At 70.3% G+C, this 115,343-nt stretch carries 93 protein-coding genes and 1 tRNA gene (1 of these 94 running past the window's edge); 45 read left to right on the top strand and 49 right to left on the bottom strand.

What is annotated here, in order from left to right; genetic code table 11:
- A protein-coding gene (locus tag ACYF6T_RS23125; RefSeq protein WP_461698712.1) for a hypothetical protein crosses the window boundary here: on the top strand, positions 1 to 1,131 show its 3' portion. The gene continues 24 nt to the left of window position 1, outside the view; 1,131 of the gene's 1,155 nt are visible here — the last part of the coding sequence; its start codon lies off the left edge, out of view; it ends in the stop codon at positions 1,129 to 1,131.
- On the opposite strand, the gene ACYF6T_RS23120 is transcribed toward ACYF6T_RS23125, so the two are convergent.
- The gene (locus tag ACYF6T_RS23120) at positions 1,104 to 1,895 is read right to left on the bottom strand and encodes an SURF1 family protein (protein WP_461698711.1); all 792 of its coding nucleotides are present in this window, start codon (positions 1,893 to 1,895) and stop codon (positions 1,104 to 1,106) included. The genes ACYF6T_RS23125 and ACYF6T_RS23120 overlap by 28 nt on opposite strands.
- 174 nt (positions 1,896 to 2,069) lie before the next feature.
- Here ACYF6T_RS23120 and ACYF6T_RS23115 point away from each other — a divergent pair, with 174 nt between their 5' ends.
- The gene (locus tag ACYF6T_RS23115) at positions 2,070 to 3,890 is read left to right on the top strand and encodes a S9 family peptidase (protein ID WP_461698710.1); all 1,821 of its coding nucleotides are present in this window, start codon (positions 2,070 to 2,072) and stop codon (positions 3,888 to 3,890) included.
- Positions 3,891 to 3,965: 75 nt separating this feature from the next.
- On the opposite strand, the gene ACYF6T_RS23110 is transcribed toward ACYF6T_RS23115, so the two are convergent.
- Positions 3,966 to 5,957, bottom strand: coding sequence for an NAD-binding protein (locus ACYF6T_RS23110; protein ID WP_461698783.1), 1,992 nt, complete (start codon positions 5,955 to 5,957; stop codon positions 3,966 to 3,968).
- A gap of 184 nt (positions 5,958 to 6,141) precedes the next feature.
- On the opposite strand from ACYF6T_RS23110, the gene ACYF6T_RS23105 reads away from it, so the two are divergent.
- The 5 genes from ACYF6T_RS23105 (at position 6,142) to ACYF6T_RS23085 (ending at position 11,350) form a co-directional block, all read left to right on the top strand.
- Entirely contained in the window at positions 6,142 to 7,263 is a 1,122-nt protein-coding gene (locus ACYF6T_RS23105) for a permease (RefSeq protein WP_461698709.1), read from the top strand.
- Positions 7,260 to 8,039: a TIGR03943 family putative permease subunit gene (locus tag ACYF6T_RS23100; RefSeq protein ID WP_461698708.1), complete on the top strand. Its 780-nt coding sequence runs from the start codon at positions 7,260 to 7,262 to the stop codon at positions 8,037 to 8,039. Before ACYF6T_RS23105 ends, ACYF6T_RS23100 begins: the two co-directional genes overlap by 4 nt.
- 42 nt (positions 8,040 to 8,081) lie before the next feature.
- Positions 8,082 to 9,170, top strand: coding sequence for an effector-associated domain 2-containing protein (locus ACYF6T_RS23095; RefSeq protein ID WP_461698707.1), 1,089 nt, complete (start codon positions 8,082 to 8,084; stop codon positions 9,168 to 9,170).
- 141 nt (positions 9,171 to 9,311) lie between these two features.
- Complete coding sequence (locus tag ACYF6T_RS23090; RefSeq protein WP_461698706.1) at positions 9,312 to 9,476, top strand: hypothetical protein; 165 nt, start codon at positions 9,312 to 9,314, stop codon at positions 9,474 to 9,476.
- A 38-nt stretch (positions 9,477 to 9,514) separates the two neighbouring features.
- Positions 9,515 to 11,350, top strand: coding sequence for an HEXXH motif domain-containing protein (locus ACYF6T_RS23085; protein ID WP_461698705.1), 1,836 nt, complete (start codon positions 9,515 to 9,517; stop codon positions 11,348 to 11,350).
- 69 nt (positions 11,351 to 11,419) lie between these two features.
- On the opposite strand, the gene fxsT is transcribed toward ACYF6T_RS23085, so the two are convergent.
- The 5 genes from fxsT to ACYF6T_RS23060 all read right to left on the bottom strand — a co-directional run bounded on the left by fxsT (position 11,420) and on the right by ACYF6T_RS23060 (position 19,177).
- Positions 11,420 to 15,325: an FxSxx-COOH system tetratricopeptide repeat protein gene (gene fxsT, locus ACYF6T_RS23080; RefSeq protein ID WP_461698704.1), complete on the bottom strand. Its 3,906-nt coding sequence runs from the start codon at positions 15,323 to 15,325 to the stop codon at positions 11,420 to 11,422.
- Positions 15,326 to 15,727: 402 nt separating this feature from the next.
- Positions 15,728 to 17,245, bottom strand: coding sequence for a VMAP-C domain-containing protein (locus ACYF6T_RS23075; protein ID WP_461698703.1), 1,518 nt, complete (start codon positions 17,243 to 17,245; stop codon positions 15,728 to 15,730).
- A gap of 77 nt (positions 17,246 to 17,322) precedes the next feature.
- A complete protein-coding gene (locus tag ACYF6T_RS23070) occupies positions 17,323 to 17,631 on the bottom strand; it encodes a trypco2 family protein (RefSeq protein ID WP_461698702.1) in 309 nt (102 codons plus the stop codon).
- A 118-nt stretch (positions 17,632 to 17,749) separates the two neighbouring features.
- The gene (locus ACYF6T_RS23065; protein WP_461698701.1) at positions 17,750 to 18,142 is read right to left on the bottom strand and encodes an SCO5389 family protein; all 393 of its coding nucleotides are present in this window, start codon (positions 18,140 to 18,142) and stop codon (positions 17,750 to 17,752) included.
- Between the two features lie 72 nt (positions 18,143 to 18,214).
- Positions 18,215 to 19,177: an ATP-binding protein gene (locus ACYF6T_RS23060; RefSeq protein WP_461698700.1), complete on the bottom strand. Its 963-nt coding sequence runs from the start codon at positions 19,175 to 19,177 to the stop codon at positions 18,215 to 18,217.
- A gap of 461 nt (positions 19,178 to 19,638) precedes the next feature.
- Between ACYF6T_RS23060 and ACYF6T_RS23055 the strand changes: the two genes are divergently transcribed.
- Positions 19,639 to 19,827: a hypothetical protein gene (locus ACYF6T_RS23055; protein ID WP_461698699.1), complete on the top strand. Its 189-nt coding sequence runs from the start codon at positions 19,639 to 19,641 to the stop codon at positions 19,825 to 19,827.
- A 274-nt stretch (positions 19,828 to 20,101) separates the two neighbouring features.
- On the opposite strand, the gene ACYF6T_RS23050 is transcribed toward ACYF6T_RS23055, so the two are convergent.
- Both ACYF6T_RS23050 and ACYF6T_RS23045 read right to left on the bottom strand, forming a co-directional pair.
- Entirely contained in the window at positions 20,102 to 20,653 is a 552-nt protein-coding gene (locus ACYF6T_RS23050; protein WP_185931255.1) for an ImmA/IrrE family metallo-endopeptidase, read from the bottom strand.
- Positions 20,650 to 21,183, bottom strand: a complete 534-nt coding sequence (locus ACYF6T_RS23045) for a helix-turn-helix domain-containing protein (RefSeq protein ID WP_361986632.1) — start codon at positions 21,181 to 21,183, stop codon at positions 20,650 to 20,652. The genes ACYF6T_RS23050 and ACYF6T_RS23045 overlap by 4 nt, the downstream gene beginning before the upstream one ends.
- A 149-nt stretch (positions 21,184 to 21,332) precedes the next feature.
- Here ACYF6T_RS23045 and ACYF6T_RS23040 point away from each other — a divergent pair, with 149 nt between their 5' ends.
- Genes ACYF6T_RS23040 through ACYF6T_RS23025 form a run of 4 tightly spaced genes read left to right on the top strand, consistent with a single transcriptional unit; the run spans position 21,333 to position 24,024 of the window.
- Positions 21,333 to 21,596 (top strand): hypothetical protein, encoded by a 264-nt coding sequence (locus ACYF6T_RS23040; RefSeq protein WP_461698698.1) that lies wholly within the window; start codon positions 21,333 to 21,335, stop codon positions 21,594 to 21,596.
- A gap of 16 nt (positions 21,597 to 21,612) precedes the next feature.
- Entirely contained in the window at positions 21,613 to 22,056 is a 444-nt protein-coding gene (locus ACYF6T_RS23035; RefSeq protein ID WP_461698697.1) for a hypothetical protein, read from the top strand.
- Complete coding sequence (locus ACYF6T_RS23030) at positions 22,053 to 22,553, top strand: hypothetical protein (protein WP_127432693.1); 501 nt, start codon at positions 22,053 to 22,055, stop codon at positions 22,551 to 22,553. Before ACYF6T_RS23035 ends, ACYF6T_RS23030 begins: the two co-directional genes overlap by 4 nt.
- Positions 22,543 to 24,024, top strand: a complete 1,482-nt coding sequence (locus ACYF6T_RS23025; protein ID WP_461698696.1) for a ThiF family adenylyltransferase — start codon at positions 22,543 to 22,545, stop codon at positions 24,022 to 24,024. Before ACYF6T_RS23030 ends, ACYF6T_RS23025 begins: the two co-directional genes overlap by 11 nt.
- 116 nt (positions 24,025 to 24,140) lie before the next feature.
- Here the strand turns inward: ACYF6T_RS23025 and ACYF6T_RS23020 are convergent, their stop codons facing one another.
- The 5 genes from ACYF6T_RS23020 to ACYF6T_RS23000 form a co-directional block, all read right to left on the bottom strand.
- Positions 24,141 to 24,707, bottom strand: coding sequence for a hypothetical protein (locus ACYF6T_RS23020; RefSeq protein WP_450336226.1), 567 nt, complete (start codon positions 24,705 to 24,707; stop codon positions 24,141 to 24,143).
- Between the two features lie 425 nt (positions 24,708 to 25,132).
- Entirely contained in the window at positions 25,133 to 26,404 is a 1,272-nt protein-coding gene (locus ACYF6T_RS23015; protein WP_461698695.1) for a TIGR02679 family protein, read from the bottom strand.
- Positions 26,401 to 30,639, bottom strand: a complete 4,239-nt coding sequence (locus ACYF6T_RS23010; protein ID WP_461698694.1) for a TIGR02680 family protein — start codon at positions 30,637 to 30,639, stop codon at positions 26,401 to 26,403. Before ACYF6T_RS23010 ends, ACYF6T_RS23015 begins: the two co-directional genes overlap by 4 nt.
- Positions 30,636 to 31,961 carry a TIGR02678 family protein gene (locus ACYF6T_RS23005; RefSeq protein WP_461698693.1) on the bottom strand — a complete coding sequence of 442 codons (1,326 nt, stop codon included), beginning with the start codon at positions 31,959 to 31,961 and terminating at the stop codon, positions 30,636 to 30,638. Before ACYF6T_RS23005 ends, ACYF6T_RS23010 begins: the two co-directional genes overlap by 4 nt.
- Complete coding sequence (locus tag ACYF6T_RS23000) at positions 31,958 to 33,583, bottom strand: TIGR02677 family protein (RefSeq protein WP_461698692.1); 1,626 nt, start codon at positions 33,581 to 33,583, stop codon at positions 31,958 to 31,960. The genes ACYF6T_RS23005 and ACYF6T_RS23000 overlap by 4 nt, the downstream gene beginning before the upstream one ends.
- Positions 33,584 to 34,066: 483 nt before the next feature.
- Between ACYF6T_RS23000 and ACYF6T_RS22995 the strand changes: the two genes are divergently transcribed.
- On the top strand, positions 34,067 to 34,579 hold the full coding sequence (locus ACYF6T_RS22995; RefSeq protein WP_461698691.1) for a DUF4365 domain-containing protein: 513 nt from the start codon (positions 34,067 to 34,069) through the stop codon (positions 34,577 to 34,579).
- The gene (locus ACYF6T_RS22990; RefSeq protein ID WP_461698690.1) at positions 34,576 to 35,805 is read left to right on the top strand and encodes a hypothetical protein; all 1,230 of its coding nucleotides are present in this window, start codon (positions 34,576 to 34,578) and stop codon (positions 35,803 to 35,805) included. The genes ACYF6T_RS22995 and ACYF6T_RS22990 overlap by 4 nt, the downstream gene beginning before the upstream one ends.
- 274 nt (positions 35,806 to 36,079) lie before the next feature.
- Here the strand turns inward: ACYF6T_RS22990 and ACYF6T_RS22985 are convergent, their stop codons facing one another.
- Entirely contained in the window at positions 36,080 to 38,344 is a 2,265-nt protein-coding gene (locus ACYF6T_RS22985; RefSeq protein WP_461698689.1) for an nSTAND3 domain-containing NTPase, read from the bottom strand.
- A gap of 949 nt (positions 38,345 to 39,293) precedes the next feature.
- Between ACYF6T_RS22985 and ACYF6T_RS22980 the strand changes: the two genes are divergently transcribed.
- From ACYF6T_RS22980 to gltX, 5 genes are all read left to right on the top strand, one after another.
- Entirely contained in the window at positions 39,294 to 42,266 is a 2,973-nt protein-coding gene (locus tag ACYF6T_RS22980; protein ID WP_461698688.1) for a helicase-related protein, read from the top strand.
- Positions 42,263 to 45,013 (top strand): DUF1156 domain-containing protein, encoded by a 2,751-nt coding sequence (locus ACYF6T_RS22975; protein ID WP_461698687.1) that lies wholly within the window; start codon positions 42,263 to 42,265, stop codon positions 45,011 to 45,013. Before ACYF6T_RS22980 ends, ACYF6T_RS22975 begins: the two co-directional genes overlap by 4 nt.
- Before the next feature lie 68 nt (positions 45,014 to 45,081).
- A complete protein-coding gene (locus ACYF6T_RS22970) occupies positions 45,082 to 48,081 on the top strand; it encodes a DUF499 domain-containing protein (protein WP_461698686.1) in 3,000 nt (999 codons plus the stop codon).
- 1,186 nt (positions 48,082 to 49,267) lie between these two features.
- Positions 49,268 to 49,597, top strand: a complete 330-nt coding sequence (locus ACYF6T_RS22965; protein WP_461698685.1) for an endonuclease domain-containing protein — start codon at positions 49,268 to 49,270, stop codon at positions 49,595 to 49,597.
- 120 nt (positions 49,598 to 49,717) lie between these two features.
- Positions 49,718 to 51,091 (top strand): glutamate--tRNA ligase, encoded by a 1,374-nt coding sequence (gene gltX, locus ACYF6T_RS22960; RefSeq protein ID WP_461698782.1) that lies wholly within the window; start codon positions 49,718 to 49,720, stop codon positions 51,089 to 51,091.
- A gap of 7 nt (positions 51,092 to 51,098) precedes the next feature.
- On the opposite strand, the gene ACYF6T_RS22955 is transcribed toward gltX, so the two are convergent.
- Genes ACYF6T_RS22955 through ACYF6T_RS22915 form a run of 9 tightly spaced genes read right to left on the bottom strand, consistent with a single transcriptional unit; the run spans position 51,099 to position 60,342 of the window.
- The gene (locus ACYF6T_RS22955; RefSeq protein WP_461698684.1) at positions 51,099 to 52,085 is read right to left on the bottom strand and encodes a glycosyltransferase; all 987 of its coding nucleotides are present in this window, start codon (positions 52,083 to 52,085) and stop codon (positions 51,099 to 51,101) included.
- Positions 52,082 to 52,696, bottom strand: coding sequence for an HD domain-containing protein (locus ACYF6T_RS22950; RefSeq protein ID WP_461698683.1), 615 nt, complete (start codon positions 52,694 to 52,696; stop codon positions 52,082 to 52,084). The genes ACYF6T_RS22955 and ACYF6T_RS22950 overlap by 4 nt, the downstream gene beginning before the upstream one ends.
- Positions 52,697 to 52,701: 5 nt before the next feature.
- A complete protein-coding gene (locus tag ACYF6T_RS22945; protein WP_461698682.1) occupies positions 52,702 to 54,417 on the bottom strand; it encodes a carbamoyltransferase C-terminal domain-containing protein in 1,716 nt (571 codons plus the stop codon).
- A 17-nt stretch (positions 54,418 to 54,434) separates the two neighbouring features.
- The gene (locus tag ACYF6T_RS22940; RefSeq protein WP_461698681.1) at positions 54,435 to 55,226 is read right to left on the bottom strand and encodes a radical SAM protein; all 792 of its coding nucleotides are present in this window, start codon (positions 55,224 to 55,226) and stop codon (positions 54,435 to 54,437) included.
- A gap of 16 nt (positions 55,227 to 55,242) precedes the next feature.
- Positions 55,243 to 56,361 (bottom strand): hypothetical protein, encoded by a 1,119-nt coding sequence (locus ACYF6T_RS22935; RefSeq protein ID WP_461698680.1) that lies wholly within the window; start codon positions 56,359 to 56,361, stop codon positions 55,243 to 55,245.
- Positions 56,361 to 57,470: a radical SAM protein gene (locus ACYF6T_RS22930; RefSeq protein ID WP_461698679.1), complete on the bottom strand. Its 1,110-nt coding sequence runs from the start codon at positions 57,468 to 57,470 to the stop codon at positions 56,361 to 56,363. Before ACYF6T_RS22930 ends, ACYF6T_RS22935 begins: the two co-directional genes overlap by 1 nt.
- Positions 57,471 to 57,473: 3 nt before the next feature.
- Entirely contained in the window at positions 57,474 to 58,472 is a 999-nt protein-coding gene (locus tag ACYF6T_RS22925; protein ID WP_461698678.1) for a D-2-hydroxyacid dehydrogenase, read from the bottom strand.
- Positions 58,469 to 59,779 carry a glycosyltransferase family 4 protein gene (locus tag ACYF6T_RS22920; RefSeq protein ID WP_461698781.1) on the bottom strand — a complete coding sequence of 437 codons (1,311 nt, stop codon included), beginning with the start codon at positions 59,777 to 59,779 and terminating at the stop codon, positions 58,469 to 58,471. The genes ACYF6T_RS22925 and ACYF6T_RS22920 overlap by 4 nt, the downstream gene beginning before the upstream one ends.
- Positions 59,780 to 59,823: 44 nt before the next feature.
- Positions 59,824 to 60,342 carry an ATP-binding protein gene (locus ACYF6T_RS22915; RefSeq protein WP_461698677.1) on the bottom strand — a complete coding sequence of 173 codons (519 nt, stop codon included), beginning with the start codon at positions 60,340 to 60,342 and terminating at the stop codon, positions 59,824 to 59,826.
- 204 nt (positions 60,343 to 60,546) lie between these two features.
- On the opposite strand from ACYF6T_RS22915, the gene ACYF6T_RS22910 reads away from it, so the two are divergent.
- Positions 60,547 to 61,992 (top strand): carph-isopro domain-containing protein, encoded by a 1,446-nt coding sequence (locus ACYF6T_RS22910; RefSeq protein WP_461698676.1) that lies wholly within the window; start codon positions 60,547 to 60,549, stop codon positions 61,990 to 61,992.
- A 10-nt stretch (positions 61,993 to 62,002) separates the two neighbouring features.
- Positions 62,003 to 62,956 (top strand): FAD-dependent oxidoreductase, encoded by a 954-nt coding sequence (locus tag ACYF6T_RS22905; RefSeq protein WP_461698675.1) that lies wholly within the window; start codon positions 62,003 to 62,005, stop codon positions 62,954 to 62,956.
- A 124-nt stretch (positions 62,957 to 63,080) separates the two neighbouring features.
- Here ACYF6T_RS22905 and ACYF6T_RS22900 read toward each other — a convergent pair whose 3' ends face one another.
- Positions 63,081 to 63,272: a hypothetical protein gene (locus ACYF6T_RS22900; RefSeq protein ID WP_208880722.1), complete on the bottom strand. Its 192-nt coding sequence runs from the start codon at positions 63,270 to 63,272 to the stop codon at positions 63,081 to 63,083.
- A 953-nt stretch (positions 63,273 to 64,225) separates the two neighbouring features.
- Here ACYF6T_RS22900 and ACYF6T_RS22895 point away from each other — a divergent pair.
- Together ACYF6T_RS22895 and ACYF6T_RS22890 are read left to right on the top strand one after the other, a co-directional pair.
- Positions 64,226 to 64,579, top strand: coding sequence for an SPDY domain-containing protein (locus ACYF6T_RS22895; protein WP_461698674.1), 354 nt, complete (start codon positions 64,226 to 64,228; stop codon positions 64,577 to 64,579).
- 167 nt (positions 64,580 to 64,746) lie between these two features.
- Positions 64,747 to 65,568: an SPDY domain-containing protein gene (locus tag ACYF6T_RS22890; protein WP_356124278.1), complete on the top strand. Its 822-nt coding sequence runs from the start codon at positions 64,747 to 64,749 to the stop codon at positions 65,566 to 65,568.
- Between the two features lie 292 nt (positions 65,569 to 65,860).
- Here ACYF6T_RS22890 and ACYF6T_RS22885 read toward each other — a convergent pair whose 3' ends face one another.
- The 6 genes from ACYF6T_RS22885 to ACYF6T_RS22860 all read right to left on the bottom strand — a co-directional run bounded on the left by ACYF6T_RS22885 (position 65,861) and on the right by ACYF6T_RS22860 (position 71,941).
- Complete coding sequence (locus ACYF6T_RS22885; RefSeq protein WP_356124281.1) at positions 65,861 to 66,241, bottom strand: hypothetical protein; 381 nt, start codon at positions 66,239 to 66,241, stop codon at positions 65,861 to 65,863.
- Positions 66,242 to 66,349: 108 nt separating this feature from the next.
- Positions 66,350 to 68,086, bottom strand: coding sequence for a relaxase/mobilization nuclease domain-containing protein (locus ACYF6T_RS22880; RefSeq protein ID WP_461698673.1), 1,737 nt, complete (start codon positions 68,084 to 68,086; stop codon positions 66,350 to 66,352).
- Entirely contained in the window at positions 68,083 to 68,436 is a 354-nt protein-coding gene (locus ACYF6T_RS22875; protein WP_241838045.1) for a plasmid mobilization protein, read from the bottom strand. The genes ACYF6T_RS22880 and ACYF6T_RS22875 overlap by 4 nt, the downstream gene beginning before the upstream one ends.
- Before the next feature lie 356 nt (positions 68,437 to 68,792).
- Complete coding sequence (locus tag ACYF6T_RS22870; protein WP_461698672.1) at positions 68,793 to 70,079, bottom strand: hypothetical protein; 1,287 nt, start codon at positions 70,077 to 70,079, stop codon at positions 68,793 to 68,795.
- 231 nt (positions 70,080 to 70,310) lie between these two features.
- Positions 70,311 to 71,012 (bottom strand): ATP-binding protein, encoded by a 702-nt coding sequence (locus ACYF6T_RS22865; protein WP_351195547.1) that lies wholly within the window; start codon positions 71,010 to 71,012, stop codon positions 70,311 to 70,313.
- The gene (locus ACYF6T_RS22860) at positions 71,009 to 71,941 is read right to left on the bottom strand and encodes a hypothetical protein (RefSeq protein ID WP_461698671.1); all 933 of its coding nucleotides are present in this window, start codon (positions 71,939 to 71,941) and stop codon (positions 71,009 to 71,011) included. The genes ACYF6T_RS22865 and ACYF6T_RS22860 overlap by 4 nt, the downstream gene beginning before the upstream one ends.
- A 509-nt stretch (positions 71,942 to 72,450) precedes the next feature.
- Here ACYF6T_RS22860 and ACYF6T_RS22855 point away from each other — a divergent pair.
- The 4 genes from ACYF6T_RS22855 to ACYF6T_RS22840 all read left to right on the top strand — a co-directional run bounded on the left by ACYF6T_RS22855 (position 72,451) and on the right by ACYF6T_RS22840 (position 75,716).
- Positions 72,451 to 72,708: a helix-turn-helix domain-containing protein gene (locus ACYF6T_RS22855; protein ID WP_461698670.1), complete on the top strand. Its 258-nt coding sequence runs from the start codon at positions 72,451 to 72,453 to the stop codon at positions 72,706 to 72,708.
- A 46-nt stretch (positions 72,709 to 72,754) separates the two neighbouring features.
- On the top strand, positions 72,755 to 73,135 hold the full coding sequence (locus tag ACYF6T_RS22850; protein WP_351195535.1) for a helix-turn-helix domain-containing protein: 381 nt from the start codon (positions 72,755 to 72,757) through the stop codon (positions 73,133 to 73,135).
- Positions 73,136 to 73,186: 51 nt separating this feature from the next.
- Positions 73,187 to 74,716, top strand: coding sequence for a LacI family DNA-binding transcriptional regulator (locus ACYF6T_RS22845; RefSeq protein WP_461698669.1), 1,530 nt, complete (start codon positions 73,187 to 73,189; stop codon positions 74,714 to 74,716).
- Between the two features lie 157 nt (positions 74,717 to 74,873).
- Positions 74,874 to 75,716 (top strand): PE-PGRS family protein, encoded by an 843-nt coding sequence (locus tag ACYF6T_RS22840; protein WP_461698668.1) that lies wholly within the window; start codon positions 74,874 to 74,876, stop codon positions 75,714 to 75,716.
- Here ACYF6T_RS22840 and ACYF6T_RS22835 read toward each other — a convergent pair.
- The 4 genes from ACYF6T_RS22835 to ACYF6T_RS22820 all read right to left on the bottom strand — a co-directional run bounded on the left by ACYF6T_RS22835 (position 75,646) and on the right by ACYF6T_RS22820 (position 79,467).
- Positions 75,646 to 77,364 (bottom strand): PE-PGRS family protein, encoded by a 1,719-nt coding sequence (locus ACYF6T_RS22835; protein ID WP_461698667.1) that lies wholly within the window; start codon positions 77,362 to 77,364, stop codon positions 75,646 to 75,648. The two genes, ACYF6T_RS22840 and ACYF6T_RS22835, sit on opposite strands and share 71 nt — an antisense overlap.
- Positions 77,365 to 77,517: 153 nt before the next feature.
- Positions 77,518 to 77,591 (bottom strand) — tRNA-Pro (locus tag ACYF6T_RS22830).
- Between the two features lie 42 nt (positions 77,592 to 77,633).
- On the bottom strand, positions 77,634 to 78,425 hold the full coding sequence (locus ACYF6T_RS22825) for a Pr6Pr family membrane protein (protein WP_461698666.1): 792 nt from the start codon (positions 78,423 to 78,425) through the stop codon (positions 77,634 to 77,636).
- Positions 78,426 to 78,537: 112 nt separating this feature from the next.
- Positions 78,538 to 79,467 carry a metallophosphoesterase gene (locus ACYF6T_RS22820; protein ID WP_461698665.1) on the bottom strand — a complete coding sequence of 310 codons (930 nt, stop codon included), beginning with the start codon at positions 79,465 to 79,467 and terminating at the stop codon, positions 78,538 to 78,540.
- Positions 79,468 to 79,568: 101 nt separating this feature from the next.
- On the opposite strand from ACYF6T_RS22820, the gene ACYF6T_RS22815 reads away from it, so the two are divergent.
- Positions 79,569 to 80,036: a GatB/YqeY domain-containing protein gene (locus tag ACYF6T_RS22815; RefSeq protein WP_461698664.1), complete on the top strand. Its 468-nt coding sequence runs from the start codon at positions 79,569 to 79,571 to the stop codon at positions 80,034 to 80,036.
- Between the two features lie 452 nt (positions 80,037 to 80,488).
- Here the strand turns inward: ACYF6T_RS22815 and ACYF6T_RS22810 are convergent, their stop codons facing one another.
- Positions 80,489 to 82,771, bottom strand: coding sequence for a transglycosylase domain-containing protein (locus tag ACYF6T_RS22810; protein WP_461698663.1), 2,283 nt, complete (start codon positions 82,769 to 82,771; stop codon positions 80,489 to 80,491).
- Between the two features lie 556 nt (positions 82,772 to 83,327).
- Between ACYF6T_RS22810 and wblA the strand changes: the two genes are divergently transcribed.
- Positions 83,328 to 83,666: a transcriptional regulator WblA gene (gene wblA / locus ACYF6T_RS22805; protein WP_137303403.1), complete on the top strand. Its 339-nt coding sequence runs from the start codon at positions 83,328 to 83,330 to the stop codon at positions 83,664 to 83,666.
- A gap of 59 nt (positions 83,667 to 83,725) precedes the next feature.
- Here wblA and ACYF6T_RS22800 read toward each other — a convergent pair whose 3' ends face one another.
- Together ACYF6T_RS22800 and ACYF6T_RS22795 are read right to left on the bottom strand one after the other, a co-directional pair.
- Positions 83,726 to 85,099, bottom strand: coding sequence for an ArsA family ATPase (locus tag ACYF6T_RS22800; RefSeq protein WP_461698662.1), 1,374 nt, complete (start codon positions 85,097 to 85,099; stop codon positions 83,726 to 83,728).
- Positions 85,096 to 86,073 carry an ArsA family ATPase gene (locus ACYF6T_RS22795; RefSeq protein WP_461698661.1) on the bottom strand — a complete coding sequence of 326 codons (978 nt, stop codon included), beginning with the start codon at positions 86,071 to 86,073 and terminating at the stop codon, positions 85,096 to 85,098. Before ACYF6T_RS22795 ends, ACYF6T_RS22800 begins: the two co-directional genes overlap by 4 nt.
- Before the next feature lie 95 nt (positions 86,074 to 86,168).
- Between ACYF6T_RS22795 and ACYF6T_RS22790 the strand changes: the two genes are divergently transcribed.
- From ACYF6T_RS22790 to ACYF6T_RS22775, 4 genes are all read left to right on the top strand, one after another.
- Positions 86,169 to 86,327, top strand: coding sequence for a DUF4177 domain-containing protein (locus tag ACYF6T_RS22790; protein WP_003991873.1), 159 nt, complete (start codon positions 86,169 to 86,171; stop codon positions 86,325 to 86,327).
- Positions 86,327 to 86,791 carry a RidA family protein gene (locus ACYF6T_RS22785; protein WP_461698660.1) on the top strand — a complete coding sequence of 155 codons (465 nt, stop codon included), beginning with the start codon at positions 86,327 to 86,329 and terminating at the stop codon, positions 86,789 to 86,791. The genes ACYF6T_RS22790 and ACYF6T_RS22785 overlap by 1 nt, the downstream gene beginning before the upstream one ends.
- 73 nt (positions 86,792 to 86,864) lie before the next feature.
- The gene (locus tag ACYF6T_RS22780) at positions 86,865 to 87,734 is read left to right on the top strand and encodes an NUDIX hydrolase (RefSeq protein WP_461698659.1); all 870 of its coding nucleotides are present in this window, start codon (positions 86,865 to 86,867) and stop codon (positions 87,732 to 87,734) included.
- A gap of 28 nt (positions 87,735 to 87,762) precedes the next feature.
- The gene (locus tag ACYF6T_RS22775) at positions 87,763 to 88,593 is read left to right on the top strand and encodes an MBL fold metallo-hydrolase (protein WP_461698658.1); all 831 of its coding nucleotides are present in this window, start codon (positions 87,763 to 87,765) and stop codon (positions 88,591 to 88,593) included.
- Between the two features lie 46 nt (positions 88,594 to 88,639).
- Here the strand turns inward: ACYF6T_RS22775 and ACYF6T_RS22770 are convergent, their stop codons facing one another.
- Both ACYF6T_RS22770 and ACYF6T_RS22765 read right to left on the bottom strand, forming a co-directional pair.
- The gene (locus ACYF6T_RS22770; RefSeq protein WP_461698657.1) at positions 88,640 to 89,449 is read right to left on the bottom strand and encodes a nucleotidyltransferase domain-containing protein; all 810 of its coding nucleotides are present in this window, start codon (positions 89,447 to 89,449) and stop codon (positions 88,640 to 88,642) included.
- Between the two features lie 11 nt (positions 89,450 to 89,460).
- Positions 89,461 to 90,135 (bottom strand): Crp/Fnr family transcriptional regulator, encoded by a 675-nt coding sequence (locus tag ACYF6T_RS22765; protein WP_058924095.1) that lies wholly within the window; start codon positions 90,133 to 90,135, stop codon positions 89,461 to 89,463.
- Between the two features lie 337 nt (positions 90,136 to 90,472).
- On the opposite strand from ACYF6T_RS22765, the gene nth reads away from it, so the two are divergent.
- From nth to ACYF6T_RS22750, 3 genes are all read left to right on the top strand, one after another.
- A complete protein-coding gene (gene nth / locus ACYF6T_RS22760; RefSeq protein WP_461698656.1) occupies positions 90,473 to 91,522 on the top strand; it encodes an endonuclease III in 1,050 nt (349 codons plus the stop codon).
- 445 nt (positions 91,523 to 91,967) lie between these two features.
- Positions 91,968 to 92,669, top strand: a complete 702-nt coding sequence (locus ACYF6T_RS22755) for an NUDIX hydrolase (protein WP_461698655.1) — start codon at positions 91,968 to 91,970, stop codon at positions 92,667 to 92,669.
- Positions 92,670 to 92,788: 119 nt separating this feature from the next.
- On the top strand, positions 92,789 to 93,988 hold the full coding sequence (locus ACYF6T_RS22750) for a MarP family serine protease (protein ID WP_461698654.1): 1,200 nt from the start codon (positions 92,789 to 92,791) through the stop codon (positions 93,986 to 93,988).
- A 24-nt stretch (positions 93,989 to 94,012) separates the two neighbouring features.
- Here the strand turns inward: ACYF6T_RS22750 and ACYF6T_RS22745 are convergent, their stop codons facing one another.
- From ACYF6T_RS22745 to ACYF6T_RS22720, 6 genes are all read right to left on the bottom strand, one after another.
- Positions 94,013 to 94,195 (bottom strand): hypothetical protein, encoded by a 183-nt coding sequence (locus ACYF6T_RS22745; protein ID WP_461698653.1) that lies wholly within the window; start codon positions 94,193 to 94,195, stop codon positions 94,013 to 94,015.
- A gap of 127 nt (positions 94,196 to 94,322) precedes the next feature.
- Positions 94,323 to 95,261, bottom strand: a complete 939-nt coding sequence (locus tag ACYF6T_RS22740) for an alpha/beta fold hydrolase (RefSeq protein ID WP_461698652.1) — start codon at positions 95,259 to 95,261, stop codon at positions 94,323 to 94,325.
- Positions 95,258 to 95,755 (bottom strand): phage holin family protein, encoded by a 498-nt coding sequence (locus ACYF6T_RS22735; RefSeq protein ID WP_461698651.1) that lies wholly within the window; start codon positions 95,753 to 95,755, stop codon positions 95,258 to 95,260. The genes ACYF6T_RS22740 and ACYF6T_RS22735 overlap by 4 nt, the downstream gene beginning before the upstream one ends.
- An 89-nt stretch (positions 95,756 to 95,844) precedes the next feature.
- Positions 95,845 to 97,281, bottom strand: a complete 1,437-nt coding sequence (gene nhaA, locus ACYF6T_RS22730; protein WP_461698650.1) for a Na+/H+ antiporter NhaA — start codon at positions 97,279 to 97,281, stop codon at positions 95,845 to 95,847.
- Positions 97,282 to 97,438: 157 nt separating this feature from the next.
- Positions 97,439 to 99,394, bottom strand: a complete 1,956-nt coding sequence (acs, locus tag ACYF6T_RS22725; protein WP_461698649.1) for an acetate--CoA ligase — start codon at positions 99,392 to 99,394, stop codon at positions 97,439 to 97,441.
- 240 nt (positions 99,395 to 99,634) lie between these two features.
- Complete coding sequence (locus ACYF6T_RS22720; protein WP_461698648.1) at positions 99,635 to 101,992, bottom strand: SulP family inorganic anion transporter; 2,358 nt, start codon at positions 101,990 to 101,992, stop codon at positions 99,635 to 99,637.
- A gap of 337 nt (positions 101,993 to 102,329) precedes the next feature.
- Here ACYF6T_RS22720 and ACYF6T_RS22715 point away from each other — a divergent pair, with 337 nt between their 5' ends.
- Positions 102,330 to 103,811: a polysaccharide deacetylase family protein gene (locus ACYF6T_RS22715; protein WP_461698785.1), complete on the top strand. Its 1,482-nt coding sequence runs from the start codon at positions 102,330 to 102,332 to the stop codon at positions 103,809 to 103,811.
- Positions 103,812 to 103,816: 5 nt separating this feature from the next.
- On the opposite strand, the gene ACYF6T_RS22710 is transcribed toward ACYF6T_RS22715, so the two are convergent.
- Positions 103,817 to 104,797 (bottom strand): ATP-binding protein, encoded by a 981-nt coding sequence (locus ACYF6T_RS22710; protein WP_461698647.1) that lies wholly within the window; start codon positions 104,795 to 104,797, stop codon positions 103,817 to 103,819.
- Between the two features lie 101 nt (positions 104,798 to 104,898).
- Here ACYF6T_RS22710 and ACYF6T_RS22705 point away from each other — a divergent pair, with 101 nt between their 5' ends.
- Positions 104,899 to 105,723 carry a Fic family protein gene (locus tag ACYF6T_RS22705; protein WP_461698646.1) on the top strand — a complete coding sequence of 275 codons (825 nt, stop codon included), beginning with the start codon at positions 104,899 to 104,901 and terminating at the stop codon, positions 105,721 to 105,723.
- Positions 105,724 to 106,079: 356 nt separating this feature from the next.
- Here ACYF6T_RS22705 and ACYF6T_RS22700 read toward each other — a convergent pair whose 3' ends face one another.
- A complete protein-coding gene (locus tag ACYF6T_RS22700; protein ID WP_461698645.1) occupies positions 106,080 to 106,913 on the bottom strand; it encodes an HAD family hydrolase in 834 nt (277 codons plus the stop codon).
- A gap of 585 nt (positions 106,914 to 107,498) precedes the next feature.
- Here ACYF6T_RS22700 and ssd point away from each other — a divergent pair.
- From ssd to ACYF6T_RS22665, 7 genes are all read left to right on the top strand, one after another.
- On the top strand, positions 107,499 to 108,611 hold the full coding sequence (gene ssd, locus ACYF6T_RS22695; protein WP_461698644.1) for a septum site-determining protein Ssd: 1,113 nt from the start codon (positions 107,499 to 107,501) through the stop codon (positions 108,609 to 108,611).
- Positions 108,608 to 109,801, top strand: coding sequence for a TadA family conjugal transfer-associated ATPase (locus ACYF6T_RS22690; protein WP_461698643.1), 1,194 nt, complete (start codon positions 108,608 to 108,610; stop codon positions 109,799 to 109,801). The genes ssd and ACYF6T_RS22690 overlap by 4 nt, the downstream gene beginning before the upstream one ends.
- Complete coding sequence (locus ACYF6T_RS22685) at positions 109,794 to 110,657, top strand: type II secretion system F family protein (protein WP_461698642.1); 864 nt, start codon at positions 109,794 to 109,796, stop codon at positions 110,655 to 110,657. Before ACYF6T_RS22690 ends, ACYF6T_RS22685 begins: the two co-directional genes overlap by 8 nt.
- On the top strand, positions 110,654 to 111,445 hold the full coding sequence (locus tag ACYF6T_RS22680) for a type II secretion system F family protein (protein ID WP_461698641.1): 792 nt from the start codon (positions 110,654 to 110,656) through the stop codon (positions 111,443 to 111,445). Before ACYF6T_RS22685 ends, ACYF6T_RS22680 begins: the two co-directional genes overlap by 4 nt.
- A 135-nt stretch (positions 111,446 to 111,580) precedes the next feature.
- Positions 111,581 to 111,790: a DUF4244 domain-containing protein gene (locus tag ACYF6T_RS22675; protein WP_461698640.1), complete on the top strand. Its 210-nt coding sequence runs from the start codon at positions 111,581 to 111,583 to the stop codon at positions 111,788 to 111,790.
- Positions 111,777 to 112,145 carry a TadE family type IV pilus minor pilin gene (locus tag ACYF6T_RS22670; protein WP_461698639.1) on the top strand — a complete coding sequence of 123 codons (369 nt, stop codon included), beginning with the start codon at positions 111,777 to 111,779 and terminating at the stop codon, positions 112,143 to 112,145. Before ACYF6T_RS22675 ends, ACYF6T_RS22670 begins: the two co-directional genes overlap by 14 nt.
- A complete protein-coding gene (locus tag ACYF6T_RS22665; protein WP_461698638.1) occupies positions 112,142 to 112,963 on the top strand; it encodes an Rv3654c family TadE-like protein in 822 nt (273 codons plus the stop codon). The genes ACYF6T_RS22670 and ACYF6T_RS22665 overlap by 4 nt, the downstream gene beginning before the upstream one ends.
- Here ACYF6T_RS22665 and ACYF6T_RS22660 read toward each other — a convergent pair.
- The coding region (locus ACYF6T_RS22660; protein ID WP_461698637.1) for a DEAD/DEAH box helicase at positions 112,878 to 115,343 on the bottom strand (2,466 nt) is incomplete at its 5' end. The two genes, ACYF6T_RS22665 and ACYF6T_RS22660, sit on opposite strands and share 86 nt — an antisense overlap.

Raw genomic sequence — 115,343 nt, 5'->3', positions numbered from 1 at the left:
GACTCCCACGAGCGGCACGAGCCCTTCGCCTGGCACGAGCCGACGGGCGGGCCCACCCATGACGACACGCACTCGCACGCTGGGAACGGAACTGTGAACGACGGCCCCGACGACCAGAGCCTCGACGGGCTCGACTCGGACGAGCTGGCACTGCGCAGGATGCTGCACCAGGCGGTGCAGACGGTGGAGCCCCGCGACGGTGCCCTGGAGCATCTGCAGCGGGCCGTGCCCGCCCGGCGGGCCCGCAAGCGGCAGGCCGTCGTCGGCATGGCGGCCGCGGCCCTCTTCCTCGGCACCGCCGTCCCGGCCCTGGTACACGTCTCCAACGCCACCGGCTCCGACGTCAACCCCTCGGTGGCCGGCCAGGCCTCGCAGGCCCAGGGCGGGGCGAACCAGGGAAAAAACGCGGACGGCAGTGAGAGCACGGCCGGCGGCAGCTCCGGCGCGGCCCAGGACAGGCCCGGCGGCACCGCCAAGGGCGACGGCAAGGGCAGGAGCGGCGATCCGGGCACGGGCAGCGGCACCGGCACCGGCCCGTCGGCCACCAGCGCGGCGAACGCGCCGGTGTGCACGGCCGCCCAGCTCGGCTCGGTCACCGAGTCCACCGACGCGCCCGACTCCGTGGGCACGGTCTACGGCACCTTCGGCATCAGCAACGTCTCCTCCGCCGCCTGCACCGTCGACGCGCCCGGCACGGTGAGCGCGACCGCGCAGGGCGCCGCGGACGCCACCAAGGTCAACGTGGCCCGGCATGTCGCCGGCGACGCGGCGGCCGGCCTGCCGGACCCGTCCACCGAGGTCGCCTCGCTGGTGCTTCAGCCGGGAACGTCGTACCAGATCAAGTTCGCCTGGGTGCCCTCGGCGACCTGTCCCGTCGGCGGCGACACGGGCGGCACGGACACCGGCGGCACCACCGCCTCGCCGAGCCCGTCCCAGGACACGACCACGTCCGGCTCCACCGGCACCGACAGCAGCGGGGTGACCACCCAGCTGATGACGGAGGACGGCACCCAGGACGGCAGCGTCGTGGTGACCAACACCACCGAGCAGGGCTCGCCGTCGGTCTCGGCGACCGTCTCCGACGCGTGCGCGGGGACGGTGTACTACACGGGAGTGCTGGCCGGTTCCTGATCGTCCTGCGGCACCAGCCCCATCGCGGCGTCCCGGGCGAACTCGGCCTCGCGCCGCACCAGCCGGAACCACATGAACACCACGAACCCGGCGAAGACGAACCACTCACCGGTGTAGCCGAGGTTCTGGAACGCCTTCAGGTCGAGCCCGCTGTCGGACGGCGCCGTCGCGGGCACGGCCTTCATCCCCGAGTCGCCCTTGTCCAGGGTGATCCACGCGTCGTACACGTCGTACGGCACGAGGTTGACCAGCGAGGCCGCGCTGATCGCCGCGGTCTGCCCGGCCGGCAGCCCGCCCTGCGCGCTCACCCCGTTGTCCCCGGGCGTCTCGGAGGCCTGCAGCGCGCCGGTGACGGTGACCTCGCCGGCCGGCGCGGCGGGCGCCTTCGCGGCGTCCGCGGTCCCGGGCAGCCAGCCGCGCACCACCGGGAGCGCCTTGCCGCCGTCGACGCGCAGCAGCGTCAGCACGTAGAACCCGCGCCGGCCGTCCAGCTCACGGCCCGGAACCAGCAGCTGCCTGCCGTACCGCCCGGTCGCGGTGACCTGCTTGCCGGAGGTCGCCTTGTCCACCGGCAGCAGCTCGGCCAGCGGGCGGGCCGCCTCGTGCCGGTCGGTGCTGATCTGCTCGGTCGCGTCGCGGTGTTCCTGCACCCGGTCCTCGAACCGGCTCAGCTGCCAGGACCCCATGAAGACGCAGAAGGGGATGGCGAGCAGCACGAAGACGTTGATCCCCCACCAACGGGGCGTCAGCAGAAACCGGTACACGCCTTCCACGGTACGGGGCGGGCGCGCGGGGCAGCGGCGCGGGGTTGGGAAACGGGGCCGACCGGGCGCGGTGGGGCCGGTTCGGGAGGGCGCTTGGTAAGCGGGTGGTAGAAGTTATCCACAGGCTGAGGACCTCGGCAGCGGATTGTCGCGGCGGGCGGGCAGTATGGGGCCATGACTGAGAGCAACGGGTCCGCCGCGCCGGATCACCAGCAGGAACAGATGCCGGACTGGGAGAAGCGCTTCAGGGCGCCCCGGGTGTCGCTGCCCGACTGGGCGGAGGACGCACCGGACCGTTCCCTGTTCGTCTCCAACGCCACGGGGACGTACGAGCTGTACGCCTGGGACCGGGCCACGGGCGCCCAGCGCCAGGTCACCGACCGGCCGAACGGCACGACGGACGGCGTGCTCTCCCCGGACGGCGCGTGGATCTGGTGGTTCGACGACACGGACGGCGACGAGTTCGGCGTCTGGCGCAGACAGCCCTTCGAGGGCGGACCGGACGAGCTCGCGGTCCCGGGCCTGAAGCCCTCCTACCCGGCGGGCCTGGCCCTCGGCAGAGACGGCCGCACGGCCGTCGTCGGCCGCTCCACGGACGAGGAGGGCACGACGATCCACCTCGCGCGCGTGGGGGAGGACGCGAGGGAGATCTACCGGCACCGGGAGTCGGCGGGCGTCGGCGACCTCTCCCACGACGGCTCGCTGATCGCCATCGAGCACACCGAGCACGGCGACGCGATGCACTCCGCCCTGCGCGTGCTGCGCCCCGACGGCACGACGGTCGCCGAGCTCGACGACACCAAGGGCGGCACCGAGGAGCTGGGCCTGGAGGTCCTCGGCTTCGCGCCGGTCGACGGCGACACCCGCCTGCTCATCGGCCATCAGCGCCGGGGCCGCTGGGAGCCGCTGGTGTGGGACGTGGCGACGGGCGAGGAGAGCGACCTCGCCCTCGACCTGCCCGGCGACGTCAGCGCGGAGTGGTACCCGGACGGCACGGGACTGCTCATCGTGCACAGCTTCGAGGCCCGCAGCGAACTCTTCCGGTACGACCTCACGGCCGGCGCCCTGGAGCGGATCCCGACCCCGCCGGGCACCGTCTCCGGTGCGACGGCCCGCCCCGACGGCACGGCGGAGTACCTGTGGTCCTCGGCCGCCGAGCCCCCGGCGGTCCGCTCCACCACCGGCGAGGTCGTCCTCGACCCGCCCGGCATGAAGTCGCCGGGCTCGGTGCCGGTGGAGGACGTCTGGGTGGAGGGCCCGGGCGGCCGCATCCACGCCCTGGTCCAGAAGCCGTCCGGGAAGACCGGCCCCTTCCCCACCGTCTTCGACATCCACGGCGGCCCGACCTGGCACGACAGCGACTCCTTCGCGGCGGGCCCGGCGGCGTGGGTGGACCACGGTTACGCGGTGGTCCGCGTCAACTACCGCGGCTCCACGGGGTACGGCCGCGCCTGGACCGACGCCCTGAAGCACCGGGTCGGCCTGATCGAGCTGGAGGACATCGCGGCGGTCCGTGAGTGGGCGGTGTCCTCGGGCCTCGCCGACCCCTCCCGGCTGATCCTCACGGGCGGTTCCTGGGGCGGCTACCTCACCCTGCTCGGCCTGGGCACCCAGCCGGACGCGTGGACGCTGGGCATCGCGGCGGTCCCGGTGGCGGACTACGTCACGGCGTACCACGACGAGATGGAGGCCCTGAAGGCGATGGACCGCACGCTGCTCGGCGGCACCCCCGACGAGGTCCCGGACCGCTTCGAGGCGTCCTCCCCGATCACCTACGTCGACAAGGTCACGGCCCCCGTCTACATCTCGGCCGGCGTCAACGACCCCCGCTGCCCCATCCGGCAGATCGAGAACTACGTCAAACGCCTGGAGTCCAGAGGAGCGACCCACGAGGTATACCGCTACGACGCGGGCCACGGCTCCCTGGTGGTGGACGAACGGATCAAACAGGTACGCCTGGAACTGGACTTCGCGGAGCGGCACTTGGGGAGCTGACGGAGGTCCGGGGGCGGAGCCGGCCCCCTGGGCGGGGGCGAGAGGACACGGGTGCACCTCCCACGGCCGTACCCCCTACGCCCCCGCCCGCTCCCGCCGACGCCGCCCCAGCAACTCCGCCAACCCCCGCCGCGTAGCGGCCAGCACCACCCGGTCCGACCCGTTCAGCACGTACGTGTCGGGCAGATCCCACACGAGCCCGGAACCGGGCAGGCCCTCGGACACCGATCCCGGCCCTGTCCCGCCACCGACACCGCCGCCGGCACCAGAACCAGCCCCGGTTCCCGCTCCAGCCCCCGCCCCCTCCTCGTACGCCTCCTCAACCGCAGGCTCCTCCCGCCCACTCCCGCCACCCCCCGAAACCGCCGTGTCCAAGGCCAACACCCGCCAGGCCCCCGCCCGGAACGCCTCGGCCACCGTCTTCCCCTCCAGCTGCGGATGCCCGTCCACATCCACCACCGCGAACAGCAGCACCCGCCGTTCCACCGGAATCGCCCCCAGGATCTGCCGCCCCATCATCGCCCCGGCAAACGCGGGAGCCGCCAGATGCGACACACTCCGACTGCGCGTGGAGGCCCCCGGATGAGCCGCCCGCAAGGTCCGGTACACGGCGGTGGCGAAGTCGTCGTCGTACAGCCGCAGCACCACCCGCAGATCGGGCCGTACGGCCCGCGCGTACAGCACGGCCTCCAGATTCGTCGTGTCCGCACTGGTCACCGCGAGCAGCGCGTGCGCCCGATGCACCTTCGCGGCCTCCAGGACCCCTTCCTGCGTCACGTCCCCGAGCACCACCGGCACCCGCAACCGCCGCGCCGTGGCCAGCCCCCGCGCCTCGGGGTCGGACTCCACGCACACCACGGGAATGTTCAGCTCCCGCAACCGCGTCAGCACCCGCGTGCCGATCTTCCCCAGCCCGAGCAGCACCACATGCCCCCCGAGCCCCCGCGGCGGCTTGCGCAACGCGGACGCGGTCCGGAAGGTGCCGAGCGCTTCGAGCACGGCCGCCAGCAGCACCGGCAGCAGCAGCAACCCGACCAGCCCGGACAGGAGTTGCAGGACCTGCCGCCCCACGGACGCCCCGATGGCGGGGTCGTCGATGGCGAACAGGTCGAGCAGCGTCAGATAGAAGGCCTTCAGCGGATGAACCCCGGTCACCAGCCACAACGCGACGGCGAGCGCGACCACGCAGGCCGCCATCCCGGCCAGCGACCACCTCAGCCGCCGCGAGAACAACGAGGCGAACGGCACCGCCACCCGCGCCGGCGGCAACGCGGGCCCCGCGTACGACACCTGCTCCAGCACGACGCTCCCCCGCTCGGCGGCGTCCCGCACGGTCTCGGCGTCGGGCAGCAGCAGGGGCCCTTGCTCCCCGTTCTCGCCCCCTTCGGAAGCCCCCGCCGGACCGCCGCCCCCCGCCGCCCCGCCTCCCGTGGGCGACAGCAACGCCAGCGTGACGAGCCCCGACTCACCACCGGACCCCGACGGCCGCTCCACCGCCCGTAGCAGCAACCCACCGGTCTGTACGACCTTGCTGGTGCCGGCGACAGCGGTCGCGGCCAGCGCGGGAGCCGCCGTGTCGGCGTCGGACAGCACGGTCGTGGACGCGTCGAAGCCGGCCCCGTCGGCCGAGGCCAACACGGCGGCCTGGTCGAGGAGTTCCTCGATGTGCTGCCCCAACCGCCGGTTGTAGAGCCGCAGGACGAGCCGCAGTCGCGGATTGAGGCGGCGTGCGGTGAGGGCGGCGCGGATGTTGGTCTCGTCGTCGTCGTACACGAGCGCCAGTGCCGCGGCCCGCTCCACGCCCGCCTCGCCGAGCACGGCCTCGGTCGCCTCGCCGGCCTCGATGACGCGTTCGCCGCCGGCGGGCTCGCCGTTGCCGCCGGCCCGGTTCACGGCCGCGCTCACCCGGTCGAGCAGCGCCGCGGTGGTCGCCCGGGCCCGCCCGACGACCGGCGGCCGGACACCGCGCTGGGAGGGCGGTACGACGAGCGTGACCTGTTCCCCGTACACGCTCCGCAACTCGGCGGCCAACCGGTGCGCGAGCCCGTCGTCGCCGCACACCACCATGTGCGCCGAGAGATCACCACCGGCGACACCCTGATTCGGAACGCTGCCCACGAGGGGAAAGACTGCCCTACCGGGACAGGTGGTTCCACAAGTCGGTGGTCCCATGCCTGAACGAACGCCCCCGTGCCGACGTACCCAAGGGGAGGGAGACCGCGCCCGCCGCAGCACCGGAGGTATCTCGCCCGTGGCCCTCACCAAAGCAGCACCGCCGTCGGAGCCGAGACCGCCGGAGACGGCGCAGCCGCCCGACGCACCACCGCCCCCGTCGACTCCGGCGCCCCGGCCGGACCCGGCACCCGGCGCGGCCGCTCATGCCACCTCCTCCTCATCCTCCTCATCCTCCTCATCCTCCTCATCCTCCTCATCCTCCTCCTCCCTCCTGCTCATCCTGGTCCTGCTCCTGCTGGTGCTGCTCCAGGACCCCATCCGAGGGGCCCTGTCCGCACCGGTCATGCAGAGCTGGATGACGGTGTTCGTGGCGGTGCTGGTCCAGGCGCTGCCCTTCCTCGTCCTCGGCGTCCTGCTCTCGGCGGCGATCGCCGTCTTCGTACCGCCGTCGTTCTTCGCCCGCGCCCTGCCGAGCAGGCCCGCACTGGCCGTCCCGGTCGCCGGAATGGCGGGTGCGGTGCTCCCGGGCTGCGAGTGCGCGTCCGTCCCGGTGGCCGGCGCCCTGGTGCGCCGGGGCGTGACCCCCGCCGCGGCCCTCGCCTTCCTGCTCTCCGCGCCCGCGATCAACCCGATCGTGCTCACCGCGACCGCCGTGGCCTTCCCCCGCGACCCGGAGATGGTCCTGGCCCGCTTCGTGGCGAGCCTGCTGGTCGCCTGCGTGATGGGCTGGCTGTGGCACCGCCTGGGCCGCACCGACTGGCTGCGCCCGCCTGAGCGGCCGCACCACGAGGGCCAGGGCAAGGGCGCCGCGTTCTGGGGTTCGGTGCGGCACGACGTGATGCACGCGGGCGGTTTCCTGGTCCTGGGCGCGATGGCCGCGGCGACGCTGAAGGCGGTGGCTCCGGCGAGCTGGCTGCGGACGGCGGCGGACAACCCCTTCGTGGCGATCCTGGCGCTGGCCGTGCTCGCCGTACTGCTGTCGATCTGTTCGGAGGCGGACGCGTTCGTGGCGGCGTCGCTGACGCAGTTCTCGCTGACGGCGAAGCTGGCGTTCCTGGTGGTGGGCCCGATGATCGACCTGAAGCTGTTCGCGATGCAGGCGGGCACCTTCGGCCGGGGCTTCGCGCTGCGCTTCGCCCCCGCCACCTTCGCCCTCGCGATCGCCGGGGCGGTCCTGACCGGGGCGGTACTGCTGTGAACCGGCAGGCACAGGCGGCGGTCCTGTTCCTGACGGGCGCGGCGCTGCTGCACGCGGGCTCCACGGACCTGTACCTGCGCTACGTGAAGGCGGGCCTGCAACCCCTGCTGCTCCTGTCGGGAGCGGTGCTGATCGCGGCATCGCTGGCGACGGTCTGGTACGAGTGGCGGGCGCGCAAGCACGAAGAGCCGCACGACCATGATGGCCACGAAACTCACGACGAGCACGAGGCGCACGAGGGGCACGAGGGGCACGAGGGGCACGTCCACCGCGAACCCCGCATCTCCTGGCTTCTCGTCCTGCCCCTCCTCGCCCTCATCCTGGTCGCCCCGCCGGCCCTCGGCTCGTACAGCGCGATGCGCACCGGAACGGCCCTGCAGCAGCCGTACGGCTACAACTCACTGCCCGCGAGCGGCCCGTTGAACCTCACGGTGGTCGACTACGCGAGCCGCGCCGTCTACGATCACGGCCGCCACCTCACCGGCCGCCCCATCCACGTCACCGGCTTCGTCGCGCTGGACCGCACGGGCGCCCCCTACCTGGTGCGCATGGCCCTCAACTGCTGTGCCGCCGACGCCCAGCCGGTGAAGATCGCGCTGACGGGGCACATCCCCCCGGTGCTGCAACCGGACAAGTGGCTCCAGGTGACGGGCACGTACACCGCCGAGCGCACCAAGGACCCGGTGAACAACGGCCCGATCCCGTACCTGCGGGTGACCTCCGCCAAACCGGTCCCGACCCCGGCGGACCCGTACGACGAGAGCTGGAACAACTGACCCCTCCGCGTACCGGCGCGGCGGCGCGGGTAAGGGGGGCGTGTGACGGAGCCGGTGCGGGGGTCGGGGACGGTGCGGGGCCTGGAGGCGGACCGGGTAGCCGAGATCATCGTGGAACGGCCGGGAGACCTGCCCGGCCGGCGCGGTTCCGGCTACCGGGTGGGCCCGGCCTGCGTCCTGACGGCCGCCCACGTCGTCACGGGCCCCACCACCGCGGTCCGCGTCCGCTTCGACGCCGACCGGCCGGGGGAGTGGAGCGCGACCGGCCGGGTGGCCCTGCTGAACGAACCGGCCGACGTCGCCTTGCTGGAGTTCACGGGGGTGCCGCCCGGTCTGCCTCCCGTCACCCCGCCGCGCTATGCCGCCGTGCCGGAGGCCGACGCGGACCTGCGGTTCAGCGCGGTCGGCTTCCCCCGGTTCAAACTCCGCAAGGACCCCGGGCCCACGCAGGCCGTGTACCGCGACTCCTGCCATGTCCGCGGCACGATCTCGGTGCTGTCCAACCGCCGCGAGGGCACCCTGGAGCTGGTCGTCGAACCGCCCGCCGACGACGCCGCACCGGGACGCTCCCCCTGGGAGGGCATGTCGGGGGCCGCGGTGTGGTGCGACGGCGCCCTGGTCGGCGTCGTCAGCGCCCACCACCGCTCCGACGGCCTGGGCAGGCTGGCGGCCCGCCGGGTGGAACGCTGGTACGACCTTTTGTCCCCGGCGGAACTGGAACTGCTCCGGCGCTGCCCCGGCCTGCCCCCACGCTCCGAACTCGCCCTCGCCGACGTCACCGGCGCCCCGCACCCGGTCGTCGTCCTGGCCGGCCTGCCCGCCGACCTGCCGCTGCGCGAACTCGCCGGTCTGGTCGACGCGTTGACGGCCCTCCCGCTGCTGCGCGGCCCGAACGGCATGTCCCTCCTCCTCGACAGCATCGACCCGCGCGTCGCCGCCAACAGCCCCCGCGACCCCAGACTGCGGATGGACGTCTTCGGCGTCGTGCGCACCTGCCTGCGCTACCCGGGCGCGCTGAACCAACTGCTGGAGGCGGTGCGTCTGTTGGAGGGGCCGTCGATGGAGGCGGAACGCGTCGAGCGGGTGGCGGGCGAGCTTGCGCGGCGGTACGCGCCGGGTGCCCCCGACTGACGTGGCGCTACGGCTGACTCGATCTCGCGCCGCGCCGGGGACACGGGGTTTCGCCGCGTGCCCCGCTGGGTCATGATGGTTGAGGCAAGACAGCGCTGACTGGCGGTTACGGGAGGGGACTTGGCAGCCGTGGAGCAACCGATGCCTGCCGTCGAGTCCGGTCTCGTCGATCTCTCGGGGGTCTCTCTTGAAGCGCTGCGCTCCATGGACGACGCCGAGTTCGCCCGGTCGCTGGAGTCGCTGCTGCACCACCTCGACGGGCCCCAGGCGATCACGCTGTCGTACAACCCTTCCCGCTTCGACTGACGCGACCGAGGAGACCGGCACGGTGCTGTGGGGGACCCGTGGCCGTTGACGCCACGACGGGAAAGCACCTTCCGTTACACCGGCTCCCGGCGGCCGACGTGCTGGCCCTGGCACGCGGCGAGGGCGACGAGCGGGTCGTGGACGAGCTGCTGCGCGCGGAGCGCAGCCGGCGGCTGTTGCTGCTGCGGGCCCTGGACAACGGCGTACGGCGGGCGGACGCCCCGGCGTCGTACGCGCAGGCATGGACCCTGCTGGAACGCGTCCAGCGGCAGGCGCCCGACGCCTTCGAGGACGTCCTGATGTCGCCCAACACCGGCATGTGGGTGTCCCTCGCCGTCCGCCGGCTCAGGGGCCGGGCCTACGAGGACGCCCCGTTCCGGGTGGTCGTGGGCCACCTCGCCGCGCTGGCGGCCGCCGCCGCGGCCCGGGCGGGACTGGACTTCTCGATCAGCGTGCCGGCGCGGGGCGGCCGGGTGCCGCTGCCGACGCTGGGCTGTGCGGTGCTGCCGGAGAAGGAGCCGTGGAGCACCGCCCTGGTCGAGGGACGCGCGGGCCGGCTGCGGATCACGGGTGCGCGCGGGACGGTGGAGGTGGGGCCGGGGTGGGACCGGCGCGGGCCGGGCTGGCTGCCGGTGCGGCGGCTGGTGCTGGGCACGGGCGAGTCCGCGAAGCCCCTGGTCCTGGAGGAGCTGGACCCCTATCGCACCTTCCCCCGCCCGAGTGAGCCCCGGCCGCTGTCGCCGGCCGAGGCGGAACGCTGGCAGACCCTGCTGGACGGTGCCTGGGACGTACTGCTGCGCGACGAGCCCGAGACCGCCCGCGCGATGCGCCGAGGACTGGTCTCGCTGGCGCCCACCCCGACCAGAGAAAGGTTTCGGCCGCACAGCAGCACGGCCGGTGACGCGTTCGGCGGGGTCACCGCGTCCAGCCCGGACGACGTGCCGCAGCTCGCCGCCACCCTGGTCCACGAGTTCCAGCACACCAAGCTGGGCGGCCTGATGCACCTGGGCCCGCTGATCGACCCGCCCCCGGACGGACCCGGGCACGAAGAGCTGTTCTACGCCCCCTGGCGCGACGACCCCCGCCCCCTGGGCGGCCTGATCCAGGGCATCTACGCCTTCTTCGGCGTCACCCGCTTCTGGCGCGCCCACCGGCACACCGCCGACCCGGCGTACGCCCCGCTGGCCCACTTCGAGTTCGCGCTGTGGCGCACCCAGGTGTGGACCGCGCTGGACGCCGTACGCGACCACGACCGGCTGACCCCGCTGGGACGGACCGTCGTGGAGGCGCTGGCCGAGCGCTGCGCACGGTGGCTGACCGACGACGTACCCGCCCTCCCCCTGCGGCTCGCCCGGGAGGCCGCGAACGACCACCAGGCCCGCTGGCGCGCCCACCACCTGCGCCCGCCGTCCGGGGCCGTCGCCGAAGCGGTACGCGCCTGGCAGAACGGCGCCCCCTGCCCGCCCGCCGCCCTGTCCGCCCGCCCCGCCCTGGCCCCCGACACCGAGGTCCGCCACCTCGACAGCGCCGCCGTCCTGGCCCGCCACTTCCTCACCGAGCCCGACGGCCCCTGGCAGGAGGCGGGGCGCGTCGAGGGTGCCGACGAGGCCGAGATCCTGCTCGCCCGCGGGGACCACGCCGCCGCCCGCGCCGCCTTCACCGCCCAGCTCACCGGCAAGGGTTCGCCGGTCTCGGCCTGGGTGGGCCTGGGCCGGGCCCTGTCCGAGGACAGCACCCGGGCACGGGCGTCCACGCTGCTCCTCACCTTCCCGGAACGGGCCCGGGCGCTCCAGGAGGCCCTGGCCGCCACGACGACCGGCACGGCGGATCCGGTCGACCTGGCAGCCTGGCTGGCGGAGCCGGCCACGCCATAAGGGGCGCGGGGAACCGCGCGACCCGCCCGGTTGCCGCCGCACTCGTGGCCGGCGGAACCCAGCCCTCACTCACAACGGCAGCGGATCGATGTCGCAGTTCGCCCGCTGCCGGTCCCGGAACTGCACCGTCGCCGGATGCGGACTGCCCTGCTCCGCCCGCAGCCGCGGCGCGTCCAGGACCCGCTCCATCCGCTCCAGCGTGTCCTCCCGCAACGCCGTGCCCTGCGCCTCCGCCCCCACGGAGACCAGGTCCTGCGACAGGTTGCCGGCGCACGCCAGCGTGGTCGGATGGTCCTCCCCGAAGGTGGTCCGGCACAGGGCCAGCGCGTCCTCGCCCCGGCGCCGCGCCTCCTCGTGGTGGCCGAGCGCGGCCAGGTCGCTGGCGAGGTTGATGGAGCAGATGAGGGCGAGCGGGTGCCCCGCGCCGAGCCGGTCGGTGAGCGAGCCGAGCGCCGCCTCGTCCAGGCGCCGCGCCTCCTCCGCCTTGCCGAGCAGGCGCAGGGTCACCGCGAGGTTGACGTCGGCGGACAGCACGTGCGGGTGGTGGGGGTCGTAGATCTGCCGGTACCCCTCGCTCGCCTTGACGCCCCGGGTGCGGGCCGCCTGCAGGTCGCCGTTCTGACGCAGCGCGATCGCGAGGGTGAGCGCCGCGGCCAGGGACTGGGGGTGGGTCTCGCCGTAGCGGCGTACGAACTTGGCGTGCGCCTCGGTGGCCAGCTCCAGCGACCGCGTATGGTCGCCTTCTTTGCGGCAGGCCTCGCTGAGCTGGCGCGTCGCCTCGATCGTGTTGGGGTTCTCCTCCCCGAAAACGGCCCGGAAGGACGTCAGCACCGATTCCTGCAGCGCGCGCGCACCCACGTAGTCGCCGGTCTCGCGCACATCGATGGCGACGTGCGTCTCGGTGTGCAGGGTGCGCCGGTCGTCCCGGCCGAACAGCCGCAGCTTCTCGGCCAGGGTGCGCCTGTCGAGGTCCAGGGCCTGCCGGAAGTCACCGATCAGGCGCAGGCTCACGCCCAGATTGTGGGAGATGTTCAGCGTCGTCGGGTCTTCCTCGCCGAATGCCCTGCGGGCCCGCTCGTACGCGATCCGGTCCAGTTCGGCGCCGGTGGCGAACCTGCCCTCGACCCGGCGTACGGCCGCTTCCAGCTGAAGGGCGTCGAGCGCGTCCTCGCGGGTGTCCTCGCCCTCGGCCGGTGCCGTGCGCTCGTAGACCTCCCGCAGATGGGTGACCAGCTGCGCCGCGTCGTCGAACCGGCCCACCGCCCAGTAGGTGAAGCACAGCCACTGCCCCATCAGCAGCGTCTGCTGGTCCTCCTCGCCGAAGATGGTGAGCCAGGACTCCCACGCCTGCTTGGAGAAGTCGAGCGACGCGTCGTGTTCACCCCAGCGGTACAGGTATTCGGCGATGTTGCGGACCAGTTGGCGCACCCAGGGCTGGTCGGACTTGATGGCGTCCGAGGCGATGACGTGGCTGTACAGCTCCGCGTACCGGGGCCAGCTCGCCGGGTCCTCCGGAGCCTTCGGGTCGGCGGCGGCCAGAAGGGTGTGGACGCCATGGCGCATGCGCGACTGCTCCTCGGGAGCCATCCGGTTGTTCAGGACGAGTTGGACCAGGCGGTGCATCTGGATGGAGTTCGTACGGTGATCGATACGGGCGAGCGAGTAGCGGTTCACCTCCCTTATCGCGCGCGCCAGTTTGATCGGGTCGTTCAGCGCCGCGTCCAGCTCCGGGAAGATGCTGCTGTTTCCGAGACCCGAGAAGATGGACCGCGAGATCGGCTCGGGGGCGAAGTAGGAGCACAGCTGCAGCAGCCGCAGGGCGGCCGGGCTGCGGGTCTCCAGGTGGTCCAGCGATACGTTCCAGGCGGCGGCGACGGGCAGTTGGTAGTCCGGCGGCGGGGCCACCTCGAGGAGTTCGATGCGCTTGTTCTCGAACAGCCGCAGGTACTCCGAGGCGGGCATCCCGGTCTCCGCCCGCCAGGCGGCCGCCTGCTCCAGGGCCAGCGGCAGGTCGCCCAGCGCCTCGGCCAGCGCGTCGGCCTCCTCGTCCCGCAGCGGCGGCCCGGAGCGGCGCAGCAGCTCCTTGCTCTCCTCGCGGGTGAACACGTCGACCTCCAGGGACCGGCCCACCTGGCCCCAGCGCCGGTTGCGGGAGGTGACCAGGATGGTGCCGTTGCCGCCCTGCGGGAAGTAGTGGCGGACCTGCTCCGGGTTGTCGGCGTTGTCGAAAATAAGCAACCAGCGGGAGTACGGCCGCCCCTCGCGCAGCGCCTCCCGGACCGCGGGGCCGGCGATGTTGGCCTCGGCGGTGGTCACCAGGCCGAGACGCTGGGCGAGTTCCACGAGCGCCTGCCCGATCTGGCCCGGCCGCTCGGCGGGGATCCACCACACGATGTCGTACTCCGACTGGTGGCGGTAGGCGTACTCGATGGCGAGCTGCGTCTTGCCGACACCGCCCATGCCGTGGATCGCCTCCGGCAGCACCGTCGTCGTGCCCTCCCGCAGGCGCTGGTCGAGCAGCTCCAGCAGTTCGGCGCGGCCGGTGAAGTTCGGATTGCGAGGCGGCAGGTTCCCCCAGACGCGGGGCTGCGTGGTGCGGTCCCCCTCCACGGTCCGCTGGGGCGTTGTCGACATCTGAGAGGCTCCTTCGGACGCGGACCGCTCCAGGCCCGTCGAGGTACGTGGTCGTTTCTCCAGGCTCACTGCGTAACGCCGGTCGTGCGAGCTGAGCACCTGCGCCAAAATATCGGCGCGTTGGCCGTAGATCCCCGACAGCGCCCGCAGGGCGGTCAGCTCCACCCGAAGGAACCCGATGTTGGCGCTGTCCGCCGAAGGCATCAGCAGACTGTCCAGGGGTTCCGTGGGGGGCGGCAGCAGGGACCGGGTGGCCCGGTCCTCGTGCAGCACACGGCGTACGTCGCGCATCACCCGAGCGGTCGCGCTGCGGCGGCCCAGCGCGAGGAGTTCCTCGCGGATGTCGGGCGCGAAGGTGAAGACCACGTCGGCCGGACCCTCGCCGTCCGTACGGGTGGGCCGGACGAGTCCGCTCATCAGCAGTTCGGAGACGTGCACCGGGGTCGCGCCGGGTGTGGACCGGGTGACCTCGCGGATGACGGGCACGCTGAGCGGGGCGGCGGCCAGCCGGGTGGCGAGGGTGAAGGCGGTGGGGCTGGCGGCGGCCCGGAAGTCGGAGACGCGCTCCACGGCCGGCACGGTGCTGTGCGGGTCCGGCACGTCCTCGGCCGTCCAGGGCAGGGCGCGGGCGGCGTCGGGCCGGCTCTTCCACTCGCGGGCCTGGATGGCGGACAGGTCCAGCCATTCGGGCTCGGGTCCGGCGACCAGCCGGGTCAGGGCCTGGGCCCAGCGGTGGGTGAGGGCGAGCACGGGCACGACGACGGCGCCGCGCTGCGCCTCGCCGCCGGATCCGTCGTCGTCGGCTAACCCGGTCAGGGCGGCGCGCTCCTCCCAGTCCCAGGTGCGGTTGGCGGCCCAGGCGTGCGGGGCGCGCAGGCGGATGCGGTGGACGTCGAGGCCGGTGCGGAACCACAGGTGCGGGGGGAGCAGGTGGACGACGGCGACGGGGCAGGCGCGCGCCCACTCCCGCAGCAGGGGCTGTACGGCGCCCAGTCGCCAGCCGGCCGCGAGGGCGTCGGTGAGCACGAGGACCACGCGGTGCGCGTGGGCCGGGTTAGGGCCGAGCGGGTCCTGCTGGGCGGCTTTGACGCGGGCGTGGTCGGTCTCGTCGGTACCGGGCAGCCGTAGCACCCGCACCCGGGTGAAGTTCCCGGCCTGCGTGAGTTCGTCGGTCAGTTCGGCGACGGCTTCGGCCCACACCTTCATGGTCGGGTGGGTGTCGACGACGAGAACCGCTTCCGCTGGCTGTTGCCCGTCCGGCCGGCCGAGCCGGCTCAGGACATGCGCGGCTTCACGACGTGCCCGCTCCTGTGCCGGTCGCTGCCCATCGTCATCGTGCATGTGTGCTCTCGAATCGTCGGCGTGACGGTGAGAGGGCCGGGGAGTCGCGCAGACCCCGGGAATGCGTGACATCCACGGTCAAAGCCTTGCAGTGGGTTCGCTGGCGGAGCAAGTGCGCGCGGGTGCGGGCGCCCGGCGGTCGCAAGAGCATGTTAGAGGCAGTCAGGGCACCCCGAAACCGCCCTGGACGACTGGATGCACAGGGCAGCGACGGGTGGCGTCGGGCCCGGGGGAGGCCGCCCGATCCGCACATGTGTGCCCCCCGTGCCCCCTTTACTCGCCCCTGTGCCCGCCTCCGCACTCGCTCACGCAACCGCTCCCGCACTCGCTCCCGCACTGGCCACTGCACGGGTCCCCGCACTTGCCTTCCGGCCTGCCCGTGGCGCGCGGCCCGGCGCCCGTTCACGGCGTCACCGGCGCGGGGTCGCGCTCCGGTGGGCCGGGCCTGCGCTCCGGGTCGTCGAGCAGGATGGCCAGATGCCGTCCGACATGGCCGTCCCAGCCCTCCGGCCCGGCCTTCAGGGCCTTCTTGCGCCACTTGCCGGTCCGCTCCAGCAGGCTGCCCAGCCCCCGCTCCTGCACGATGTCGGCCACCGCCTCCCGGAAGGCGGGGTCCGAACAGTCGCCGCGATGCCAGATCATGGCCGGAACCCCGGCTCTCAGCCCGGCCAGGTACTCGTGCCAGCTGGAGGGGGAGTCGGTGCCGGGCGGTTCGCTGAGCACCAGGCAGAAGGCGTGCTCGTCGTCCTTGAGCGTGTGCTCCAGGAGGAAGTGGGAGCTCTCCTCGTCGCCCCAGCGCGCGTGCGTCTCGGCCGGACGCTCCTTGTACAGGCGCCACTTGTTGTGCCACGGGCGGTGCCAGGCCGCCTTGCGCAGCCGTTCGAAACTGCGCACCAGCACCGTGTAGTCCATCACCAGGGGGGTCGGAGCACCGGAGTCCGACTCCTTGTGCCACCACTCCACCGGTTCGCCCAGCAGTTCCCACGGAAGAATGAACTCCAGGACCACGGACTGGCGCAGGTCGGACCAGCGTTCCTCGGTCTGCTCGATGAGCGTCTCGACCTGGGCCGGAAGCTCGTCGCGGTGCAGGTGCAGGATCTCGCCCGGGACGGGGTGCCAGCCCTCGGCGTCCGACTGGCGCCAGTGGGAGAGGTAGTAGCGGTCGGGATCCACGCCGTCGGGCTCGAACTGGATCATCAGGTACGCGGGCATCAGCGAGGGTTCCGGCTCGATGACGTCGCTGCGCTGCCAGTCGGCCATCGTGTTCTCGAGGCCCCAGTGGATGGCCTGCCGGCGGTTCCAGCGGCGCAGCTCCTCGGCGGTGCCCCGCTGCCCGTCCTGCACCAGCTGGTCGGCGGCCAGGGACAGGAACGCCATGCACACGGGCAGCTCCCGGGGGGCCCGGTTGCCACCGGCCAGCCACAGGAACACCGACCAGCCGGTGTCGCACCAGGAGGGCAGCTCCTGGATGCGCGAGCGGCTGGCCCGGCGGGCCATGGCGATGAGGGCGGCCGTGGACCGTAACTCCTGCAGGGCGGGGCGCAGTCCGTGCAGGTCCGCGCCCTCGAAGAAGTCCACGGCCTCCCACTCGGCCACGAGCCGCAGCAGCGCCGTGACGGTGACGGACTGCTGCTCGACGTACTGCAGACAACGCGCCAGGCACGCCAGACCGTCGGGCACCTGAAGGCACGCCTCGACGAGTTGGAGCAGCCAGGGGCGCAGCATCTCGCCCCGCGGGGGTTCCACGACCGAGCCCAGTTCCTGGCCCAGCATGCTCACCAGCAGGTCGGCGCTGGAGGCGTGCCGCAGCGTGGCCGACTCCTGGAGCACGTCGACGACGTCGGCCTTCAACTCGTTGCGGACCCGCGCAGGACTGCGCCCTTCCACCCCCGTGACCTCCCGCTCGCCACCAGTCGCCATCGAGCTCTCACCGACAGTCGCCGACCAGCGTACGGCCACCTCTCCACCCCCGTCAGGAGGTCGGTGACCCCCGGTGCTCAGCGCTCCCCGTCCGCTTCGTGGTCGCCGATGAGGACGCTGAGGTGCGTCCCCTCCGGCGTGACGAGTTTCGGCTGCATGGTGACGCTGATCCGATGCGTGCGGGCCGCCTCGACCTGCGCGTCCGCCCCCAACTCGACGACCCAGAAGCCCACTTTGCCGGTGGCTCCGGCCTTGCGCCCGACGGCGACCGTCGCCTCGACCTGCACCTCCCCCAGCTCGAACCGCACCGGTCCCGGCCCCGCACCGGCCATGGCGGAGTTCAGCTCCTGCCTCAACTCCCGGAGCACTTCTGCGAGTTCGATCACAGGGGGATTTTATCGGGGCACGGGACGAGGCGGCAGTCACGAGGCCGCCACGGATTGCGTCGGCAGTCATGACGTCCTGTACGCGGACGATCTCGCCGGCGTTGAGCCTCGCGGCGGCTCAGCAGTCCCGGAACTCCGGTGACTGGTTGAGGACCTGGGCGCGCAGGGACGTGAACCGGGCGTACGTCTCGCCGCCGCGCGCCTCCGGCCGGAAGGCGGCGACGCGGTGGCAGTTCTGGAAGGCGAGGGCGACACCGAAGTGCCGTTCCAGGCTGCCCCGGATGGCGTCACTGGACAGCGCGCGCAACAGCTGCCCGCGCTCCTTTTCGGAGGGCGGAGGGGTCTGGTTGTCGGCGAACACGGCGTGCCCGCCGTGCAGTTCGCGAGCGAGCCGGGAGACGAGGTCGTAGGCATACGGCAGCGACGTACGCACCGTGTCCACGAAGTCCTCTTCTCGTACGTCACCGTTTTCGGCGTCGGCGAGGAGCTGGGGGGAGACGTCGAGAGACATAGGGGAAACCCTTCGTTGCTGTTGCTGTTGCTGTTGCTATGGCTGTCGCTATGGCTTTGCTGCTGTCGCCGGTCAGGCGAGGGCGGCGAGGGCGGCGGGCCCGTGCCGGAAGTCGGGATCGACCTGGGAGGCGAGGTCCAGCCCGGTGGCCCTGTCACCCCAGGCGGCGGCGTTGCGCAGATGGAAGTGGACGGCGTGCCGCTGAAAGGCGTCCCAGTCCTTGGTCCGGGCATCGACGACGGCACGCAGCCGATCGAGGGCAAGGGCGTTGCACGACTCCAACTCCCCGCTCCCCGCACGCCCTTGCTCCTGGGCCCGGACGTAACCGGACAGCGTGCAGTGCCCGACGAGGGCGTCACCGACGTGCCGTCGCAGAAAGGCGAGGTCGTCCTCACCGGTGACCTTGTTGCCGACGACGGCGACCGGAACGTCGAACTCGGCGGCGTGGTCGCGGTACTGCCGATACACGCCGACACTCTTGAGGGTGGGCTCGGCGACGAGGAACGTCATGTCGAAGCGGGTGAAGAGGCCGGAGGCGAAGGCGTCGGCGCCGGCGGTCATGTCGACGACGACGTACTCGCCGGGTTCGTCGACCAGGTGGTTGAGGTAGAGCTCGACGGCGCCGAGCTTGGAGTGGTAGCAGGCCACGCCGAGATCGCTCTCGTCGAAGGCCCCGGTGACCATGAGCGGCACACCGCCCACCTCCCGGACGTGCCGCCGATGGATCTCGTCGTCACCGAGCAACCGCACGAGCCGCGAGCCGCGCCCCGGGGGAGTCGTCTTGACCATGGCGTCCCGGGAGGCCACGCGCGGATTGTCCCCCCGCAGGTACTCCTTGATCTCACCCCCGCCCACACTGAGCGGCACACCCTCGAACATCTCCCCTTCACCCAGCCCGAGCGCGTACGCCAGGTGCTGGTTGATGTCCCCGTCAACGGCCAACACCCGGGCCCCGGAGCCCGCCAGCCGCCGAGCGAAGAGAGCGGCCAGAGTCGTCTTCCCGCTTCCACCTTTACCTACGAAGGCAACGCGCACGGCCACCCCTATTGAAAATGGATGTCATGATCCTTAGGTTGGCGGCGGGCCGGCGGCGTGTCAAATCAGCGCGGCAGATAGCGAGCGCGGGCTCCAGCACCTCACCCTTCGAGTGGGCTGACCGACTCGTGTGGTGGATGAGCCGGGAGTCGGCTCTCGGGGGAAGAGACAGAGGGCAGTTGATGTCCGGCCTTTGGGCGGGCGGTACCAAAACCCGTGGGGGTGGCGGTGAGCGGGGCGTTGGTGACGTTTTCATCGGTGCTCGCGCCCACGGCGGTGCCACGGACGAAGAAGCCGCCACGACCGGAACGCCCTCGCCTGCGCCTGGAAGGTAGCCGCCTGGGCCGAGCACGCGGACGGCACGGGATGCGTCGATCTGCACGCCGCCAAGTCGCCGTCCGTGGTGCGTGACGCGACGGTGACGGCGAAGCTCCGGGGGCTATCACAGATATGCCGGAAAGGTGAAGCTCCAGTTCAGCAAGAAGGTGACGTCCCGATACGCGATGGTGAAGACGATCTCCACCAGCAGCACGGGAGGCCTGAAGACCACGGTGGAGGCGCCGACGGACGACTACTGGCGCTACGCCTTCGCCGGCACGGCCACCACTGCGGCTACCACATCCCCGGGCAACTTCGTCGACGTCCACTGACGCTGACCACGCCCCCGGCCGGGCCCGGCCCGATGACTCGGCCGTTGTCTCTGCTCTACACCGTGTGACTGAGTGACTGCACGACGTCCGACAGCAGGCGGAGGCGATGCGAGGCAGTCATCCGACTGAGAGCCACGCGCGCGGAAACAGGTGAGGCGCCTACCGACTTCGGTAGGCCCCTCACCTGTTGTTTCCGCCAGCCGAAGTACTTGCTTGCTCCCGCTCCACGTCCCGGCGGTAAGCGGCATACCGACAGCGCGTACCTCCGGCACCGTCAGCGGTTTCGGACCTGTTTGGCCACGCCAGTGGTGTTGTACCGGTACCGGGCCATTTCCTCGGTCACTCCGTAGTGCTCGGCGATCTGCGCCGGCCCCCACTGGCGGCGGACTGCGCTGAGCAGGAGGGGGCGGGGAAGCATAAGTGTTCCGCCAAAGGCGGTGGCTTGTTCTTCCTCGTCGGGGCGGCAGGTCCTGAAGGGCATGCCATTGACCTCGCGAATCTCGGTGAGGTCATGCTTCAGGACGAGGTGGGAGAGCTCGTGAGCCACGTCGCTGGCCCTGCGGCCCGGGGTACGGAGCGGGTTGGTGACGACGATGTTCCTGCCGGAGACCTGGAAGGTCGCAGCGGAGAAGGCGTACGCCTGGACCCGTTCGAGTTCTTCGAGGCGGGTGCGGCTTACGAGCTTCTCGGCGCTAACGATCTTGACCTTGAGGTGGTGGGCTAGGTCATCGACGTTCAGAGCATCGGTGTCGCCCAGGTTGAGTTCGCGGCGCAGTCGGAGGGCTTCACGTTCGGCGTTGGCTTTGAAGCCTCGGGGGAGAGTCACAGTTCGCCTGCTTCGACGAGTCGTTCGAGTTCGGTGTTCATGTCGGTGAGCAGGTCGGCGAGCCGCTGGGGGACGCCGGGACGCAGCACCGAGGCAGCCCGGAGGTGGCAGGCAAGGGCGGGTACGGCGGGGACCGCCTCCTTCGCGAGCGCGTCGTAGAGGTCGCGCAGAACAGAGCTGATCTTGTTCGCCGCGTCGTCGGTGAGACGAGGGTCTGCGTGGAGGTGGGTGATGGCCTGGTCGAGGGGCGAGAGCTGCCGGGTGATGGTCGGGGTGAAGAAGCGGCTCGGGGAGACGCCGAGCCAGGCACAGAGGCGGGTGAAGGTGGCGAGGTCGGGTTGGGCGCCGGCTTCGACCCGGGTGAGGGTGCTGAAGCTGACGCCCGCTTCGGCGGCGGCCTGGCGGAGGGAGAGGGGACCGCGGCGTTCCTTCAGGAGGCGTCCGAGTTCGGCGATATCGAACTGCTCGACAGCGTCTGGTCCTGTCGTTTCGGGGTCTGGGAAGGGGAGCTGGCTCCGGTCGGCGCTCATACGGGCAGCGTAGCGCGCAGCAATGCGGCGATGAAGCTTGACTGCATCAACCGGGGGTGATCACACTGGAGTCACTGCAGACGCAGTGACGCTTTGCTGAATCAGTAGGGTGCTCAGTCGGCAACCCTTGAACGACCCAGGAGGTCGGCATGCCCCAGCCCCACGACATCAAGATCACGGTGACCTCCGCGCTCGCCGAGCACCCGTACCAGCACGACTACGCCCCGCAGGTGACCGCCACGAGCGTCCTGTCCGACACCCTCACCGCCTTCGGCTTCGCCGGCGACGGCACGACCCGCTACTACCTGTTCCACGACGGGCACGAGGTCCCGCCCGAGACCACGGTGGGTGAGCTGGCTGGGCACGCCAAGGCCCTGCACCTCAAGCTGCGCACCGAGACCACCAACGGCTAGAGCCCGGGAGGCAGTCGTGGATCTCGAGAGCCGTCTGCGGCTGGCGGGCGACGTCCCGGCGGTCGAGGAGTTCCTCTCCTCGGCCGCCGGCCGCCTCCACCACCGCGACCAGGACCCCGATGGTCTGTTCTGGGCCGAGGTGCAACCGAACAACGGTGAGCGCGCTGCGTTCATCGCCCGGATCAAGTGGACGGTCTACCCGGACCGGCCGCCCTCCCTCGTCTTCGTCGAGTCGATCGGTGCCTCCGAAGTCGGAGCGGCGAGCGCCTGGCCGGAAGCGAATGGCTACCGCTACGCCTCCAGCGACGTGTGCAAGCCGTTCACCGCCGAAGGCCAAACGCTCCACCCCGAGTGGAGCAGCGGACCGCACTCCTGGCGGAGCACCGGCAATCCCTTTCTCTACGTGGTGGAGAACGTGCAGGACGACATCGATCGCGTCGACGGAAGGCGTGCCGGATGACCACCGACACGAGGAATCTCGTGCTGCCGGCCGGCGCGGTCGACCCGGTGCTCAAGGAGATTCAGCGCCACGGGCTGGCCGACCAGGAAACCGGCGCGCTGCTGCTGACCGGGCAGTCGGACATGCGCGTGCTGGTCGTGGCAGTGGCCGGGACGGCGGGGATCGTGCGGGCTCCGGGTCTGTTCACGGTGAGCGCGGTCGCGTATGACCGGCTGTTCACCTTCGCCGAGGAACGGTCCTACCGGGTGCGGGCGATGATCCACTCGCACCCCGAGGAGGCTTTCCTGTCGCGGACTGACCGCGCGTACTCCTTGCGGGTGCCGGGGTTCGTTAGCGCTGTCGTCCCAACCTACACAGCGCCGCCCGCCGACCCGGCGCTGTGGGGGTGGTGGCGTTTCGAGCAGGACTGGCTGCCCTGCACGGCTCCGGTTGTCGACCCGGCGCTGCTCCCGATGTACACGGTGGTATTCGACGAGGAGGGTGTCCGTGAGTACTGACTACAGCCGCAGCCTGCGCCTGGGCGGCCTGGCCGCCGGCGTAGAAGAGGCGACCCTCCGGGAGCGGATGGAGGCCACCTCGATCCACCTGACCGCGGACGGGCACCTGCCCGCGGCCCCCGAGACTCTCCAAGTGCTGGCGGCGGACTTGCGCCGGTGGCCGGTCCGGCTGAGTCTGGATCCCGGCCGCGGACTGGGACGGCTCGACGACGAACTCATTCGCAAGCTGGTGTACACGGCGACCGAGATCGATCCCGACCGGCCGCTCCGCATCGGCGAGGCGCAGGGCAAGGCGTCGCTGCACCTGCACGTGGGAACCGCACCACCGCTGGGTACTGCGGTGGCCGGTGCGCCGGACGGGCACGGGGTCCGTCTGCGGCACACCGGCCATGCTTTCCCCCGCCTCAACACACCCGGCACCGGGCTGGGCGCGGTCCTCACTGCGGCGATGCTGGCCGGCGAGGCGTTCAAGGTCGTTGCCGGCCTGCCGGAGGGCAAGTTCCAGGTGACCCCAGTGGTGGATTTCTGCCCCGTCTTCCCTGGTGAGCAACCCGGGATCGTCATCCCCTCGTTGCCCGCTCTGGAGCAGGTGCTGCTGGGCGGGGGCGGTGCGATCGGCACCGGCATCGCCCTGGTCCTTGACCTGCTGCAAGTCTCCGGCGAGTTGACTGTCGTGGACAAGGAGGTATTCGAGAAACCGAACGTCACCTCGTACAGCGTCGGTACCCTGGCCGACGCGGTTGCGGGACTGCCGAAGGTGAGGTTGATCGACGCACGCCTACGGCGGGTCGAGGTGACCCCGTTCCACGGGACGATCCAGGCTTCCATCGAGGCCGTCGATGCGGGCACCCTGCCGTGGCCCCGGATTGTTCTCGGCGGACTGGACAGCGTCGAGGCCCGGCACGACCTGCAGCGGTTTCACGCCGATCTCACCCTGGACGGCAGCACCGGCGGCCCGGTCGGTACCACTGTCGCTCTGCACGAGGCACTGCCCACCGGCCCCTGCCTGCGTTGCTACTTCAAGGTCGACCACACCGGGAAGAGCGCGGAGCAGCGACTGCATGAACTGACTGGGCTCCCGCTATCCCGAATCGCCCGCGGGCAGGAGCCGCTGACCGAACGGGACCTGGATTGCCTGGGCGCTCAACAGCGGAAGCTCGTCAGGCAGTTCCTCGGACGGCCGGTGTGTGGGCTGATCAACTCTGCTGAGCTGACCGGTAGAACGGACGATGGTTTCCGCCCTTCGGCCGCGTTCGTGGCCCAGCAGGCAGCCTGCCTGGTCGTCGGCGCCTGGATCGCACGCAGCACGGGCCTGGTCAGCGGGCCTCCACGACGCATCGAGTACGACACCCGCTTCGGCCCTCGGCCCGACCAGATGATCGACCGCCGGCTTCCCACTCCCGGGTGCGTGTGCCAGAAGGACGCCGGTCTCATCAACCGCATCCGAGAAGCCCGATGCGCCCGCCGTTGACGCCCGATTGGAGGCAGCAAGGAGCCAAGTGGGCACGGAACGGTTAGAACGACCACTGTCGGAGCGTCGACCCGTACGCGCTCCGTAAGAGTGACCTAGCAGATGGGCAGTTCGCATCAGGACTCTCTACTCAGCTCTTCCTGAATTTCGGTGATGCGACGCTGGGTCGCCGCCGCATTTTTCTGCTGACGGGCCAGCTTCGCCTTGGCAGCCGCCAGTTCTTGAGCGAGCCGCTCCGTATCAGCTTCCGCACGGTCACGGACGGTCCCGTCATCTTGGTATGCCGGCCCTACCCGCTCACTGCTCACCACTCCGCGGCGCTCCCCACATTCTGGGCAGTCGACGACGCGGGCGGAAACGTAGCTGTTTTCGCGATGCTGGATGTGCGGGACCACGTGGTCGCAGCGGAGGGTGAGGTTCCACGTGTCGAGGTCTTTCTTACGCTCTTCCTGCGATGGCCAGGAAGCGAACAGTCTGGCGAGGTCCTTCATCTGCTTCGGCCCCACAGGGGGTGGTGGGCAGCAGAAACAGCAATGCGTTACCCGAGAACCACTGATGCTCCACCGTGCATCCCTGCAGTCGGAGTGCCGATCGCGGAACCTCCGGTCGGCTTCTTCATACTCGCGCTTCTCTTCATCGGAGAACTTCATGAGCGGTGGCCAGCTTCCCAGCCCGTCCTGCATGGGCTCTCCGCAACCCCGACATGGCTCACCGGCCACGTACTCCGCCCAACTGAGGTGCGTACCCTCTCGCTGCCATCGCTCATCCCGCTCGCGACGTCGCTGCTCATCCGCTTCGGCATCGAGCGCCGATCGCAGAGCACGTTTGGCGGCTCGCCGTCGACGCTGTTCCTCTGTCAGCATGGCCATAAGCTCCGCCTCCCGCTGCGCCCAGTTCTCGTGCAATCCCCGGGTCCATGTTGGCGTGGCCGTCCTTGGTATCGCTCGTACCTGCCCTGGATGACGACATGTGACCAATCTGGGTACGCAGATGATGCTTACCTATCTGCTGTCGCTTGCCACTTGGTTGGTTTCGGTTCTGAGGCTCAGGGTTAATGCGGCCGGGTTCACGAGCGTGCTCTGGTGGAGTTCGCGCGGCGGCGACGTCCCTATGCCTGGAGTGACAGGTCGGCCACCAAGAGATCGAGGGTGACCTCTTCGTGGAGCGCGACCCCAAGAGCGGTCATCGCAGGGGCGAGGCCCGGGTCCCAGACCGCGCTGACGGGCTGGCCGTCGAGCGGCAACTGAGGGATCCCCTCCGCCTGGCTTCGAGCGGCCAGGTGCTCGTAGTCCTCGGCGCCCATGCGCCATGGCTGGGCTCCGTAACGGCGGATGATCCGGTTCGCCAGAGCGATGCCCGGCCAGTCGAAATCGCCGTGGTATGCGAAGCGGCAGCCGGTGGTGGCGAGAGCGTCGAGGAGTGTGAGGACCACGGTGGCGGCGCTGCCGGACGTACACACCAAGGGCCGGACGCAGGCAGCGTCCGCCGCAGCTTCCACCACGCGCGGATTCTCACAGATATGGACCACTTCTCCGGCAGGTAGTCGCAGCTGGAGGTCGTGAAGATCGCGCGGCGTGAGGTGGGCTTCGGCATGGTGGTCGGTCCGCTCCCGCAGGGCCTGTTCCCGCCAGCCCCCGCCGACGGGCCGCAGCCCGTAGGTCAGCACTGTGCTGGAGACTTCGTCCGGTGTGACGGACACCAGCCGCCAAAGTGCGCGCCGGCCGGCCGCGTCGCCGGGAAACTCGGTGCCGTGGGCCAGGGCGATGCCGCGTTGGACGAGGCGTGTGAGCCAGGTGCCGTCGTCCAGGCCGTGTGCAGACCCGGTCGCCAGGGCGGCGAGTTCTCCTCGGCCTTGGGTGCCACCCCGTTCCGGGCCGAGCAGTACGGTGAGGACCTGCACTGCCTGCTGAAGCGTGCGTACCGCCGTTTCGGGTGTCACTCCCCTCGGTACGCCGGTGCGGCGCAGCACGTCGTACCACTGCCCGGTCCAGTCCTGTCCGGCGAGCGGAGAGGCGTCCAGCGCCGAGGCGAGCGACGACCAGACGTGCTCGCGCCGTGCCGCGATACCCGCGCGGACGGCACGGCGGTCGGTGAGCGGAGGGCCCAGTTCCTCCAGCACCTCTCTGAGACGGAGTCCGGCCGCCGAGGCGCGTAGCCGTGTGTCTAGGGCGTCGAGGCGCACAGTTACGGCAGCACCCGTGACGGGTTTGCCCAGCAGGAGCGACAGGTCGTTGCGTTCCTGGGCGCTCACCGAGGTCAGCCGGAGGGAGCCGGCGGCCTGCACGCCGTTGCTTTCCAGGCGTTTGCGTACGGCTTCCCAGAGCCTGGTCAGCCCGGGACCGGCCAGCCAGTCCCGTGTCGCCGCGGGCAGCTTGCTCATACGGACACCAGACGCCGGTGCCGGCCGTTCCAGGTGTAGTGCAGGGTGGCCACCCCGCGCACATGGGGATCGCGGAGGCACTCGTAGATGTGGAGGGACGGCACCTCCGGCCAGTTGCCCATGAGCCGTTCGCTGGTGAGGACGAAGTCGAGATCGAGATCGACGAGGATGCGTCCCAGCCTCCCGTGGGTGGGTTCGTCGACCTTGGCGAAGGCGTCGTCCAGGAGGATCAGCCGCGGGGCGTGGGGTGCCGACTCGGCGAGGCTGGTGAAGTGGGCGGCGGCTGCGGCGAAGAGCACGAGGTAGGAGAGCACGCGCTGCTCGCCCTGGCTGAGCCCGGTGCGGCCGGTCAGTTTCCGCCGCCGTCCCGGAGCGGCGTCCTCGACCACGAAGGTGTGGAAGAGGAACCAGCTGCGGTAGTCGAGAGCGGTCCGCAGGTGGGTGGCGTAACCGGCTGAGGGATCGGCGCGCCGGGCGTCCTCGATCCGGCGTTGCAGCACCTCGCGGAGCTGCTCGGTCTGCTCACGCGTGCGCAGGCTCGACGGACTGCGCAGCAGGTCCACGGCCGCCCGCACGTCCGCGTCGACGTCCTCGTCCAGCTTCCACAGCAGTTCCACGCCGAGACCGTGTGAGGTGCGTACGGTGCGCAGGGTGTCGTTGAGTGCCGCGACCAGGTTGGCCGCGGTGATGACCTGGGCCGAGAGATGGTCGCCGAGCTCGCCGGTCAGGAACCGCTGGAACACCTCGCGTTCGCGTTCGGTGAGCCGTCCCCGGGCCTCCGCTGCCTGGACGGCGATCCGCTCGCCCACGGCCGCGACGTCGTGGGAGCCGTGGTCGTCGATAAGGCGGCATACCTTGATGCCGTCGCGTTCGTCCAGTTGCGCGTCGTAACCGCCGGCCAGCTGGTCGCGCAGGTCGGTGTGCCGGTTGAGCAGGGTGTTGTCCGACACCTCGGCCTTCGGGCGGCCGAGGGCCTGCTGTACCGCGTCGGCCAGCGCCTGTAGCGCACGCAGACGGCTGCGGACGTCCGAGCCGGGGTCGTCCGCCACGTCCTCGGGCAGTGCGGACCGGTCCAGCCCGGCGCCGTGCACCACCTCCGGCCGGCCGAGTGCGCCGCGAAGGGCGCCGCCGGTCGCGATGACCGCCGTCTCCTGCGCGGTCAGGGCCTCGCGCAGGCGCTTCTCCTCCTCTTCTGCGCGCACGCGCCGGTCGTGCAGATCGTTCCGGATACGTTGTGCCGCCGGGACGGCCTGGGCGGCGTGCGCGATGCGCTGTCTCGTTTCCTGCTCGCGGGCGAGGATCTCTTCTTCGGTCGCCCCGATGGCCTCCTCGCGGGTGCGCAGGTCCTGTTGTGCGGTACGCAGCCCGGTGAGGCGGAGCCGGTAGCTCTCCTCCGCGGCCAGGCGTTCTTCACGGGCGTGTTCGTATCGCTCGGCATCGGTGTGATGGGTGCCGAGCCGCTCGCCCGTGCTGCCGATCGCTCGGCGAAGATGCCCGATGCCGGTGAGAAGGGCGGCCAGCGCGGTGCGTACGCGTTCCAGCTCGGCGGGGTCGCTGCGCAGGTCATAAGCGGTGGCGGTGGCGTCCGCCTCGGTGCGTGCGGCTACGGCGAGGGCGCGGGCCTCCTCGGCCAGCCGCGCCGCGCTGGTGGCCTTGGCGGTCAGGTCACGCAGCGTCCTCTCGTCCGACTCGGCTCTGCTCCAGGCGTCGGCGAGACCGCGTGCCCGGGGGAAGTCCTGTTCCGCGAACCTGAGAGCCCGGCGCCGGGCGTCGGCCTCGGTGAGTTCGTGACGGGCGTCGGTCAGCCGCTGCTCCGTCTGCGTGAGCTGCTCCTCCAGCTCGGCCAGGATGCGCCGCCGGGTCTCGGCGCGTACGGCGGCTCCCACGTACTCGGCGTCGCTCTTGTGGTGCCGGCCGCTGAGGATGCCCAGACGCCAGCTTCCGTCATAGTGCACCGCGTCATGAGCGGTCGTTTCCTCGGTCGGTGCGAGCGCGATGGTGGCCAGCAGGTGTTCCACCTGCTCGGACGTGACCCCGCACCCCGGTTGTGGTGCCGGGCGCAGGGCCGAGGCGAGGGTCGGCCCGTCCGGCGCCGCGGAACCGGGACGCAGCAGAGTGTCACGGGTGCCGGAATTGACAAGGGCGCCGTCCGCGCCGACCCACGCGTCCAGGATTCCGCCGGCTTCCAGCGCTGCTTCCAGACCCGCCCGGTACGCGGGGCTCAGCCCGTCCACGAAGTCCACCAGCCGGTAGAAGGGCGCCCCGGTGCCCGGTGTCCTTTCGGCAACGCGGTGGTGGGGGACCGGCGGCTCGGGATCAGTACGTCGCTCCCAGTCACGCTTCTGACTCGCCAGACGACCGAGTTCCTCGTCGAGCCGGCCGACGGTGAGGGCCAGGGCATCGCGGCGTCCGGTGAGTTCCTCGCCGTACGGCTCCAGTGCGGCATGGGCGGCCTGCCACGCCTGGCCGTCGATGTCTGGCGGGAGCGTCCGGTCCGCGAACGGGGCATCGGCGGAGCTCTCGCAGGTGACCACTGCGTGGACGGCGTCCAGCGGCGGGCAGCTGGACCCGAGGGCGGCCCGCGTGCGGGTGACCCACTCGGCGACCCGGCGGGCATAGGCACCGCTCTCCTCGGCGACCTTCTCGCGGCCGGCGTCGAGACGGCCCGCGGCCTCTTCCGCCTCGCTCTCCAGCCGTTCCCGCTCGGTGTCGGCCTGCTCCGCCCGGCTTCGGGCCTTCTCGGCCTGCGCGGTGAGGTGCGTCACCTCCTGGACCATCCGCGTCCGGTTCTTCACGACCGTCTCGGCGTCCTCCAGCTGCCCCTGCCAGGACAGCAGTCCGTCCTGCACCGCCGCCGTGTCCACACGGACGACCGACCGGTGCTGCACGATGTGCCTCTCCCCGTCCGGAGCGGTCAGCTCCGTCTCGCCGGCCTGGGAGCAGACCGTGCGGGGCAGGGTGACTGCCTCGCCGAGATGGCCGGTGGGAAGCCCTGCCTTCTCCGCCTGCGTCAGCAGTTCCTTGCGTTCGGTGCTCAGTTCGGCGAGTCGGCCGCCGAGGTGTGCGGCACCGTCGGCCAGCCGCTCGGCCGCGCCGTCCTCTGCGCTGTGTGCGTTGCCGAGGGCGGTGAAGGCGGCCACTGCGGCGGTGTGCAGTGCCTCGACCGTGGTGCGGCGTTCCGACAGTTCGCGCAGGCTGCGGTAGGCGTGGCCGGCGTGCAGGGCGGCGAGGTCGGTCCGGGCGGCTTCTTCCTCGTCGCGCAGGGTCTCCAGCCGGGCTTCCGCCTCCTCCTCCTGCGTCCTCAGCTCGCTGGTACGTTGTGCGGCGTCTCCGGCCGCTCGGCGTCGCTGCGCGAGGACCTCCAGCTCCCCACTCACCGCCTGCGCGCGGGAGCGCAAGACTCCGGACAGGTATCCGCGGTAACTGATGAGGAAGGTACGCAGCGCCGTATCGGTGCGCTCCAGGCGGCCGAGTTCGTCGCGTACGGCGTCGAGGTCGTGGAGGTTGCGCGCGACCTTCTCGACCACGTCCTCGTCGAGTCCCGGCAGGGTCTCGCTCAGCAGGGAGGCGAGTCCTCCGTGCTCGATGCGGTCCCCGACAGTGGGCCGCCGCAGCCGGTGGAGGAGCTGGGTGAGGTTGCGGTAGCGGGTCGCGTCGGTGATGCCGAACAGTTCCCGAGCCACCCGCGAGCGGTGGACGACCGCGCGGTCGGTGACGTTGTCGGAGCCGACGATCTCCTTGAGCCGGTCGACCGGCAGGGTCCTTCCGCTCTCGACCAGGTGCAGGTCCTCACCGACGCGCAGCGGCGTGACGAAGAACGTCGGCAGCGCCTTCTGCGTCGACTTCGAGGCGCGGATGGCGGCGCCGAGGGTGAGGTGGCGATGGTCGCCGCCGTCGGTCGTGCCCCGGAACTCCACCCACAGGTAGCCGAGACGGTTGGTCTGCTCGAACCCGTCCAGCATCAGCCAGGCGAGAGTGGTCCGGCCGGTGCCCGTCGCGTCCAGCGCCCGTGAGTCGCCGTCCAGCAGATACGGGAGCAGCATTTCCAGGGCCTTGGACTTGCCCGCGCCGTTCTTGCCGCGCAGGAGCAGCCGTCCGTCGCCGAAGGCGAACTCCTGCTCGTCGTACTGCCACACGTTCTGGATGCCTGCCCGGTGCAGCCGGAAGCGGGTGCCGGCGGTCGTCGTGGGGCCGGAACGCGGCAGCGGGACGAGGCCACGCGCATCGGTGGTCACAACGGCAACTCCTCTTGAACATCCGTGCCCTTGCCGGCTGCGGTGGCCGGGCGCACGGTCACGTGGGTGGCGTAGCGCGCCGCCGCGGCCAGCAGTACCCAGCCGTCACCGCCGGGACGTACCCCGCGGACATCGGTCACGGTGCGCCCCTCCGGTGCCTCATCGGTGTACCCCTCCGGTAGGCCAGAGCCCTCGGCACGCAGCCGGCCGGTCCGGGCCATCAGCCGCATGCGGGCCAGCAGGTCCAGCACGGCCTCCCGTAGGGCGCGGATGTCTTCCAGGTAGCCGCGCTGCCAGTTGCTGCGCTGGCCGTACTCGGCGACCAGTTCGGCCAGCAACTCGTCCACCAGGCCGTCCGGAACAGCCACGCCGATGACGAGCGTCCCTCCGGTCGCCGGGTGCCCGGGCTCCTGCGGCCGAAGGCGCTCCACGAGCCGTTCCACCAGCAGCAGCGCGGCCTGCGCGACCGTCCCGGTGCCGGGCAGGTGCAGGTCCGTCAGCTCGTCCTCTGGATCCACCAGCGCCACTCCCTCGGCGCGGATCTCCATCTCCAGGCCCAGAAGTTCGGAGAACGCCTGCGCTTCGCGGCGCTGCCGGGTGCGCAACCAGTCGCGTTCGGCGTCGGTCAGCTCGTCCAGGTAGACGACGGGTGTCTCGACGAGCATCCGGCGCACATAGGTGCGAGGACCGCCGAACCCCGGGTCAGCTGCCCGCCGGACCAGGTCGGCGCCATCACGGGCCTGGGCGAGCGGGCCGGCGACGACGACACGGGCCAGCTCGCGGTCCACTGTGATCAGAGCCTCTCCGCCCGCATCCTGTGCGAGAACGGCCACATGGCCCTCGGTCTCGATGAGGACGCCCCACTCGACCAGCAGGCGCAGAGCCGCTGCCAAGGTCCGCTTCCCGGCCGCCCTGCCTGTCTCCTCCAGCTCGACCTCGGCGTCGGCCGCGGCGGCCCTGATGTCGGCGACCAGCTGTGACAGCAGCAGTTGTTCGGGTGCGGTCACCAGCACGGACAGGGCCAGCGCCACACAGGCGTAGGTGTGCGGGGTGAAGGGGGTGCCGGTGGAGCGCTCCAGCCGGCGGCCCGCGCCTGCTCCCAGGCCCGCCTTGAAGAGTCGGGCGTAGGAGCTGTCGACCAGCAGGCGGTAGCCGAGCACCTGCTGGAACCGTTTGCCCAGCCAGTCGGCGTGCCTGCGGATCAGCGGGAAGAGGTCGGCGTGCGGGCCGTCCGAGGTGACCAGCGGATGTGCGAGCAGCAGCCGGGCGGCGCTGCGGCGCTCGGCGGCCAGGGCGACGTCGTGTGCCGAGGGAAGGGTCATGACACGCTTACCTCCGCATCGCCGTCGGCCGCGTCGGAGGAGGTGCGGCCGACGTCCAGCTCAAGGTCGTCCAGCAGCAGGTCGCCGTCGACCGAGTGCAAGACGCACCGGGCGCCTGACGTGCGTCGCACGGTGAGCCGGATGCCCAGCTCGGCGTCCTCGCTGTGCGCCTGGTCGAGGTCGAATTCCGTCGCGCCCACCCCCTCCGTGCCGGCGCGACGCCTCAGCTGCGCGTTTCCGAGTGCGGTGGCCAGCAGCTCCAGAAGCAGACCGAGCGCAGCCGAGGTGAGGCGCACCTCGGCGAACCGGCCCGAGGCGCTGCGCAGTTCGTCCGCCGCCGCTGCCCTGGCCGTCGCCCGCTCACGGGCTTCATCCCGCAGCCGCCGCTTCTGCGCGGAGTGGTCCTCCACCGCGGACGTCCGGCCCCGCTGGGCGCGGCTGCCCCTTTCTCGCAGGGCCACCGGCACCTCGACCACCGGCCCGGTCCACCAGCTCGTGTAGGCGGGCACCATCTCGTCGGTGGCCGGGGGTATGCCCAGATGACGGGCGCCGTACAGCCCGAAGGCGGCGACGGCGATGTCGTGCGCGTCCTGCGGCGACGCTTCCTCGAACCACCGGGCCAGCCGCAGCAGGTCCTTGCGCCGGGACATCTCCCCGGTGGCCGACCGCAGCATCCGCTTGGCGTTGGCGAGCAGCGACTGCAACGCGCGCAGCGTGGCGTCCCGCAGTTGATCGACCTGGCTGCCCTGCCCGTCGGTGTCGCTGAACCAGCCGCGCAGGCCCTCCCAGTCCGCGAACTCGCGCCCACGGCTGCGCTGCACCCGTGTCGCCAGGCGGCCGTCGCCCTGCGGTGACAGGCCGGTGAGCCCCTGTGCGTGGGCGTCCAGCCGGGCGAGCAGATCCGGGATGTGCGGCCACAGCTTTTCCAGTGCCGCCGAGATCCGGGGCGCGCGGAACGCCACGTCTTCAGTGATCGCCTCGACGTAGTCGAGGAGCAGCTCCTTGAAGCCCTGGTACTCGGCGCCGTCCAGGTCGTACCGGGCCAGAACCTGGCCGAGGTAGGCGTAGAAGTCCCGGATGGAATCCGCGAACTCGGTGAACTGCACGAACAGCGTGCTGACCCGCTCCAGCCCGTCCTGCGGTTCCATGCCGCCGGGCGCGGTCACGAGCTCGGCCAGCTCCCTGAGCCCGCGCTCGACCAGGGCGAGCAGCTCGTTGCTCACCTCCCGGGCGGCGTCCGCCTCGGCCAGGACGCCATCGGCGTCCCGCTGGATGCGCTCGCCCAACTTCGACAGCTGATAGCGGGCCCGGGACCGCTGGTACTCGCTGATGCTGGACGCCTTCACCGTGTGGCTGCTGCGCAGTAAGTTGCCCCACTTCACCAGCTGTTCGAGCCGGACGGTGAGGGTGTCAGCGTCCAGCCCGGCGGCAGGGCCCCCGGCCTGGCGCAGCTTCGCCAGAACGTCCGGGACGGCCAAGTCCGCCAGCAGTGTCCCGCAGAAGACCCGCATGATCGCCAGGTGCTCCAGCCGCTCGGGTGCGCTGAGGTAGGTGTAGGCGTCCAGCCGTCGCAGTGCCTCCTCATCGGCGTCCTGACCTGCACCGGATGCTGATGCCTCCATGTCTGTGAGGTTACGCGGCGCAGCCGGGCGCCGCCGGTGAGTGGCCGAAAATGTCACGGACGTGTGCCAGGCCCCCTGAACGAGTCCTTCGGCTTCAGGCGTGAGCGGTAGTGAGGGGCCCGCTACCCCAGGGGCGCATACGAGGGCTGCTGACGCCGACTCGCCGGCCTTAGGTTATGGACATCCTCTTGTCGCTCGCACGTCTGATCGGGCAGCGGCAGTTTTGATCACTTGCGATCATCCCGATGGGAAGACCGGGCCGGGCATATAGCGTGTGGTGTCCAGTCGTTGGGCTTGGAACCGATCCGTAGGCGGGCCGCTCTCGGCCCAGTGAGTTGTAAGCCCGTTCGGCGAGTTGGACCCCGAAGGGGGCTGGGAGGGCACGGTGCGGCTTGGTGGAGCGCGAGGCCGCTGGCGCATGTGGGGTCGCCTGAGGTGATCCACAACAGCGCGGGGGATGACTCCCTGCTCACGGGGTTGCCCATGAGCGCATCCCTCGAGGAGATCAGCCGGCACCGCCTGGGAATGGTCGTAACAGGCGCCAAATTCCACCTGTGCAACCCCACGCTCGACTATGACGCGATCGACACCATCATCGCCTCGTCCCAGGAGTACGAGGAGTGGTACGCGCCCTCGATCAAGGTACAGCTGAAGTGCAGCGCCAGCCGCAACGTCACTCGGCTGCTGCGGAACGGGACGATCTCGTTCTCGCTTGACCGGGCCTCGTACACGAAACTGAGCAACCCCAAGCGTCACACGCCGACCTTGCTCGTGGTGCTGATTCTTCCCGAGGCATCCGATCCGGCGGAGTATGTCCAACAGACGGAGGACGGGCTGACCTCGCCCGGTCCGCTTCTGTTCTCCGACCCGAGTGGGTGGCGGCCCCTGCCGCCGGGGCAGAAGTCTGGGACGGTGTCACTTCGGCCGATGGACTTGCTCAGCCCTGCCAGGCTGCAGGACCTCATGAAGACATTCGGAGATGGAGGTGACTGGTGAACGGATCGACGCGTGACCGCTTCCGTGCCCTTGTTCCGGCCGTCACCCCTCCCGCGGTTGCACGGTTCATGGCCGGACAAGGTTGGGAACTCGAGAAGCGGCGGGAGGGCGTAAGGGAGATCTGGCGCTATCCGTCGGATGAGAGTCCCGGATATCGGTACCGAGTCATGCTGCCTCTGGCCGAGGACTACGAAGACTATGAAGAGCGCTTCGGGGACACGTTGATCGCGCTGGGGCGAATTTATGACCTTGATCCCTGGGGCCTCCTAGGGAGTATTGAAACTCCAGGCTTTGACCTTATCTCCGTTCAGTTGAACAAGGGGGACGGAGATTCGGCTGTCACCTTCATTCAGGCGAAATCTGTTATAGATGGCTTCCACGGACTGCTGGAAAACGCTGCTATCCGTGCCCGAAATCCGAATAGTTCCGGTGGCGGTCGTCGAGCGAAGCAGGTAACTCGCTATCTGAGCGATAGTGTTAATTTTTCGCGATTCACCTCGGAAAAGTCGATTTCGCTCATGGTTATGTCGCAGCTGAACGTTGACCGGCTCAAGGTCGTATCTGGCGACACCGAAGGTGTCCCGTACGCTCGGCAAGTGGTCAGGACGCTGATGCGTGATCTTGCTTCCATGCAGACTATGACCGGGAACCTTCAGAGCGGGTTGCCCGTTTCTTCGGGTCTCCGTGGGGCAACTGTAGGTGCGGCTTTGGCGAAGAGCCTGGCGAGCATGATTGATTCGCTGGAACTCCGGTCTATCGACTTCTCGTTCCAGTTGGCTGCCGGTTATGAAGACGTCGGAGATCGCGACGTCACGCTCACTTTCCAGCGGGGTGATCTAGAGCGCATCCCCGACCTAGAGCAAGTGCTCTCAACTACCCGGAGGCGATGGCAGTCCGCCAATCTGGTGGCAGCGAACTTGCGGTCGCTTGAAATCGAAATGCCAGAAGAAGCGGAAGAGCTTACTCTTAACGGTCCCGTTCTGGGAGTATTTCGCGATTTCGGCGACATTTCAAACGTTCACGCTGGCGGAGTCATGGTGATGTCGATTGGCTTTGGAGGGAGTGAGGGAACAGTTCATGTGCGACTGAATGAACACGAGTACGCGTACGCCATCGAGGCTCACCGAAGGAACATTACCGTCACGGTCAGAGGAAGGCTGGTTCGTGCAGGAAATGTAGTTGAGTTGCGCGGAGACTCGGTGCTGGACGTCGACGAGCTGACGTGAAGCTTGGACTAGGAAAGGATCTCCTTTTCTCTCGGTGGCATGAGTGTCCTCCCAAGGGCGCCAGGGTGTGGCACGTGCGTTCGGGGGCGTGTTGGGTATCAGTAGGGGGAGCCGGAGAACGGGGATCCAATGGGCCGCACGAGCCCTCACGGAGGTTCGGTGGGGATTGCCGCCGCCCGGATTGCTGTTTGGCCTGGTCAGAGCGTTGGGGTGCGGTGGTCTCGGGTGGCGTCGAAAGGGGTTGGGGAGCGGGTTGGCTCCCAGCAGGAAGCGGTCAGCGTGTGTCGTCGAGCTTGCGCATCAGCTCGGTGACCAGCGCATGGTCGCGAGCGGCGTCGGAAGACTCGGACGGATCACGCAAGATGCGGCCTTTCCGGAGCCACTCGTTTCGTTCCGCCTCCCTGGCTGCGAACACGCGCTCGGCCCTGCGGTACACGACAGAGAACACCTCCGGGCGCTCCTCCTCGGCTCCGTGCTCCATGAGGAAGTCCACCAGTTCTTCCAACGGCTCCAGGTTGGCGACACGCGGCTCGCGCTCTGGCTCCGCGGCGAGTCGACCCAGCTCCTCCAAGGCGCACTGGACCAGACCCTGGGTGACCGGCTCACGGGACGCTCTGGATCGTGTCCGGCGCAGCTGTTTGTGTAGCGCGATGGACCGGTACCAATCGCCGGCCTCGACGCTCTCCACCAGCTCGCCATAGACGGCGTCGGCCACTTCCTCCCGGAACCGCTCGGCGTGCTCTTGGGACACCAAAGGGCTGGCGTCGAGAGAGTCGGCCAGGCTTACGAGGTGGGGGTAGTGCTCGTAGTGGGTGAACGGAGGGAGCGTCTCCCGCATTACGTACGCAGCCAGTTTGCTGGAGTCCAGCAAGTCGGCCGTCTCCAGCACCCACTCCAGACGGGTCGACCGGCTCTCGTCCTCATCCGACAGGCCCGTCTCGACATCGTTTCCTATCTCTCGGACGGCGGCGGCCACTGCTGGCTCGTGCTCCCGCAGTCGGGCTAGAAGCCCCGCCCCGTCGGCCATCCGGGCTGCAGCGAGGAGCCGGCGCACTTGTTCCCCGCGGACGAGAGCCCTGAGCAGTTCGGGGAGGTGGGCCCGGCCGATGTCGAGGTGGAAGCGGAAGTAGTCTTCGATAGAAGGGTTGTGGAACGCCACCTGCCCCCGCTCTGCTGAGACCATCGTGCCGTCCAGTACCTGCAGAGCCCTGCGAAACGTCCGGCCGTCCGCCGCCCGACCCATCTCCTTGCGGTACCAGCCCCAGGACTCCTCCAGGTCCTCTAGAACGGCGGACCCGAAGGTGAACAGCACCTCCAGCAGGTGGACAGCCTCGTCCGTCAGCTCGTTTTCAACGATGCGTTCCCATACGCGGCGCGGGTCGTCCAGGTTCTCGAGCATCGCCGCGGCGACGTCCTGGCCCCGGCGCGCGGACAGCCGGAGGGTCTCCTCGATAAGGCGAGGGTTGAAATTCTTGTGTCGGACCACCGGACGCCACACTTCCGGATTGGCAAACCGGCGTTTGTCGTCCGGCGGCAGAGACGAGTGGTGGACGTGGTTGTAGAGGATCTGGCCCCGTACCCGTAGATCCAGGTCGGTCAGCCGGATCACACTGACCGCCTCCGACACGTCCGGCGCCGCGAGCCGGTCGTGTCGGAGACGGGCGTGCTCCAGCAGGTAGTCGCGGGTCGTCATTACCAGTGCCTTGCCGGGCGTCTCCTGGATCTCCCGGATCACCGACAGCAGGCGATTGTCCTCGTTCTTATTCAACGACGCATCCAGGGTCGTACGCCCCAGGAAGTCGTCATACAGGAACACCTGCTGGGTGCCGTCGTGCCACACAGTGCTGATTTCTTCGACGTCCTGGGAGATCTCGTGCACCTCGTAGCCGTTGCTCATCAGCCAGGCCACGAGCATCAGTGCCACCGTCGTCTTGCCCACCCCGGGGATGCCGGCGATGACACAGACCTGCTGAGTGTCCAGAAGCTGCTTGGCTCTTTCGAAGCCCTCGTGCGGGACGAAGGTGTCGGCGATGCTCTGCAACCGCTTCTGAAGCCACGACGACCGCAGGTACTTGCCGTGGTTCAGCACGGTCTGAAGGACGGCGGTGCTGCTCAGCCAGAGCCGAAAGTGCCGCCGGACCAGGTCCGGACGGCGCAGCAGCTCGGCGACGATCTCATCCACGCCGTACAGGTCGCCGGTGTCGCGCACGTATGGGGCGAAGGCGCCGCAGAGCTCTTCTTTGCCGCCGACGGTCAGACCGACCGTTGTGGCGACGATGTAACGGTCGGGTGCCAGCGCGCGGACCTTGGGCAGTTCATCCTTGATCAGGCGCCTGATCAGCGTTGCCTGGGTCGCGTGCGGCCAGTGCTTGCACTGTACACTGGTCGTCCCCGAGGGACCGGTGTGCCGCAGGTCGATGCCACGGTCCCGGCCGCGAGGAAAGATCTCCAGCGGGATACCGAGGACATCGCTGAACAGGTCACGGCAGACCACCTCGAAGTCATGGTCCGTCAATCGCCCCAACTCGAAAGAGTCCATGCCGTTGTCACCCCGTGAATACCGCCACCGGCCTCCATTCTCCCTGCAGCGATCCGAGTGCTGACCAGCGGGGCAGGTTTTCCTCCAGATCCACTCCGGGGCCATGTTTGAAGGAAGCGGTCAGCAGTCGAGTAGGCAACGGAGTGCCGTCAGCGGCAGGCGAGCTTCCCGAACGGCGGCCTCGCCCTCGAATCGGACGCCTTCGGCCACGAGGACATCCACGGGTATGCCCGTGCGTGTCGGATCCATCGGAAGCCGGCACTGACGCCCTCGTAGCGGTGAGGACCCGCCAGGTGTTGGGGCCTCGGCTGAAGGTGGCCAGGCGGGTGCCGACCGGAACGGCGTGGCTGCCTATAACGGTCGTCACGTCACCGTACGTCGTCCACCGTCCGGATGGGAGGCACCCAGCAGGGTGTGGAGGCTCGTCCAGTCCTTGCGGGCGCCGCTGAGCTGCTTGGCCAGGTCCGGCGAGGTTCATCGATCCGAGCCGGCGGCGGCCCCTGCACCCCCTTCGTGCTCTTCATATTGGAAGTAGCAGCGAGATACAGTAATTTGACATTCCATTAGTAAGTCGCAGGTGGGGGAACCGCGGCTGGCCGACGGGGAGGGACCAGGGCATGGCTTATCCACGTGCGGTGGGTTGGCTTCTGGCCAGTCTCGGCTGGGTTCCGGCGAGTCTTGAGGCTGACGCATAAGCATGCAGGCCCCAGGCACGTTTGAGCGTGGTCAGAGAGTAAGGGTCCAGGCCGCTGGCGTACCGGAGTTCGCCACAGTCAGGTTCGCCCTGCCCGGAGATCAACCGGGGTCATGGGACCTCATCCTGGTCGACGACGAAGACCGTCGTCACGAAGTGAATCTGGCAGCTGGAGACACGGAGACCGTGCGGCCTCTCGTCAGCGACGGGAAGGCTGACTCCGCACGTGTGCTGGCGGCCATGTGGACACAGTGGATGAACGCCGCGGCGACCAACGCCGAGTCCAGCGCGATGGCAGCCACACCGCTGAAGCCGTACGCGCACCAGACGACGGCCGTCTACGGAGCGATGCTTCCCCAGCCCCTGCTGCGTTTCCTCCTGGCCGACGAGCCGGGTACCGGAAAAACGATCATGGCAGGTCTGTACCTGCGTGAGATGCAGAGGCTCGGCCTGATCAAGCGGGCGATCATCGTGTGCCCGGCGAACCTCGCCACGAAGTGGGTGGACGACTTCCAGCGGCTGCTGGGGGGCGGTCTGCGTCAGTTAACCTCAGCCACGGTGCGTGAGGACGCCCTGAACTCCAACGACCTGTGGGTGGTTTCGCTCGAGTTAGCAGCGGTGAATCCCGCGGTACAGGACGCCATCCGGCCGGACAAGGCTGGCTGGGATTTGGTCGTCTTCGACGAGGCGCACCGGCTGACTCCGACTGCCGCCGGATTCCACCAGGTCGGACGGCTGCTGGCCAAGAACACACCGCGGGCGTTGCTGATGACGGCAACGCCTCACCGAGGCAAGGAGTGGCTCTTCCGGCACCTGCTGCACCTGGTCGACCCGGAGATCTACCCGGATCCGGGCAGCGACCCTAACGTCGAGCTCAGTGCGCTGCGCCCTGGCCCTATCCACTTCTTGCGGCGGATGAAGGAGGACTTGGTCGACTACGACGGCACGACCCGGTTGTTCAAGGGGCGCACGGCGCACAACCACAGCGTCCCGCTGTCGCAGACCGAGTACGGCTTCTACAAGGCCGCCCTGGAAATGGTCGACCGGTTCTTCCCTCCGGTGGCGCAGCCGCTTGCCCGCATGGTCTACGGCAAGCGAGCAGCCTCCAGCCTCTACGCTCTGGCCCAGACGCTGCGCCGGCGGCATGAGCACATGGGGGCGATGAGCGAGGCTGAGGCGGCGCTCATCGCCGACCGCGAGGACCACGGTGACGAGGCCGAGGTCGACGAGGCGAAGGTGATCCATACGGTCTCGGCTTCTACAAGGGCGGAGCGAGCTGCAATCAACAGCCTCGTGCAGCAGATCGAGGCAACGCTCAACGACTCCCGCTGGCAGCCGTCGAAGTGGAAGCGGCTCACCGACGACTGCCTGGCCCCCCACGGGATCCACCCCGGAAACGCTGATCAGGCCGTGGTCTTCACCGAGTATGCCGACTCGGCCGAGTGGATCGCCCGGCGGCTCCAGGACCAGGGATATACCGCCCAGCTCTACTCCGGCCGCCAGAGCAAGACCGAACGTGACGAGGCGCGCAAGGCATTCATGCGCGGCGAGTTCCAGATCATCGTCACCACCGATGCCGGCAACGAGGGTATCGACCTGCAGGCCGCGCACGTGCTCGTGAACTATGACATCCCGTGGTCCCTGGTCCGCCTCGAACAGCGGATGGGTCGCATCCACCGCGTGGGTCAGCAGCGCGACGTCTACCTCTACAACCTGGTCGCCACCGACACCCGGGAGGGCGTGACCTTGCTGCGCCTCCTGGACAACTTCGTCACGGCCGCGAACGAACTGCGCGGCCAGATGTTCGACAGCCTGTCGGTGGTCGCCGAAATGACCGGCGTGGACTACGACAAGTGGCTGTCGGACCTCTACGGCAACGACGAGCTGAAGAAGCAGCAGGCCATCGACGCCGTCCAGGCGGTCCAGGCCCAGGAACTCGTCCGGGCGGCCCGGAAGGTACGGGACAACGAGCGACGCCTAGCCAGTCAGGTGGACGCGGTGGCCGCGCTGACGCTGCTCCAGCGTGACCTGTTCGCACGCATCAATCCGGCCATTGTCGAGGCATACCTCGACCGGCTCGCAGCGGCCGGTGTGCTGAAGTCCACGCCCACCGCGGCCGGGCCCGGGTTCCGGCGGCTCTCGCTGAGCGGCAAGGCCATATTTCCGGCCACGTTGGGTGGACGGAACGAGGTCCACGTCGCCACCAGCGGGGACGTGGTGCGCGAAGCCTCGGAGAGCATCGATGTCGGTGACACCGTCACCCTCGGCCCCGGTGAGCCCGGCTTCAGCGACCTGATTGACATAGCCGAGCACACCCTGGCCGAGGACCTGTACCAGTCTGGCGCCGCGGCAGACCCCACCAGCCTCACCCCGTACGACCTGTACGCGTACGAGGCCACGATGACCGAGAGCAACGGCAAGCGTGCCAGCGTATGGGCCACCTTGATCAAGGTTGACGACAGCGGCACCGCCCGCCCGGTGAGGTGGGAGTCCCTGGCCAACCTCGTGCCCACCGACCAGAACGGCAGCGCACCGCATCCGGCCCGGGAAGGACACGCGCTCGCAGCTGCCCGCCGAGTGGCCGCCGCGACCGTCGCTGAGCACCGGAAGGTGCGCGCCGACTGGTTCGCTCAAGCCCGCCGTGACCTGACCAACCTGCCGCTGAGCCTCACCGACCGCATCGATGATCGCGCTGCCCGGCTGGAGCTGCGGCATCGGCTTCAGGCCCAGACCGCTCAGCGACTGGAAGAGCTCGAGCGGCTCGCAGACGTGCAGCTGACCGAACCGAAGCAGGTGGGTCGGATCCGGGTCCTGGCCACTGCCGACATCAGCGTCCAGGCCGAGATCGACGCCGAACTGGTCTCCATGCGGCGCGTGCAGCAACTCCTTGAGGATGACGGCTGGACAGTGGCCGATGTCCATACCGAGGGCCGCGGTTACGACCTGGAGGCCCGCCGCCACAGCCAGGTCCGCCATGTCGAGGTCAAGGGCGTGCTCGGCAGCGCGGCCAGCGACGGCATCCGGATGACCGGCAACGAAGTCCTCATCGCGACCCAGCACCGCAAGGAGTACTGGCTGTACGTCATCGACCAGTGTGCCGACGGCAAGGGCCGATTCTTCGGCGCCTATCAGGACCCCGCCACCCTCTTCGCGAACGTCATGACCGGGAACGCGGTGTTCCGCGTCCCGGGCAGCAGTCTCAAGAACGCCCCCGGGAGCAACGCATGACCCGCATGATCGAACGCTGGTTCCCCTGTGCCGAAGTTTCGGTGAACAGTTCAGCGGGGTGGGGAAGCGGTGCGACCGAGATCGGGCTGTTTCCGTGGTTCGCAAAGCGTCCTGTCGCACAGGCCAAGGCAGCGGTGCTCTGCTCGCTGCTGCCCTGGCCAGAGGATCAGGTCGAGCAACAGCGTCTTCAAGAGCTGGTGCACACTGCCATGTCCGGGCGCTACGCCGCCTGGCAGATACTCCACGACGAGATTCTCAAGGCGAACCCTGAGGGCGCATCGGTCCTGGACCCGTTCAGTGGGCGCGGAATGATCCCGCTCGAGGCGGGGCGGCTTGGGCTTGAAGCCCACGGTGTCGACTACAGCCCGGTCGCGGTGCTGGCCAGCTCGCTCCTCACCGACTTCCCCTTCCGGGACTGGTCTCAGGAGCCGAGCCTGCCGTTCGCCGAGGAGAGCGACGCTCTCTACGACGACCGGCCGCGGCTGCTTGTTGACGTTCGCGCCACTCTCGATGAGGTGGGACGCCGGTGGACGGCAGCCATGGCGGACTACTACCCCGAGGTCAACGGCAAACGACCGTGGGGGTACCTGTGGGCCATCGCCATACCGTGCCAGGAGTGCGGCAACCGGTTCCCTCTGGTCGGCTCGTACGAGCTGCGACGGCCGAGTCAAAAACGTGGCCGCAAGGGCGCCCCGCCTGTCAATGATCCCGGCCAGTCGTTCTACATCGAAGCGGACCCGGCTGCTGGTACCTGCGCACCGGTGGTGCACGAGGGACCTCCAAGGCGTACCCCAACGCTGACACGCGCTCGTACGGCTGAGGGTCGGACGCTGCCGGGGAAGTCGGCGATCTGTCCGTTCTGCAGCCATGTACACCCACTCGATGTGCATCGCCGACTCACCGACGAGAGGCGTGCCACGGACATGCTCCTAGTGGTGGCCGACCACTCGGACGACTTCGGCAAGGAGTATCGGGAGCCCACCGAGTCGGAGCTCGAGGCTGTCGCCGCAACGCCCGCCGCACTACGCGAGCTGTCCGACCCGAGCCCCTTTCTGAGTGCCGTACCCGACGAACGGATCGCACCGGGCAACAACAACATCATCGGGCCGTCCATCTACGGGGCGCGCACCTACGGCGACTTCATGTGTGATCGGCAGACCCTGGCCTTCGTCATGCTCACCCAGACCATTGCTGAGGTGGCCGACGAACTCATGTACAAGGCGGGGGTGAGCGCTGACTACGCACGGGCGCTGAGCGGATACGCCGGGTCAGTCGTTGCGCGGAAGCTTCGACGCGCTACCCGCGGGTGCACGATCGACATCAGTCGCGCAGGGGTCCATGACATATACGCCAATCAAGGGTCAATTACCTTCTCTCAGGACTTCTTCGAAGTGGGAATCGGCACTGGGCCGGGCTCTTGGGCGTCTCTGTGCAAGAGCAGCATGTCGACGCTTTCGAATCTGATGGCTGATATCCAGGGGACGTCGGTCAGCGTGACTCGGGGGTCGGCTACCTCGATGAATCTGCGGGACGCGTGCATCGCTGCTGTGGTCACCGACCCGCCGTACGACGAGATGCTCGCGTACGCCGACTCCTCCGATCTGATCTACGCATGGCTGAAGCGAGCCCTGCACAACACTTGGCCCGAACTCGTCATCACTTCCGATGAACACGGCTGCCAGGAGAAGTCGGAAGAGATCATCGTCAAGCGGGTCCGGGGGGAGGCACCCAACGAGCACCGAACTCGCGAGCATTACGACACGAAGATCGCCGAGGCATTCAGTGAGATGCGTCGCGTGGTCCGCGACGACGGACTGGTGACTATCGTGTTCGGCTCCGGAGACCCGGAGGTCTGGCAGCGCCTGCTCACGGCCATCGAGAAGGCTGGCCTGGTGATGACGGGCTCCTGGCCCGCGAACACCGAGGCGAGCAACCACCAGGGCAAGGCGAATATCGAGACCACCCTGACCATGTCGTGCCGCCCCATGGCGCCCGGACGATCCCCCGGGCGAAAGGGCGCGGTCGAGGCCGAGATCAAGGCCGAGATCAAACGGCGTTACCCGGACTGGGAGCGGTGGGGCTTGGCGCCGGCGGACATGCTGATGGCCGCTGCCGGACCCGCCATGGAGGTCGTCGGCCGTTACAGCGAGATCCTCGACGCTAAGGGCGAACCCGTCGACATCTACACGTTTCTTCCGCTGGCGCGAGCTGCAGTCCAGGAGGCCATGGCCGTCGAGATCAACCACCAGCCGCTGGAGACCTTTGACGCTCGAACGCGGTTCGCGTTGTGGTGGATCACGCTCTACAACCGCCAGATCAGGGCGAAGTCCGAACTGCGCTGGCAGGCTCTGGCTTCCTCGCTCGACCTGGCGGCGATACGCGACCTGGTTCCTGATGCCGACAAGGGTGTGCGGTTCATCGCCTCCCGGGATTACAAGGGCAAGATCGACGGGGATTCGACCGTGATCGACATTGCCCTCGCGCTCGCAGCTGCCTCGGAGGAGGGCCTACAGGCCATGGGGCAGGTACTGGCGGCCGCAGAGCACGCGGCCGACGACACCTTCCTGTGGGCCGCCGTCCAGTTCCTTGCAGACCGGCTTCCCGACAACGACCCAGACTCCGTCCGCTTCACCCGCGTGTTGCGCAACCGGCCCGGCGTGGTCAGTGCCGCTGAGGCCGTTGCTGCGAGCGACTACGAAAAGGGCCAGCCCCAACTGACCGACGACGTCCAGTTGCGGCTCATGTGATGACGACCAACACCACCCTCACCCCTCACCCCCGTGATCCTCGTATCCACCAGCCCAGGAGAGCAGCCATGACGACCAGCGTGACGCCGTGGTGGAAGGCGCTCAAGCTCCGCCAAGAGATCCGCAGTGCCTCCGGGCAAATCGATGACGTACAGATGTCGCTGTTCCGGGCCGTTCACGCCACGGGAGCGGACCGGCCGCCCTATGCCGACGCCGACTACTACGGTGACATCACGCATCCGACCGAGCGACTCATCGACCTGCTCAGCGAAATTGCGGTCCGCATCGGTGGTGGCAACGACTACTTGAAAGCCCGAGCAGTCACTCGACTCGACCAGGGCATGGGCGGCGGTAAGTCGCACGCGTGCATCGGCGCCTACCATCTGGCCGCCAACCCAGGGGCGCTACTGCGAACCGAGCTCGGTCAGAAGGTGACCGAGCGCGCGAGGGCCAGGATCGGCCACCCTCTTACCGGCGACCTCGGACGTCCGCATGTCGTCGTGCTGCCCTGCGACAACATGACCCCGGGGGCCGGGGTGCAGGAGCTCGACGGGCCTGCGGTCAACCTCTATGAGCGTTTCCTGTGGCGTCTGTTCTCCAAGGACTACACCCTCTTCGAGCGCTACCGGCGGTTCTGGAGCGACAAGCACAAGATCGCTGAGGCCATCAGCGCGGTGAACCGACCCGTTCTGATCATCATCGACGAGGTGCTCGACTACATCGGCAACGGGCTCGATGGCGCGAACCAGACCGACCTGGCAGCCCAGGACATGGCGTTCCTGCGGGCACTGCTCGATGCCGTCAACGATGTCCCCCACGTCTCGATGCTGGTCGTGATGATCGCCTCCGACATCGACAAGACTGCGCTCTCGCCCGCCGCTCAGGCCCGCCGCGACGACCTGAACAGTCAGCTCGACCGCAACGGCCTGCCGACCACCGTGACCGGCGTGGGTGACTTCGCCGACATCCTCCGGCGCCGGCTGTTCGACGCCGAACCCGCCGGTGAAGTGCTCGCAGCGACTGCCGCGCTCTACGAGGATGTGCTGACGGACAAGACCTGGAGCAAGCAGGTCTGGGACCCGATCGGAGCCGGGTGGCGCCGCAACTGGCCCACACAGATGGCAGCTTGCTACCCATTCCACCCCATGCTGATGAGCCTGGCGCAGGAAGAGTGGAGCAAGGTCGCCGGTTTCCAGCGAGTCCGGTCCACGATCCGCATCTTCGCCGCCACGGTCTATGCCCTGCAGCAGCGCGGCAAGGCAGGCGAGTGGGTGCCGGCACTCATAGGGCCCGGAGACCTGCCACTGTCGGACAGCACCGTCCGGGAGGCGCTCCTGGGCAGCGGCCTGGTGGAAGACGACCGCACCATCGCGAACTACCGGAGCCTGGCCGAGATCGAGGTTATCAACCACGACGGCTCGTCGGGCGCAGCGCGCCGCCAGGACCTTGAACGGCCATCCAGCACTTGGGGCAGGAACAATCCACGCGCGGCTGAACGTGCGGCCACCTTCATCTTCCTGGCGAGTGTTGTCGGCACCCTGCGCCCGGGACGGGGCCGCGGAGCCAGTGCTCCTGAGGTCAAGGCGGCCACCAGCGTGCCGGAGACCACGTACACCGTCACCGACGCCGACGGCGTCGTCGATGAGCTAGTCAACCCCAACCGAGGGATGAGCGCTCTCGACATCACTCCCGGCCAGGGCAACAACAAGCCGGCCCGTTACTTCCTCTCCACCCGGCTCACCCACCGCATGCTGGTCAAGAACATCCGGCGCACCATCACCGAAGCCGAGCGTGATCAGGTCATCGCCGCCATCTCGAAGCGACTGGCCAGCAACGGCCCCTTCCGCGAGGTGCAGTTCGTCTCGGCGGACCCGCAACGCAGTCCTGCCGACGTCCTTGCCACTGCAGGCTTGGACACCGCCTATACCACCCGGCTCATCGTGCTGGACCCCGCGCAGTACAGCCTGCGCAACGGCATGGAGAAACCGACCCTTGAGGCGCTCACCGTCGCCATGGGGCTCGGGCAAGGTGCCCAGCAGCTCCCCGTCCAGTGGGCCAGCAGTGCGGTATACGCCGTGGTGAACACCCAGCAGCGAGCCCTGGCACGCAACCTGGCGGTGGAGTATCTAGCGAGGCAGAAGGCTCTACAGGCTCCCGAGATCCAGAACGACGACGAGCTCAAGACCATCGGCGCCAAGGAGCTCGCCGAGGCCAAGACTCAGTTGGAGAGGGCACTCAAGCGGGCGTACCAGCATGTCGCCTACCTCGCCCAGCCCGATCCGGACGGGGAGCGGTACCTCGACCAGCTCACGTTCGACAAGGACAACATCACCGCCCTCGACGGCATGCTCGTCTGGAAGGGCCTCGCTGCTCGGGACAAGGTTTTCGACACTGGCCAGTTCAGCGCCAAGGCTCTCCTGCACAACCTTCGCGACCACGACTACGGCAAGACCCTCTCCGACATCCGAGCCGCCTTCTACAGCGCCCCACGATTGCCGCTGCTGTACGGCGGTGACCGCGACCTTCAGCAGGCGATCTACGATGCTGTCAGCCAGGGCCTGCTGAGCATCGTCGACGGAGCGGGCACCGAGGTGGAGGTCACAGCACCAGGGCAGGTCAACCTCGCGAGCACGGGCCTGCGCCTCGCCAAGCCACAACCCAAGACGTGCGCCGACTGCGACCAGCCGGTTCACGAAGGTCCATGCTTTGTGAGCGCCGACGACACCGTCGACAATGGCTCACCGCGCAAGCCCGGCAGCTCAGGGGTCGACACACCAAGCGTGCCCCGGCAGCGGGAGACCGACAGGCCGAGTCCGGACCAATCTCCGAAAACGGAACAGGTTAAGGACCGGCAGGTCGCCTTCTCGTTCACCAAGAACCTCCTGGCCAACGGTGACAGCGCCGACGGCTTCGCCGCACTATTCCGGGCGTTCTACATGGCCCTGGACGAACGGCAGATCAGCTATCTGCAGGGAACACTCCAGTTGGTGATACAGGCCGATGAGGCTGAACAAATCCAGCAGCGCCTAGAAGAACTCGGCATAAAGGGGACGTTCAAGGAGATCTGACGGGACAGTCAGCATGCCGGTGACGGCGACTCCCCGGTTGTGTGGATAGGCAGTCATCCGTTGGTGCAGAGTGCGGCACCGGTTGAACGGTCTGGAGCAGTATCTGGAGGTGCTGGCTGGGGCGGACGCGCTCTGCGGCTGTCGCCTGACAGACGGCCTCGAAGTCGGCCGCCATAGGGGTCGGCCTTGAGGGAAGCACGAGACGCAGCTCACAGCCCTGCGATGGGTTGTCCCGTGAGTGCCTGTGCGATCTGCCAGCTGCCCTCCGCGGGACGCCTTCAGAAGGACGACGTCGCCCGGCCGAAGGATGGAACGGACAGCCCTGTTGTCCCTGTCAGTGGCGGCGTGGAGGCTGCATGGGTATCCCGTTCCCTTGAGCCGGGCGTTGTCAGTCCCTCCCAATAGCATGCGCCGCCATGAGCATGAGTAGGCGCAGGGAGTGCGAGTTTGCCGGATGCGGCCGGGAGGCAAACCGCGGGGTGCTCTGCCAGAGCCACTACAACCAGAAGCGCCAGGGCAAGCAACTGACCCCTCTCCAAACTCGCAACGCTTGGAGGGGGTGCAACTTCGAGGGGTGCGAGCGTCCACACCTTGCGAAGGGCTACTGCAAGGGGCACTACGACCAGATTCGGAGAGGGCGCGACCTGCGTCCGCTGGTGAACAAGGGCATGAGTGGAACCTGTGGGTTCACCGGTTGCGACAGGTCGCACCAGGCTCGGGGGCTCTGCACTGCGCACTATCAGCAGCTCAGGAAGGGGGCGGTACTCACTCCCCTGTACGACTGGGTGATCAACCCCGAGGCCAAGTGCGTGGCGATGGCAGGGTGCGAGCACGCCGTGTACAGCGGTGGCCTGTGCAGGACACACAGTGATCAGCGGCGCCGCGGAGTGCCGTACTCCGTTCTTCCTGCCCCTGTTCGAAGGGAATACCAGTGCCGGGTCCGGAGTGTGCAAGGGCGCGTGAAGATGCGGAAGGGCTATGTCGATCACATGCACTGATGAAGAGACGCGGTCAGCCGCTCACCCCCCTTGTGCTTAGGACTCCGCCCGACGCGGGCCGACAGCTCATAGATCGAGGCGTCTACTGGTGTACTTCGTGTCAGCAGGAACTTCCGCTTACTCGCTTCGGAACCGATGCCGGGCGAGGTGGCCTGCCCCGGGGTAACTGCAAGCTGTGTCAGGGGATCATGACCCGAGCCGGTAAGCACAAGCGATCGTTCTTGGATGTGTATCTCCTTTTTGAGTATCAGGGGTACAAGTGCGCTATTTGCCCGGTGGTGCACGGCGACGGAGATGGTCTGCATCTTGATCACGACCATGAGTGTTGCCCCGACAAGGGTGAGTCCTGCGGTCAATGCATCAGGGGATTGCTGTGCTGGGGATGCAACGGGGGTGTACTTCCGTGGTACGAGCGCATCCGCGGTCAAGCGCCCCCGTATCCGCCGCTGGAGTCGTACCTGAGTGATCCTCCAGCAGCAGCACTTGGGCTAACGACGGCCCAGTCCGGTAGCGAGTAAGGCCGAAAACATCGGTGTGGGGGTAGGGCGAGTGGTCCGGGGTACAGGTCCGGCGTCGGTACCCTGGAGCGCATGTCTACTGCCCCGGTTCGCGTTCGTTTCGCCCCGTCCCCGACCGGCATGTTCCATGTCGGTGGTGCACGGTCCGCTCTCTACAACTGGGCGGTGGCGCGACAGTCCGGCGGCAGGTTCGTGCTGCGGATCGAGGACACCGACGCAGCCCGGAACAAGCCGGAGTGGACCGAGGGCATCATCAGCGCGCTCGCGGCGATCGGCATCCATGGCGAGGATGCGGCTTTCGAGGGGCCGTACTTCCAGTCGCACAATGCCGAGCGGCACCGGGAAGCGGCTCAGCAGCTCTTCGCGGCCGGCCGGGCGTACTACTGCGACTGCACCCGGGAGCAGCTGAAGGAGCGCACGGGCTCGGAGCACCTCGGGTATGACGGGTTCTGCCGGGACCGGGGGCTGGCCTTCGAGGAGGGGCGGGCGCTGCGGTTCCGGACGCCGGACGAGGGGGAGACCGTCGTGGTCGACCTGGTCCGCGGGGAGCCGGCGTTCCCGAACAGCGCGATCGAGGACTTCGTAATCGCCCGTGGTGACGGGTCCCCGGTCTTTCTGATCGCCAACGTCGTGGACGACCTGGACGAGGGAATCACGCAGGTCATCCGCGGCGAGGAGCACCTGTCGAACACGCCGAAGCAGCAGCTGCTGTGGGAGGCGCTCGGTGCCAAGCCGCCCGTGTGGGCACATCTGCCGGTGATCGTGAACGAGAAGCGGCAGAAGCTGTCCAAGCGCCGGGACAAGGTGGCGCTGGAGGACTACCTCGCCGAGGGTTTCCTGCCCGAGGCGATGGTGAACTACCTCATGCTGCTCGGCTGGGGCCCGGGTGAGGACCGGGAGATCAGGCCGTACGAGGAGCTGGAGCAGCTCTTCCGGATCGAGGACGTAAACACCGCGCCGGCCTTCTTCGACGTGAAGAAGCTGACGGCGTTCAACGGCGAGTACATCCGCGCCCTGTCGCCGGAGCAGTTCGCCGCCGCCTGCGCGCCGTGGCTCGTCGCCCCCTACGCGCCGTGGCGGCCGGAGGCGTTCGACAAGGACGTCTTCGAGGCTGCGGCTTCCCTGGCCCAGACCCGGCTGGCGCTGCTTTCCGAGATCACCAGCTATGTGGACTTCCTGTTCCTCGACGAGCCGGTCGAGGACGAGGCGTCGTGGAACAAGGCGATGAAGGCAGGCGCTGGCGACATCCTGTCGGACGCCCGCGCCGAGCTGGCCGGCGTCGCGGACTGGAAGGCGGACGACCTGAAGGCCGTTCTGCTCGCTGTCGGCGAGAAGCACGGGCTGAAGCTGGGCAAGGCTCAGGCGCCCATCCGGGTCGCGGTCACCGGCCGGACGATCGGACTCCCGCTGTTCGAGTCCATGGAGCTGCTCGGCCGGGACCGCGTGCTGGCCCGTCTGGACGCCGCCAGCAAGAAGCTGGCCGCGCAGGCTTAGCCGCTGCTCAGGCGACCTGCGTCAGCAGGTTGCCCCAGGCGTCGCCGAAGTAGTTCAGGTCGAACCGGGCCAGGGCCTCGTACGCCGCCTTGGCCTCGGTGTGGCGTGCCGCCGCGCGCTGCCGGACCTGTGCCGGGAGGTGGCGGAGGTCCGGGGCCGGCTGGCCGGCCAGCGCGGCGAGGTCGCCCAGGCCGGCCACCGGGCGGATGAGGCAGGGCAGGCCGAGGAGTAAAGCCTCGGCGGCGCAGCGGCTCCAGCCCTCCCGCATGCGGGGGAGGAAGATGCCGACGTCGCAGGCGCGCAGCAGACGCAGGTACCGCTCGCGTTCGACGTCGTAGTGCGCGCTGTCGAGGCCGATGGTGTTGCTGCCGCTGGTGATCACCCTCAGTCCGGGAACGCCGGCGAGGGCTGCGGAGACCTCCTCGGTCCCTTTCCAGTGCACGGCCTTGCCCGCGTAGACGCCGATCACGTCGGGTTGTAGGCCGAACTCGGCGCGGCACTCGGCCCGGTCGTAGCCGCGTGCCTGCTCGATCTCGATCATGTCGAAGGCGTTGTAGATCACCCGTACGTTGCGGACGCCTCGGGCGCGGAGCTGGTCGGCCCAGTACGGGGCGACGCACACAACGGCTGCGCACTGCGGCAGAACGCGGAACAGCCGCTCCCAGAGCATGGCCTCGATGGGGGCGGAGTCATGTTGGAGCGGCTCGTAGTGGTGCAGGAGGAACACCGTGCGGGCGCGCATGTCGGGCGTGAACAGCAGCAGGCTGAGGTCGTCCCACACGAAGGTGCCGGTGGCGCCGTGCAGCGCCCGTATGGAAGGGGCCAGGCGGGTGAGGTGGCGGAGCTTGCGCCAGCGGCGGACCCGGTAGGTCCGCTTGTGGTCCGGGACGGTGCGCCACTCCACGTCGTCGGCCGTCACTTCGTGGAGCATCCGCAGGTAGACCCGGCCGCCGGTCCGGCCGACCGGCTCCATCGAGTAGACGACCCGTTTCACGGACGTACCTCCTGTATGTGGTGGACGTACTCGGCGTGCAGGCGCGCGTGCATGGTCTCCAGATGGGGGCCGAGGCCGCGGGCGGCGTCGGCGAGGGGGAGGTGGAAATCGCCCAGGGTCTGGAGGAACCGTCGGCGCCGGTCGAGGTTCGGGGACGCGGCGAGGTCGCGCAGGTTGTGCAGGCGGTCGGCGAGCCGGACGAGGAGGTCCTCGGGCGGGAGCGCGGCTTGCTTGGCGCGCCAGCGGGTCTCGTCGCCGACGGACTTCGGGCGCTGTTCGAGGCGGTGGTCGGCCGTCATGGCACGCAGGCGGGCGGTGAACGGGCCACCGAGGTGGTGGACGAGCAGTGCTTCCGACTCGGGCGCTACCTCCAAGGCGTCGTGCAGGAGGGCGAGGAGGAGGGGCTCGGGGCGCCGGACGCCGATCTCCGTTCGCAAGAGCCTGACGACGGCCAGCGGGTGCTCCAGGTATGGGGTGCCCTGGTCTCGGGTGTAGCCGTCGTAGACCGTGAGAGCGAGGCCGGCGGCCACGCGGGCGCGAGACTGCTCGTCCGGGCTCCACGCGGCGGCACCGAGCACGGTCAGGACGTGGTCGAGATCGATGGGGTCCATCCGCCTCACCTCGTACCAGCGGACGCGGCACGGGGATCGGGGACGTGGTCGGCGAGCAGCAGGGTGTCCCCGACGGCTAGGGCGTCGAGGCGCAGGTCCACCGCCGCTGCCACGGCTTGCTCAGCGGTCCGCAGGATCGGGGCGCCTTTGCGGTTGAAGGATGTGTTCAGCAGCAGCGGCAGTCCGGTGAGGTCGCGGAACTGCTCAAGGAGATCGCGCAGGCCCTGGTGGTCGGCGGCGACGGACTGGACGCGGGCGGTGCCGTCGTGGTGGGTGACCGCCGCGACTCGGTCGGCTCGGCACCGTCGGACGGTGGCGACACGGTTCATGAAGGGGTCGCCCGCCGACATAAACCATTCCGTGGCGTGCTCGGTGAGGACGGCCGGCGCGAACGGGCGGTACGCGGCTCGCTTCTTGATCGCGTTGAGTCGGTCCCGCGTGGTGGCGTGACCGGGGTGGGCGAGGATCGAGCGATGGCCGAGGGCACGCGGCCCGAATTCGAGCTGCCCCTGCACCCAGCCGACGATGCGGTGCTCGGCGAGCAGTGCCGCCACTGCGGGCGCCAGCCCGAGCCCGAGGTGGGGCAAGGCGTGATAGCCGGGCGGCACCGTTGTCGTTGGTAGCGCGCCCGGGTTCGGGCCCCAGGCCGCGTCGGTCGGCACCGGCAGGCGCTCCTGCCCGAGCTGGTAGTGCCAGCCGTAGAGCGCGGCGCCAACGGCTGTGCCGGCGTCGTGCGGGGCCGGTGCGACGAAGAGGGTGTCGAAACCGCTGTCGGTGGCCAGCTGGCCGTTGAGGTGGGAGTTCAGGGCGCATCCGCCGGAGAACACCAACGTTGAGGCTCGAGTGAGTCGTTGCAGGTGGCGGGCGATGTGGACGACCGATTCGGCGAAGATCTCCTGGACGGCGGCGGCCAGGTCGGCACGCTTGTGTTCCGGCTGTTCCGCGACGTTGTCGGCGGTCCAGGCCCGGCCATCGAGCAGCAGCGGTGTGCTGCTGTCCGCCGAACCCCACGGGTGATCGATGCGGATCTCGCCCTCGTCGCCGAGCCGGACCAGTTCGCGGACGTGTGCTCCGTAGCGCTGGGGATCGCCGAAGGCCGCGAGCGCCATCATGCTGCCCTCGGGCTCGTCGCCGGGTGGGATCACTCGCCGGGCGAGGTTCCGGTAGAAGTGCCCGAGGGAGGAGTGGACGCGCCGAGGCCCGACCGGGCCCGGCATGACGGCCGGCATCCCCTGGTAGAGGCGGTCGACGCGATCAGGCCACAGGTCATACCCCGTGATGCGCTCCCGGCCCGGGCCGAAGTCGGAGCCCAGTGAGGAGCCGCCGGCGTCGATGACGAGGCCCGCGGTGTGCTCGTGCCCGGAGAGCAGGTAGCCGGAGAGCACGTGGGCAGTGTGGTGGGAGAGGAGACGGAGGTGTTCGCCGAGCGGGGCGGGCAGGAGGGCGGCGAGTTCCTCCCGTTCCTCGGCCAGCCACCAGCCGGCCGCGGGGTTGGGACGCATGGAGGCGGCCCAGACGGCGTCCACGTCCTCCAGTTCGATGCCGGCGGCCTCCAGGCACCACTGGAGCGCGCGGGTCGGGGCGGTGAGCGTGCCCTTGCGGGTGGGGTGGTTGTGCTTGACGCCGCTCCAGCGCTCCTCTTCGGCCGCGTAGATGCGGCCGTCGACGACTAACGCGGCGGCCGTGTCGTGGTGGAAGTTCAGTCCGAGGACTGCGGGCATGGTGGTGTACCTCCCGATCAGACGGTGAGGGCGGGGACGAGTGCGGCGCCGGAGTCGGTGTACTCGTGGCAGCGCAGGCAGAACCGGAAGTGGTGCCTCCGGGGCGCGAACACCTTGGCCGCGAAGTCCTCGTCCCAGATGCTGAACTCGCTGTCGTCCTTCGCCATGGCGTTGAAGCAGCGGTAGCAGGACCCGTCCATCTCGATCATGAGGTGCTGGTCGAGGTAGCGGTCGCAGAGGCCGCGCAGCTCGTTCGCGGGCTGGCCGACGTCGACGTGGTGCACGTGGTTGGTGACGTGGATGGCGCCGTACTTCTCGCACAGCGTCCCGAGCTGCGTGAGCCGTGTGGAACTGATGCCTTCCAGGACGCTGTTGACGACGACGGTCTTGCCGGCTTCGCGGAGGCGGGGCACGACGGCGTGCACCTCGTCGTAGTTCCCGTGTTCGTCGTCGCAGCCGATGAGGATCTGGTCGTAGGAGCGGAGGGTCGCGTCCATGATCGGCTGGTTGCGGGCCAGGGTGATGGCGTTCGTGCCCAGGACCATGACTTTGTCCGGCAGCCGCGTGCGGGCGGCGTCGCTGAGCGCCGGGAAGTCCCGGTGCACGGTGGGTTCGCCGCCGTTGATGTGCAGCTGCTGGAAGGGGATGGTCTCCAGCCGGGTCAGGATGGTGAAGAACAGGTCCTGGGACATGTTCTCGCCCTGGGCGCCGTCGGCGAAGATGCAGAAGTCGCAGTGCCGGTTGCACTTCGTGGTGATCTTGACCTTCGCCGTTTTGAGGGTGCGGGGCACCGGCGCACGCGGGGTCATTGCGAGACTCCTTGGGTCAGAGGTGGACGTCATCGGGCGTGAGACTGAGGAAGTCCTGGACGGTGGTCTTCTGCTGGTGCCAGCGCGCGAGGGTCACGCGCAGCGTGTCGGCGGTGGTCGGCCCGGTAGGGATCAACGCCGCCATACGGGCGGCCAGCTGCTGGGCGGCAGTCACCTCGTCTGCCGCGAGCACGGTCAGCGTTTGCGCGGCGGAGCGGAGTTCCTTCGCCTCCCGCCGGATCAGGTACTCGGTCGCCACGCCGGGCGGCGGATCGAGGTAGTACAGCCAGCGGGCGACGCGTACACGGAGCATGCCGGCCGTCATCACCCAGTCGGTACGAGTGTGCTCATGCCTCTGGCCGTCTGGGCGGTCCCCGACAGGAACGCGGCGCATGGCCGCCTCCAGGACGACATGGGCCGCGCGGAGCAGGTGGCGCGGACTCCGTGGGCGGGCATCGGCATGGTGCTCCGAGTGCCGGAGGAACAGCTCGGCGTATCCGTCCAGTCCCTCCGGCCGCCACTGGGTGAGGGCCGCCGTCTTTCCGGGGCAGCGGGTCCGGGTCGCCAGTGCCGCGGCGGCGAACCAGCACGGGGCGAGGTAGTGCCACGCCACGCAGTGGCGCCGGTACGCGGCGATGTCCTCGGCCACGTTGTCCGTGCTGTCCGCAGCCAGCTGGTACCGGCCACCCATCCGGGCCTGGAGGATCCCCCGGTAGAACCGCTCGTCCACGGCGCACCAGGGCGCCATCTGGGCCCGGGACTTCCAGCGCTGGAAGTCCCGCGCGCTGCCGCTGATCAGGGACCAGGTCGCGAGTTCGGGCGCGGACACGAGCCGCCCGTCCGCCTCGGTCACGGTGAACGCGAAGCCGGGCGGGTGCTCCAGGAGACGTCGATGGAAGACTTCCCGTTCGACCGCGGCGGCGTGTGCGGCGGCCAGGCGGTGGTTCCACTCTTCCCAGTCGGCGGGGGCCTGGGGAAGGACGACGCGTACGTCGATGTCGGAGTGCGGAGCCAGCAGGTCGGCCGGCTGCCACTTGTGGGTGAGCATCACGGCCCCGACGCCGTGGGCGTCCAGCTCGCGTTCGTACAGAGCGCCGAGCTCCTGGTAGAGAGGCGGCGCGTCGACGACGACCATCACCGCTCCCCGACAGAGGCGCGGGCGCAGGAGGAGTCAGCCGCTTCCGTGGGGAGGACGGGGAGCAGGGGCAGGACCGGAGTGCCTTCGGGGCGCTCCATCCGATCCCAGCGCAGGTCGTAGTCGACGTAATGGAAGCCCTGCCAGGCGTCGTTGGTGTTGCGGTCGAGCATGGCCTGGAAGAGGTGGGCGAAGGCGTCGCCGAGTGTGCCGTCGGCGAGGTGGGGCTTCAGGGGGATGTCGCGGTTGTGCAGGATGCAGGGTCGCGCCACTCCGGTGGGCGTGATCTTGATTCGGTTGGCGTCGGAGCATGTGGCGCAGCTGGAGTTGGAAATGAAGCCGATCGACCCTGCCCAGCCGTCGGGACGGAGATACTGCCCGGGGCTGCGGACGCCCAGTTGGTCCCGGGGGACTTCGCCGGCGTTCGCGAACCACTCGTGGAGACGGTCGCGGACCTCTGCCTCGGTGATGAACTCGGTGTCGAAGAGCGCCTGGGCGGGGCCGATGTTCTGGAGTTCGATCAGGCGGACGGCGACGGGCAGGTCGCGGGCGAGTTCGGCCACGGCGAAGGCGTCGTCCAGGTAGGTGCGCTGAAGAACGCAGTTGATCTTCACTCGCAGGCCCAGGGAGAGGGCGGCGTCGAGGGTGCTCCGGGTGGTGCGCGGGTCGCCGCCGCCCATGATCGCGGCGGACCGCGCCGGGTCGAGGCTGTGGAGGCTGAGGTTGAGGTAGGTCAGGCCGGCGTCGTGGAGCTGTTCGACGCTCAGCCCCCGGCGCAGGTTGCCGTGGCTGGTCATGCCGATCGCGGCGTCGGGCCCGAGGCCGTCGGCGAGGCCCGCGATGACGTCGAGGATGTCGGCTCGGAGGGTCGGTTCACCGCCGGAGCAGTGTGCCTTCCTGATCTTCCAGGTCCCGGCCTCGGTGGCGATGGCGGCGTAGTCGGAGGCGGTCAGGGGCCGGTCCTTGTGCCCGTAGTCCGGCATGCACCGGGGCTTGCAGAACACGCAGTCCAGGTTGCACAGCGAGTTGAGGGTGAAGGCCAGGTAGGGGTGGTTGCGGCCTGCGGCGGCGAAGGCGGCGGCCAGGTCGTCGTGGTCTGGGGTGGGCATTGGTCAGCCTCCTACGAGCGGAGAGCGGGTGGCGGGCGCCTCGGCCAGGCCGTTGAGGGGCTGGCCCGAGAGGTAGCGGTGCAGGTTGTCGGCGAAGAACGCCACCGCCTCGTCCATGTACACGCGGCAGAACACCGAGCTTTTCGGGGTGAGTACGACCCGGGGGTGGAGCCGCAGCGGATGGCGGGCGGGCAGCGGTTTCGGATCGAATACGTCCAGGGCCGCGCCGCGCAGGTGGCCGGTGTCGAGGGAGGCCAGGAGGGCCGGCTGGTCGACGGTTGCCGCGCGGCCGAGGTTGAGGAAGAGAGAGCGGGGCTTGCACGCCGAGAAGAGGTCGTGGTCGAAGTAGCGGTGCGTGCCAGGGGTCGCGGGCAGCAGATTGACCACGACGTCGGCGACGGACACCGCCTGGTGCACTGCCGTCGTGTGCACCCACGTGATCCCGCCCTCGGAAGCCGCAGGTGGTGTCCGGCGCACTCCGATGACGTTTATGCCGAAGGTCCGGGCGGCCTGGGCGAGGTGGCGCCCGACGCTGCCGCAGCCGACGATGGTCATCGTCGCCCCCGCCAGGTCGAAGAACTCCTCGGCCAGGTCGTCCTTCCACCAGGCACGGTTCCGCTGGACGTGCTGGCTGATGAAAAGCCCGCGGGAGAAGCCCAGGACCAGCCCCATTGCGTGCTCAGCCATGGGCCTGCCGTGGAAGCCGTACGAGCGGGTCAGGGCCACCCCGACGGAGTGCGCCTCGGTGACGGGCAGATGGTCGGTGCCGGCGGCCGGGGAAGCGATCCACTTCAGATGTGGCGCGGCGAACAGCCACGAGGGCGCGAATCGCCATCCGAAGTAGACGTGTGCGTCGGCCAGCTGGTGCGGCACGGCCCCGTCGGTCGCCCTGCGGAACTCGATGCCGGGGAAGGAGGCGGACAGCGCACGCTCGTGATCGGAGGACAGCCGCCAGAAGGAGTGCGGGGACTCCAGGCTGATCAGCACCACCGGCTGGTTCATCGCGCGCGGCCCTCCGCGATGGCTGACTGGGCCAGCGCCCAAGGGGCGATGCGGTCCATGACGGAACCGACGCTGGCCTCGTAGTCATGGCGGGAGCGCACAAGGGCCGCCCCGGCGCTCCGGAGCCGATCGCGCTCTCGGGGCAGGACGGTCAGGGCCCGGTGCAGGGCTGAGGCCAGCGACCTGGGGTCCTGCGGTGCGGCCGTGAAGCCGGTCTCGCCCTCGATGACGGTCTGAGCCAGGCCGCCGGCCGTGGTCGCGACCACCGGGCCCGCACCGGCTGCGAACGCCTCCAGGGGTATCCGGCCAAAGGGCTCCTCGCGAGAGGGAACGATGACCGCGCGCAGGGCCGGGCTGTGCAGCCAGGCACGGATCGCGGGGGTGAAGCGAGTGATCAGAGTCGCGTCCAGATCGTGCGCTCGGATGTCTGCCGCCAGGTCCTGCTGGTACGAGGAGAGGTGCTGGTGTTCCTCCGAGGTCACGGCAGCCAGCAGCAGGTGAGGAACGGGGACACCGCGTTCCTTCAGCAGACGCAACGCCTCCAGGAGGTCTTCGAAACCTTTCGTCGGGACTGCGCGGCCCATGGCGAGAAGGAATCCGGCGCGGGCCTTGAAAGGCAGCGGCAGAGCCGTGGCCGGCCTGACCATCTCCTCACGGATCAGCCCGTTCGGGATGCTCACGATGCTCGACCGAGGGACGGCGTAGTTGACGACGAGGTGGCCTCGCATGTGGGAGGAGATGGCCCCGACGCGCGCACCTCGGAGTGTCGCCGCTTGCAGGGCGTCCCGCTCCCATCGGACGCGGGAGACATCCTTGGGCCGCGTCAGCGCGGTCGTGGAGCGGGGCACGAGCAGCAGGTCCGTGGTCGGCGACGTGTAGGGCGCGAGCCCGAGGAACGGGATGTCGAGGCCGACGATGAGGCACCGGCTCGCCAGCGCGGAGATGCGCATGGCCGCCTCGCCCGCCAGGTCGCACAGCTGAACCGAGCCGCGGACCGAGTCCGGCGGCGCGTTGACCTCCGGGATCGTGATGACCTCAGCCGCGGCCTGCCACAGCATCTGCCGCACCTCGCGGGCCCACCGCTGATTGTGCGCCCCCGCGGTCTCGGGCACGTGCGGGGTGATCACTGAGAGGCGGCCTGTCGGCAGGAGCCGGGCCAGTGCCGTGAGGAAGGCGCGGTTGCTGAAGCCGGTGCCCGACTCCGCTCCGTAGAAGCCCTCGTGGAGAGCGACGACGACCCTGGGCTGACGAGTGGCCTCCGGCACAGCCGTGCGTGAGGGTGGGGAAGTCGCGTGGTCGATGCGCACTGTGTGGTGCCTCCTTGGAGGACGGGTTTGGGCAGGCGTGGACATCAGGCGCCGGCGGACGAGGAGCACGGCCTGTGGGTGAGTCGGCACCAGGCACGAGAGCCGCTGGTGCCAGTCGTCAGCGACCAGGCATCGGCCAAGGCATCGACGATGGCCAGTCCCCGTCCTGATTCGGCCTGCTCGTCGGGCGCGGTAGGAGAAGCGGGTGCCGGGCGGGAACAGCCGCCGTCGGTGACGGTGATCTCGATCTCCAGGCCGCCGCTGGCCAGACTCCTGCGGTCGACGCACAGAACCAACGGAGGACTGCCCGAGACGAAGGCGTTCGTCGCGAGTTCCGACCCGATCAGGCGGGCGTCAGCAAGTACGTCCGTCTCAGTGCCACGCAGCGCCAGCGTCACGGCGCCCCGGGCGACCTCGGCCGCTTTCGGTCCGTACGGCAGATCCGTGATCAGGGTGGTCGTGCCGTCGCCAGCGGCGAGCCCGCGTCCGGGGGTTGGTCGTCCGGCGTCACGGTCCAGCACATCGCCCGGTCGGCCTGGGGAGGTGCTCGTGTGCTGTCTCAAGGCCCACCTCTTTCTCCGTCGGCTCGGAAGACGGGCGCCTCCGCCGGGCTCCAAGAACACAGGAGGGGGACGGTCAGGCGGGACCCGATCAGTGGGTCAACTCGGTCAACTTCCATGCGGCGGTGGTGAATCGTCCGTCCAGGGACATCACCATGGGGCTCGCGAAGTGATGGGACGAACCACTGGAGCGAAGGGTGGTCGCACGTGGCGCCGCAGACAGGCGAGCCGAACGTCGTACTGGCGGGGTGCCTCGACGAACTCGGGTGGAGCCCGAAGGCGCTCGCTCGCAAGCTCAACCGGGTCTTCGGCGCGGGGACGGTGGCCGAGTCGGCGCCGTACCACTGGCGGGACGCCGGCTCCGTGCCGCGCTCGCCGTTGCCGATGATGGCCGCCTACGTGCTCTCCCAGGAGCTGGGTAGGAATGTCTCGGTGGCCGAACTGTGGCAGGGCCGTGTCGGCGACTCGTCAGCGCTGGTCCCCGCGGACACGGATCTCGCGCGGCCTTGGACCGCGCAGGGCATGGAGGCGATCGTGGAGGACTGGGTGATGGGAGGGCTCGTCGACCGCCGTCGGTTCCTCGCGATCTCGGGCGCGGGACTCCTCGCGATCGTCGCCCAGTACCTCGACGGTACCGCGGGACGCGGTCAGTACACACCTCGAATGACGTCGTCGCTCGGCACCGATCCGCTCGTGGACCAGGTCGAGCAGCATCTCCCCATGCTCCAGTTGCTCGATGACGAGCACGGAGGGGCACGTCATCTGCCATACGTTGGAGCGCAGTTCCGGGCTGTAGGGCTGCTGATTCGCGAAGGCGGCCACCCTCCGGCTGTCGCGAGCCGTCTGATCCGCGCGCTGGCGGAGATCGGCCAGTTGGCCGGCTGGATGGCCTTCGACGCGGCCGACCACGGACTGGCGCAGCGCTACTTCGTCACGGCGCTTCGGGCCGCCCATCAGGTCAATGACCTTCCCCTGTGTGCCCACATCCTGGGCGACCTGTCCTTCCAGGCGGCGAGTCGAGGACACCCCGCAGACGCCATCGCCCTCGGAGAGGCCGCCCGCCGTGCGAGCGATGCCGCCCCGCTGGCCGTCCGGGCGTCCGTCCTGTCCCGGCTCGCCTACGCGTACGCCGCCGCCGGCCGTGACAACGACTTCGCCCAGACTCGTGGCGCTGCCCGCGAACTGATCGCAAGCCGGGACGGCCGCCAAGAAGAGCCCCGCTGGATGTACTTCCTCACCGACAACCACCTGGACTGCCAGGCTGGTTACGGCCTCATCCAGATGGGTCGTGCACAGCAGAAGGCGGAGAGCGGAAAAAAGAGCCGTCGCTTCCTCGCCCAGGGGACCGAGATGCTCAAGTCCGGGGCGTACGACGTGCCGCGCGGCGACCCAAGCCAGCGCCGAGCCATGTTCGAGGGCGCCTGGCTGGCCCTGGGGCACAGCGCGCACGGAGACCTGGAGGCAGCCTGCGAGATCGGCCAGATCGCCGCCGACCGCCTCGATGTCGTCCGCTCCCCTCGCAGCGCGGCGCTGCTCCACCAACTTGCCGCCGACCTCCGTCGCCGACAGCGCAACCCTCACGTGCGCGGCTTCCTGCCAGCCCTGGAGAACGCCCTCGCCCAACACGCCCCATCGACGCAACCCGGCCGTTAGGGTCAGGTTCATGACCGCAGGGGAGCGCGTTGTCGTTGTCGGGGCTGGGGTGGCTGGGCTCACCACGGCCGTCGTTCTCGCCGAGGCCGGGGCTTCGGTGCACGTGATCGCCGAGCAGGTGCCGGGGGGCACGTCGCTGGCGGCCGGGGCGATGTGGGGGCCCTACCTGGTCGAACCGAAGGACAAGGTCGACCAGTGGGGACAACGGTCCCTGGAGATCTTCCGGGAACTGGCCCAAGACCCGGCGACGGGCGTCCGGCTCACCAGTGGCATCGAAGCGTCCCGCACGGCCGAGGCCGCGCCGGACTGGGCCACAACCTTGCCAGGTTTCCGACCGTGCGAGCGGGCCGAACTCCCGGCCGGGTTCACAGCGGGCTACCGGTTCACCGTGCCACTGATCGACATGCCCACCTACCTCGACTACCTCCTGCGCCGACTCCGCGAAGCCGGGGGTGTGGTCGAGCGGCGACGGCTGACTTCGCTCTCGGAGGCTGGTCCGGCTTCGGCGATCATCAACTGCGCGGGCCTCGGGGCGCGCGACCTGGTTCCGGACCCTGACCTCCGGCCCATCCGCGGCCAGCACGTCGTCGTCACCAACCCCGGGCTGACCGAGTTCTTCTCCGAGGACACCGGCCTCTCCCCGGACCTCCTGTGCTTCTACCCCCACGGCGACACCGTCGTCCTGGGGGGCACGGCGATCGACGGCGAGGGCGATCTGGCCCCCGACGACAAGGCGGCTGCCGACATCCTCGCCCGCTGTGCCGAGGTCGAGCCCCGCGTCGCCGAGGCCCGTGTCCTGGAGCACCGGGTCGGCGCTCGACCGACCCGCGCCACGGTCCGTGTGGAGGAAGAGGTGGGGGAGGCCGGCACCGTGGTCGTGCACAACTACGGGCACGGAGGCGCCGGCGTCACGCTGTCGTGGGGGTGCGCCGAGGAAGCTCGGAACCTGCTTTCGGCCAAATGATCTACGACTTCTTCGGAGCACGTTGAGGGAAGCACCGTCTGTGGTGTGACGCCGTGGATCGGGGTGGACCCCTCCGACGGCTGTCGCCGTCGGAGGGGAGGGGCGTGATCCCCTGTGCGCTCGCTCAGCGATCACCGTCCTCGTCGTCGCGGCCACCCGGAGGGGGCTGCCTCCGAAGAAGATCACGAAGTCGCTGGAAGACGCCGATCCACGTCGTGAAGAACTGCTCGACGTCGCTGGCTAGTTTTTCGCCCATCACGAGCACGAGGCTGATGAACCCAACCACCGCCAGCACCGACAGAGTGAGGCCGTTCACTGGTGTACCTCTCGAAACTACGGGCGTCAGCCGCCCGTAGCTGAACAGCTCAGGCAGCAAGCGCGCACATGTGGGAAGGGGCCGGCAGAGCAGCCAGTCCTCCCGGTGCCCGCGGTACCCGAGGCGCAGAAAGGCCGATCACCCCACACGGTGAGGACTCGTGCGGTGGTGCCTGAGATCCCAACTCGTAGCGGCCGGGTTCAAGACGCCCGGACAGCAGGTCTACTGTGGCGAGCCAAAACAGCGCGACGACCTTGCTGGCCGCCGCCAGCTCGTCGGGAGCTAGGGCGGGCCCAGTGCCCCAGATCGTGGTCGGCCGACTCACTGGCGTTGTGATCGAGGGAAGCCGGGTGTCCTTCTCGGCGGAAGAGAGGAGACGCCGCGCAAGATCAGCAGTTGCCCGCTGATCTTGCGCCTCGTCAAGGATTGCCTTCGCGTCCCTGAGGACCAAGGCGCTGCGCAGCAGCACCCCCAGCGAATGTGACTTTCCTGACCCAGCTGTGAACTGCACGACCCCGTGGCGAATGAGCTTGCCGTGCAGCTGAATTGCGGCGAACTGCAAGTCGTTCATCGTGGCCCGAGGGCTCGTCCCCGGGATTGGCCCCAACTGAACTAGCAAATTGAAATCAGCGAGAGGCTTGATAGATGTCGCGCGCGCGTACGACCCACGGACTTGGGGCGCGGCGTCTGCGGCATCGGACATAGCGCGCAGTCTAGGGGTTGGTCTTCCTGGGTGGGCCGGTTTCGGGCGTGCGCGTTTGTGGCCGATTGGCCAGCGGGTGACCACGGTACTGAGATTCGGCCACAGAACGTGAGATCCCACATGCCGCGATCTGCATCGCAGTTCGCTGGGGGCAGACAGCAAAGATCCACGGATGACTGGCCAACGCCGGAGCGGCATGTGAACCTGGACGACCTTCTTGCAAAGCACCAGGTCAAAGAGGTGATTGCCCGTGACTGCGGCACCCCAGGGCCCCGGATTCTCCACCAGCGTCGAGGCCCTGCGGCTGCGTGAGTGGCTGCTCGGCCCGGGTCAGGCCACGCTCGTGATGGATCAGTTCTCCGCCGACGACTTTCACCTGGTCGTCGACGACCGCGCGGACGTACACGTCAACTCGAAGGATGGTCGCTTCTATCTCGGATGGTTTCCGTCCGGCCGTCCTGGTACCGACTGCGAGGGGTGGAAGATCGCCGTCACCGGTACGGCCAAGGTGCGCGGCTACCAGATGTCCTTCGACACCGAGACACCGGCCGATGTCGTCGCTGCCGCAGTTGCGCGCGTGCTGGAGACCTACCAGCGCGTGTGACAGCCAGATGCTCGAGTCGGCGCCCTGGGGGAACCTGTCTCCGCCTGGTGAGGGCGAGACGGGGTAGCCCGGTCATCGGCCACCCAAGGCCGCCGCGAAGCCGGCCCGGCACCCCCCTCCAGCTTTACGCACCGCTGGCGGCATCAAGCCCCCCAGCCCCCAGCCCCTTGGAGGCGTACCTGCATTCCGATTTCCCGATCGATCCACCCGCTCCGGCCTGTGTTCCGTCCGCGTATTGGGTCGGGCCCCGTCATCTGGCCGGTGACGACGGATGCCTCTACGACGCCGTCGCTGACACCCTCGCTGGCCTGGGGTGGACGAGCCTGACGATCGTCCGCGGGCGCCAGGAGCCGGACGAGGCGCCGGAGGACCGTCAGGTCCTGCGCAGCACCGTCCTGCACTTCAGCCCCGACTCCCTGCGGTGGGCGCAGTGGGTCCTGCCGGACGAGCCGTTCCACCTGGGGAACCTGCCGATCGCCTGGCAAGTGTCCGCTCGTACGGACCCGAGCAGCCCGCTCGCCCACTGGTCGGCCTACTTCACCTCCGATGTCCCCGGGGAGATCCTCGCCGGCTTCCTTGCCGCGCTCGACGCCCAAGATCAGCCCGCCCTGCCGTGCGGTGGCCCCGAGCTGGTCCTCGACGCGGTAACGGCGCACGGGTGGCTGCGCGACATCGACCAGCCCGGCACAGGCGCGGTGGATCCAACGTTCGCCTCCCACATCCGCCTCGGTGAGGTGCCGCCCCTCATCCAGGATGGCGACCCACTCGCGCTGGTGGCTGAGGCTGACGAGGCGGCCCTGTCCGGGTGGCAGGCGTGGGCCGAACCGGTGCTCGGCGCGGGCTACCTGTGGGCGGCGTCCTTCGGCCCCAGCGTGCCGCACGACCTCGTCGCAGCCTTCGCCGACTCCCTCAGCTCCAGCGCACCGGTCCTGCGCCGGGTACTGCCGGAGAGCACACGCGACCGGCTCCTGCGCGCTCCGGCCGGCTGAGGGCCATCCAAGGCATCGAAGGCGGGCCTCGCTTCGGGGAGGCCCGCCTTCGTGCTGCTGTGCCTTGGCCGGCGTCTGCGTGGCGTTACGGTCCGCGGTTACAGGGAGCGGTTCGTCACTGCGCCCCGTGCTTCATTCGAGGCAGCGCGTTGGACCGACTACTACCGCCCTGTGCTTCATTCGCGGCGGCGCGTTGGACCGGCTACCGCCTGAACTCCCGCGGCTCGGTGTGTCAGAGGCTGGCTCCGCCTTGGGAGCGGAGCACCGCCACGTTGGACATGCGGGCCCAGGCTCAGAAGGCGTACGGGGCGAAGGGACGGACTGGTTCGACGATGAGCCCGAGGAGGTGATCGAGTTCGGCTCGCTCCTCCTCGTTCATGAGCTCGACGGCGTTGCCAAGCTTCTTCTCGGCGAGACGCTCCATGAACGGGGCCAGGAAGCGCTCCAGAGCATCCGGAGCTTCGTCCATCGTGCGCCGGTACTCCCGGTATCGCTTGAACTGCTCCTGTATCTCTTCGAACTCGAAGCGGGTGGCACTGAGGACGAGGGCCCGTTCCTCCTTGCTGAACGGGCGCCCGTCGAGGTGGTTCCACGTGTTGGTTTCACGCTTGCGCTTGATGTCCGCGTCGCACAGCAGGACGACGATTTCGGGTCGGGCTTGGGTTGTGGGCATGCGGGTGCTCCTCACAGGAGTGGGGTGGGTGGGGGCATCAATGATCCGGAGAATCGGCGGTTTGCCCAGCCGGCGATCGTCGGCTATGTTCCGCCAGTTTTTGGCTGGTCAGCGCCGACGGCTGGGGTCGGTTACGGCGCTGTTGGCCGGTCGCGTGGCGGGCGCCGGGGGTGCGGTGAGCCGAGTGCCTGGGGTGGCCGTTCCGTCGGGGCTTGCGGGTAGGGCCAGCAGGTGGGCGCCGCGGCGTAGTCGCCATACGAGGACGTCGCTGATGGAGTCAGCGGTATCGAGTTCGCGTCGTCGGGCGGCGTCGGTCAGTAGAACCGCCGGGTCATGGCCGGCCTTGCGGACGTCGTCGAGGGTGGCGGCCAAGGCGGCCCAGCCGGCCTCGGCACGGATGCGTTCGGCCAGATCTGGCAGGACTTGCTGGAGAAGCTCGGCTTGCCGCTGCCGAACACGGGGAGTCAGACGCTGGCCTCGCTGTCGGAGGGTGGCCATGGGCTGGGCTGCGGCGGTTTCGTAGGCTGCCCGAAGGTGTTCGGCTGCCTGCTGGGCTGCGGCAGCCTGCTGCGCGTGCTCCCTCTTTGCATGCCAGTTCGCCGCAGCGATGACGAGGAAGAAGGCCATGTCGATGAGCATGGCGGTGGTGGCGCCGTCTTCCCCTCGGCCCAGGGCGGGCCCGCTGCGGACGAGATCGCGGGCGGCCTGGCGCAGGGAGCGGTCGTGCCCGCGTACGGCCTTCACGTGGGAGCGGCTGGCCCGCTCGAACACGAACGCCGCCTCGCGCATCTCAGCGCGGGTGTGGGCGGCGGAGGTCTTGGCCAGCGCGTCCAGCACCTCACCCGCCGCGGTGATCTGGGCCGCTGCCGCGCCGTCGTCACCGGCATCGATGATCAGCAGGGCCTGCCAGGTAGCGGCGGTGGCCCGGCGCCGCGCGAACGCGGGACCTGTCACGTCCGGCAGGGCGGGTTGCTCCAGCCGTGAGCCGTCCGCCGAAGCGGGCTCCGCGGGAAGCGTCCAGCGTTCGCGGATGCGGGGCAGGGACAGATCGGGTGCGAGCGTGGAGCCCGCGTAGAACACCGGCTCCTGCTCGCCGTTGCGGTCGTCGGGCAGCGCGACCTTGTAGCCGAGCAGGTCACCGGAGGGCGCGACGCGCTTGCGTATGAGCAGGCCGGCGGCGGCCAGGCGGTCGAAGAACTCCTCCGTGGAGGCCGTGCCAGCAACGGCGCGGCGCACGGTCTCCCGCAGCTCCTCCCGCGCGGTACGCTCCCGGCCTTCCCGCTCTGCCTTGTGGCGTTCGGCGCTGGTAGGCCGCTGGGCGGCAGTGCCGTCGCCGGTGCTTAGGCGGCGCAGCCCGTAGTCGATCTCGATCTTGCGGGCTTCGGCCTGGGAGCGTTTGCCGTCCTGGCGGAGGCGGGCCTGGCGGCCGTCTTCACGGACGATGGTGGCGATGATGTGGATGTGATCGTCGGCGTGCCGGACGGCCGCCCAGCGGCAGGCGGCGTCGTCGCCGTCGGGGGCGATACCGGTTGCGGCGACCATCCTGCGGGCTATCTCGCCCCACTGCTCGTCCGACAGGATCGGGTCTTCGGGGGCGGCGCGTACCGACAGGTGCCACACGTGCTCGGCGGGCCGCCGGCTCTCGGGCAGGGCCATCACCGGCTGGTCGAGCAGCCGCTGGAGATCGCCGTACGTGGCGCCGGGGTCTCGGTCGGGATCGGGGGCAAGACCGTCCCAGGCGGCCACCAGGTGCGGGACGACGTGCTCCTCATGTGTGCCGGGCCCGTACAGGTAGTGGAGCAGGCCGATGGTGCGCGTGCCCCTGGCGTGGACGCGCGGGATCACGCAGCCGTCCTGTGGTCCAGGTACTGCTGGGTGAAGGCGTCGACACGCTTGGCGGCGCGCTGGACAGCGGCGAGGACCGCCTCGGCCTGCGGGGCGTCGGCTCCGGAGTTCAGCGCTTTGGCCACCTGGTTGAGGTTGTTGCCGATCTGCCCGAGGTGTCGCCGCAGCGCGAACAGCTCCTGCAGCATCTCTTTCTCGCCCGCGATGTCCGCAGCGGTGCGCTCCAGGTCGCGGGCAGCGTTGAGCGCCGAGCGGGCAAGAAACCCGGCCACGCTCATGTGGCACACGGCGGCTGCCCGGAGGAGGAGTTGGTACTCGTCGTCGTTCATGCGGCAGCTGGGCTGGTGCACACGCTTCTTCTCATCACGCAGACGTTCACGTTGCTGCACACGGGGCTTCGACGGGGCAGCGTGAGCGCAGTCGGTGCTGTGGCAGGGACGCGGTTCTTCCCTCTCAGGATGCGATCCGCCCTCGGTCGCATCCTGATGGGTCGGCGCCTCCCGGTGCCGATCCGCTCCCGCCGCTGCCGACGCGGGAGAGGCAGGAGCATTGCTCCCGACGGGAGCAATGCTCCTGCACCAACTTGCTCCGCCTGGGGCAGGGGTGGTCGGCAGGGAATCCTCGTGGGTGGTGGGGTCTTCGTGGTTCGGGGTGTGCATGGGGCCCTTCGGGTCGGGGTCTGGTGGGAGTGCTGGTGCTGCGACGATCAGCGGAGTGGATCGCCGGCTGCGGCCTTGAGCCGGGCCTTGAACTCGCGGACGACTCGTCCGACGCCGTCGCTGGAGACGGTGTAGCCGACGGCTCGCAGGGCGTCCTCGACCCGGTCGCGGCCGACGCTGCCGGTCCCCTCGTAGATGCGGCGAGCGTGCTTGAGGATGACCTCATCGGAGGCACGGGCTTTGCCGGCGTCACGTTTCTTCCGGGCAGCCGCCTTCCGCTCGCGCCTGCCCGACACGCTGCCCACGCTGCTGCCCGAGGGTGCCGGGCTGTCTTCGGCTTCTGCCCGTGCGGGCAGCCCGGCCTCCGGGCGGGCAGGCTGCGGGCGGGCAGCCAGAGGGACCTCGTGGTCACCCGGATCTGACGGGTGCGGGCGGGCAGTTTCCTCTGCCTGCGGCAGTTGTGCGGCGCGACCGGCGCGCGGGCTGCTCTGCCCGGATTCCCGGGCGGGGTTGGAGGCTGGGACCTCCCAGCGCGGCGGCAGCGTGATGGAAGCGAGGCCGAGGGCCTGCTTGCGGGTGGCGAGCTTGCGCAGCAGCAGCTCGTCCTGGAGCGGATCCCCGTCCACGCCGGCCCGCTCCAGGGCCTCGTGCAGGCGTTCTGCCAGGCGTCGTTGCCGCCGCTTGCCGCGCTGGCGGTCGGTCATCGACTCGGCGCGCAGGATCAGGGCGACGGCTTCGCTCAGTGCGCGGTCGCGGATGAGGCGGGCGGCGTCGGCGTCCTGGTCGGCGATGCCGAGTCTAGCCAGGAGGCGTTCGCGGGCCTGGCGGACCAGGACGGCGGCCAGGCTGCGTGAGGCGGCGTCGGGGGCGCGGTGGCGCAGCTCGATGCCCATGGCCAGGTGCCACAGCATCGCAGCCATGACCGGGCCGACGAAGGCTCGCACGGTGCCGCCGACCAGTCCGGACTCGGCGTAGGCGGGCAGAACCTGGACTGCGGTGATGACCCAGGTGAGGGTGCCGGGCAGGCCGGGAGCCTGTTTCGGGCCGTTGAGGTTCTGCCGGGCCATCAGGGCGGTGGCGAACAGGGCCAGCTCGGCGGCGGCGAACATCGCGACGCGCTCGGCGGTGCCGCCCATGTCGAGGTAGTCGGCGGCGAACCGCCAGCTGGTGTCCGCGCTGTAGGCGGTGCAGCCGAGGGCGGCCACGGCCGCGACCGGCACCGCGACAGTCCCGCGCCAGCGGTTGGTCTGATGCTGCCGGCGGCGTTGCTGGCGGATCAGCCACACGGCGAGCAGGACGAGCAGCACGGGCGGGATGAGGAGCGCCACGGTCATCACCGGGGAGGTGGCCCAGTCAGGGAGGAGCGGCGTGCCGCTGATCCGTATGGCGAGGTGGACGGGGCTGTGAGGAGGCAGGAGGGGGCTCCAAGGCGTCGAGGATTGAGGGCGAAGGCTGAATCGACGGGGCGTTGAGCACCGTCTGCGCGAGTGGTTGGTGCGGGCAGGGCTGGTGTGAGCGCGGGTGATGCGGCGGGGTCGGCCAGGAGAGGGCGCTGAGGCGGCCAGTCAGGCGGCGGGCGCTGTGCGGCGTCGTCGGTCGGGGCCGTCGAGGATGACGCGCTCCGTCATCTCGGCGAGGCGGGAGGCGACGCGGTCACCGAGGGTGACGCGCAGCTGCTCCATCGGAAGGTTGGTGGTGATGAGGGTTGGGAGCATGTGCTCGTACCGGTGGTTGATGAGCCGGTAGGTCAGCTCCTCGGTCCATTCGCTGGTCTTGGCCGCGCCGAGGTCGTCCAGGAACAGCAGCGGGCAGCGCGCCAGGGTCTGCAGCTCCCGTTCGGCGTCGTGGCCGGCGCGTGGGCGCAGGCGCGCGTGGAAGTCGGCGGTGGTGGTCGCTTCCCAGCGCAGACGGACCCCTCGGGCGAGCAGGGTGCGGATGGCGCCGTACGCCTGGTACGTCTTGCCCGTGCCCGTGGGGCCGGCGATCAGCAGCGACGGGCCCTCAGCGATGCCCGGCCCGCCGGGGCCGGGGCGTCCGGCGCGGGCGATCTCGTCGGCCCAGGCGGTGACCTTCGGGTGGTCGGCCAGGGCTCGGCGGTAGCGGGCGGGGATCCTGGCGTCGGCGAGTTCCAGCGCGGTGACGGGCTCGGCGTGCCCGTCCTCGACGGCGGCGGTGGCGAGGTCGATGCCGCGACTGGCAAGGATGCCGTTGAGCCGGTCGGCGAGCGGGCCGACCCGGTGGGGCTCGCGGGTGAGGGTGGCGGTCAGAGGTCACCTCCGTAGGCGGCTTCGACATCGGCGGGGTTTGTCCACGACCTGTGGGCAACCGGCACGGTGGGGGCCGCGTTCATGGCCTCGTGCACGAGGCTCGGCAGCGTGCTGGGATGCAGGCCCTTGGCGCGGTGCCGTTCCAGGCCGGCCCGGATGTGGGCGGGGGCGATGCCCTCGCCGAGCAGCTTGCGCACCTCGCGAGCGAGATGGCCGAGGACGTCCTTGGGCGGACGGTGTGTGCAAGCGGCGGCGTACTCGGCGATGAGCTCGTTGGCCGAGACGGCGTGGGGTGCGGGGGCGCTTGCGCCCCCCGAAGGGGTATTTCCTAGATCCATGATCCTAGGTCCTAGATCCGGACGCTGAGGCGTCACCGCTCCCTCACTGAGCCCTCCTCGCTGCCTCACGGAGGGCTCACTGAAATCGCCCTGACCTGCTGTTTCGTCATCGGTAACCGGATTCACCGCAGGCTCGCGTATTCGCCCGGAGCCCTCACGGAGGGCTCCGTGAGGCTGCGGTGCGGGCTCCGTGACGCCCACTCCCGCAGCCGACGCATCGACGCCAGGCGCGGTGCGAGCCTGCGTGTCGTGGTGCGGGCAGGCTGGAAGACGGCTCGCGCTGGGGCGATTGATCTTCTGATGCTGCCGCCAGGTGACGATGTGCAGGTAGCGCTTGTCGCCCGGACCCTTGTAGCGGCATATCAGCCCAGCGTCGGCGAGCTGGGCGAGGTCCTGCTCGACAGCGCCAGGCGTGTGTTCCGGGCGCAGAACCCACAGCTGCCCGGCGATGATCGCGGCGTGGTCGCGGTGGCGCCCCTGGTCGTCAGCCTGGGTGAGCAGGCCGAAGAAGGTGCGCTCGGCGGTCAGGGAGACGGCGGCCAGGGACTCGGAGACGAAGGCTTCCGGCTTGATGGTGCGGATTCGTGCCAAGAGGGGCGGTCCTCACTCGGTGACCGGTGGGCTGGGTGCCCACGGTTCACCGTCGGTCGGGGGCGGGTCGGGCGTGAAGGGCGGGGATGTCGGGCCGTTGACGCGGGAGCGTTGATGGCCGCTTGCGCTTTCCGAGGTGTCGTCAACATAGCCACACCCACAGCGCGCAAGTCCAGCCCTATCTGGCGCAATCTCTCACGGCAGAAATGCCGCTGGAAATCGAGTCGGCGAGGGCGGTGCGAAAACGGTAGGGCACGATCGGCGGTTGACCAAATAGTTGCCCCGCATCCCGAGCCAGAAGGATCACATCGGCAAGCCGTTGACGTCCCGCGAGCGACGAAGCTACAACACAACACCCCACGTCAGAGAGGCTCTATGGTGTCGGGGCACGTTCGGGGATCCGGCCCTGCGCAGCACCCCGATCGCCTCGCTCACCGATTGAGCGCGGCGCAACATAGCCGACGATCGCCGGTTAACCAAACCGGAGAATGCACGCTACAACTAGAGCCATGGCAGCACGATCTCTGGAAATAGGGCCCGCAGGAATGCTGGCGGCTCGCACCATCGAAATCCTTCGCGCGGAACGCGGCCTTGGGCAGCGCCAACTCGCCGCGCGGTGTACCGCTTTGGGCCGTCCTATGTCCAACACAATGCTGTCCCGCATCGAACTCGCCAAGCGGCGATGCGATATCGACGACCTCGTCGCCATCGCCGCAGCCCTGCAGGTGTCACCCGCCGCCCTCCTCCAGGGGCCGGGTGCCGCCTGAGCCGCCCACGCAGCCCTCCCCAACCTCCCGACCAGGAGCCGCCGCCTTGCACCGATCCACGCCCGCTCCCGTCCCCCACAGGCCGTCCGACGCCCCTCCACCCCGCCTCTACCGCCCCGAAGAGATCGCCGACACCCTCGGCTGCTCGGCCTGGTGGGTCAAGGACCGAGCGCGACGGCGCCTGATACCGCACACCCGGGTCGGTCGTGCCTACCGCTTCACCGCCGAGCACCTCGCCGAGATCATCCGCCTCTACGAGGAGCGGCCGGCCCAGCCTGCGCAGGCAGTCGCACGGGTGACCGAGCCGCTCTCCGAGCCCGGTGCGCAGACCGGCTCCGGGCAACCTCGCCGCCCTGTCGTTGCGCCGGCGACCCGCCTGCGGGCCCGCCCGCCGCGTCGACAGCAGCAGTACGGCACTGTCGCGTGACCCGATCGCATCTGCCGTAGCCGAGGACAAGGAAGAGGGGGGCAGCGGGACTTGGGTTTCGCGGAGAAGCGTGGAAACTACTGGCGCGGCCGGTACAAGGTCGCGCCCGGCAAGCACAACACGGTCGTCGACGAGAACGGCAAGGCGATCCGGTTCGCCACCAAGGGCGAGGCCCAACGGGCAGCGGCTGAGGCCGAAAACAAGTACCGTCGCGGCGACTGGCGCGACCCGGCCCTCGGCCAGGAGACCTTCGGCGAGTACGCGAACCGCTGGTACGAGGCCCAGGACCTGGCCGCCTCCACCATGCAGAACTACAAGCGCCACATCGAGGAGCACCTCCTCCCTGAGTTCGAGGACAAGGCGCTCGCCGGCATCCTGCGCACGGACGTCGACCTGTGGGAGAAGAAGGAGAAGGCCCTCTATGCCGCTTCCAGCGTCAAGACCTGGCGCTCGACGCTCCACCTGATTTTCGAGGACGCGATCGACGAGGGCCTGATCACGTCCAACCCGGCCGCTCGGCGGCGCGGACGGGGCAAACGCGCCGGCCGCTCCCGAGACCGTGGCCCGGAGAAGGTGGTCACCGACGCGCTCGGCATCCTGCTGACCGCCGAGCGCGCCGCCCTGCTCTCCGGCCGCGACGACGAGTTCGTCGCCGTGGTCCTCAAGGGGTACACCGGCATGCGCTGGGGCGAGATCGTCGGCCTGGAGACCGCGTTCGTCCGCCCTGGAGCCGTCCGGGTCGAGTGGCAGCTGTACGAGCTCGACACGGGGGAGCTGGTGCGCTGCCCACCGAAGGACGACAGCTACCGCACCATCGACTCGATGGACTGGCTGTCCGCGCTGGTCGCCAACCACATCGCCCGCACGAAGCCCAAGCCATGCCCCTGCCACGGCAAGACCTACGTCTTCCGAGGACAGGGCCCGGCCCGCACAGGCGGCCACCAAGGCGCGAAGCTCGTCGACGTCGCCCGCCGTGCCGGCGTCTCGACCGGCACGGTGTCCAACGTCCTCAACCACCCCGAACGCGTCACCGAGGCCACGCGAGAGAAGGTCGAGCAGGCCATCGCGGACCTCCGATTCGTCCGGGGCGGCGTCGTACCGGAGCATGCCGCCCACTGGCGCAGGAACGGTTTTGCAACCTGGCTGTTCACGCCGGCGGTCTCCGGCTGGTACCCGAAGAAGGCACCGCAGGAGCCACGGCCGGTACCCCTACTCGGCGAGCCGTGGCCCGGTGTCCCGGCACGGGGTCGGGGTGCCAGCGAACGGGCCGACGCCTGCTGGCTCCCGATAGCCAAGGGACTTACGCCCCACGGCCTCCGCCACACCCACCGGACGATGATGGAGGACCTGGGAACCGAAAAGGTGCTCATGGACGAACGCATGGGCCACATCGACGGCTCGGTCTCGGCGCGCTACGCCCACGTCACCTCAGGCATGCGCAAGCGGCTCATGTTGGGGCTGACCGAGCAGTGGGAGGCAGCGCTCGACGCGCGTTTGGCCATGAGTGCCACGTCACCAGTGCGCGTGCTGAATGATCTCCTGCGGGCACGCGAGGTGTCCCGGGTGCCCGTCAAGTCGTAGCAGTAAATGTGCTGTGCCCTCCGGCGACAACTCCCGGAGGGCACAGCCATGTCCGTGATGCCTCCGCGAGGCCGCGTCAACTCCGCGCGGCCGTCTCACTCCAGCAGTTACGACGATTGCCCAGTAGCGGGGCCAACGGACCTGGCTCAATAGGTACATGGAGACTGGCGAGCACTGGGCATACCGCGCGAGGCCGAAGGAGCTGGGCAGCCCTGTCAGGCAGGTGGAGATCGTCCGGGTGGGCGGTCGTGGCAGGTCTGGCTGGGTCCATGTCCGGTTCCTGGAAGGGGATGACGCCGGCCTGCAGGAATGGGTCAGCCCCGGCTGCCTCGTAGCACTGTGGTCAGACGTCGAGGCGTTCCGCGCGGATGACGAGGCCGAGCTCAGACTGGCCGAGGTGTCACGCCACGTACGAGGCAGCACGGACTTCGAGGCCGCGCGCCTGATCCTCGGGTTCGTCCGGCCGAAGAACAGGCTGCGCCTCCGCCGAGGGGTGGCGGACGCGGGAGTTCTGGAACTGAGCCGACTCGACGAGACGGCGCCGCTCATCGGCATGGACGCCACCGCGCTCCGCAGTGACCCGATGGTGCACGAGGACCGCGCCGGCATGTGCCTGGCCGGCTGGCCGGTCACCGAACGCGTCGCCCGTCAGGTAGCGGGCCGCCTCGCCGATGAGATCCTCCCAGAGGTGGACCGCAAGCAGCAGGACATCGAGCAGGAGCGCGCACAGCCCTCCTGGTACTCGTACCGTCGTCGGGACGACCGCAAGTTGGATGCGGAGGCGGCCGTTCTGCGGACCGTCCGGGTGTGGTGCGGCGACGACAAGGCTGAGCGCTACGACGAGCTGGTCGCACTGCGCGAAGAGGTCATCCGGCTCGGCCAGCTGGTGGAGAAGGCGGTCAAGGCCCTACGCGACCGTGGGCACGGCGTCATCGCCTCCACCATTGAGCGCGACCTTGGCGTCCATATCGCCAGCCTTGATCCTGACGTGCGTCGATAGAGCCGCGCCACGGCTCCGGGGTCGGCTTCTGCGGCTCAGGCCGTGCCGCAGGCTGCTCCCTCTCCGGCCGGTGCGGGTTCCAGCCACCGAGAAAGGGCCGTAGCTGATCTCCCGTCGGCTCCGAGTAGAAGTCGAGAACGGCCAGACCCCTGCCGTTCATGGTGGGGTCCAGCTGGTCGGCCTCCGCCTTTCCCCAAGCCGACCACTCTCGCAGCCGCTCGGCTTCGACGGCGTCGTCCGATGTGGCGGCGGCTTCGTCCAGAGCGCCGCAGAACACCCGGATCTCCCCAGCCACCTTCCACTGCTCCAGGGCTGTGCCGAAGTGCTCCGCCCGTAGGGCGTGAACCGCCTTGATCGAGGCGGCACTGACGGCGGACTCCCACTCCCGCCTCTCGCGCTCTTCCCGCTCCGCCTCCAGACGCCGACGCTCCGCCTCCTGCCGCTCCCGCTCCTCTCGCAGGCGCCGCTGCTCCGCCTCCCGTTCCAGCCGAGCCCGCTCCTGCTCCTCCGCGCGCGCCTTCAGCGCCCGCAACACCGAACCGACCTGCTCCTCCAACGGCTTCTTGGCGGTGTCGGCCCATTCCTTCTTCCAACCGTAGCTGTGGCCGTAGCCGTAGCCCGAGTGCTGGCTGATCAGCAGTTCCAGCTCGCCGGATGGCTCGAACCTGTGCGCCGGCGTCACCCGCTGCCAGTCGTACGTACGTCGGCCCGGCTGCTTGGGCACGTACCGGACCTGCTTCTGCCGTTCACGGAAGCTGACCTCGTACGTCCTGCCGTGGACGGTGAGCAGGGGCCTGGGCTGCTTGCGCTTCTTGGACACAGTGATCTCGCCGTGGCGGGCGAGTGCCTGCTCGGCGAGGAGCCGGAGCAGCGAGAGGACTCGCGGCAGGACCTCCTCCGAGATCTCGAAGGCGCTGTGGTCCGCCGTGACAGCGGCGATCACGTCCTCGACATCGCTGATCACCCGGCTGCGCGCCAGCCGGATGCGGTTCCACTCGGTGTCGTCCTCTCCCGACACCCTGAGTAGACCGAGGAAGAAGTCCCCCTTCGCCCGTCCGCTGTACTTCAGGTGGTACCCCTCGGGCGCACACTGCCGGGCTGCGTCGAAGGCCCTGCGATAGCGGGCTCGCTCCTGGTCGCTGGGGCTCGGGATCCGGAGGAACCGCCCAGCCTGCTGTACTTCCGCGATCAAGGCGGCTCCGATTTCCGCCGACGACACCTGCGGGGGCTTGGCGGCGCGTTGCGGCGCCGGCTTCGTCGTGGACGGAGCCGTGTCTTGCTTCTGCGGAGGAGGGGCAGGCCGTGTCCGTTGCTCGGAACCCGCCGAACGCTGCTTGCGTGGCGCCGGTTCCGGCCGGTCTGGGTGATGGCCGTGTTCCAGGTAGAAGCGCCCCGCGTCAGTGATCTCCGCCTGCCACTTCCCATCCTGCTTGGGCATGGTGATCAGGCGCCGCTCCTTGAGCGCGCGGGCGGTGAGAGCGAACTCGGGGCTGTCCGACGTGACGGGGTCGGTTCCGTCCTCGATGCGGGTGAGGAGCGCGAGCTGCCGGTCATTTAACGGAGACCATCGGTGCATGGCGATCGTCGTACCGCCTGTGATCGGCCTCGCACAACCGTAGGGATGACCCTTTCCCAGCGTGAGCGGCAAAGAGCGGGCTGGACGGCGGACGGCCGCTCGCTGGGAGCCGCCGGGAGCCGGTTTCTGGAAGTTGGCTCCCAAACGGCTCCCAAAACGGGGTCACAGAGCAAATCAGGCCCAATGCTGATCTCTCAGCACCGGGCCTGACCTGGTGTTTCACTGTCGGGGTGGCGGGATTTGAACCCACGACCTCTTCGTCCCGAACGAAGCGCGCTGCCAAGCTGCGCTACACCCCGGTGTCGCTGCAGGTCCTGCTTGTCGCGGCGACGTCGTTTACTTTAGCCCACCGGTGGCTGTAGACGAAATCCGGTTTTGGCGCGGTGGCGGATCGGGTTGGGGCGGGCGTGGTCGAGGGCCACGAGGAGGACGGCCAGGGCGTAGAAGGAGAGGCCGAGGAGGAGGGCGTTGCCCAGGACGCTCCTGTAACCGTGCAGGTCGACGTCCAGGAAGGGGTAGAGGTAGCGGGCCGGGGTGGAGGGCTGGAGGAGTTCGCCTCGGGTGAGGGAGAAGGCCAGGTAGGCCAGGGGGTACAGGAGCCACGGCGCGGCCTGGCGCAGGTGCAGGCGGCCGGGGGACGTCAGCAGCAGCCAGTCCAGGAGCGCGGCTATCGGGACCGCCGTATGCAGGAGGGCGTTGGTCAGTCTGGGCCAGCCCGTCAGTGGGGCCGCCGGCGTCGGGGTCGTCATCGAGAACTGCGTGCCCGTGCGGACCAGGAGCAGGTGGTACACCAGGCCCGCGATCACGACGTACAGCAGCGTCGCCCCTGTCAAGCCGGCCGGCAGCGGGCGGCGGGCCGTCCAGGCGCGGCGGGCCGCCAGGGCGAACACCAGGGCCAGCAGGATGTTGCTCTGGATCGTGAAGTAGCTCAGGACCAGGGGCGGGCTGCCCAGGAGCAGGTCCAGCGTCACGGCGCCTGCCGCGGCCAGGGCCACCAGCAGGCGGTATACGGCGGTCAGGGGGCGGCGCACGGGGGCCACCACCGCCGTTGCGGGGACGGGGGAGGGCAGCAGCGCGGGTACGCCCGGGACCGCGGGGAGGTCCGGGATGTCCCTGGGTATCGGGGCGGTCATGCCCTAAAGGTAGGAAAGGGGCGTATCGGTCACCATGTGGGTGGGCTGTCCGGGGGAGGCCCCGTACCCCATTTATCCCCAGTTACCCCCGGTTGCCCCTGGTTGCCAACGCTTACCTCTCCGCGCCCACCAGCGTCAGCAGCGTCGCCTCCGGCGGGCACGCGAACCGCAGCGGCGTGTAGCGGTTCGTGCCGCAGCCCGCCGAGACGTGGAGGTACGACGTACGCCCCTCCGACGTGTGCGTCGACAGGCCCTTCACCCGGTCCGTGTCCAGATCGCAGTTGGTGACCAGGGCGCCGTAGAACGGGATGCACAGCTGCCCGCCGTGGGTGTGGCCGGCGAGGATCAGCGGGTACGCGTCCGCCGCGAAGGAGTCCAGGACGCGCAGGTAGGGCGCGTGCACCACGCCCATCGAGAAGTCCGCCGACGCGGACGGGCCGCCGGCCACCTGCGGGTAGCGGTCCCTCTTGATGTGCGGGTCGTCCAGGCCCGTCAGCTCCACCGACACGCCCTCGACCTTCAGCGTGCCCCGCGTGTTCGTCAGGTTCAGCCAGCCCGCCGCGTCGAAACCGTCGCGCAGGTCCTCCCACGGGTTGTGGATCGCGCCGACGACCGGCGGGTTGCCGTTCAGACCGTGGCGGCCCTGCACCTTCTCCATCAGGTAGCGGGCCGGGTTGCGGAACCGGGGGCCGTAGTAGTCGTTCGAACCGAAGACGTACGCCCCCGGGAACTCCATCAGCGGGCCGAGCGCGTCCAGGACCTCCGGCACGCCCTCCGGGTCCGACAGGTTGTCCCCCGTGTTGATCACGAAGTCGGGGCGCAGCCCGGCCAGCGAGCGCAGCCAGCGCTGCTTCTTGCGCTGGCCGCCGACCATGTGGATGTCGGACACCTGGAGCACGCGCAGGGGGCGCATCCCGGCGGGCAGGACGGGGACCGTCACCCGTCGCAGGCGGAAGGAGCGGGCCTCGAAACCCGCCGCGTACACCACACCGGCGGCGCCAGCCGCCGCGATGGACAGAGGTACTCCGTATCGCGCGCGCATACGCCCATCGTGTCAGACGCGGAGGGGCACTTGAGCCGCGCCGTCCGTCCGCCGCCAAATGAACGGGCATCAGGTCTCGCGCACCTGCGACAATCGGACGCATGACCACCACGCTCAAGTCGAAGCTGCAGGAAGACCTCAACGCCGCGATCAAGGAGCGCGACGAGCTGCGCTCCTCGACGCTGCGGCTGACGCTCACCGCGATCACCAAGGAGGAGGTCGCGGGTACGGAGAAGCGCGAGCTCTCCGACGACGAGGTGCAGAAGGTGATCGCCCGTGAGGCGAAGAAGCGCCGGGAGGCGGCCGAGGCCTTCGCGCAGGGTGGTCGGGCCGAGTCGGCAGAGCGTGAGCGGGCGGAGGGCGAGGTGCTCGCCGCGTACCTGCCCAAGCAGCTCGGCGACGACGAGCTGAACGCGATCGTCGCGCAGGCCGTCGAGGAGGCGAAGGCGGCGGGCGCCGAGGGGCCGCGGGCCATGGGCGCCGTCATGAAGATCGTGAACCCGAAGGTGGCCGGTCAGGCCGAGGGCGGGCGTGTCGCCGCGGCGGTGAAGAAGTTCCTGGCCGGCTGAGAGGGAGAGGGAGAGGGAACGGGAGCGGGGCCGGACGCGCGAGCGGGAGCGCAGGCGGGAGCAGGACGCGGGGGCCGGACGCGGGAGTGGGAGCGCGGGCGGGACGTCGGCAGCCGTCATGCCGACGGCGCCCGTCAGGCGACGCCCCAGCCCGCCGACGACCCAGTCGGGCGACGCCCCACTCAGGCGACGCCCCAGTCGGGTGATGCCCCAGCCAGGCAAAGCCCCACTCAGGTGATGCCCCAGTCAGGCAAAGCCGAGCCAGGCGAAGCCCCACTCAGGCAAACCCCAGCCAGGCAAACCCCAGCCAGGCAAAGCCCGACTAGGCAAAGCCCCCCTCAGGCGATCACCATGAAGCGACGGCCCCTTCTTCCTCGTGCAGCGGATCGCGTACGACGGAGAAGGGGCCGTCGGCCGTCGTGAACAGCCCGGAGCGCAGCCGCCGCCCGGCCTCAGCCGCGCCGCCCGCCGTTGCCGTTCCCGTTGCTCGTGCCCTGGAACAGGTTGTCCGGGATGGAGAACGTCGGCGTCGGCGTGGTGCCGCCGTCCGTGCCGCCGTTGTCCGTACCGCCGTTGATCAGGCCGCCGATGAGGCCGCCGTCGGTGGTGCCGCCGTTGTCGCCGTTGTTGCCGTCATCGTTGCCGTTGCCGTTGCCCTTGTCGTTGCCGCCGGGGATGTCGACCAGGTTGAAGGACTCGACGGGCTTGCCGTCGAGCGCGCCGGTCATGGCGTCCTTCCAGATCGGGCCGGGCGTGTCGGCGCCGTAGACGAGGGAGTGGTAGACGCCGCCGATGGAGATGTCGCGCATCTTGACCTGCTGGCTGGCGCTGCCGACCCAGACGGCGCCGGCCAGGTTCGGCGTGTAGCCGACGAACCAGGCGTTCTTGCGCTCGTCCGTCGTACCCGTCTTACCGGCGCTCTCGCGGTCGGTCAGACCCGCCTGCTGGCCGGTGCCGGAGTCGATCACACCACGCAGGAGGGTGTTGACCGTGTCGGCGGTCTTCTCGCTCATCGCGCGCGAGCAGGTCGACTTCGGCACCTCCAGGGACTTCTGCTTGTCGCCGATCTTCTGGGTGATCGACTCGATCGCGATCGGCGTGCAGTACATGCCGCGGTTGGCGAAGGCGGCGTAGGCGGTGGCCATGGTCAGCGGGGCGATGCCCTTGGAGCCCAGGGCGATGGCGGGCACCTCGGGGATCTTCTGGCCGTCGCCCTGCACGACGCCCAGCTTGCTGGTCATGTCGACCACCGGGCACAGGCCGATGTCGGAGATCATCTGCACGAAGTAGGTGTTGACCGACTTCGCCATGGCCTCCCTGAGCTGGTACGGGCCGTGCTCCGACTCGCTCTCGTTCTCCAGCTTCTCGCCGTTCTGGTTGGTCCACGGCTTGCCGCTGCACGTCTGGACCGGGCTCGGGTACTCCATCTGGTACGGCGAGGAGTACTCCTGGTTGGCCGGCCGGCCCTCCTCCAGCGCGGCCGCGGCCACGAAGGGCTTGAACGTCGAACCGGTCGGGAAGCCGAAGTTGGAGCCGCCCATGTCGGCGCCGACCGAGTAGTTGATCTCGGTCTCGTTCTTGCCGTAGCCGTACGGCTTCGACTGGCCCATCGCGAGGACCTTGCCGGTGCCGGGCTCGACCAGCGTGGCCGCGGCGGCGACGCTGTCCGACTTGTAGACGTGGTCCTTGAGGGAGGCCTGGACGGACTGCTGGGCCTGCGGGTCCAGCGTGGTGCGGATCGTCAGGCCGCCCTGGTTCCAGATCTTGGCCCGGGCCTCCTTGGTCTTGCCGAAGACCGGGTTGCTGAGGAAGACCTGCTCGACGTACTTGCAGAAGAAGCTGGCGCCCTTGACGGCGGTGATGCAGCCGTTCTTGGGCTGGCTGACCTTCAGGCCGAGGGGCTCCTTGCCGGCCTGGTCGGCCTCCGCCTGGGAGATGTCGCCGAGGTCGGCCATGCGCTGCAGCACGGTGTTGCGGCGCTTGGTGGCCTCCGCCTCGTCGTTGACCGGGTCGTAGCGGCTCGGGGACTGGACGATGCCGGCGAGGAGGGCCGACTGCGGGAGGGTGAGGTCCTTGGCGTGCTTGGAGAAGTAGCGCTCGGCGGCGGCCTCGACGCCGTAGGCCTGCTCACCGAAGAAGGTGATGTTCAGGTAGTTCTCGAGGATCTTCTTCTTGCCGAGCTCCTCCTCGACCTGGATCGCGTACTTCAGCTCCTTGATCTTGCGGCCGAGGGTCTGCTGGGTGGCCTGGGCGACCTTGGTGGGGTCGTCGCCGGCCTCCTCCACGAAGACGTTCTTCACGTACTGCTGGGTGAGTGTGGACGCGCCCTGGGCGACGCCGCCGCTCTGCGCGTTCTTGTTCAGGGCGCGCAGCACGCCCTTGAGGTCGATCGCGCCGTGCTGGTAGAAGCGCGAGTCCTCGATCGCGACGATCGCCTTCTGCATGTACGGCGAGATGTCCTTCAGGCCGACCACCGTACGGTCGCGGGAGTACACCGTGGCGATCTGGCCGCCGTCGGCGTCGAGGATGGTGGTGCGCTGGCTGAGCGGGGGCGTCTTGAGGTTGGCCGGCAGCTCGTCGAAGCTCTCCACCGACCCCTTGGCCGCCAGGCCCAGCGCACCGACGGCGGGCAGGGCGATGCCGGCCAGGACGGCTCCGGAGAGCACGCTGACACCGAGGAACTTCGCGGCCTGCTGCGTGGGGGACAGACCACCGCCCGAGCGCTTCTTTGGCATGGGGGCAGCCTAATCCGTACTCCTGAGCGTTCCGATGGAGCGGGTGCCTACCGGGAGGTTCGCGCCCCGGATCGTGACATGACGTCCGGGCCCTGTGGCCGTCGCGCATGCGCGCCCCGTCCTCCCGCTCCGGCATGACGGCATGGCAAGTGGGCTGCCTACGTTCTCATTCGCCGGACACGCGTGCAGGCGTTGGCCTAAGCTGCTCTCAACTGTCACAGCAGCAGGGCCACGTATCAATACGTCCGGCGACCCCGAATCGTTCCGGAGGTTCCCCGACTTTCTGGTGGGGGCGTGTCCGAATCCGCCTTGTGTGTCATCCGGCGTCCGTTGTGACTCAGCAGAACTGTCCCGGTTTGCCGGGATGATCACGCATGTCACCAGCTCACTCCCCCGGGTGATCTGCCGCTTACGCATAGTCCGTTCGGGCCATTCAAGATTGGGCCCGAAGGGGGTGTTGCGCTGTGCCCACCTTCCGTAACGTCCTCAACTGGCGGCGGTGAATATGCCGCTGCCGCCGTGGGGGAGCCTCGATTCGGGAGAGGACGGCGCCGGTATGGGCTGGGTAACCGACTGGAGTGCGCAGGCTGCCTGCCGCACTACCGATCCGGATGAACTGTTCGTTCAGGGAGCAGCGCAGAACAGGGCCAAGGCGGTGTGCACCGGATGTCCGGTACGCACCGAATGCCTGGCCGACGCGCTCGACAACCGCGTCGAGTTCGGCGTGTGGGGAGGCATGACGGAGCGCGAGCGCCGCGCCCTGCTGCGCAGGCGGCCGACCGTCACCTCGTGGCGCCGGCTGCTGGAGACCGCTCGCAGCGAGTACGAGCGCGGTGTGGGCATCGTCCCGCTCGACGACGACCAGGTGTACGAGAACTACGCGGCGGTGAGCTGAGACCCCGAGGCCGTCCCCCGACCGGGGAACCCTCGGAACCCCCGGGCGACCGGGAACCCTCAGGCACCCGCCGTCGGCAGCTCCGGCCGGTTGGCCGCGAGCCGGTCACCGATGTCCCGCAGCCCCGCGAGGTCGTGCACGTCGCCGGGCAGCGCGGCGACTTCGGCCACCGCCACCTCGGGGTGGAGCGCGGTGAAGCGGTCACGCGTGCGCTGCTCGCGGGAGAGCAGCCGCATCCGTTCGGCGTGCAGCCTCAACAGGCCCGCCGTGAGCCGCTCGACGGACTGCTCGTCCGCCGACGCGGAGGGGTCGTCGGCGGATGCGGAGGAGCCGTCGGCCGCCGACGCGATGGAGCCGTCGGGTGCCGATGCGGGAGAGTCACCGGACGCCGAGGCGGGAGATTCTGAACTGCCGTACGTGTCGGGAGAGTTACGAAGACCAGCTTTCCCGCCGTCCTGATCGACAATGCGGGACTCCACAAGATTTTCCGCGGCGGCGAGCGCCCGCTCGGCGGACAGCCGGTCGGCGCCGCTGCCGTGGACCCGGTTGAGCACCAGCCCGGCCAGCGGCATGTCCTCGGCCGCCAGCCGCTCCACGAAGTACGCGGCCTCCCGCAGCGCGTCCCGCTCCGGCGCCGCCACCACCAGGAACGCCGTACCGGGTGCCTGAAGCAGCTTGTACGTCGCGTCCGCGCGCGTGCGGAACCCGCCGAACATCGAGTCCATCGCCGCCACGAACGTCTGTACGTCCTTCAGCAGCTGCCCGCCGAGCAGCTTGCCCAGGGCGCCGGTCATCATCGACATCCCGACGTTCAGGAACTTCATCCCCGCGCGTCCGCCGACCTTGGCCGGCGCCAGCAGCACGCGGATCAGCTTGCCGTCGAGGAAGGAACCCAGCCGCTTCGGGGCGTCCAGGAAGTCCAGCGCCGAACGCGACGGGGGCGTGTCGACGACGATGAGGTCCCACTCGTCCCGGGCCCGCAGCTGGCCCAGCTTCTCCATCGCCATGTACTCCTGCGTGCCCGCGAAGCCCGCCGAGAGCGACTGGTAGAAGGGGTTCGACAGGATCGCGGCGGCCCGCTCCGGATCCGCGTGCGCCTCGACGATCTCGTCGAAGGTGCGCTTCATGTCCAGCATCATCGCGTGCAGCTCGCCGCCGGCGGAGTCCTCGATGCCCTTGACCCGGCGCGGGATGTTGTCGAGGGAGTCGATGCCCATGGACTGGGCGAGCCGGCGGGCCGGGTCGATGGTCAGCACGACCACCTTGCGGCCGCGCTCGGCGGCACGCAGCCCCAGGGCGGCCGCCGTGGTGGTCTTGCCGACCCCGCCCGAGCCGCAGCACACCACGATCCGGGTCGTCGGGTCGTCCAGCAGCGGGTCGACGTCGAGCACGCGCGCGGGAGCCAGTCGGTGTGCCGGTTCGTGCGGGCTCATGACATCCCCTGCTTCCGCAGCTCGGTGGCCAGTTCGTACAGGCCCGCCAGGTCCATGCCCTCGGCGAGCAGCGGCAGTTCGTGCAACGGCAGGCCCAGCTCGGCCAGCACGGAGCGCTGTTCGTGCTCCAGCGCGTACCGCTCGGCGTACTCCTCGGCCTGCCGCAGCAGTGGATCGACCAGCTTCTCCGCGTTGCCGCCGCGGCGCGCCCCGCCCAGCCCGGCCGCGGACAGCGACCTGGCGACGGCGGTGCGCGGCACCGTCCGTACGAGTTCCAGGTCGGCTCCGTCCAACACCTCCGGGCGCACCATGTTCACCATGATCCGGCCCACCGGCAGCCGCGCCGCCCGCAGTTCGGCGATGCCGTCGACGGTCTCCTGGACGGGCATCTCCTCCAGCAGCGTCACCAGGTGCACGGACGTCTCCGCGGACTTCAGCACCCGCATCACGGCCTGCGCCTGATTGTGTATCGGGCCGATCTTGGCGAGGCCCGCCACCTCGTCGTTCACGTTCAGGAAGCGGGTGATGCGGCCCGTCGGCGGGGCGTCCATGACGATGTAGTCGTAGACGAACCGCCCGTTCTTGTCCCTGCGGCGCACCGCCTCGCACGCCTTGCCGGTCAGCAGGACGTCCCTGAGGCCCGGTGCGATGGTGGTGGCGAAGTCGATCGCGCCGAGCTTCTTCAGCGCTCTGCCGGCGCCCCCGAGCTTGTAGAACATCTGGAGGTAGTCCAGAAGGGCCAGTTCGGGATCGATGGCGAGGGCGTACACCTCCCCGCCCCCGGGAGCGACGGCGATCTTCCGCTCCTCGTACGGCAGCGCTTCGGTCTCGAAGAGCTGCGCGATGCCCTGCCGGCCCTCGACCTCGACGAGAAGCGTCCGCTTCCCCTCGGTCGCGAGGGCGAGCGCGAGTGCGGCGGCGACCGTCGTCTTTCCGGTCCCGCCCTTGCCGCTGACGACCTGGAGCCTGCTCACGTCTTCGAGCCTAACCAGTCCCCGTGCGGATCACGCGACAGCCTGTGGATAACTCGACAGCGGATGGTGGCCGGGCAACGGCTAGAGTCGGCCACATGACCAAGTGGGAATACGCAACCGTGCCGCTGCTCGTCCACGCCACGAAGCAGATTCTGGACACCTGGGGCGAGGACGGCTGGGAGCTCGTCCAGGTGGTGCCCGGACCGAACAACCCCGAGCAGCTGGTGGCCTACCTGAAGCGGGAGAAGCAGTAGTGGGCGCCGTCGAGACGCGGCTGGCCGAACTCGGCCTGACGCTGCCGGAGGTCGTCCCGCCGCTCGCCGCGTACCAGCCGGCCGTGCAGTCGGGTGCGTACGTCTACACGGCCGGCCAGCTGCCGATGGTGGAGGGCAAGCTGCCCGTCACCGGCAAGGTGGGCGCGGAGGTCACCCCGGAGGAGGCCAAGGAACTGGCCCGCACCTGCGCCCTGAACGCGCTGGCCGCCGTGAAGTCCGTCACCGGCGACCTGGACCGCATCGCGCGCGTGGTGAAGGTCGTCGGCTTCGTCGCCTCGGCCGCCGACTTCACCGGCCAGCCGGGGGTCCTCAACGGCGCGAGCGAACTGCTGGGCGAGGTGCTCGGCGACAAGGGCGTGCACGCGCGCAGCGCGGTGGGCGTGGCGGTGCTGCCGCTGGACGCGCCCGTGGAGGTCGAGATCCAGGTGGAGCTCGTACCGTAGGCGCGCCGCGGGGGCGGCGCTCTGACCTCGGGGACCTCTCGAACATTCGCGCACCACGGGATAGCCTCCGGCCATGGCGAATGGGCAGTGGTTTCCGCAGGAGTGGCCGGAACGCATCCGTGCGCTCGCCGACGGCACCCTCACACCCGTCACCCCCAAGCGCGCCGCCACCGTCATGCTCCTGAAGGACACCGCGAGCGGCCCCGTGGTGCACATGCTGCGCAGACGCGCCTCCATGGCCTTCGCCGGAGGCGCGTACGCCTATCCGGGCGGCGGCGTCGACCCGCGCGACGACGAGCGGCACGTCCGCTGGGCGGGCCCTACGCGCGCGTGGTGGGCCGAGCGGCTCGGCGTCGACGAGCAGACGGCCCAGGCGATCGTCTGCGCGGCCGTACGGGAGACGTACGAGGAGGCGGGCGTCCTGCTCGCCGGCCGTACGCCCGACTCCGTGGTGGACGACACGACCGGGCCCGACTGGGAGGCCGACCGTGCCGCGCTGGTGGCCCGCCAGGAGTCCTTCGCGGAGTTCCTGGACCGGCGCGGCCTGGTGCTGCGTTCGGACCTGCTGGGGGCCTGGGCGCGCTGGATCACGCCCGAGTTCGAGGCCCGCCGCTACGACACGTTCTTCTTCGTCGCCGCCCTCCCGCACGGCCAGCGCACCCGCAACGCCTCCACGGAGGCCGACCGCACGGTGTGGACACGGCCCCGGGACGCCGCCGACGGCTACGACAAGGGCGAGCTGCTGATGATGCCGCCCACCATCTCGACCCTGCGTCAGCTGACGCCCTACGCCACGGCGGCCGAGGCGCTCGCGGCGGCTCCGCAGCGGGACATGACGCCGGTGCTGGCGCGGGCCCGGCTGGAGGAGGGCACGGGCGAGATCGTGCTGAGCTGGCCGGGACACGACGAGTTCACCAAGCACATCCCCACCGGCGGAGCCTGACCATGACGGACGCGACAGGAAGCACCGTATGACGGACGCGACAGCCCTTCCCGGCCAGCCACGAGGCGCGGTGCTCACCGGCCCCGCCACGCCGCGAGCCGTCAACGTCCTGGCGCCCAACCCGTCGCCGATGACCCTCGACGGCACGAACACCTGGATCCTCGCCGAGCCCGGCTCCGATCTGGCCGTCGTGGTCGACCCGGGGCCCCTGGACGAGGGGCACCTGCGCGCGGTCGTCGACACCGCCGAGCAGGCCGGCCGGCGTGTCGCCCTGACGCTTCTCACCCACGGCCACCCGGACCACGCCGAGGGCGCCGCCCGTTTCGCCGAGCTGACCGGCACCAAGGTGCGGGCCCTGGACCCGGCGCTGCGGCTGGGCGACGAGGGGCTGGCGGCCGGGGACGTGGTCACCGTCGGCGGCCTGGAGCTGAGGGTCGTTCCCACTCCCGGCCACACCTCGGACTCCCTGTGCTTCCACCTCCCGGCCGACCGGGCGGTGGTGACCGGCGACACCGTCCTGGGCCGCGGCACGACGGTCGTGGCGCATCCCGACGGCCGTCTGGGCGACTACCTGGACTCGCTGCGCCGGCTGCGGTCCCTGACGGTCGACGACGGCGTCCACACGGTCCTGCCCGGCCACGGACCGGTCCTGGAGGACGCCCAGGGCGCCGTCGAGTTCTACCTCGCCCACCGCGCCAGCCGTCTCGCCCAGGTCGAGACGGCGGTCGAGAACGGCTACCGCACGCCCTCGGAGGTCGTCGCCCACGTGTACGCCGACGTGGACCGCTCCCTGTGGTGGGCGGCGGAACAGTCGGTCCGGGCCCAGCTGGACTACCTGGAGGAACACGGGCTCATCTAGTGCGCGGGCAGTACGCCGGCCCGTAGCCCGCCGGTCCGCGCGTCTCCTAGTCCGGCCTGGGGGCCTTCACGCCGTGCACGCGCGCGTACTCGTCCGCGAGCCACGGTCCGAGGTCGTCCACGTACGTCCGCAGCACGACCGGATCCCCGACCGGCTCGCGGCCGAGAACGGCCGCCGCGCGCAGCTGCGCGGCGCGCTGCGGGTAGTACGCGGCGAACACCTCGGCCATCTCCGCCAGGTCGCTCGTCCAGCCGCCCCAGCGGGGCATGACGAGCGTGAACCCGGTGCGTACGAGATGCCGGGACAGGAAGCGCACCAGGGGCCGCCGGGCCTCGTCCGTGTCCTCGGCGGCCGCGATCCGCTCGCGCCAGCGGGGCAGGAACAGGGCGAGGTCGCCGTTGGTCTCGCGGGCGAGCAGGGAGTCGGGGCGGTAGCGCGGCAGGTACGCGGCGAGGTCCTCGCCCAGCAGCGGCGTGCACAGACAGGCGACGAACCACCCGAGGTCGTACGTCTCCGCCTCGCTCAGCAGCCGCTCCCGGCCGTACAGCAGCGTGCCCACGCCGTCGATCTGCGCGAACTCCCTGTCGAGCGCCTCGCTGAGCGCGCGCGTGGCGCCCCGGTCCGCCTCGGTGGGCTCCTCCCGCAACGCCACCAGCAGATCCAGGTCGCTGCGCCCCACGCGCGCGGTGCCGCGTGGAACGGAGCCGTAGAGGTACGCGCTGTGCAGCCGCGTGCCGAAGACGTCCTGGAGACGGTCGCGGGCGGCGGCCACCACAGGGCGGAAGGCGGGCGGGATGCGGGCGAGGGAGCCTTCGCGCGCGATGTGGCCCTGGGGGTCGAGGCCCTTCGGGGGCACCGGGGAGGACGTCAGCGCGAGCGCTTCGCCAGGCGCTCCACGTCCAGCAGGATCACGGCGCGCGCCTCAAGGCGCAGCCAGCCCCGCTGGGCGAAGTCCGCCAGCGCCTTGTTGACCGTCTCGCGGGACGCGCCGACCAGCTGCGCCAGCTCCTCCTGCGTGAGGTCGTGGACGACGTGGATGCCCTCCTCCGACTGCACGCCGAAGCGGCGCGAGAGGTCCAGCAGCGCCCGTGCCACGCGGCCGGGGACGTCCGAGAAGACCAGGTCGGACATCTGGTCGTTGGTCTTGCGCAGGCGCCGGGCGACGGCGCGCAGCAGGGCGCCGGCCACCTCGGGCCGTACGTTCAGCCAGGGCTGGAGGTCGCCGTGGCCCAGGCCCAGCAGCTTGACCTCGGTGAGCGCGGTGGCCGTCGCGGTCCGCGGGCCCGGGTCGAACAGCGACAGCTCGCCGATCAGTTCGCCGGGGCCGACGACGGCGAGCATGTTCTCGCGGCCGTCGGGCGAGGTGCGGTGCAGCTTGACCTTGCCCTCGGTGACCACGTAGAGCCGGTCACCGGGGTCGCCCTCGTGGAAGAGCGAGTCTCCGCGTGCGAGGGTCACCTCACTCATGGAGGCGCGGAGTTCCGCGGCCTGCTCGTCGTCGAGCGCCGCGAAGAGCGGGTTGCGCCGCAGAACGTCGTCCACGAGTTCTCTCCTTGTCGACCTGCTCAGGGGATCTTGCTTTCCCCTTGGTACCAGGGGACCTGGTTCCCCATTTTGCCGGACGGTCCAAACAGTGTGATCTGTCACAAGGATGCCGTACACATGTCCCGGGGTAAGCGGCAGGGGTCCAATCGGGGGCCGATCCCCCGGGTCCGGGGCGGATGTCGGTGCCGGGCTTTAGGCTGGCCGGGTGTCCAAAACGCCGGTGAGAGCACAGGCCAAGGGGGCTGGGCGGGTGGTTGTACGTCGTGATTCCGCTGTGGGCGAACAGGGCCCCGACGGCGGAGGGAAACCGGCGAAAAAGACAAAGGCGGCGCCCGTGAAGAAGGCGACGGCGAAGACGGCGACGACGAAGAGGACGTCAGCCAAGAAGACGGCCGCGAAGAAGAGCGCTTCTGAGACGGCCGCGAAGAAGAGCGCTTCTGAGACGGCCGCGAAGAAGAGCGCTTCCAAGGCGGCCGCGGTGAAGAAGAGCGCGGTGAAGAAGACCGCGAAGGTCGCCACGAAGAAAGTGGCCGTCGCACCGAAGAAGGCCACGGCCGCCGTCCAGGACGCCCCGCCCGCGCAGCCGGTCGCCGCGACCGTGCCCAAGGGCGAGTCGCGCACCGCGCTGGTGCGCCGCGCCCGCCGCATCAACCGCGAGCTCGCCGAGGTGTATCCGTACGCCCACCCGGAGCTGGACTTCGACAACCCCTTCCAGCTGATCGTCGCCACGGTCCTGTCGGCGCAGACGACCGACCTCAGGGTCAACCAGACGACGCCGGGCCTGTTCGCGAAGTACCCGACCCCCGAGGACCTGGCCGCCGCCAACCCGGAGGAGGTCGAGGAGATCCTGCGTCCCACCGGGTTCTTCCGGGCCAAGACCAAGTCGGTGATAGGGCTGTCGAAGGCGATCGTGGAGGACTTCGGAGGCGAGGTCCCCGGCCGCCTGGAGGACCTCGTCAAGCTGCCCGGCGTGGGCCGCAAGACCGCCTTCGTGGTCCTGGGCAACGCCTTCGGGCGCCCCGGCATCACCGTCGACACCCATTTCCAGCGGCTGGTACGGCGCTGGCGGTGGACGGAGGAGACCGACCCGGACAAGATCGAGGCCGCCGTGGGAGCGCTCTTCCCCAAGAGCGACTGGACGGACCTGTCCCACCACGTGATCTGGCACGGCCGCCGCATCTGCCACGCCCGCAAGCCCGCCTGCGGCGCCTGCCCCATCGCGCCGCTCTGCCCGGCGTACGGCGAGGGCGAGACGGACCCCGAGAAGGCGAAGAAGCTCCTCAAGTACGAGAAGGGCGGCTTCCCGGGCCAACGCCTCAAGCCCCCGCAGGCGTACCTGGACGCGGGCGGCACACCGGCCCCGCCTCTCGGGACGGCCGGATGACACAACGGCCCACACAGGACGCCACGAAGAACCCCACGCCATCGCATACGACGGACGCGGACATCAGCTCGGGTGGCGTGCGGGTGGCGGACGTGGGTGTCGGCTCGGGTGGCGTGCGGGTGGCGGACGCGGGTGTCGGCTCGGGTGGTGTGTCTGTGGTCGGCCCGGCTCGTGCCCGCCGGGTCGGTCGGCGTCGGTGGCATCGCCGTGCTTGCTGCCGTAACCGCGCCGTTCCGCGCGCTGTGGCTGCTGGGCGGTGGCTCCCTGGGGCGGGGGCCCTGCGTGGCGGCCACGGTGCCGCAGGCGGTCACCCGGCGACGCCCCCCGCTGCCGTCCCCGGGGCGTCCAGGGGGGTCTCAGGGGTACTTCAGGGGCGATCTCGGGGTTCGGGTCAGGAACGATCATCTGGGGGCCGGGCGTTGGACCGGGCAGAACGGGGGTGGCGATGACGAACGCGAGCAATACGCGGGGCGGTCCGGTGGAGCTCAGCAGGGAGGGCCTGCCGGGCTGGCTGGATCCGGTGGTGCGCGTGGTGGAGACGGTCCAGCCGCTGCAGCTGAGCCGCTTCCTGCCACCGGAGGACGGCGCCGGCCGCCAGTCGGCGGTGCTGATCCTTTTCGGCGAGGGCGAGGACGAGCGCGGCCCCGAGCTGCTGCTCATGGAGCGGGCGAGCTCGCTGAGATCCCATGCCGGGCAGCCCTCCTTCCCCGGCGGCGCCCTCGACCCCGAGGACGGCGACCCGCAGACCGACGGGCCGCTGCGGGCCGCCCTCCGCGAGGCCGAGGAGGAGACCGGCCTCGATCCCTCCGGCGTCCAGCTCTTCGGCGTCCTGCCCCGGCTGTACATCCCGGTCAGCGGCTTCGTGGTGACCCCCGTGCTGGGCTGGTGGCGCGAGCCGAGCCCGGTCGGCGTGGTCGACCCGAACGAGACGGCGCGCGTCTTCAAGGTCCCCGTGGCGGATCTCACGGACCCGGCGAACAGAGTGACGGTCACCCACCCCAGCGGCTTCAGAGGCCCGGCATTCCTGGTCGAATCGGCCCTCGTATGGGGCTTCACCGCCGGAGTCATCGACCGTCTGCTGCACTACTCCGGCTGGGAGCGCCCCTGGGACCGGGACAAGCAGGTCCCGCTGGACTGGCGGTCGTGACAGGGTGTCTGCCGTGTTCCGTCTTCCCGGGGGATGCTGTAACCGATGCCGCTTCGCGGCGGGCCGGCCCCCCGGCCGACCTGGAGTGACCGCGAAGTGATGAGGCGAGGCTCGAACCGGTGAACGTGCTGGACATCCTGTTGCTGGTCGCCGCCGTGTGGTTCGCGATCGTCGGCTACCGCCAGGGCTTCGTCGTCGGCATCCTGTCGGTGATCGGTTTCCTCGGCGGAGGTCTCGTCGCGGTCTACACGCTGCCCGTCATCTGGGACGCGCTGACCGACAACGCCGAGGTGAGCACGACCGCCGCCGTCGTCGCGGTCGTCGTCGTCATCGTCTGCGCCTCCGTCGGCCAGGCCCTGACCACCCACCTCGGCAACAAGCTGCGCCGGTACATCACCTGGTCCCCGGCCCGCGCCCTGGACGCGACCGGCGGCGCCCTCGTCAACGTCGTCGCGATGCTCCTGGTCGCCTGGCTGATCGGCTCCGCCCTCGCGGGCACCACCCTGCCCACGCTCGGCAAGGAGGTCCGCAACTCCAAGGTGCTGCTGGGCGTCTCCCGGGCGCTGCCCGACGCGGCGAACACCTGGTTCGCGGACTTCTCCTCGGTCCTCGCGCAGAACGGCTTCCCGCAGGTCTTCAGCCCGTTCTCGAACGAGCCGATCACCGACGTCCAGCCGCCCGACCCGGCCCTGGCCAACAGTCCCGTCGCCACCCGCGCCAAGCAGTCGATCGTCAAGGTCATGGGCACCGCCACGAGCTGTGGCAAGGTCCTGGAGGGCAGCGGCTTCGTCTTCGGCGACCGCCGCGTCATGACCAACGCGCACGTGGTCGGGGGCGTCGACGAACCCACCGTGCAGATCGGGGGCGAGGGCCGGAAGTACGACGCCACGGTCGTCCTCTACGACTGGCACCGCGACATCGCCGTACTCGACGTGCCCGATCTCAGGGCGCCCGCGCTGCGGTTCAGCACCACGGACGCCCGCAGCAGCGACAGCGCCATCATCGCGGGCTTCCCGGAGAACGGCTCGTACGACGTCCGCGCCGCACGCGTGCGTGGCCGCATCCCGGCCAACGGCCCGGACATCTACCACCGCGGCACGGTCCGCCGTGACGTCTACTCGCTGTACGCGACCGTCCGCCAGGGCAACTCCGGCGGCCCGCTGCTGACACCCCAGGGGGAGGTCTACGGCGTGGTGTTCGCGAAGTCCCTCGACGACGCCGACACCGGATACGCCCTCACGGCGGACGAGATCCAGCAGGACATCACCAAGGGGCGTACCGCCAACCAGCAGGTGGACAGCGACAGCTGCGCCCTGTGAGGCGTGGGTGAGGTGAAGGGGGCGTCAGCCGCGGGGGTGACGCAGGCGTACCGAGACCCAGCGGGCCCGGCGGCGCAGGATGCGCGGGATGCCCACCCGGAGATCCGTACCCGCCATCTGCGGGGCGGCCCCTCGCTGGTGGGAGCTCAGGCCACCGGCCGAGCGGCGAGTGCGTGCTGCGTCACTGTAGTCGTGCGTCCAGCCCATACCCCGACGTGTGCCCCTGCCCCAAGGTCGATAACCGCTCGCGGGACCCCCAATTGGCCTATGCGCCGGGCAATTGGCTGTTCGTACGACAGGTGTTCGTGTCCGGATACCGGGCGCGTTCGGGTCGTCACCGATCGGGTTCGGGGTCTTTCAGCCAGTTGACCAGTTCTGTGCTGAAAGCGACCGGATCTTCCTCGTGTGGGAAGTGACCGAGGCCGTCGAACAGGCGCCAGCGGTACGGGGCTTCGACGTACTCGCCGGAGCCGGCCGCGCTGCGGGTGCGCAGGACGGGATCGAGGGAGCCGTGCAGATGGAGCGTCGGCACGCGCAGGGGGCGCTTCATGCGCCGGTAGAACTGGATGCCGTCCGGGCGGGCCATCGACCGCACCAGCCACCGGTACGGCTCGATGGAGCAGTGCGCCGTCGAGGGGATGCACATCGCGCGGCGGTAGGTGTCGAGGCTCTTGTCGTCGGGCGGGTTCGGCCCCGACCAGTCCCGGATCAGGTCGGCGACGAGGGCGCCGTCGTCGGCGGTCAGCTGCCGCTCCGGGATCCAGGGCCGCTGGAACCCCCAGATGTAGGAACCGGCGCGCGTCTGGCGCAGGTCGGAGAGCATCGCCGAGCGCCAGCGCCGCGGATGCGGCATGGACACGACCGCGAGCCGGCGCACCAGCTTGGGCCGCATCACGGCCGCCGTCCACGCCAGGTAGCCGCCGAGGTCGTGCCCGACCAGCGCGGCGTCCGGCTCGCCCAGGGAGCGCACCACGCCGGTGATGTCGAGCGCGAGGCCCGCGGGGTCGTAGCCGCGCGGGGTGCGGTCGCTGCCGCCGACGCCGCGCAGGTCCATCGCGACGGCCCGGAAGCCCGCGTCGGCGAGCGCGGTCAGCTGGTGCCGCCAGGTCCACCAGAACTGGGGGAAGCCGTGCAGCAGCAGCACCAGCGGCCCGTCGCCCATCTCGGCGATGTGGAAGCGCGCGCCGTTGGCGGCCACCTCCCGGTGCGTCCAGGGGCCGTCGGGCCGTACGACCGAAGCGGGTTGCGCCGGATGGAGGGCGGGATCCGTCATGAGGACGAGCGTGCCACAGCCTCGATGGCCGCGGGGGCGCGGTCCTCGAGAGCCGGCGTCTCGGCGGGGCGCGGATGCGGCTTGGCCTTCTGCAGGACGCCCGCCGTCTCCTTCATCGACGCGGCGACCTTCTGCGGGCCCTTGCTCTTCTGCGCCTTCTTCGCGAAGACCACGCCGATCAGCGCGAGGCCGCCGGCGACCAGGACGTTCGCCGCGAAGGAGAGCAGGAAGCAGACGGCGAGGTTCCAGTCACTCCAGGTCCGGATGCCGTACGCCAGCGCGAAGTTGAGCATCGGCAGGGAGAACACCAGCACCGCGCCGGCCACCGTGAACGCGCCGCCGCTCGCCGCGCCGCGCTTGACGTCCTGCTTCAGCTGCGCCTTCGCCAGCGCGATCTCGTCGTGCACCAGCGCCGACAATTCGGTCGTCGCCGAGGCGAACAGCTGGCCGATGCTGCGTTCGGCGCCGACCGGGCTGCCGTCGGGTGCGCTCATCGCGTTCTCCCTGCTCTCTGCCTGACTGCTGTCCACGGGCCGTTTCCACGGCCCGTTTGCGTACGGTCCTTTTGTACCGTCCCGTCAGATCATGCCGGACGGTCGCCGTCCTCGCCTGCCCCGCCCGGCACTTCGGCAAGCGCGCGTCGCTCGGCGGCCTTCTCCTCGGCGATCCGGCGGTGCTCGGCGGCCTTGCGCTCGTGGATGGCCGCCATCCGCAGGTGGTACTCCGGCTCGTCCTCCTCGTAGACGTCCGGGATGCCGTCGAGGTCCTCGTCGCGCTCCTCGGCCTCGCACAGCCTGCGGTACTTGGCGTTCCGTATCTTCAGCAGCACGGTGGCGAGGGTCGCCGCGATGAGCGATCCGAGCAGTACGGCGGCCTTGACCTCGTCCGTCGTCGTCGCGTCGCCCTCGAAGGCGAGCTCGCCGATGAGCAGCGACACGGTGAATCCGATGCCGGCCAGCGTCGCCACCGCGAACACGTCGGCCCACGCGAGGTCGTCGCTGAGCGAGGCCCGGGTGAAGCGGGCCGTCAGCCACGTACCGCCGAAGATGCCGAGCGCCTTGCCGACGACCAGCCCGAGGACCACGCCGAGCGTCTCCGGCCGGGAGAACACGTCCCCGAGCGCGCCGCCGGAGATGGTCACACCGGCGCTGAACAGGGCGAACAGCGGCACGGCGAGGCCGGCGGAGAGCGGGCGCACCAGGTGCTCGACGCGTTCGCCGGGGGAGTGCTCCTCGCCCTCGTGGCGGTGGCAGCGCAGCATCAGGCCCATCGCGACGCCGGCGATCGTGGCATGGACGCCGCTGTTGTACATCAGCGCCCAGATCACCAGGGCGAGCGGGACGTAGACGTACCAGCCGCGCACCCCCTTGCGCAGCAGCAGCCAGAACACCGCGAGGCCCACGGCCGCCCCGCCCAGCGCGGCGAAGTCGATCGAGCCGGTGAAGAAGACCGCGATGATCAGGATCGCGAACAGGTCGTCGACGACGGCGAGGGTGAGCAGGAAGGCGCGCAGGGCGCTCGGCAGGGACGTGCCGATGACGGCGAGGACCGCCAGCGCGAAGGCGATGTCGGTGGCCGTGGGCACGGCCCAGCCCTCCAGGGAGCCGCCGCCCGTGACGTTGGTGAGCGTGTACACGAGGGCCGGTACGGCCATCCCGCACAGGGCGGCGACGACGGGCAGCGCGGCCGCCCTGGGGTCGCGGAGGTCGCCGGCGACCAGTTCGCGCTTGAGCTCGATGCCGGCCACGAAGAAGAAGACCGCGAGCAGTCCGTCGGCCGCCCAGTGCGCGACGGACAGGTGCAGGCCGAGGGCCCCGGGGCCGAGGTGGTAGTGGCTGACGGACTCGTAACTGCCGTGCAGCGCGGGGATGTTCGCCCAGACCAGGGAGGCGATCGCGGCGACGAGGAGCAGCACTCCGCCGACGGTCTCGGTGCGCAGTGCGTCCGCGACGAAGGTCCGCTCGGGCAGCGACAGACGTCCGAGGACCTTGCGGGGACGGGGGGTGCGGGGCGCGGCCAAGAGAGAACCTCCGGTCGGTGGGCAGAGCAGGGCTGTTCGCCGACCAGACTTCCCGGCACACCATCGAGGTCACGCTGTTTTGCTTAGTTTACCTAAAAGGGGCGCCCGGCGCGCGTCCGCGCCGGGCGCCCCGAGGGTCCTGCCAGAGCGCCGGGGCTCAGTCCTCGCTGGGCGCCGCCGGGAGCTTCGCCTGGATGAGGTCCATCACCGTCGAGTCGGTCAGCGTGGTCACGTCACCGAGCTGGCGGTTCTCGGCGACGTCCCGCAGCAGACGGCGCATGATCTTGCCGGAACGGGTCTTCGGCAGCTCGGCCACCGGCAGGATCCGCTTCGGCTTGGCGATCGGGCCGAGCGTGGCGCCCACGTGGTTGCGCAGCTCGGCGACCAGGTCCTCGGTCTCCGCCGCCGTACCGCGCAGGATCACGAAGGCGACGATGGCCTGCCCGGTCGTCTCGTCGGCGGCACCGACGACGGCCGCCTCCGCGACGGACGGGTGGGAGACGAGCGCCGACTCCACCTCGGTGGTGGAGATGTTGTGCCCGGAGACGAGCATGACGTCGTCCACGCGGCCCAGCAGCCAGATGTCGCCGTCGTCGTCCTTCTTCGCGCCGTCACCCGCGAAGTACTTGCCCTCGAAGCGCGACCAGTAGGTGTCGATGAACCGCTGGTCGTCGCCCCAGATCGTGCGCAGCATCGACGGCCACGGCTCGGTCAGCACCAGGTAACCGCCGCCGCCGTTGGGCACCTCGTTCGCCTCGTCGTCGACGACCGTGGCGGAGATGCCGGGCAGCGGGGTCTGCGCGGAGCCGGGCTTGGTGGCGGTCACGCCCGGCAGCGGCGAGATCATCATCGCGCCGGTCTCGGTCTGCCACCAGGTGTCCACGATGGGCGTCCGGTCGGCACCGATGTGCTTGCGGTACCAGATCCACGCCTCGGGGTTGATCGGCTCGCCGACCGAGCCCAGCACCCGCAGGCTGGACAGGTCGAACTTCGCGGGGATGTCGTCGCCCCACTTCATGAACGTGCGGATCGCCGTCGGCGCCGTGTACAGGATCGTCACCCCGTACTTCTGCACGATCTCCCAGAACCGGCCCTGGTGCGGGGTGTCCGGCGTGCCCTCGTACATCACCTGTGTGGCGCCGTTGGCGAGCGGCCCGTAGACGATGTACGAGTGCCCGGTGACCCAGCCGACGTCGGCGGTGCACCAGTACACGTCGGTCTCCGGCTTGAGGTCGAAGACGGCGTGGTGGGTGTAGGCGGTCTGGGTGAGGTAGCCGCCGGAGGTGTGCAGGATGCCCTTCGGCTTTCCCGTCGTGCCGGACGTGTACAGGATGAACAGCGGGTGCTCGGCGTCGAACGCCTCGGGCGTGTGCTCGGCCGACTGCCGCTCCACGATCTCGTGCCACCACACGTCCCGGCCCTCGGTCCAGGCGATCTCCTGGCCGGTACGGCGGACCACGAGCACGTGCCGGACGTTGTCGACCTTGGAGATCGCCTCGTCGACGGCCGGCTTGAGCGCCGAGGGCTTGCCGCGCCGGTAGCCGCCGTCGGAGGTGATGACGACCTTGGCGTCCGCGTCCTGGATACGGGTGGCGAGCGCGTCCGCCGAGAAGCCGCCGAAGACGACGGAGTGCGCGGCGCCGATCCGGGCACAGGCCAGCATCGCCACGGCCGTCTCGGGGATCATCGGCATGTAGACGGCGACCCGGTCGCCCTTCTGCACGCCCAGTTCCAGCAGGGCGTTGGCGGCCCTGCTCACCTCGTCCTTGAGCTCGGCGTAGGTGATGGCGCGGCTGTCACCGGGCTCGCCCTCGAAGTGGATGGCGACCCGGTCGCCGTGGCCCGCCTCGACATGCCGGTCCACGCAGTTGTAGGCGACGTTCAGCTCGCCGTCCTTGAACCACTTGGCGAACGGCGGGTTCGACCAGTCCAGCGTCTCGGTCGGCTCCTTGGCCCAGGTCAGCCGGCGGGCCTGCTCGGCCCAGAAGCCGAGCCTGTCAGCCTTGGCCTGTTCGTACGCCTCCGCTGTGACGTTGGCGTTCGCGGCCAGGTCGGCGGGGGGTGCGAACCTGCGCTCCTCGCGCAGCAGGTTGGCCAGGCTCTCGTTGCTCACGGCATCTGCCTTTCCCAGGGTGTCCGTTGTGTCCCAGGCCACAGCTCATCAGACCCGGGGGCCCGATGACAAGGGTCGACCGGAAATTGGTTTAGACCTGTCGTCGGCTGGTCCCGGGACTGCTCGGCGGCCCGCTCGACCGACCGACTCGACCACTGTGGCCTGGTCATCCGTACCCACGGGAGGCGGCCGGACGGGGTTCAGCGGTGTAACGCCCTTCACACCCGCCCGGCCCCTGGTTCACGCGGACAGATCCGTCACCCCCACATGGTCGAACAACTGCTCCTCACTCGTCCCGCCCAGCAGATACGCCTGCGCCTCACCCACGTGGAAGTACATCCCGTGCAGCTCCAGCGCCCCGTCCCGCAGCGCCCGCGCCACCGACTCGTGCGCGCGCAGATGCTCCAACTGCTGGACCACGTTGGTCAGGCAGAGCTGCTCGACGGCGTCGGCGGGAGCACGGCCGGCGAGCCGCGCCCACGGTCTGCTGCCGTCGGCCATCCGCTCCAGGCTCGGCCGGCCGTGCCGCAGCCACCGCTTCAGCGGCGTCGGCGCGCCCCCGGGCTCGGAGGTGAGCAGCGCCTGCATGGCCCCGCACCCGGAGTGCCCGCACACCGTGATGGACCGCACCCGCAGCACCTCCACCGCGTACTCGATGGCGGCCGCCACCGAGTCGTCGCCGCTCTCCTCGCCGGGCAGCGGGACGAGGTTGCCGACGTTGCGCACCACGAACAGGTCGCCCGGACCACTGGAGGTGATCATCGAGGTGACCAGGCGGGAGTCCGCGCAGGTCAGGAAGAGCTGGGAGGGACGCTGACCCTCACGGGCCAGCCGGGCCAGCTCGCCCCGCACGAGCGGTGCGGTGTTGCGCTGGAACGCGCTGATGCCGCGCGCCAGCCGGTGTCCGCTGCCCTGGTCCGCCGGGCGGTCGGCGGGCCGGACGGGCTGCGGGCGCTCGCACTGGTGGTTGCGCCAGGGCGTCCAGGGCCGGCAACGGCACGCGTCCTGGCGGGTGTCGTGGTCCGTGTCGGTGTGGTGGCCCGGTTCGCCGATGGTGACTCCGGCGCGGCGGCCGGTCAGCTCCACCGAACCGCCCTGCGCGGTGTGGGCGTTCTGCCAGTCCTGCAGTGACTCGTACGCCGCGTGGTCCATGAACGACCCGTCCAACTCCACGACGGCGTGGGCGCCTTGGGGTACGAAGTGCAGGGCCCGGCTGAGCCGGGGCACGGCGAGGAAGGTCAGCTGACCTCGGACGTGTACGTGATGGGTTCCCTCCTTCTCCTCGTGCGTGATGCGGGTGCGGGCGAGGCGCTGCATGGCGACGGCGACGGCGACGGCGATCCCGAGGGCCACGCCCTCCAGGACGCCGAGGACGACCACGCCCAGGGTGGTGGCGGCGTAGACGAGCACCTCTCGGTGGCGGGTCACCGTGCGGATGTGGTGCAGGGACACCATCTGGATGCCGACGGCCATCACCAGGGCGGCGAGCGAGGCGAGCGGGATGAACTCCAGGACCGGGACCATCAGCAGCGCGGCGACTACTACGAGAACGCCGTGCAGCATCGTGGAGTTCCTGCTCACGGCACCCGCTTTCACATTCGCCGAACTGCGCACCGCGACACCGGCGACGGGCAGGCCGCCGAGGGCGCCGGAGACGATGTTGGCGGCGCCCTGGCCGAGCAGCTCGCGGTCGAGGTCCGAGCGGCCGACGCGGGCGGTGAGCCCGGGCCGGGCGGCGACGAGCTTGTCGACGGCGACCGCGCCGAGCAGCGACTGCACGCTGCACACCAGCGTGGTGGTGAGCACGGCGGTGGCGATGCCGAGCACCGGGCCCTCGGGCAGACCGGCCAGGGCGTGACTGCTCCAGGACGGCAGGTCGACCCTGGGCAGGGTGAGCCCGGCCAGGGACGCGGTGGCGGTGGCCCCGGCGACGGCGACGAGAGCGGCCGGCACCCTGCGCAGCAGGCGGCCCGGGCGGCCGGGGATCCGGGGCCAGAGCAGCAGCAGGGCCAGGGTCAGCGCGCTGACGGCCACGGCGGCCGGGTGCAGATGCGCCAACTGGGCGGGCAGCGCGCGGACGTTGGCGAGCACGGAGCTCTGCGGGGTGCCGCCGAGGACGATGTGCAGCTGGGCGACGGCGATGGTGACGCCGATGCCGGCGAGCATGCCGTGCACGATGGCGGGGCTGACGGCGAGCGCGCCGCGGGCCACGCGCAGGCAGCCGAGGCCGAGCTGGGCGAGTCCGGCGAGGACGGTGATGGCGCAGGTGGTGCGCCAGCCGTAGCGGTGGATGAGGTCGGCGGTGACGACCGTGAGGCCGGCGGCGGGGCCGCTGACCTGGAGCGGGCAGCCGCCGAGCCGTCCGGCGACCAGTCCGCCGACGGCGGCGGCCACGAGGCCGGCCTGCAGCGGGGCTCCGGTGGCCAGGGCGATGCCCAGCGACAGGGGAAGGGCGATCAGGAAGACCGCGATCGAGGCGGACACGTCGGCGCCCGCGACGCGCAGGCGTCGGGGCGGGGTTGGTGGCGGGCTGTGGGGCTGGTGGACGTTCTCCGTCCCTTGCGGGTCGGTGGCGCGGGTGGGGACGCAAGCTGACATGTTTCCCGTCTCCTCCGGGGCAGCGCGGTCGCGGAACTGGTGGGCCCCCGTCGATGGCGGGGGGTCGGTCGCGGCCGTGGGTCACGGCGTGCAGTGGCGGGATGAATCAACGCTCGGTAAACGAATCGTAATGCAGAGTAAAGGTCGAGCATAGGCTTTTCTGGCAAATGGGGCAAAACTTCACTCGCGGGAGTGAAGCAAGTATTTGATCGGCTTGTCGTACTAATTCCTTCTCGGTCCCGTGCGACTTTGGCGGCGCTGTCGGGCCTTCCCGGCGCATCACCAGAAAACGCCCTCATCGGCGTTGGCCTGAGAGAAGGAAGAAGGTGGGCGGAACATGGCCGCCACCCGCAGGATCTCCGCCACCCGCACGACTGCCGCACCCGCCAAGACCTCAGTCCCCGCCCGGACCGCCGTCTCCGCTGAAGCCCCTGTCCCTGCCCGGACCGCCGTCTCCGCCCGGACCGCCGTCCCCGCCGGAGCCTTCGCCCCCGCCAAGGGCGCCGCTTCTGAGGCCGCCGCCCTCAGGGCCTCCGTCCCCCGCCGGAGTTCCGCGTCCCGCAGGATCACCGCGGGCGCCGTGATCGCCGCGGCCTGCACCGCCTCGCTGGCCGGCTGCGCGATCGGCTCCGACGGCTCCGGGTCCGGCGTCGCGGGTCCGCAGAAGGCCAAGCCGGTCCAGGCACCCAAGAGTGTCTTCCGGCTGATCGGTGACGGCTCCACCGCCTACACCGGCGCGCAGCCGCATCTGCCCAGACCCGAACGGCTCAAGGCCGGCCAGAAGCCGCCGCAGTTCGTCGTCTTCTCCTGGGACGGCGCGGGCGAGGACAGCCAGAAGCTGTTCTCGCACTTCCGCAAGGTCTCCCGGGCCAACCACGCGACGATGACGTACTTCCTCAGCGGCGTGTACATGCTGCCGGAGGACAAGCGCGACCTGTACAAGCCGCCGCAGCACTCGCCGGGCCGCTCCGACATCGGCTTCAACGACGAGAAGGGCATCGCCGACACCGTGAAGCAGCTGCGCCTGGCGTGGCTGGAGGGCGACGAGATCGGCACCCACTTCAACGGCCACTTCTGCGGCCCGAACGGCGGCGTCGGCGAGTGGTCGGTCGACGAGTGGAAGGACGAGATCGCACAGGCGAAGCAGTTCGTGAAGTCCTGGAAGACCAACGCCGGCATGAAGAAGGCCGCCCCGCTGCCCTTCGACTACGACAAGGAGCTCATCGGCGCTCGCACCCCGTGCCTGGAGGGCCAGAAGAACTTCGTGAGGGCCGCGAGCCGGCTGGGCTTCCGCTACGACACCAGCGGGGTGAACGAGCAGCTCTGGCCGAAGAAGAAGGAAGGTCTGTGGGACCTGTCGATGCAGCTCGTGCCCTTCCCCGGGCACTCCTACGAGCAGCTCACCATGGACTACAACTTCATGGTCAACCAGTCCGGGACGCAGACCCAGGGTGACCCCGGCAAGTACGACTACTGGGGCGACCAGATGCGCGACGGCCTGCTCGCCGGCTTCCACCGGGCCTACGACGGCAACCGCGCGCCGCTGATCATCGGCAACCACTTCGAGTCCTGGAACGGCGGCACCTACATGCGCGCCGTCCAGGACGTCGTGGAGAAGGTCTGCAACAAGCCCGACGTGCGCTGCGTGTCCTTCCACCAACTGGCCGACTGGCTGGACGCCCAGGACCCGCAGGTGCTGGCGAAGCTGCGCACCCTGCAGGTCGGCGAGGCCCCGAAGCAGGGCTGGGCCGCGTTCCTGTCGAACCACCCGGCCCCGGCTCCCAAGGGCGTGCCCGGGGCGCCGGCGGCCAAGCGGTAGGCCCGTCAGGCCGTCGCCACCAGCCCTTCGCCGAGCACGAACCCGGGGTCGACCTGTGCCGCCAGGTCGGCTCCGGTGCGCTCGTTGCCCCAGGCGTCGGCGTTCTTGAGGTGGAAGTGCACCATCTGGCGCGTGTACCGCTCCCAGTCACGCAGCTCGTACGTGGCGTCCACCGCGACCTGCAGGGCGCGCAGGGCGCGGCGGTTGGCGTCCTCCAGGAGCTCGAACCGGGGCGGGCGGCCCTTCTCCATGGCGCGCACCCAGTCCGAGTGCCCGACGGTCACCAGCAGGTCGTCCCCGACCTCGGCGTGGAGGAAGTCGAGGTCGTCCTGGCCCTGCACCTTGTTGCCGACGACCTTCAGGACGACCCCGAAGTCGCGGGCGTACTCCCTGTACTGCCGGTAGACGGAGACCCCCTTCCGGGTCGGCTCGGCGACGAGGAACGTGACGTCGAAACGGGTGAACATGCCGGAGGCGAAGGAGTCCGAGCCCGCCGTCATGTCCACCACGACGTACTCGCCCTGCCCGTCCACCAGGTGGTTCAGGCACAGCTCCACCGCTCCCGTCTTGGAGTGGTAGCAGGCGACCCCCAGGTCGGCGTCCGTGAAGGGGCCGGTGACCATCAAACGGACGGCGCCGCCGTCGAGTTCCACCGGCCGGGCACAGGCTTCGTAGACGGGGTTGTCCTCGCACACCCGCAGCAGCCGGGAGCCCTCACCGGGCGGGGTCGTCTTGATCATCGTCTCGGCGGAGGCGATCCGCGGGTTGGCGCCGCGCAGGTACTCCTTGATCAGCGGCAGCCGCTCGCCCATGGCGGGAAGTGCCGCGGCCTGCGCCTCGTCGAGACCCAGTGCGACGCCCAGGTGCTGGTTGATGTCGGCGTCGACCGCGATCACGGGCGCCCCGGTGGCCGCCAGATGGCGGATGAACAGGGAGGACAGGGTGGTCTTGCCGCTGCCGCCCTTACCGACGAAAGCAATTTTCATGTTCACGAAGAGTAGTGACAGGGAAGCCGTGAGTGGTGGCGTGACGTGAAGAAGACCACTCCATCGTGGGGCACGCGCGCGAGGTGCGTAGGGTCGTACTCATGAGTACGACAGGCGCGACCGCCGATCCGCTCGCGGCCCTGGGCTCGCTGCCCGGTGTGGCCGAGTCCGTGGAGTCCGTGCGCACGTCCGTGGACCGGGTCTACGGGCACCGGATCATGCGGCGCCGCAGCAACGAGATCACCTCCGAGGCGGCGCTACGCGGTGCCCGCGGGTCCGCGGCGCTGGCGGGCGCCGACTGGGCCCTCGAAGAGGTGCGCCGGCGGACCGACTTCGGCGCCGACGGCGAGGCGCGCGTCATGGGCGCGGCCCTGAGGCTGACGGCCGAGGCCGGACAGTTGCTGTCGATCTGGCGGCAGTCCCCCCTGCGGGTGCTGGCCCGGCTGCACCTCGTGGCCGCGGCGACCGACGCCGACGAGGTCGGACGGCCCCGGAAGGCGGGCGAGCCGGTGGACGAGCCGCTCGTCGAGCTGCCGCTGCCGGACGCCGACGAGCTGCACGGCCGGCTGGAGGGACTCGCCGAGCTGATCATCGCGGGCAGCTCGGCCCCCGCCCTGGTCATGGCCGCCGTCGTGCACGGCGAACTCCTCGCCCTGCGCCCCTTCGCCTCCCACAACGGCCTGGTGGCGCGCACCGCCGAGCGCATCGTCCTGGTGGGCAGCGGCCTCGACCCGAAGTCCGTCTGCCCCGCCGAGGTCGGCCACGCCGAGCAGGGCCGCGCGGCCTATCTGAAGGCTCTGGAGGGGTACGTCTCCGGTACGCCGGAGGGGATGGCCGCCTGGATCGCGCACTGCGGCAGGGCGGTCGAACTGGGCGCACGCGAGTCGACGGCGGTGTGCGAGGCGCTGCAGCGCGGGGCGGCGTAGGCCGGGGTGTCGGCTTCACGGGGGGCCGGAACGGGGTTGCGGCGGTACGAGTATTCGTACCGCCGCTGGCATGCCCATCGAGTTACCAAGCGTCCTCGATATGTCGCCCATCAGGTCGGGAACTTTGCCCGTCACCTGGTGCGGCTGGCCCGTAATCGACGGGTCGACGTCGCGTGGGTGCCCGATGTTCATGCTCGGTCCGTGGGGCCATATGCGTTTTAAAGGTGATCCTCTCGGATGTCCTTGGTCTCGCGGGCCGTTGAGTCCTTTGTACTCCAGGTGCCGGACAAGCGGAAGTCCTGGCTGCAGTTCTTTACTTTTACTCTCAAACAGGTGCTAAACGGGCAAAGGGGAGCTCAGGCGGGCGCCACGCGGCGCCGGCTGGCGTACCAGACGAGTCCGGCCGTGGCCACCGCCGCTCCTATCGCGGCGGCCGCGACGAGCGCCGGGCGCGGCGGTACGGAGAACCCCCGCACGCGCTGCTTCAGACGTACCGGGCGGTTGAAATCGAGAATCGGCCACCCGCGCGCGAGCGCCTCACGGCGCAGGGCGCGGTCCGGGTTCACGGCGTGCGGATGGCCGACGGACCGCAGCATCGGCAGGTCGGTCGCCGAGTCGCTGTAGGCGTAGCAGCGTTCGAGGTCGTACCCCTCGGAGGCGGCCAGCTCCTTGATCGCCTCCGCCTTCGTCGGGCCGTACGCGTAGTACTCCACCTCGCCCGTGTAGCAGCCGTCGTCGCCCACGACCATGCGGGTGGCCACCACGCGGTCGGCGCCCAGCAGTTCGCCGATCGGCTCCACCACCTCGGCGCCCGAGGTGGACACGATGACGACGTCGCGGCCGGCGGTGTGGTGCTCCTCGATGAGGGAGGCCGCCTCGTCGTAGATGATCGGGTCGATCAGGTCGTGCAGCGTCTCGGCGACGATCTCCTTGACCTGGCGCACGTTCCAGCCGCGGCACAGCGCGGACAGGTACTTGCGCATGCGCTCCATCTGGTCGTGGTCGGCGCCGCCCACGAGGAAGACGAACTGGGCATAGGCGGTCCGCAAGGCGGCCCTGCGGTTGATCAGTCCGCCTTGGTAGAACGACTTGCTGAACGTGAGCGTGCTCGACTTCGCAATGACCGTCTTGTCCAGGTCAAAGAAGGCCGCTGTGCGGGGCGAGGAGTGGTTTTCCACGACCCCGAGCATAGGCGCAGCCCATTCGGCGTAAGGTGGGGCGCGTGGGTTTGCCTGAGAGGGCTCTCGGGTACACCATGGAAGTCACGGATCGTTCGCGACCGTGCTAACCCGGTCCGACTCCTCCCCCCCCGAGTCGGCCGTGGAGACGACCCCCACTCTCCCCCCCGGTGGGGGTCGTCGCATGTCCGGGCGGGTTTTTCCCTTCCATACGGGTCCGTACGACCCTCCCCAGGCGGCTCCGGCCGCCCCTTCGCCATGCCCATGGCGTACCCCTGATTCGTCACCGTGCGTAGCCATCGGACTCCTCTGCGGAAGTCGCACAGGGGCTGGTACGGACCTCACCGGTATGAGTGACGCCGATATTCACAACCCCCGGCCTGTCCACAGTTATCGACCAAGATCCACACGATTTCCGGGAGCGCTGCACCGTGATTCCAGCGCGTCCCGCACGAGCCGAGTTCGTGACCGGATCCGGTTTGTCGGGGCGGGTTTGGCCGGTTCCTATCGGCCGTTCATATGGGGGCCGGTCGCCGGTTCTCCACAGGTTTGGGAATCGCGTGACCCCACGGGTCCCACGCGATGCAGCGAAGGGGGATGGACACCGTGGCCGGAGCCGTCACACACGAACCGCCGCCCGCCGCCTCGGGGCGGCAGGCCGGACCGCTGATCGTCACCGAGGACGTGGACCTGCTCGACGACCTGCTGCGCCTGTGCGCCGCGGCCGGCGCGACACCCGAGGTCCACCCGCGCGTGCCGCAGCGCGGAGGAAGCTGGGAGGCCGCACCGCTCGTCTTGGTCGGCGACGACGCCGCGCGGCGGGTGCGCGGGGCCGCGCGCAGACGAGGGGTGGTGCTCGTCGGCCGCGACCAGGACGACTCCGGGGTCTGGCGGCGGGCCGTCGAGATCGGCGCCGACCACGTGCTGATGCTGCCCGACGGCGAGCAGTGGCTCGTCGACCGCATCGCCGACGTCGCCGAGGGCGCCGGCCGGCCGGCCCTCACCGTCGGCGTCATCGGCGGACGCGGCGGCGCCGGAGCCTCCACGCTCGCGTGCGCCCTCGCCGTCACCTCCGCACGCGAGGGACTGCGCACCCTGCTCGTGGACGCCGATCCGCTGGGCGGCGGACTCGACGTACTCCTCGGCGGCGAGACCGTCGAGGGCCTGCGCTGGCCCGCATTCGCCGCCTCCCGCGGCCGGGTGGGCGGCACCGCCCTGGAGGAGTCGCTTCCCGAACTCCATTCCCTCCGGGTGCTCAGCTGGGACCGAGGCGACTGCGTCGCCGTCCCGCCGCCGGCCGTGCGGGCGGTGCTCGCCGCGGCCAGACGGCGGGGCGGCACGGTCGTCGTCGACCTGCCCCGCCGTATCGACGACGGAGTCGCCGAAGTCCTCGCCCAACTCGATCTCGGCCTGCTCGTGGTCCCCGGCGAACTGCGCGCCGTCGCGGCGGCCGGACGGGTGGCGTCCGCCGTCGGGATGGTCCTGCGCGATCTGCGGGTGGCCGTACGCGGTCCGTACGCCCCCGGCCTCGACGGCCGCGAGGTGACCCGTCTGCTCGGCCTGCCCCTGGCCGGCGAGGTGCCCGTCGAGTCGGGGCTGGCGCGGGCGGGGGAGACCAAGGCACCGCCGGGCGCGAACGGGCGGGGGCCGCTGGCGCGCTTCTGCAGGGGGTTCTGGGAGCGGGCGCTGGTGGAAGCGGGTGCGGCATGAGCACGTCCGCGGGGCTCCTGGACGGCGTACGGCAGTGGCTCGCCGAGAGCGGGGCCGAGCCGACGCCCGCGCGGGTGGCACAGGCGCTGCGGGAACAGGGGCGGGTCCTGGGGGACGCCGAAGTCCTCGGCGCGGCGGAGCGGTTGCGGTCCGAACTGGTCGGCAGCGGACCACTGGAGCCGCTGCTCGCCGATCCCTCGGTGACCGACGTGCTGGTGTCCGCGCACGACCGGGTCTGGGTGGACCGGGGCGGCGGACTGGAACTGACCGGTGTGTCCTTCCCGGACGCGGCCGCCGTACGACGTCTCGCGCAACGCCTGGCCGCGGTGGCGGGCCGGCGGCTGGACGACGCGCGGCCCTGGGCCGACGCCCGGCTGCCCGACGGCACCCGCCTGCACGCCGTACTGCCCCCGGTGGCTGTGGGCTGCACCTGCCTGTCCCTGCGTGTCGTACGACCACGGGCGTTTACCCTCGACGAACTGGTCACGGCCGGCACGGTGCCGCCCGGCGGGGACCGTGTGCTGCGGGCGCTGCTGGCGGCACGGCTGTCTTTCCTCGTCAGCGGGGGCACGGGCAGCGGCAAGACGACGCTGCTGAGCGCGCTGCTGGGGCTGGTCGGGCCGGGCGAGCGGATCGTGCTCGCCGAGGACTCCGCGGAGCTGCGACCGGACCATCCGCACGTCGTCCGGCTGGAGAGCAGACCCGCCAACCAGGAGGGCGCGGGCCTCGTCACACTCCAGGACCTGGTCCGGCAGGCGCTGCGCATGCGACCGGACCGGCTGGTCGTGGGCGAGGTGCGCGGACCCGAAGTGGTCCACCTCCTGGCCGCGCTGAACACCGGCCACGAGGGCGGCTGCGGCACGGTGCACGCCAACGCGGCAGCCGACGTGCCGGCCCGCCTGGAGGCACTCGGCACGGCGGCCGGGCTCGACCGGGCCGCCCTGCACAGCCAGTTGGCGGCCGCCCTGTCGGTGGTGCTGCATCTCGTACGCGACCGGACCGGCCGGCGGCGCATCGCCGAGGTGCATGTGCTGGAGCGGGACCCCACGGGTCTCGTGCGGACGGTACCGGCACTGCGGTGGGGCGCGGAGGCCTTCGTCAGGGAGCGGGGGTGGGAGCGGCTGCGGGGGCTGCTTCGGGAGGAAGACGGCGAGTTCGTCGAGTTCATCGGAGGAGGGCGTCATGGGTGAGGTGTCGATGTCTGCTGCGGCTGTGACCTGTGCCGGAGCCGCGGCCGTGCTGCTGGGTGGGCGGCGTTCCGGGGCCCGCCGGGCGCAGTTGCTGCTGGCCGGGGGCGGCGTGGTGGGGGCCGGGCCACCGTCCTGGCGGCGGGCGGTCGGCGAACTGCGCGGGATGCAAAAGCGGTTGCGGGCCGAGTGGTGGGCGCTGGTCGCCGGGCTGGTGCTGGCGGTGCTGGGGACCTCGGTGGTGCCGGTCGTCGCGGGGGCGGCCGGGGTGCCGTTGCTGCGACGGGTACGGCTGGCCAGAGAGGCCCGGCGGGCACGGGACCTGCGCGGGGACGCGGTGATCGGACTGTGCGGGGCGCTCGCGGGCGAGGTGCGCGCCGGGCGGCAGCCGGGGGAGGCGCTGCTGCGGGCCGCGCGGGACTTCGCCGGGCTCGGCGAAGGGCAGGCGGCCGTCCTGGCGGCGGCGCGGTTCGGCGGGGACGTGCCGGGCGCGCTCGCCGTGGCGGCACGGCAACCGGGCGCCGAGGGCCTGCTGGGCCTCGCCGCGTGCTGGCGGGTGGCCGTGGACCAGGGTGCGGGTCTGGCGTCCGGGCTCGACCGGCTCGAAGCGGCCCTGCGTGCAGAGCGCGACCAACGCGCCGACCTCCGGGCCCAGTTGGCGGGTGCCCGTTCCACGGCGGCGATGCTGGCGGGCCTCCCCGTCCTGGGGCTCGCCCTCGGCACGGCCCTCGACGCCGACCCGCTCCACGTGCTGCTGCACACCGGCCCCGGCTTGGGCTGCCTGCTGATCGGCGGACTGCTGGAGGGGCTCGGGATGTGGTGGGCGACGCGGATCGTGCGGGGAGCGGAGGCGGTATGAGCGCGGACGTTGTCCACAGGCTGGGGGTGACCGTGGGGGCGGCGCTCGTCCTGGTGTGGTCGCTGCGGCGGTGGGAGGCGGTACGGCGCCGGCGGCTGTTGCGGCGGCGGCTGGCCGAGTTGGTGGCCGCGGCGGAGGTGAGTGCCGGCCGGCCTCGTGTCGAGGTGCGGGAGGCCGTGCGGCGGTGGGGCCCGTCGGCCGCGGTGGCGTGCGCCGGATGGGTGCTGATCGGGGGCGTCGTCGGCGTCCTGGCGGGACTGGCGCTCGCCGCCGGACTGTGGCGCTGGCGTGGGCGGCAGACGGCCGGGGGCGGCGGGACGGGCCCCGCCGATCCGGGCGAGGCGGCACGGCAACTCCCGCTCGCCGCCGATCTGCTGGCCGCCTGCATCGCCGCCGGCGCCGGTCCGGTGGTCGCCGCGCAGGCCGTGGGCGAGGCCCTCGGCGGACCGGTGGGCGAGGCGCTGGCCCGGGGCGCGGCCGAGGTGCGGCTCGGAGGTGAGCCGGCGGAGGCCTGGCGGCGGCTCGGGGCGTTGCCGGACGCGGGGGCGTTGGCGCGGTTGATGGAGCGGGCCGACGTGTCCGGGGCGCCCGCCGCCGGACCGGTCGCGCGGCTCGCGGCGGACGCGCGGGCGGAGTGGAGCCGTACGGCGACGGCACGGGCCCGGCGGGCGGCCGTGATGGTCACCGCGCCGGTGGGACTGTGCTTCCTGCCCGCCTTCATCGCGATCGGCGTCCTGCCCGTGGTGATCGGACTCGCGGGCGGAGTGCTGGGAGGGGGCGGCGGATGAGACGGGGGTGAGCGCACGACGGACGACGGATGACGACGGATGACGACGGATGTCAGCACTGATGACAGCGTTGACAGAACAGGTCAGAACAGGTCGGAAAAGGTCAGAGCAGAGCGAATTCCTACGGGGGTTGAGATGTACAAGGCGGTATGGGCGCGGCTGTGCGCCCTGGTGTGCGGGATGCGGGCGACGCGGCGGGACGCGGGGATGGTGACCTCCGAGTACGCGATGGGGATCGTCGCGGCGGTGGCGTTCGCGGTGGTCCTCTACAAGGTCGTGACGAGTGGGGCCGTCAGCGCGGAGCTGCAGGCCATCGTGAAGCGGGCGCTCGATGCGCGGATGTGAGAGGGGGAGTGACCGGGGGTTCGTGACGGCGGAGTCGGCCGTGGTGCTGCCCGTGCTGGTGATGTTCGCGATGGCGCTGGTGTGGGGCCTGCTGGTGGTGGCCGCGCAGATCCAGTGCGTGGACGCGGCACGGACGGGTGCGCGGGCGGCGGCCCGCCAGGACCCGGCCGACTCGGTCGTCGAGGCGGCCCGCGAGGCCGCTCCGCGCGGAGCGAGGGTCACGGTGAGCCGGGAGGGGGACCAGGTCCGCGTGATCGTCGTGGCCAGGCCCCCGGCCCTGCACGGCCTGCCCTTCGAGGTACGGGAGGAGGCCGTCGCGGCGGCCGAGGAGACGGTGGGGGTGACGGCGCGGTGAGGAGGGACCGTGAGGTCAGCCGGCGCGGCGCAAGGAGGGCCTCGGCGCTGGATCGGTGCGGTGGCGCGGCGATCGGCCTGGCTGTCGGTCGGTGCGGTGGCGTGGGGATCGGCCTGGCTGTCGGTCGGTGCGGTGGCGTGGGGATCGGCCTGGCTGTCGGTCGGTGCGGTGGCGTGGGGATCGGCTCGGCTGTCGCTCGGGGCGGAGGGGTGGGGATAGGCCCGGCTGTCGCTCGGCTCGGTGGGGTGCGCACAGTATCGACGGCGGCGCTCCTCACACCGCGCCGGCCTGCACCGGGGGCCGGCCCGCGCGACGGTGGCCGGCCGACCCGCACTGCCGATCGGCCGGCCGCCGTGAAGCGGGCCGGCGTGGTGCGCCGCTGCTCGGATCGCGGGTCCGCCACCGTCTGGAGCGTCGGTGCGATCGCCGTGCTGTGCGTGGTGTTCGGTGTCGTGCTCGCCCTGGGACAGGCGGTCGTGGTGCGGCACCGCGCGGCCGGCGGTGCCGACCTCTCGGCGCTCGCCGCGGCGGAGGACTGGGCGCGGGGCGGCGCGGCGGCCTGCGCCCGGGCAGACCGCGTCGCCCGCGCCCAGGGCACGCGGCTCGTGCGCTGCGTGGTCGTCGGCGAGATCTCGGACGTGACGGCGGCGTCGGGACGAGGGCCTTTCACGGCGGAGGTCAGGGCACGAGCGGGACCCGCGGGCCCCCCACCGTCCGTCCCACCGGGACCGCTTACGGCGAAGCCTCCCGCAGGGGAGCCGCTTCCTGCGGGTCCTCCCGCCCCGCCTCCTCCGGCGCCCCCCGCAACAGCACCGTGAGCAGCCGTACCGCCCCCCTCTTGTGCAGCGGATCGTTGCCGTTGCCGCACTTGGGGGACTGGATGCAGGACGGGCAGCCGGCCTCGCACTCGCAGGCGGCGATGGCCTGGCGGGTTGCGGTGAGCCAGGCGCGGGCGGTGTGGAAGGCGCGCTCGGCGAAGCCCGCGCCGCCCGGGTGGCCGTCGTAGACGAAGACCGTGGGCAGGAGGGTGTCGGGGTGGAGGGGGATCGACACGCCGCCGATGTCCCAGCGGTCGCAGGTGGCGAAGAGGGGCAGCATGCCGATCGAGGCGTGCTCGGCGGCGTGCAGGGCGCCGCCGAGGATCTCCGGGCTGATCCGGGCCTCGTCGAGCTGGTCCTCGGTGACCGTCCACCACACCGCGCGCGTGCGCAGCGTACGAGGAGGGAGGTCGAGTTTCGTCTCGCCCAGGACCTCGCCGGTGATCAGACGCCGGCGGAGGAAGGAGACCACCTGGTTGGTGACCTCGACGGAGCCGTAGCACAGGCGGCCGTCGCCCCAGGGGATCTCGGTGTCGGTCTCCAGGACGGAGATGGACGTCGTGTCCCGGGCGACCGTCGAGTAGGGCGGGTTCGCCTCCGTCACCAGGGCCACCGAGTCCTCCAGGTCGAGGGAGCGGACCAGGTAGGTGCGGCCCTGGTGGAGGTGGACCGCGCCCTCGTGCACCGTCGTGTGCGCCGCGCCCGCGTCCACCGTGCCCAGCAGGCGTCCCGTGCCGGACTCCACGATCTGGACCGGGCGTCCGCCCTCGCCGCGGATGTCGGTGAGGTCGGCGGCCCGTTCCCGGCGGGTCCAGTGCCAGGCCTTCGTGCGGCGGCGCAGCAGCTTCGCGGCCTCCAGCTGCGGCAGCAGGCCCTCGGTCTCGGGGCCGAAGAGGTCCATGTCCTCGTCGGTCAGGGGGAGTTCCGCGGCGGCCGCGCACAGGTGCGGGGCGAGGACGTAGGGGTTGTCGGGGTCGAGGACCGTGGACTCCACCGGCTGGTCGAAGAGGGCCTCGGGGTGGTGGACGAGGAAGGTGTCCAGGGGGTCGTCGCGGGCCACCAGGACGGCCAGCGCGCCCTGCCCGGCGCGCCCGGCGCGGCCCGCCTGCTGCCACAGGGACGCGCGCGTGCCTGGATAGCCGGCGATCACGACGGCGTCCAGGCCCGAGACGTCGATGCCGAGTTCGAGGGCGGTGGTCGCGGCCAGGCCCAGCAACTCGCCCGAGTGCAGGGCCTGTTCCAGGGCGCGGCGCTCCTCGGGCAGGTAGCCGCCGCGGTAGGCCGCGACACGCCGGGCGAGGGAGCGGTCGACCTCGGCGAGCCGCTCCTGGGCGATGACGGAGATCAGCTCGGCGCCGCGCCGGGAGCGCACGAAGGCGACCGAGCGCACGCCCTGCACGGCGAGGTCGGTCAGCAGGTCGGCCGTCTCCGCGGTGGCGGTACGGCGGACCGGGGCGCCCTTCTCGCCCTGCAGCTCGGTGAGCGGCGGCTCCCAGAGGGCGAACACCAGCTCACCGCGCGGGGAGGCGTCGTCGGCGACCTCGACCACCGGCAGGCCGGTCAGGCGGCGCGCGGCGACCGCGGGTTCGGCGGCGGTCGCGGAGGCGAGCAGGAAGACGGGGGAGGAGCCGTAGCGGGCGCAGAGGCGGCGCAGGCGGCGCAGGACCTGGGCGACGTGGGAGCCGAAGACGCCGCGGTAGGTGTGGCACTCGTCGATGACGACGAACTTCAGCGCCTTCAGGAACGAGGACCAGCGGGGATGGGAGGGGAGTATGCCGCGGTGCAGCATGTCCGGGTTGGTCAGGACGTAGTTGGCGTACTGGCGGATCCACTCCCGTTCCTCGAACGGCGTGTCGCCGTCGTACACGGCGGCGCGCACGGCGTTTCCCAGCGGATGTGAAAGTTCCTTCACGGAACGGCACTGGTCCGCCGCGAGGGCCTTCGTGGGGGCCAGGTACAGGGCGGTGGCGCCGCGGCCGTTCGGGGCCTCGGAGCCGTCCAGCAGGGTGGAGAGCACGGGGACGAGGTAGGCCAGGGACTTGCCGGAGGCCGTGCCCGTGGCGACGACCACCGAGTCGCCGTCCAGGGCGTGCTCGGCGGCCTGTGCCTGGTGGGCCCAGGGGTGCTCGATACCGCAGGCCTGCACCGCCGCGATCACCTCCGAACGAATCCGGTCAGGCCAGACGGCATGGCGGCCCTCGCGCGGGGGCAAGTGCTCCGTATGAGTGATGCGCGAAGCCCGGCTCGGTCCGGAGGCGAGCCGGTCCAGGACCGTGCCCGGCGCCGGCCGGGAAACGGGCGCCGTCGGGGATCGATCGGATCGGTGATTCTTGGCCATCGGCACCGAGTGTGTCACTGGCGTGACGGACAATGGGACCAA

The sequence above is a fragment of the Streptomyces sp. 7R007 genome (genome assembly GCF_054850255.1).
The sequence above is the reverse complement of the archived record's forward strand: the minus strand, read 5'-3'. Positions and strand labels throughout refer to the sequence as shown.

Bases quoted from the DNA above. Each gene is read 5' to 3' on its own strand.
- ACYF6T_RS22885 (WP_356124281.1), bottom strand. From the start codon at position 66,241: ATGCCCACAACCCAAGCCCGACCCGAAATCGTCGTCCTGCTGTGCGAC.
- ACYF6T_RS23110 (WP_461698783.1), bottom strand. From the start codon at position 5,957: ATGGTGGTGTGCGGCGACGACGGGCTCGCGCACCGGTTGGCCGCCGAG.
- ACYF6T_RS23040 (WP_461698698.1), top strand. From the start codon at position 21,333: ATGCCCCAGCCCCACGACATCAAGATCACGGTGACCTCCGCGCTCGCC.
- ACYF6T_RS22790 (WP_003991873.1), top strand. From the start codon at position 86,169: ATGACCAAGTGGGAATACGCAACCGTGCCGCTGCTCGTCCACGCCACG.
- ACYF6T_RS22800 (WP_461698662.1), bottom strand. From the start codon at position 85,099: ATGAGCCCGCACGAACCGGCACACCGACTGGCTCCCGCGCGCGTGCTC.
- ACYF6T_RS23015 (WP_461698695.1), bottom strand. From the start codon at position 26,404: ATGAGCAAGCTGCCCGCGGCGACACGGGACTGGCTGGCCGGTCCCGGG.
- ACYF6T_RS22925 (WP_461698678.1), bottom strand. From the start codon at position 58,472: ATGAACCAGCCGGTGGTGCTGATCAGCCTGGAGTCCCCGCACTCCTTC.
- ACYF6T_RS22855 (WP_461698670.1), top strand. From the start codon at position 72,451: ATGGCAGCACGATCTCTGGAAATAGGGCCCGCAGGAATGCTGGCGGCT.
- ACYF6T_RS22905 (WP_461698675.1), top strand. From the start codon at position 62,003: ATGACCGCAGGGGAGCGCGTTGTCGTTGTCGGGGCTGGGGTGGCTGGG.
- ACYF6T_RS22715 (WP_461698785.1), top strand. From the start codon at position 102,330: ATGGCCGCCACCCGCAGGATCTCCGCCACCCGCACGACTGCCGCACCC.
- ACYF6T_RS22945 (WP_461698682.1), bottom strand. From the start codon at position 54,417: ATGCCCGCAGTCCTCGGACTGAACTTCCACCACGACACGGCCGCCGCG.
- ACYF6T_RS22710 (WP_461698647.1), bottom strand. From the start codon at position 104,797: ATGAAAATTGCTTTCGTCGGTAAGGGCGGCAGCGGCAAGACCACCCTG.
- ACYF6T_RS23115 (WP_461698710.1), top strand. From the start codon at position 2,070: ATGACTGAGAGCAACGGGTCCGCCGCGCCGGATCACCAGCAGGAACAG.
- ACYF6T_RS22755 (WP_461698655.1), top strand. From the start codon at position 91,968: ATGACGAACGCGAGCAATACGCGGGGCGGTCCGGTGGAGCTCAGCAGG.
- ACYF6T_RS22700 (WP_461698645.1), bottom strand. From the start codon at position 106,913: ATGCTCGGGGTCGTGGAAAACCACTCCTCGCCCCGCACAGCGGCCTTC.
- ACYF6T_RS22705 (WP_461698646.1), top strand. From the start codon at position 104,899: ATGAGTACGACAGGCGCGACCGCCGATCCGCTCGCGGCCCTGGGCTCG.
- ACYF6T_RS22950 (WP_461698683.1), bottom strand. From the start codon at position 52,696: ATGGACCCCATCGATCTCGACCACGTCCTGACCGTGCTCGGTGCCGCC.
- ACYF6T_RS22870 (WP_461698672.1), bottom strand. From the start codon at position 70,079: ATGACCGTGGCGCTCCTCATCCCGCCCGTGCTGCTCGTCCTGCTCGCC.
- ACYF6T_RS22745 (WP_461698653.1), bottom strand. From the start codon at position 94,195: ATGGGCTGGACGCACGACTACAGTGACGCAGCACGCACTCGCCGCTCG.
- ACYF6T_RS22775 (WP_461698658.1), top strand. From the start codon at position 87,763: ATGACGGACGCGACAGCCCTTCCCGGCCAGCCACGAGGCGCGGTGCTC.
- ACYF6T_RS22975 (WP_461698687.1), top strand. From the start codon at position 42,263: ATGACCCGCATGATCGAACGCTGGTTCCCCTGTGCCGAAGTTTCGGTG.
- ACYF6T_RS22685 (WP_461698642.1), top strand. From the start codon at position 109,794: ATGGGTGAGGTGTCGATGTCTGCTGCGGCTGTGACCTGTGCCGGAGCC.
- ACYF6T_RS23090 (WP_461698706.1), top strand. From the start codon at position 9,312: ATGCCTGCCGTCGAGTCCGGTCTCGTCGATCTCTCGGGGGTCTCTCTT.
- ACYF6T_RS22670 (WP_461698639.1), top strand. From the start codon at position 111,777: ATGCGCGGATGTGAGAGGGGGAGTGACCGGGGGTTCGTGACGGCGGAG.
- ACYF6T_RS22995 (WP_461698691.1), top strand. From the start codon at position 34,067: ATGAGCGCATCCCTCGAGGAGATCAGCCGGCACCGCCTGGGAATGGTC.
- fxsT (WP_461698704.1), bottom strand. From the start codon at position 15,325: ATGCACGATGACGATGGGCAGCGACCGGCACAGGAGCGGGCACGTCGT.
- ACYF6T_RS22675 (WP_461698640.1), top strand. From the start codon at position 111,581: ATGTACAAGGCGGTATGGGCGCGGCTGTGCGCCCTGGTGTGCGGGATG.
- ACYF6T_RS22815 (WP_461698664.1), top strand. From the start codon at position 79,569: ATGACCACCACGCTCAAGTCGAAGCTGCAGGAAGACCTCAACGCCGCG.
- ACYF6T_RS22985 (WP_461698689.1), bottom strand. From the start codon at position 38,344: ATGGACTCTTTCGAGTTGGGGCGATTGACGGACCATGACTTCGAGGTG.
- ACYF6T_RS22840 (WP_461698668.1), top strand. From the start codon at position 74,874: ATGGAGACTGGCGAGCACTGGGCATACCGCGCGAGGCCGAAGGAGCTG.
- ACYF6T_RS23065 (WP_461698701.1), bottom strand. From the start codon at position 18,142: ATGTCTCTCGACGTCTCCCCCCAGCTCCTCGCCGACGCCGAAAACGGT.
- ACYF6T_RS23075 (WP_461698703.1), bottom strand. From the start codon at position 17,245: ATGGCGACTGGTGGCGAGCGGGAGGTCACGGGGGTGGAAGGGCGCAGT.
- ACYF6T_RS22930 (WP_461698679.1), bottom strand. From the start codon at position 57,470: ATGCCCACCCCAGACCACGACGACCTGGCCGCCGCCTTCGCCGCCGCA.
- ssd (WP_461698644.1), top strand. From the start codon at position 107,499: ATGGACACCGTGGCCGGAGCCGTCACACACGAACCGCCGCCCGCCGCC.
- ACYF6T_RS23000 (WP_461698692.1), bottom strand. From the start codon at position 33,583: ATGGAGGCATCAGCATCCGGTGCAGGTCAGGACGCCGATGAGGAGGCA.
- ACYF6T_RS22940 (WP_461698681.1), bottom strand. From the start codon at position 55,226: ATGACCCCGCGTGCGCCGGTGCCCCGCACCCTCAAAACGGCGAAGGTC.
- wblA (WP_137303403.1), top strand. From the start codon at position 83,328: ATGGGCTGGGTAACCGACTGGAGTGCGCAGGCTGCCTGCCGCACTACC.
- ACYF6T_RS22980 (WP_461698688.1), top strand. From the start codon at position 39,294: ATGAACGCCGCGGCGACCAACGCCGAGTCCAGCGCGATGGCAGCCACA.
- ACYF6T_RS22680 (WP_461698641.1), top strand. From the start codon at position 110,654: ATGAGCGCGGACGTTGTCCACAGGCTGGGGGTGACCGTGGGGGCGGCG.
- ACYF6T_RS23005 (WP_461698693.1), bottom strand. From the start codon at position 31,961: ATGACCCTTCCCTCGGCACACGACGTCGCCCTGGCCGCCGAGCGCCGC.
- ACYF6T_RS22825 (WP_461698666.1), bottom strand. From the start codon at position 78,425: ATGACCGCCCCGATACCCAGGGACATCCCGGACCTCCCCGCGGTCCCG.
- ACYF6T_RS22740 (WP_461698652.1), bottom strand. From the start codon at position 95,261: ATGACGGATCCCGCCCTCCATCCGGCGCAACCCGCTTCGGTCGTACGG.
- ACYF6T_RS23020 (WP_450336226.1), bottom strand. From the start codon at position 24,707: ATGCAGGACGGGCTGGGAAGCTGGCCACCGCTCATGAAGTTCTCCGAT.
- ACYF6T_RS22935 (WP_461698680.1), bottom strand. From the start codon at position 56,361: ATGGTCGTCGTCGACGCGCCGCCTCTCTACCAGGAGCTCGGCGCTCTG.
- ACYF6T_RS23030 (WP_127432693.1), top strand. From the start codon at position 22,053: ATGACCACCGACACGAGGAATCTCGTGCTGCCGGCCGGCGCGGTCGAC.
- gltX (WP_461698782.1), top strand. From the start codon at position 49,718: ATGTTCCATGTCGGTGGTGCACGGTCCGCTCTCTACAACTGGGCGGTG.
- ACYF6T_RS22720 (WP_461698648.1), bottom strand. From the start codon at position 101,992: ATGTCAGCTTGCGTCCCCACCCGCGCCACCGACCCGCAAGGGACGGAG.
- ACYF6T_RS22820 (WP_461698665.1), bottom strand. From the start codon at position 79,467: ATGCGCGCGCGATACGGAGTACCTCTGTCCATCGCGGCGGCTGGCGCC.
- ACYF6T_RS22690 (WP_461698643.1), top strand. From the start codon at position 108,608: ATGAGCACGTCCGCGGGGCTCCTGGACGGCGTACGGCAGTGGCTCGCC.
- ACYF6T_RS22735 (WP_461698651.1), bottom strand. From the start codon at position 95,755: ATGAGCGCACCCGACGGCAGCCCGGTCGGCGCCGAACGCAGCATCGGC.
- ACYF6T_RS22810 (WP_461698663.1), bottom strand. From the start codon at position 82,771: ATGCCAAAGAAGCGCTCGGGCGGTGGTCTGTCCCCCACGCAGCAGGCC.
- ACYF6T_RS22965 (WP_461698685.1), top strand. From the start codon at position 49,268: ATGACCCGAGCCGGTAAGCACAAGCGATCGTTCTTGGATGTGTATCTC.
- ACYF6T_RS22970 (WP_461698686.1), top strand. From the start codon at position 45,082: ATGACGACCAGCGTGACGCCGTGGTGGAAGGCGCTCAAGCTCCGCCAA.
- ACYF6T_RS23045 (WP_361986632.1), bottom strand. From the start codon at position 21,183: ATGAGCGCCGACCGGAGCCAGCTCCCCTTCCCAGACCCCGAAACGACA.
- ACYF6T_RS22780 (WP_461698659.1), top strand. From the start codon at position 86,865: ATGGCGAATGGGCAGTGGTTTCCGCAGGAGTGGCCGGAACGCATCCGT.